Origin of the sequence: Leptospira yasudae, from assembly GCF_003545925.1 — a bacterium.
GTDB lineage: Bacteria > Spirochaetota > Leptospiria > Leptospirales > Leptospiraceae > Leptospira > Leptospira yasudae.
Window position 1 is genome coordinate 485,001 of sequence record NZ_QHCU01000001.1, and the last position, 114,014, is coordinate 599,014.

Genomic DNA, 114,014 nt, shown 5'->3' on the forward strand with positions numbered 1-114,014 from the left:
ATCTGGACGGAGGCTGTTTACGCGAAGGAAGCAGAATCGCATTCAAAGATTATGATACGTTTTGGAGGAATTACTATTACCTAACGGTATGGAACGGAGGGATCTGGAACGAACACGTATATCTTTGGACGAATTCGATCGGGAGCAGGGAGACGTTTTATCTTCGCTTAGACCGGAGTCCCGTAAGAGATTGGAGCCAAGATCTAATCTATCCTTAAGTAAAAAAATGAATAGTCGAACGTTTCGCCGCTCGTAGCATTGAACTTCGATGAAGCGTGTTTCCGTAATCATTCCGGTTCGACAGGGAGAAACGGAAACCGCTTCGCTTTTAAAAGAACTATCCCCTCGCCTGCCTAGCGACTGGGAAATCATCGTATCGCAAAGCGATAGGGGCCGAAACCGGGCGCAAACCTTGAACAAAGGCGCCGAACAATCCCAAGGTGAATTCCTGTGGTTTCTTCACGGAGACAGCCGTATTTCTTCCGAGACGATCCCCTCTCTCAAAAAAGCGATTTCCGAAAAGCCGAACGTATTGCATTATTTCAAACTGCGATTTTATCCTGCTCACCGACTGATGAAGATCAATGCATGCGGCGCCAACCTTCGATCGCAAATTCTCCGTTCCCCGTTCGGGGACCAAGGCCTTTGTATTCAAAAGGGAACATTCCTCAGCCTCGGCGGCTTCGACGAATCAACCTCTTACGGCGAGGATCTTTTATTTGTATGGAAGGCACAACAAAAGGGAATTCGCTTAAACCGAATCCCCTCCTATCTTTATACGAGCGATCGCAAATATCGAAAGCAAGGCTGGATCAAAATCACGATTTTGCATCAGTATCTTTATTGGAAGCTGGCAATCCGTCATTTCGGCTTATAAAACATTCAATTCTTAGAATATTATAATAACATTAAAATACCGTTCTCCATTTCGAAGCGTATGAAATTCTTCCGTTATAAACTTTGTCTATAGGGAGAATTCTAACCTTGAAACCCGTTCTTTTTGTGCGTTCCGTCACAATACGGCTTGTTTGAAGATCCTCCACATCTGCAAAGGAACGCCTCCGTCACACGATTGACGGTTCTTCCCGTACCGGAACAGACTTCGAGATTCCCGCTCACTTTTAAAGGACCGTTGTGAGTCGGTTTGATTGTAACCTTTCCGTTCCTGACTTCCAACGGAGAAGATTCTTCCGTTAACGGTTCTCCGGTCGCTGCGAATCCGATCGAGCTATGGCTTGAATCGCAGAACGGTTTGTTTTTGGAGGCGCCGCACCGACATAACGTTACGCGAAATCCCGGATCGGTTTGCCCTATGATTTCCAAGTCGGAATGGAACGCAAGCGGACCGTTTTCGCGGACTCGAACTAAGTTTACAAGAGGAGCTTTTTCGTTTTCCGATTCGATCTTGCTCGTAAAACGAATCGCGCCGGAAGGACAGTTCAACGCAAGATTTTGAATTTCGCCCGAAGTTGCGCGATCGGGATAAATCCATTCTCCCTTTACGTTCGGAACGAAAACGTCCGGTCGATTGAGAACGCAATTTCTTGAGTGAATGCACTTTTTTCCGTCGAACTGAATCGTGATATTCTTACCGGAAACCGTTTCCATATTTTTACTCCTGAATCGAATAAAACTATATCCTAAAAGAAAAATAAACCAAGTAGAATCGTGTAAAGACGTCCGAAGGTTACGTAGATTCGTACAATACTTCCAAAGAAAAACGGAGAATTTCGATTCCTCCTAAACCTCCGGTTTCATTCCGTGCGAAAAATCGTCCGTAAGAATTTCGAATGCGGCTTTGCGATTCGAAGTTAATTTCAAAAAAGCAAGATCCTCCTTTCGTTTTACATAAAGTTCCGCGCTCGCGATTTTACTGTTAAGACAATGTTTCCAACCGCCGGGCGGGTTCCAATATTGAAGACAAGCGAAGTCGTCCGGTTCCGCATAAATTCTACCTTTGAGTTGAATCTCATTCGAACTCGCCGAAAAATTCCAATCGAAGTAGCGATAGTTCGCTCTTCCGAAACTGCCGAGAGGATGATTGAGTTTATAATCCTTACCGCGAAAACGAAACACAATCGGCGTGATCGCCGGAGTCCAAATCGGTCCGATCTTCAACTTAGCCGTTGCAAGTTCCAGAAAAGAATCCGGCTCTTCCGCAAAGCCGACGACCTGCCCCCAAGCATATTGATCGGTGTGCTTTGATCCCCAGTTATGATTGTGGCTTCCGATCCAATCTTTGATCGAAACTTCATCGGAGCCGAGTTTTAAGGTTCCGGAAAGTTTGATCCAAGGATTTCCGACCAACACCTTCGCTTTCGGAAAACCACCTTCATACAGATTTTCGGGAAAAAGAAAAAGAGGAGGACTGCCTCCTGAAATTTTCAAATCCCAGAAAAAATTCTCCGGACCTTTTTTATTTCCGGCTTTTCCGATTAAATAAGAATCCGTCAGTTCCGATCCGCCGATCACTACGGAAAGCGGAGTGGATTGAAATTTGCATTGATCGATCGGGAACTCCGACTTGGAAACAAAGTGGCTTTTCTTGTCCCCGTCGAAATAGATCGCCCAAAGTTCGCCGATCGCATTTTCGGGATGTCGTTTCGGCGAAAAAATCGTATAACGAATCCATAATGCTCGATGAGAATTCGGATCGTTGGCTCGGACGAACCAGCTTTCATAGTGACCGTTTGCGTCGTTCGGTTTAAATCTAGGATGATTGAAATTGGAGATAATCCCGCTCATAAGTCCCTTTACATCGATTTGCTTTTTAGATCCGATTCGATTTCCGTATTGAAGCTCAAATCGGAGAATTCCGACTCTTCATACGGGAATCCGCCGCTCTCACAAGAACAATCCTGTCGGGAAATCGGTTTTTTTTAGGTTTGCGGAGAGAATTTTTGGGAAAAAGAGTCAAGGTGATTTTTTTGCAGGTAATTTGTCGGACCAAATATTGGCCCGCATTTTCTTTCAAAAATGCAAAAAAGTCCCTTATAACACGTCAGGAAGAATCAAGCAGAGGTTCTTTAAGATTTTTTTTGATGAAACTTGTGCTTTTGAAAATGGAATTCGGCTGGAAAGAAAGATGACTTTGACTTTCGTCAGGTCGACATTAGAAACGAATTCGCATTTCAAAATCGGCTAAGGAACGAATACAAAATTCGAAAGAAGCGTCTCTATAAGTTCCGTTTTGATAAAATCGCTCTCCAACAAAAATCACTCATTGCGCTGAGGAACATTTTTTCCATAGAATCGGATCGCTTCAATCACTCCGCTTCTTCGAACAATAACAAACGTTGCTCCCGGCGAACCGGCTCTTGCACAAAAAATCAATTATTTTCATCCATATACATTCATAATTTATAATATATTTAATCGTTACCTTGATTGTGTGCGAGATTTCAATTTTTACTCGACAAGATTTTGAATCAAAGTAGACTCATGTTCGCTCGACGCTGATAGAAAACGGCTGAATTATCTTTTTCGAACGTCCATCTCTCTTCTTCACTTACCGATCACTTATATTTCGATTATAAAACACCGTTTGATAATGCAGAACTCTGTTCTAAAATAAATTCGGAACAAATTCCTTTTCATCGAACGGATTAATTTTATATGAGTTTTTAATTTTTGTTTGATCTTCTTTCGATTTCGGATATGCCTTCGATTCAGTGAAGAGGATGAATATGAAAAAAGAAATATCGAAAATCATCTGTATCGGTCTCTTGTGTTTCGTATTACCGAATTGTTCGGATAAGAGGAACGATAACGAATCAATCTTAGCGTTGTTAAACGAAACGAACAATTCGGCAAATCTCAACGATCGAAAACCCGCCGATGGACAGACGCTTCTTACATCGACCGCACCGGACGTATTTTTAATCGGAGCGGGAAAAGCCGACATTACCGGTCCGTTTGTTCAATCAAGCACCGGCTACAATAGTCCCGGAGATCAAATGTCCGGTCTGGCAATGCGTCTGTTTTCAAGAGCCTTTGTCATCGAACGCCCGGGCGGAAACACGGTCGCAATCGTTACGAACGACATGCTTCACATGTATCAGAGCGTAAAGATGGGAGTGATCCAAAAACTACAGGCCGATGGTTACGGTTCCGTTTTTAATCGGGAGAACGTGGTTTTATTCGCGACTCACACGCATTCCGCTCCCTCCAACGTCTCCTGGTACACGTTGTTCAATCTCTTCAACGGAGTCGTCGGATTCGACAAAGTGCATTACAATATCATTGTAAACGGAACCGCCGAAGCGATCAAAGCCGCTTATAATCAGCGAAAACAAGCAAGAATCCGCATCGCATCCGGAACCCTTTCCGGAGCGGCCCACAATCGTTCTTCCGCCGCTTACGAATGGAACTTGGATAAATCGAATTACACAAAGAACATCGAGGACACGATGACCCTTCTCCGTTTCGAAGGAATCGACGGATCTCCGATCGGTCTCGTAAACTGGTTCGCAGTTCACGGAACTTCTTTGGGGATTACAAACCGAAGAGCGCACGGAGACAACAAAGGATACGCTTCTTATCTTGTGGAAACTACGATGGGAAACAATTTTGTCGCGGCATTTCCCCAAGGTCCGATGGGGGATTCAAGTCCGAATCAACCGAATCCTACAGACGTCACGAAACCGTTTCTAAGACCGAACGACTTAGATCCGAATCTCGACGCTCTGGAAAATCCGATCGTTCACGGAACTCTTCAGGGAAACAAAGCTCTCGAGTTGTACAACTCCGCCACGAACACGGTTACGGGTAACGTAGGTTATCGACATTCTCACGTTACTTGGAATAGAAAAACTGCGATCGATTCTTCGTATATCGGTTCGAACAGCATGCCTTGGGATACGACGTCCAATGCTACGACTTGTGTCGCGACGATCGGCGGAGGATTTCTTGCGGGGGACGAAGAAGGCGCTCCGGTTGAATTCGCTAAAGAAGGAGAGATTCGGAATGATTTCGTTTTAGAAAACGGAGTTTGGGTTAAGAAAAAATACAATCTTTCCAATTTAAGCGGAGCCGCTCAGATTTTGGGAGCGCTTTGGCCTCTTGCACAACTCGCGTTAAACTCCACCAAATACGAGGAATGCGATAAGGAGAAGTTTACTCTTCTTCCCGTGGGAGAAGTCGACAGCTTTTGGTTTCCGAATCCTCAGGTTCCGTTCGTTCCTGTGATTCTTCCTTTGCAAGTATTGACGATCGGAAACACGGCGATCCTGACGGCGCCTTTCGAAATCACAACCCAAGCGGGAAGAAGATTGAAAGCAAGAGTCTCCTCCACTTTAGCTAACGCAGGTTATACGAACGTGATCGTGGGAGCGATGGCGAACGCTTACGCGCAATATCTGACAACCCGGGAAGAATATTCCGCACAGCACTTCGAGGGAGGTTTTACAGCGTATGGTCCCTGGTCGAACGCCGCAATTCAACAAGAGTTTGATCGAATTGCGAAGGATATAGTCGCGGGAAGAACCACGAGTCCCGGACCGAATCCTCCCGACCTTTCCAATCAACAGTTCGTTCAAACTTGGTTGTCGCAAAACGGAATCGTAAACGACGGAGGCGATTTCGGAAAGGTTCTAACGGATGCGAACAATTCCTACAATAAAACAAGAGATACGGTAATAACTAAGTTTCAAGGAACACATCCGCGCGTCGTTCAAGATAAGAAGTTGGACGGAACTCTCGCGTCCTTTTACGATCCGAGCCGTTATTCCTATCTGGAAATCCAAAAGAAAAACGGAACCCAATGGACTACGATCGCGACGGATAACAATCCTTACACGGCGTTCGATTGGGCAAGAACGGGAGGAGATCTTTCTCCGACTTCGGAGGTTACGATCACATGGCTGGTTCGGAATCAAAGTCCGGGAACATACAGAATCGTCTACAACGGTCTGGCAAAACAATTCTGGGTATTCTTTTGGACCTATAAAAAAGTTACGGGAACATCCAAAGAATTCACCCTACAGTAAATCGGATTTCCGTTTCCAAAAGAAGCCGCGATGTCCGTTTCGCGGCTGCGGCTTCTTTTCCGACAACCTATCTAATACGGAAGACGGAAGAGTGGAAGGGATAAATTAAAACGGACCGCCACGATCCGGATCGTCACGACTAAAAGGACGGAAAGTCCCATGTTCCAGTCGGAATTCACATTCAAATATCCTAATAGAATGTAGAGCGTGGCGCCCGCAAGACAAGCGGTCGCGTAAATTTCCTTTCGAAAGATCAAAGGGACTTCGTTGATCAAAGTATCGCGGATCACTCCTCCGAAAATCGCGGAAATCATTCCGAGAATGACCGATCCGAACGGATTGACTCCGGCCGCAAGGGAGATCTTCGTTCCGATCACCGTATAAATACCGATTCCGATCGAATCGAAAAGAAAGATCTCCCTTCGAAATCTTCCCCAATAACGAGCGAACAAAAGGGTGACGATAAAGCCGATAAAGATCGCCCAGAGTACGTTCTCATCCCGAACCCAGGCGACCGGATAATTTCCAAGAGTGATGTCTCTCAGAGTTCCTCCTCCGATGGCGGTGATAAAACCCGTAAAGAACGCACTGAAAATATCGTGATGATGTCCCTTCTTTTCGGCCGCCGCCAACGCGCCCGAGATCGCAAAGAATCCAACGCCAGTCAGTTCGATGTAATACGATAAATCCATACGATTCTAAATCTACAAAAGTTGGATCAGTTCCGATAGTGAGTTCAGATCCCCGTCTTTCTTTTTCAGATACGATCTCCAACCGAGGGATTTCGGCACGGCGACGTCGAGATCGTATTTATCTCCGCAATATACGAGGGATTCTCCCGGAAGTTCCACAAGACGCATCGCTTCTTCAAAAATCTTCGGAGACGGCTTTTCGTAACCGAACTCCGCGCTTACGATTACCGGATTCAAATATTCTAATATTCCTTTCGCTTCCAGAAGCGCTTTGAGTCTGTGATCCCAATTCGAAATCACGCCGAGTCCCCAATTCTCATTTTTACAATGTTCCTTGAGATCCCAAAAGCCCGGATCGACGGTCCAAAGTTCCGGATCCGCAAATCTATGATAGATGATCGGAAAGGCTTTTTCAATCGATACACGATCCGGAATTCTTTCCAAAAAATCCTCAAGCAGCTCCTTCCACCAACCGGGCGTCCCTCCCGGATGATGTTGATATTTGTCGCGATGATCCGGAGGAGCGTTCTCATTCATCTTATGCCAAGATTCGGAAAAGGCCTTCCGATACACTTCTCCCGCATTCTTTTCTTTTTTTAAACCGGCTTCCAAAAGAATCTCAAGGTAGGTCTCACCCGCCGATTTTTTCAGATGAAGGATCGTGTCGCCCACGTCCAAGAACAGATATTTATGATAACGCACGGACTTACTTTTATCGACCCCGATGTTTTTGCATCAAGGTTTCGATCGTATTTTCGAATTCAAAAATGACTTGTAAGCCGCGTTCCAAGATTCATGCTCTGGGTATGCCAAGCGCGAACTTCTCCATTGGAATCTTTATTTTTTCCGGTGTCACACAACTCGACTTCACCGGACCTTACGAAGTGTTTTCGAGAATCCCGAACGCTAAGGTCTTTCTTTTTGCGCAAACGAAAGGAGCGATCACTACGGAATCGGGAATGAAGTTCATCCCCGATTATGATTTTTCGGATTGTCCCGATCTGGACATTCTTCTTGTTCCGGGCGGCTCCGGCACGACGATCTTAATGGAAGAATTCGAGGTTCTTGATTTTTTAAAAGAGAAAGCGGAGAAGTCCAAGTTCATCACTTCCGTCTGCACGGGTTCCTTGGTTCTCGCCGCGGCGGGTCTTCTCGACGGTTACAAAGCGACCACACACTGGCTTTCTTTGGATGTCTTAAAATTATTTCCGGTTCAGATTTCGGGAGAACGTTTCGTCAAAGATCGAAACAGAATCACTGGGGGCGGCGTTACCGCGGGAATCGACTTCGCGCTTTTCCTGACCGCCGAATTTTTCGGAACCGATCTTGCGGAAGAAATTCAATTGATGATCGAATACAATCCGGCTCCTCCGTTTACTTCCGGTCATCCTACAACGGCAACTTCTCATTTGGTTGAGAAGGTGAAGTCAAGTCGGGAGACCGCTCAGAATCGTCGGAAAGCTGCCGCGATCCGGGTCTTAGAAGCGCGGCCGAGAAATTAACCGACCGACGCGGGTTCGTCCGAGCATTCGGAAAGGGTGTGGGAACTCCTGCGTTTTTCCGATCGTTTTGTAGGACCTCCTACTTCTTTCCAGGAATTTAAGGAAGATTCGAGTTCGGCTCAGCCCCTTTTTGTGGGAACTCCCACACTTCACAAAAAAAATCGACCTACGGGAGAATTCTCCCCTGCTTCAAAACTGAACTGCAGCCTATGTTTCTTTTTTAATGAGACATAATCTGAAAACAAAACACCTCTAAACGGTCCGATTGTAAGAGTTCCCACATTCCTTGAAGCACAGTAAATTCTTGACCTTTAGTTACAAATTACATATTTTGTTATTTGTAACTAATTTCATCCCAGGAGAAATTCAAATGATGAAGCAAAGAAAGTTAGGAACACAAGGACCGCTCGTTTCCGAAATCGGCCTCGGTTGTATGGGAATGTCGGACTTCTACGGCACAAAGGAGACTCGGGATCGGGCCGAAAGCATTCGCACGATTCACACGGCTCTGGATGCGGGAATCAATCTTCTGAACACGGGGGATTTTTACGGGATCGGACACAACGAGTTGTTGATCGCGGAGGCATTGAAGTCGGCTCCGAACCAACCGCTGATCAGCGTAAAGTTCGGAGCGATGAGAACTCCGCAAGGAGGGTTTACCGGTTACGATGCAAGACCCGCCGCGGTCAAAAATTTCGCCGCGTATTCCCTAACCCGACTCGGAGTGGAAGCGATCGATATCTATCAACCGTCCCGCGTAGATCCGACCATACCGATCGAAGAAACGGTGGGTGCGATCAAAGAGCTGATCGAGGAAGGAAAAGTGCGTTATCTCGGATTATCGGAGGCTTCTCCCGAAAATATACGACGTGCGCATAAAATCCATCCAGTGACCGCGTTGGAGATCGAATACTCGTTGGCAACGAGGTTGATCGAAAAGGAAATTCTTTCCACAGCAAGAGAACTCGGAATCGGAATCGTCGCTTACGGAGTTTTATCCAGAGGACTTCTTTCCGGAAAAATTTCGGGCCAACTGGAAAGCGGAGATTTTAGAAATCATTCTCCGCGCTTTATGGGAAAAAACCTTGAATCCAATCTGGAGCGGGTCAATCTGCTTCAAGAACTTGCAAAGGAAAAAGGCTGTAGTCCCGCACAACTCGCGATCGCGTGGGTGCTTCATCAAGGAGACGATATCGTTCCTTTGATCGGTTCCACGAAGACGGGAAGTCTGAAGGAAAACTTAGGCGCGCTGAACATATCTCTCAACCGCGAAGAATTGAATCGAATCTCGGAAGCGTTTCCGGACGGTTCCTTCCAAGGAGAAAGATATCCCGCGTTTCAGATGCAGACCGTAGCCAAATGATGTATGCCCAGAACAGGCTTAACGCCCGATGAACTTTATAACAAGGCGCTCGATTCGACGGAGGAAGAAATCCGACGCAACGGAGTCGAACGTCTTAAGCTGACCGACATTGCAAGAGAGCTCAATGTCAGTCACGCGGCTCTCTATAAATTTTTTTCGGACAAACAGTCTCTTCTGGACGAGGTTTCCAAACGATGGCTGGATAGAATCGATCGGGAATTGGAAAGAATTTCGAAACAGAATTCTCCGGTCGAAACGATTCTCACCGAATGGTTCACAACCTTGCACACGATGAAACGTGAAAAGGTTCTTTCCGATCCCCGCCTTTTCGGCGCGTTCAATCTTTCCGCGGAAAAAACCAGACCGTTCGTCGTGTCCCATCTCAATCACATGGCCGAACTTCTCGAAGGCTTAGTGCAAACGGGAATTTCAAACGGAACGTTTCATTGTTCGAACGCGAAGGAAGGAGCGAGAATTCTCTTCGAAGGAACCGCGTCCTTTCATCATCCCCGTTTGGTTTTGGAATCGATCGAAGAGGATCGCAGACAAGCGCTCAAGGCGCTCATCAAAACTTTGCTCGCGGGTTTGAAATCAAAGACGTTGTAAACCGGTTTTTGGGAATTTTAGAGGAGTTCCCACATTTCAAAAAATCTTTGATTCATACTTTTGCGGCGATTCTTAGTCGGAACAATCGATGCCCGAAGAAAATTCTTCTTTTCTAATGTTTAGGATGAATCAAATGCGGTTCGTCCAAGTCCTTCCATAACGCGGAATTCCCGATCGTAATCGAAGCCTCGTGAATTTCCTTTAAGAACGCTTCTTCCTTTTCCGGATTTTTTTTCTTATCTTTCGAATCCAAAGATTCCTTTACTCCCGAAAGAATCTTATCCAAGAGAAATGAAATCGGTTTGTCCCAGATCGCCGAAGTGGTCACGATCACCATTCTTCTGTGAGGAATCACATACACGAACTGACTTCCCTTTCCGTTCGCCATAAACGTTTTTTTTCCTTCGAACTGATGCGTCCACAATTGATAACCGTAATTCTGCGACGCTCCCGGTTGGATCGCCTGCTTGATCCAGTCGGGCTTAAGAATTTTTTTGCCTCGATAAATTCCTTTATCCAAATACAGAACGCCTAACTTCAACATATCGATCGGCTTGAGTCTTAAACCGAAACCTGCGGTTTGTCTTCCCGACGGAGAAGTATACCATTCATATCCTTTGAAATCGAGCCATGAGAACAAAGTCTTTTCGGCGAAATGAAGCAGAGTCATTCCCGCTTTGTTTTCCAAAACCGCGGCGGCAAGTTGAGAATCTCCGTTGCTGTAATCGAACTTCGTTCCGGGTTTATCCTTCACTTCGGGAAGCAGCGCGATTACGAGAGGATCTTCCGCAGTACGAATGTCTTCCCGTTCGGGAAACTCGGACCAACGCATTCCCGAAGCCATGTGAAGAACGTCTCTGAGTTTTAAGGATTCTTTTCCATCCAAAAGAGGAAACGGAAGATTGCCGAGCGAACGCAAAGAATTCATCACAGGTTCGTCCACGTTTTTCAGAACGCCTTCCAAGTTGAGAATTCCGAGCAAGGTGGAAGTGACCGTTTTTGTGACGGAGTACACGCTGTGGTTGTGGTCGTGCGTAACTCCTCCCGCATAACGTTCCATCACGAGCTTGCCGTCTTTAAAGATCAGGAGAGAACGGACTTCGATTCCTTCTTCCCGGATCGATTTTGATAAGCGAAGTAAGGGCGCGGAATCCAAACCGGCTTCTTCGGGAAGAGCGATCGGAAAACCTTCGTAAGGAGTTCGATTCAGTTGTTTCGGGGCGAATGAACGCGCCGCGCTTCGTAAAGCGACTTCTCCCTCGGGCTGGGTGGAAGCACAGGAAAGAACGAATCCGATCCAAATCAAAAAAAGCCAAATTCTCATACAACGCTCACTCTTTTTAGTAAAACAACCAAATCGATTCTTTTTCTTTTGGATTTCCCAATTTTGAAATTTATCGAACGACCCATAGGGAGTGAGATAGCTGGAGCCCGCGGAGCGATCAGGCGAAAGCTCTTTGCGTAGCAAAGATGAGCGCCCGAACTCAGTAAAACGCTCTCTACGGATCGCGTTTTAGGAAGCGACTTGCTGAGCTCAGGGAGCGAGATTGAATTATGCCGAGTGGCTCTTTGCGTAGCAAAGATGACCGATCTAAGTTGCGCCCCAAAACGCGATTCATAGAAAGCGTTGCGTAAAAATTACGCTCGTCCTTCATCTGATTCAGTAAATTGCAACCGATGGGTCGCGATTTAAGATTTGAATCGCTTTTTTTCGGATCTTCTGCGAAGATTCAGAAAGGCAATTCCGATGAATCGTACATTCATACTTCGTTCTTTATTGATCTGCTTTTTATGCGTCGCTGTTCCGCATCTGGGTTGCCTCGTTCGAGTGGATTGGGACGGGAACGAGAAGAATGTCAAGAAGGGCCCTTCTCCCGATGCGTTTCCTACGATCGAGGATGCAAACCTTACCCAAGCGGAACGAGCCAGGTTGATTCGGGAAGGAAAACTAACGCCCCTTTCTCCGGACGGTCTCGCATTGATTCACGGCCGAGATTCCGGTTTTTCCTACGAACACGCCTGCACGCAACTTCTCGCGAAGTGCCAGGGGAATTGTATGGAGGAATGGTATCCGTTCACGTCCATTTTCTTGCCGATCATAGGTTACAGAAGCGCGAAACAAAGACAGTGTATGGATCGATGCAATCAATTCTGCAAACTTCCGAGTAGAATTCTTTCGGGAGAAACGAGCACAACTCCGACGACTCCCGGTCCTCAAAGCCAGTGAGGTTCAATCAAAAATCCTAATATAGATTTTGCCTTTCGAAAACCGGAAAAAATCGACGTTTTTTATACCGTTCCGATTTTAATTCCGAAGAGATTCTTATAATTATCATTTCCGCTTAACGGTTAAAAATTTCTTGCCATTTCCGATAAATCGCCGATGCTTTCCCACCTGGAGAAAACATGGCCGACTCAAAAGAAATCGTCGTATTTACAACGCTAAGCGATCGGGATCTCGCGGAGATTCAGATTTCAGAAATGCTTCAGGAAGGGATCATTATCTCAGGAACGATTTTTCCCGAAGTTACGCTGATGTATCAGTGGGACGGAAAGATCGCGATGGATACGGAAAACAAGATCATGATTAAGGCGAGATCGGATCAATATCCTAAGATCGAAGAATTCATCATGAAACATCACCCTTACCTCGCTCCGGAAATCATCCGTCTCGACGTAAGTTTCGGCAGCGAGAATTATCGCAAATTCATTAAAGCGAAGATCGATAAGGCGGGCTGATCGTCTCTTAACCTTCTCCGCCGCCCGTAATATTTCTCAAAACCCTGCTGATGATTTCGGGTTCCAGCAAAAGGGCGAATGCGATTCCGCATAACGCACCCCAAAGATGCGCGTCGTGATTGATTCCGTCCGACGCCGCGTTTCTCGAAGAAAAATACGTATACACAAGGTAAAGAACGGCGTAGATCGCGCCCGGAATCGGGATCGGAATAAACATCATATAAAGCGATAAGCCCGGATAAAACAGAATCGTAGCGAACAAAACTCCGCAAACGCCGCCCGACGCTCCGAGAGTCGCATAAAGCGGGTTATCCGAATTCTTTCTCCAGGAAATGACGCTCGTAATCAGAATCGTTCCTAGATAAAAAATCAGAAACTTGATCGGGCCTACGGTCAGTTCCAAATTCTTCCCAAACGAATAAAACGAAACCATGTTGAAGATCAAATGCATCCAATCGGCGTGAATAAAACCGGAAGTAAGAAGCGTGTAATAATTCTTATCCCGCTCTAGTCGATACGGTGTTAGAATGAATTTTCCGAGTTTTTCCTCGGACGCAAAACACCAAACGCTCAAACCGAAAGTGACAAGACAGATCAGTATCGTAATCAAGATGAATTCCTTTGTGTTAGTTTTCTGCGGAAGAATCGTTCGTCTGAATCGACAACATCTTATCCCGTAGGATCGCGGCTCTTTCGAAATCCAGATCCTTAGCGGCCTTCATCATCTCTTCGCGGAGTTTATCCTTCAATTCTTCCTTGTTCGGGAACTTCTTCGAATTGAATTTTTTATCCACGTCTTCGAGAATCAGATCCTCGGAGGTTTGTTCTTTTTCTTCCCTTTCTATGATGTCGCTGACTTCTTTTTTGATCGTGAGCGGAGTGATTCCGAATTTCAGGTTGTGTTCTTCCTGAATCTGTCTCCGCCGTTTCGTTTCGTCGATCGCCTTGGCCATCGAGTCCGTCATCTTATCCGCGTAAAGAATCGCGGTTCCGTTCACGTTCCTCGCGGCGCGACCGATGGTCTGTATAAGAGATTTATAATTTCTTAAAAAACCTTCCTTGTCCGCGTCCAAAATCGCAACCAGCGAAACCTCGGGAATATCCAAACCTTCCCGTAAAAGATTGATCCCGATCAGAACGTCGTGAATCCCTTTCCGCAAATCGCGGATGATCGCGACACGATCCAAAGTTTCCACTTCGGAGTGAAGATAAGCGACCTTCAAGCCGATCTCTTCGTAATAATCCGTCAAATCTTCCGACATTTTTTTCGTGAGAGTCGTCACCAAAACGCGTTCTCCGGCTTCGATCCGTTTGCGGATTTCGACGAGAAGATCCTCGATCTGATTTTTAGTGGGACGCACTTCCACGATCGGATCCAAAAGTCCGGTGGGACGAATGATTTGCTCCACGACTTTGGAACTTTTTTCCAATTCGTATTCGGCCGGAGTTGCGGATACATACAAGGTTTTCGGAGTCAACGTTTCGAACTCGTTGAAGTTCAAAGGGCGGTTGTCGAGCGCGCTCGGAAGCCGGAAGCCGAAGTCGACTAACGTCTGTTTGCGGGCTTTGTCACCCGCGAACATTCCTCCGATCTGAGGAATCGTAACGTGCGATTCGTCCACGATCAAAAGAAATTCTCCCTGAAAGTAGTCGATGAGACAAGCTGGACGTTCTCCGGCTTTTCTTCCGGTCAAATGTCTGGAATAGTTTTCGATTCCGTTGCAGTATCCCATCTCCTGAAGCATTTCCATATCGTAATTCGTGCGGGAAGTGATCCGTTCCGCTTCGAGAAGTTTGTTGTTCTTTCTAAAAAAATCCGCCTGCATTTCCATTTCGGAACGGATGTTTTCGACCGCTTCTTTGACCTTGGGACCGGAAGTGATGAAGTGTTTTGCGGGATATATATACGCTTTTTCTAATTTAAGAAGGGTTTGCGCCGTTACCGGATTGATTCTGCTGATCGAGTCGATCTCGTCCCCGAAAAATTCGATCCGGATTCCGTCGGTATGATACGCAGGATAAATTTCGATCGAATCCCCTCTTACGCGGAAGTTTCCCCTCGAAAAGTCGATGTCGTTTCGATTGTATTGAATATGAAGAAGTTTGCGGATCACCGCGTCGCGCTCTATCGTATCACCCACTTTTAATGCGACAACGGAGTTCGTATATTCTTCCGGCGAACCCAAACCGTAGATGCAGGAAACCGAACTTACGATGACCACGTCCTCCCGTTCCAAAAGGGAAGAAGTAGCGCGCAACCTGAGTTTATCGATCTCTTCGTTGATCGAGCTGTCCTTTTCGATGAACGTATCGGAAGAAGGAACATACGCTTCGGGTTGATAGTAATCGTAATACGAAACGAAATATTCCACCGCGTTTTCGGGAAAGAATTCCTTGAATTCTCGGAAGAGCTGTGCCGCCAAAGTTTTGTTATGCGACAAGACGAGCGTAGGTAATCCGAGATTCTGAATCACCTGAGCCATCGTGAACGTTTTACCGGAACCCGTCACGCCCACGAGGGTGACTTTCTCTTCTCCCTTTTTGAAAGAAGAAGCGATGTTTTCGATCGCCTTAACCTGATCTCCGGCGGGTTGATATGCGGAATGGATTTTAAATACGGCGGCCATAACTACGAAAGTTTTTTCTTGGCGTTGAACTGAGCCTGTTTTCTATCTTCTAAGATTTCCAGATCGAGTTCGTCGAACAATTTCTGCATCACCATCATACCGCGCATGAGAGTCGCGGTGGAGGAGAATTTTCCACGTTCGATGTCCTGTTCCAGATTCAATTCTTTGAGGTTGTTTACGATTTTGATGAAGAGCGTTTTATCCCGGTCGATGGAATATTCCACTTCGACCTCGGTTCCGTCCCCGTATTTTACGGCGTTTTCGACCGCTTCCAACGCGCCGATACAAAGATCGATGACGATGTCCTCGGGAGTTCCCTGACTTTTTAAGAAGAATTCGAGACGGCTTCGGACGTATTGCATCGGCTGATACGCGATCTTGCCGAGAAGAACATAACTGTCCTTAGACGGGAATTTTTTTCCCTGGATTTGATCGGGATGAATGTGAAATTCCTTCGCGTTGAACTTGCTGCGTTTCACAGTTCCCGAATTTACGAAACCTTCGAGGATTTCGGAGACGACCGAATTTTCGATATCGGGTTCGTCCTTGAATTTGCGGAGAGTTTCCATCCGAATCCACGCGAAAAAATCGTTCACGGAGCCGGTCAACCCCTGAGAAAGCATCGACTGAATCTGCTTTTCGATTTCTTCTCGAGAAAGATGGAAGCTCATACTTTATCCATTGGAGTGTGGAATTCTGAACGTGTAAATCCGTTTTTACCAGGACCGGATTTGGCGCATCGCTTCGTACGAAATCACCGCGACTGAATTGCTCAGATTCAAACAACGGGAAGAATCTTCCATCGGAATTTTTAAGATCTTCTCCGCATTCCAAGAATTTTTCAGTTCGGCGGGAACACCCGACGTCTCGTTTCCGAACAAAAAAGCGTCTCCGTCCTTGTAGCGAACGTCCGTGTAAGAGCGCCTACCGTGAATCGAAATCAGATACAGATCCGTTCCCTCCGGAAGGACCGCTTTAAATTCTTCTAAAGAAGGATGAAGTGAAAGTTTCACCTTATCCCAGTAGTCGAGCCCCGCTCTGCGCGCTGCCTTTTCCGAAAGGTCGAACGCGGCTTGTCCGACGATATGGAGTTCCGCTCCCAAGGCCACGCAAAGTCTCGCGATGTTTCCGGTGTTGGGAGGGATCTCGGGTCTGTAGAGTCCTATATGCAGAGGCATCGGATCATTTTTTCTTATTCTTTTCCAATGACTTCTGGAGAATCGCTCCGAAGGAACTCGTCGATCCGCTCGTGTCCGAACTCAGATAACTGCTGTAGTCCATTCTCTCCTGAATCTCTTTCGCCTTTTGAATCGAAAGGGAAATCTGTTTTCTTTCGGGATTCACTTCCATTACGAAAACGTCAATTACGTCTCCGGGTTTAAAACTTTGATTGAGAGGAACGCGGTTCGGAATTCCGGTTTCTCTTCCCGGAACGAGTCCGTTGAAATGATCGTCTAACTTGACGAAGAGGCCGAACGGCTTTAAAGAATCAATCGTTCCTTTTACGATGTCGCCTTCCTTAAACGGAACGGTCTGCGCCCAAGGATCCTTTAGAAAATCCTTAACCGTTAATGCGAACTTCTGATTTTCCCAATCGATGCGGAGAACGCGCGCGCGTAGAGTTTGGCCGACTTGAAATTCCTTTTCGAGTTCCGGATTTTTTTTGTAGGTCGCCTCGCTGATCGGAATCAGCGCGTTCAGTCCGTCCATCTCGACGATCAAACCGAAGTTCTGAATCGTTTTGACCTTGCAGGTGACGAACATACCTTCTTTGAGTTCCTGTTTGAGGACGCCGAGCTTCGCTTCTTTCGCGCGATCGGAGATTTTCTTTTGGGAAACGATGAGTTTGCCTCTCGTTCCGATGTCTTGAATCAAAAACTTGAGACGTTTGCCGACCAAACCCGATTTTTTAAACTCGGGATCGATCTGAGAGAAAGGACAAAAGCCGGTAAATTCTCCGATCTTAACGTCCGCACCGGATTCTCCCTCGCTGATGAATTGTCCGAGTACGGGGATCTCCGCTTTTTTAGCGATTTCTAATAGATCCTTGTTGAGCGAATCGCCGCTCAGACAAGTCGTGAAGTGAACGTCGCCGTGATCCTCTTTCAAAAAGTAGGCTTCGATTTCTTCTCCGGGATTCGGAAGACCGGACTCTGCGAATTCTTCGGAAGAAATGATTCCTTGGAGTTTTCCTTCCTTCGCGGTTACGAAAACGAAATCCTTCTTAGCGGAGTTCACGACCGCGGTGACTTTCGTTCCAGCTTCCATCGCCTTTTTCTTTTTGAAGGAAGCGTCCAACATTTTTTCGAAGAGTTCTTTTTCGGATTCTTTCATTTATTTTTCCCTCTCTTTTTTTGACTGGAAGCCGGTTCCTTTCTTTCGGGCGGATATGAAATTTCTCCGGCGATTGTTCTGCGGAGGGATTTCAAATTCTTTAAATCGACGAGCGGATCTTCCGTAAAAATATTAATGAATGCGGGTTTGCCTTCGCGGATTTTTCCTTCGTGCGGAGCTTCGATAAAACCGCAGGTCGATTCGGTAGCGATACGGATCGTCTCTTCGTTGCCGAGAGCGTTCGCGAGAATCCGCATTTCTTTCCATCCGCCGATTCCGGGATGAACGTGAAGATAGCCCGTGCCGGACGCGAGAAGCATTCCTTGACTCAGATTTTTTTGTCTGACTAAAAATGCAAGATAGGAATTGTATTCCTTCTCCGCATTCTTCCGATCCTCTTCTTGTATGTGCGAAAGTTTACCGGCGAACTCGGGTTCGGGCGCGATGTTCTTCGCAAAGTAAGAACTCCATTCCTTCATCGCGTTCAGATCGGTTTCCCATTCGGGAGTTCCCGCAATCTTTTGATAATAATACACGGAGAACATCGGTCCCCAGTTCATGTTGCGGAACACACCCGGAGAAATTCTTCCCGCGATCGTATCGGGAACGGGATGATACAAGGTCGGAATTCCTGCGTTGATGCCTTCGAGAATACTGTATTCGTCGCCAAAGGCGGATAACGCTAGTTTGATGTTTTCTCCGTCCGCGGCCTTTTTCAATTGGTATAAAAACGGACCGTCGAACGAAAACGTTTCCCCTTCTTGATAACGCGAAAACAAATGAACGGGAGAAGCGGGTCTCTTTTTGATTCTTGCGACCGCGTCTTGCGAAGAACGAATCACATTGTAACCCGGCAAGTTTCCTAAATGTTTCGTTTCCGCGCTCTCGGCGATCCAAGGCGCTTCCGTCTTTTTAACCCAGGGAGAATTCTTTCTGGAATTTTCCGCATCCTTCAAAAGCGTAACGACCCATGCGGGATCTCCCACGGAAAGAATTCCGGTGAACCCGTGCGCCAACAAAGATTGCAAAGAAAGATAAACTCCCGCCCGATCTTTTTGACCGCCGAGGGAATCCGTGGACAACGTGACGTTCGCATCACAAAAACCGGGCAACGCATACGAAACTTTTCCAGAGAAAGAATTTATTTTTTTGATCGATGCGATCTTCCCGTTTTCGATTCGAATTTCCGAAGGCTCGGAATATTCTTTTTTTCCGGGAAGAAGATAACGTACCGCGTTCAAGGTGATCGATTCGGAGTTCGCCGATTCGGTTATAAACAATAACGTTATCGAAAAAACAATCGGCTTAAAAAGAACGCGGATGCGATCGAATTCGGAAAGATGCTTCTTTTTTCCCTTTCTAAAAATGACTCTCTTGACAAACAAAACAGATTCCGAAATGTTCATGGATGATGGGGCAGGAAATCCGAGATATATCCGACAATATCCGGCTAACAATTGAGAACGGAAAAATCCTGTCTCTGAAAACCCACAGGATGACTCATTCTGTCGAAGAGCATATCCAAGAGGCAGTCGGACTGATTCTGGATAAGGTAACTCATCCTACTCTGGTTCCTACGGTTTATACTATAATAAAAGAGTTGGCGATCAACGCCTGCAAAGCAAACCAAAAAAGGATTTTTTTCGAAGAAAAAGGTCTGGATCTAAACAACGCTTCCGATTACGAAAAAGGAGTTCGAGAATATAAGAGTATTTTCAGCGAAGCGATGTCCGAACGTTACGGACAAAAGGCAAAGAAGGAAGGATATTATTGCCTGATCAGTTTTCATTATTCCTTCGACGGAATTCGGATCGAAGTCGTAAACAACGCACCCGTCACGCAGCAGGAAGAAAAATCTCTGCGCGAAAAACTGGAAAAGGGAATGCGTTATAACGATATCGCACAATTTTATTTGGACAATGCCGACAACACGGAAGGCGCCGGAATCGGATTGGCGCTGATCTTAATCATGCTCAAGGGAGAAGGAATCGATCCTTCGTATTTCAGAATCATCATTCGCGAAGACGTCACGATCGCGCGATTGGAAATTCCGCTGACTCCCGATTTTCAGAGCATACGGAAACTCGATCATAAGAATTAAATGCGACAACTTCCCCTTTCCGTTTGTATCATAACACTCAACGAAGAAGACAATTTAGAACGTTGTCTAAAACCACTCGATTTCGTTTCGGAAATCATCGTGGTCGATTCCGGTTCCAAAGACAAGACCGTGGAGATCGCCAAAAAGTATAAGGCTAAAGTTCACAAAAGAAAATTCGACGATTACGTATCGCAAAAAAACTTCGCGCTATCGTTGGTCAAAAACGAATGGGTTCTCACCTTGGATGCGGACGAAGAAGTTTCACCCGATCTCAGGGAAGAAATCCTTACTTTATTTGCAAACGGACTTCCGAGCGAAGACGGTTATTCGACGCCCCGATTGACTTGGTATTTGGGAAAATGGATTCGTCACGGCGGATGGTATCCGAATCGACGCATCCGCTTGTTTCAAAAATCCAAGGGAAAATTCGGCGGCGGACTTGTCCACGAGACGGTTCAAGTTTCCGGAATATGCAAGAAACTGAATTCTCCGGTATATCATTATTCGTATAAGAATATCGGGGATCATATCCGTTATATCAATTCGTATTCCGAGTTAGGCGCTCAGGAAAAATTCCGCGCTGGGAAAACGAGCGGGCTTTTCCACGCGTTCTTGGAAGGGTTTTACAAGGCGTTCTGGATGTATGTGATCCGGTTCGGATTTTTGGACGGGAAGCAGGGTTTCGTTTTGGCGCTTTTCGGATTTTATTATAATTTTTTAAAGTATATCAAGTTGTACGAGTTGAATCTGAAGAACCGAAAGTCGGATTAAATTTCGGCGCGTCCTGAGTCACGGGGGCGGGTTTAAGATTACTTGGATTTCAATCGAACGAACCGATTTTTTGGAAGAGAAAGCAGTCTGCGAATTGCTTCTTATGAGTCCGCAATTCAAGGCGGTGAAAGAACTCAATAACGCCTTCCTGAACTCAGCAGCTGCTTCCTATGGGGCGGCGCCGGAAACTCAATAACGCCTCCCTACGGGGCGGCGCCGGAAACTCAGCTAACGCCTCCCTACGGGTCGGCGTTAATCCCTTCTTTCTTTGTTGTGATTGATGCGGTTCATGATGTAAAGAGCGAGAAGACCGCCCAATAAAACCGCGAGCAAGTTTACGTTGGAGATTTGGTAAATACCGAATTTCGGCGAAATGAGCCAGAGAACGATGGAACGAATGAAGTCTTGAAGCAGGGAAAGAATAATCAGAGATCCGAGTAACGCAACGATGAGCGCTCCCCAAAAACCGCCGAGGAGATCCTTGCGCTTGTAGTAATAATAATACCAGGAAAGTGCGCCTGAAATTCCAACGACAAAAAGAACATCCAGAATCGTGGTCCACCACGGTGAGCCTGAAAAAGAAGCAAGCGGCGTCAAAAAGAGTTGTGCGCTCAATCCGTGTAAAAAAGAATCAGGTAAATTCAGTAGGCTCATTCCAATACAGCATTTTCGGGAATTGTCTTTTAGTCGACTCATTTTACGACTCGTTCTAAAACTTGCTTCTTTTGGAGCAAAAAAGTCTAAAGCTCCGAGCCGACCCGCTCTCTTTTATAAGAAACGAATCGAAGAGATAAAAATTTCCGAGCCTCCAACGGAAAAGCGCAACTCTAAAAACGAGAAAACCAAGTTTGAACCAGAAAACAAATCAGCACACTAAGACTTTTGGTATAGTCGGATTTCCCCTTTCACACTCGCTTTCACCGCTCATTCACAATTCAATTTACAGAGACCGGGGGATCGACGCTTCCTATCTCGTCTTCGAAACGCCCGAACTAAATTCGGAAACGATCCGAAACTTTAGGGATTCCGGGGTTCTCGGACTATCCGTTACCATTCCCCACAAAGAAAAAGCCTTCGCTCTCGCGGACAAAGCCGACGACGCCTCCTCGATCATGAAAGCCTCGAATACGCTTCTCATAGGACCCGACTCGATTAACGCGCATAATACGGACGGAGAAGGCGCATATCGATCCATCTTAGAATGGTCGCCGGAATCCTTACAAAAAGGAAAAACCGTCATACTCGGAAGCGGAGGAAGCGCACGCGGAATCGCTTACAGCCTTGCGACTTCCGGAAAAATCAGCGACTTGATTCTCTGCTCGAGAAACGAAACGACCGGAAACGAAATCTGCGCGTTGATCGAGGAACACACAAACGTAAAAACCGAATACGTCACACCCGACGAGATAATAAACCGAAGCGAGGAAGTCGCGTTAGTCGTTCATACGACCCCGCTCGGAATGAAAGGACAATCACCCGGTCCTTTTTTACCCGGAGAATTCTTCACATCTTCCATGACTCTTTTCGACATCGTTTATAATCCCCTCGAAACGCCGCTCGTAACGGCCGCCAAAAAAAACGGAGCGAAGATTATTCCCGGCTCGGAAATGTTATTGTATCAAGCGATGAAGCAGTTCGAACTTTTTACGGGAATATCGCCTAACACGGAAGATGTGATCAAAACAAGAGAACGTTTGTCTCACGCGCTCGCAAATCGATGAACTCAGCGTCGCATTCCGGTTTTTTCGAATTCATCGACGGACTTTCCAACTTGGAAAAGACGAGGAACTTCAACGTCTTTACTGGTTATTCCCTCGAACCATTCGCGAACGTTCTTTCCAAATACGGTTTCGATCGGAGAAGCGCTTCCACACTTTGCAGAATTTCCGTAGTGGGAACGAACGCCAAAGGTTCTATCACTCATTTTTTGGGAGAATTCTTTCGGCTTTCCGGATTCAAAACCGGACTCTATACTTCTCCGCACCTTATTTCTCCCTTGGAAAGAATCCGAATCGGATCGCAAAACGAAAACTTCCGCGAAGTCGAAGAGCGGGAACTCGACCGATTGTTAAGCGAATGGAAAACCAAAGGCGCCGAATCCGATCTAAAAACCTTTTCCTTTTTCGAACTCTTTACCCTTGCCTCCTTTTTCTTTTTCGAACAAGAATCCGTCGAGATTCAAATCTACGAAGCGGGGCTAGGAGGAAGACTCGACGCGACCAAACTCTGCAACCCGGATGTGGTCGTTTTGGGAAGTATCGGACTCGATCACAAAGAAATTTTAGGAAACACAAAACTACAAATTCTCCGGGAGAAGCTCGGGATCTGCGGCTCCAATACGAAATCGCTTTTTGCGATCGAACAAAAAGAACCAGAGCTGAACGAAAAAATCCGGGAGTTCTGTTCCCGAAACGGAATCGAATGTTTTATTTTTTCGCAGACCCCGGTCGATGCGGACTATCTTTCCCGAAACAAGAACTTTAGTTATCAAGTATTTCAGAATATTCTAAACTTAGAATTCTTTAATAAAATCAACGAAAAGTACAAGAACGAAAGCGATTTTGCAAACAAGCGCGAAACGGAATTTGAGTCCACGGACCATCGAACCAAACTCAAAAACAGATTTATAAAACATCCTTTGGCGCATTACGAAAGCAGAATATCGCTTCCGCCCGGAAGATTGGCCGTTCTTCAAGATTCCCCTCTGCTCGTGTTTGATCCGGCTCATAATCCGGACGCGTTTTTCGAAACATTACGAAGTCTGAAATCTACCTATCCGAAATCGCGGTTTCAAGTCCTCGCGGGAATCTTAAAGGACAAAGACGGAAACGGAATCGTGGAAATTCTCCGGACGGCAAAAGCGCAATCCGACATTACGGACTTTCGGATTCTCGCCGATGCAGGATTTTCGCTTCCGCCGGATTGTTTGCCCGAAGAGACGTTGGATCGATCGCAGTTTCAAGAAAGAATTCTTTCCGCTACGCAAGCGCAGGAACCGATTTTGGTTTTGGGAAGTTTTCGATTGTTTCCGATCGTAAAAGAACTGCTCGATAAAAACAAAACGGATCGAGGAAAGAATGAAAGGCTCAAAGAAGAAGGATAAGGCGAATCGTCCTTTCCGAATCGAATTCCGCTTCGAATTTTACTTTAGCAAAACACGCACCAAACGACTCCGCTTAACATTCTTCCGTTTGAAAACAGGAAGTCGACGCACTCTTTAAAAGCGAAGATTGAACTTCGCGTAAGAATCGATCTCGATGATCTGTCCCGGGATCGCATACGGATTGTTGACCCTTTTCGGAGCAACGCCCACGTCCAAAGTCTCTTCGTCCAAACCGAGCCAATAAAACGTAGCGGCTAAAATCAGCATCGCCGCCATTCCGTAGACCATCACTCCGCCCGTCAGACCTTCGTGCCTTCCGAAGTTACCGGCCAACTTTTGATACTTACCTGCGTTATGATTCGTTTCACGGATAATTCGTTCCTGATACAAATACATTGCGACAAACTCATCTTGCGAAACGACGTTGGCCGATAAGTATAACGAAGTCAAACTGACCTGAGAACGCGCGCGATCGTAAAGATCGTTGGCTTGTAAGTTAAAGTAATAATAGCCCGCATAAAACAAAAGAGTCCCGTATAAGGAATAGATCGAGAAATCGTTGTACGAATGATCCAAAAACACGTTCTGCTTATTTTTATAATAGGAAACGCTGTCGCCTTGCCTCAAAGTCAGATCGAGTTTTAACTCTTCGTCCTTTTTCACTTCTACGCCTTTTAATAAATCGACATGTCCTTCCATGGATAAACGAAGTCGGTTGAATCCGGTTTTGACTCTGACGTTCTTCAGCGGAGTCTTTCCTAAAAACTCGGAGCCGAGATATACGTTTGCTCCTTCCGGATTCGAAGTCACGGAAATCAAACCGTCTTTCGGCGTTTTGGTAAGAATCATTTCGAAACTTCCTCCGTCCTGAACGGAAACTCTTTGCGTCTGACTTTGAAACCCGTCCATGTAATACTTGATGACGTGGTTTCCCGGAAGAAGATCCGATTTTTGAAGCGGAGTTTTACCGAGGAATTGTCCGTCCAAAAACACGAGTACCCCGTCCATATTTCCGGATTTAAACGAGAATTGGATCGTATTCTTTCCGAGAAGTTCCTTTTTGATCTCGCCGATCAAACCGTCCAGCTCTTGATAAGAGCGTCTAACGCTAGTTTTGGCTCTGAATTCTTTTCGGGAAGCGTCCTTGGAAGATCTCAGGATAAGTTTGAGTTCCATCTGCGAATCGCTCTTCTTCTCGTAAGTTCCCGCAAGATGATAAAAACATCCCTGCTTCTTCCCCGATAAAAAAAGAGTGCTGTCTTCGGGAGGAATTTCGTCCTGAATGTATTCCGTTTTCAGATTCAAAAAACGCGGATCTTTTTCGGGAGAGGTTTCTTTCGCATTCTTCACTTGTTCGAGAATATCTCCGTCCCATTCTCCCTTTTTTAACTTCTCTCTCCCGGTCGGTTTTCCGAATGCGTGCTGAGCGCTGGTCGGAATTACGTCCGGATCGAAAATCTGAAACAGATTCTTTAAACCGGAATACAGAACGCCGCCGTATCCTTTGCTGAGATAATCGATGCTCGCGTCCACGTTCTGATTTTTGAGCGGGAAAACGCAGAGTTTCCGTTCGGTTTCGAAGGTGATTCTTTCCCTCATACCGGCCTCGGGAAAACGATAATAATCGTCGATCCCCTGCGCCGAAATTCCCATACTCAAAATCGCTAATATTAGAATAAATGCAAATACTCGAATCATCTCTTTTCCACGTTCAATGCGGTGACCAAACCTACGATCCCAAGAATAGGCATCACCAATGCCAACGGAGCCGAATACGCGTAATCTCTCGCAAAAGAAATCTGTTCGCCCAAACCGGGTCCGAACCAATCGGAGCCCGCGCTCACTCCCAAATAACTAAAAAGCGCCAGCGTCATTACAACTCCGGGTAACCCTGTCGTAAACAGAACTTTCAACACGGGCAAGGACGCCGGAAAAATATGGTTTCGAAACACGTTCGCCCTCGACGCGCCGAAATATGCCGATGCTAATACGAATCCGCTTCCGTCCGTCTCGCGAATTTTGCTCTGCAAGGTTTCGTACGAAAACGCCCAATCCCCTAACAGGATCGCTACGACCAAAACGGAGGGCCCGTTGCCGAGCGCATGCACCGTCAACAACGCGATGAGCAAAGAAGGAACGGAAACGAACACGGAAGAGATCGGAGTAAAAAACAATCTTCCCGTAAACGGAAGAGAATATTGAAACAGACAAATCAGCGAAGTAAAGACCAGCGTCAATACGCGGGACGGAAGGGAGAACAACAACGTCGCGACGGTTCCGTATGCGAACAGACCGTAGACGTCCCTTCCCAAACGATCACAACCGAAAGGATGATTCCAAGTAACCGAACAAAAACTTTCCTCCAGAAAAACTTCCGTAGGAGGGTTTTTCCAAAGTACGCCCGCAATCGCCAACGCCGCAAAAAGAAATCGTAAAACGTTGCCCGCGGAAATCAAGAAAGACTCTCCTTTCCGGTAAGATTTTCCTGAAACCGCAAAGAGATTCTGCTGAACAGATAAAACGTAAGACCGCTGTAAAACAAAAGGGCGCTCAACAATTCGGCGTCCATCGTCTGAATCGCGTAATACATGGATTTGCCGATTCCCGGGAAAAAGAAAATTTCCTCCACGATCATCGCTCCCGAAAGAAGGGAACTGAAATCGAGCAGAATCAAAACCGCGAGCAAGGGAAGAATTTTCAACAATACATGATTCCATAATATTCTATTTTTAGAATATCCTCTGGCGCGGAGAACCTTGGCATACGGAGATTTTAATTCGATCTCGGCGAGACTGAGGGCGAACTGATAGATTCTCGCCCAAACCCTAGAACCCAAAGCGATTCCTGGAAGAATCACATACATCGTATTTCCGTTTTCATAACCGCCGGGCGGAAACCATTCCAACTGCACGAAAAATATCAAAAGCAAAACGACCGCGACCACGAAAACCGGCGTCGACAGGATCAGGTTGCTCAGAAACAGAAACGCCCTCCTCGAAACGCTTTCCTCGTTTTTGGAAACGATCAACGCGATCGCGATCGCCAAAAAACTTCCCCAGCCTACGGAAAAGATCGCAAGGTGCAAGGTCGGAAGGACGCGGGAAGAAATATGTTTCCACACCGATTCTCCCGAAGCGGTCTTGCCGGATTGAAAGGTTAGAATTCCTTTCACAAAGGAAAGAACCTGAGACGGAAAGGTTTTTCGTTCCAGAAAGGATTCTTCCTTGGAGACGGAGGAATCTGCGTAGAGATATTCCTGATTGATGGAACGCAGATGTCCGAAAAGGACGGAGAAAAAAATTAATGCGACAAGAAATAGAAAGAACCTGGAGATTTCCCCCTGCACGATTAAACGTTCCGAGAAAAAGCTTTTTGGATTTCCTCGAAGGACCCGGAACGAATCAATTTTTCTCTGTCTTCTTTTACGTTTAACGCCTTTGCGATTTGTGCGAGGGTTTTGATATGTTCTTGAAACTTGGTTTTAGGAACGATGAGAAGAATGAAGATGTGAACCGGTTGATGATCAATGGAATCGAAATCGATTCCCTGCGGATTGAGTCCCATCACGCATTTGAGTTCGTCGACGAGATTGACCGAACAGTGAGGAATCGCAACTCCGCTTCCGATACCGGTCGACATGGACTTCTCCCGAGCGAGAAGGGATTCCAAAATCTCCTCCTTATTTTCGGATTCGATCTGATGCGTATCGACCGCTTTCTGAAGAAGTTTGGAAATAACTTCTTCCTTGGTTCCGGATTCAAGATTGAATATGACGGTTTCGGGATGAAGAAGAGTCAATAGTTGATTCATACGAGAGCCTCTGACTCCGTTCGGATTTCTTTTTTTTGTCCGCGTTTGTTACGATACGAGATCATCATTCTAACCACAAATTCGAATTACTCTAATTGCCCGAAATTATCGACTCTGCTTCCCAGAAATATACGAATCAAACTGGCTTCAATGAAAAAATAGAAAACGGAAAAGCTGAAAAGCGGCAGATAGAAGCCGACTAAGACTTGGATGACATAAAAAAGAACTCCCGTCCCCAAAACCCCGATCAAAGAATATACCCAAGCGGTGTGTAAATTTCTTCCCGGAGCGGCGAAAAGAATCGAAAACGAAACCCAAGTAGACAAAAGCACGGAAGAATATTCCTGCGCAAGACTTCCCGTTCCCAAAATCAATCCGACTCCGAAAATCAACGGAATCTGAAACGCCTGCGGTCTTTTTAAAAACGCCGGAATCAAAAAAAGAATCGAAAACGTTCCCATCGTTTCCAGAGAAGAAAATCTCCAAGGAGAATATCCTTCCTGCGAAAAGGAAAGAACGCTGTAAAGATCGGAAATGGATTCGTCCCGAAAGGACAAACTCGGCTTCCCAGAAAGTCCGCTGAACAGATCGATCGCGGGCAAGAGAAGATACAAAACCAAAAAGATCAAAAGCTGAATGAGAGAAAGCGGAACCTGAATCCGCAGACGATTTTCCAACGGAGAATATAAAAATACTCCCGCGATTCCTGCAAGAATCCCCCAGATCACGGTTCCCGGATGAATCGGCAAAAGAAGAACGAAAATCCCCGTATGAACGATCCACTTCAAAGGATAAACAGGTCGTTTAACAACCGTAAATTGATAAACGAAACAAGTCGCGAGAACGATCGCATAACAAATCCATAATGGAACCGTTCCGAACAAAACGATTCCCGCAAGGGACAGAATTCCGATGAGAAGATCGGGGAAAAAAGGATCGGACTTACGGAAAAAACCGGTTTTGGTCACGAGGAGATAATCAGACATTTAGATTCTCCTTCTTTCCGTTTTTTGCGTCTCGAATTCGGTCGCGGAGAGAAATCCCCGAAGGACAAAGGAAGGTGCAGATCCCGCATTCGATACAAGCGTTGGAAAAGAATTGTCCCTGACCGGTCACGAGCGAAATCGGATTGCACTCGAGAGGACAATTGTAAGTGCATTCTCCGCATTCCGTGCAGGGAAGTTCCTTCTGCTCGCGGATCTTTCCGGCTACGAAGATGATGGAATGCTGTTTGTAGATATCTAAAAAATATTCCTCGGAAGAAGAATGGAATTCTCCTCCGTCAAAAAAGGAATTAAACGTAAAGCTCGGATATTCCTTCTTCTTTTCGAGAAGAAGAAAGCTGAGACTTTGTCCGTCCCGGAACTTGATCGGAGATTCTTCCTTTTTGAGTCCTCCGTTTTTGCCAACGTAATAGATGCTGATATGCCTTTCGATAAAGGGAATCTTTTTGAATAAGGCGCGGTAGAGATGATAGAGAGTTTCGGGCCCGAGATAAAGAATATTCTCTTTTTGGAATGTCTTTTCGGAGAGCGCCTTTTTTACGAAATACTGGGGAAATCCCGCGGGATATTCGTATTTGCGGAACGGAACCGGAGAAAGGATATAATCTTTCACGTTCGCGCCCGGAAACCAAACCTTCAAGTATTCTAAAAATTGAATATGCAATTCTTTGCATTCTTCCGAGAGGATCTTTCGAAAGTCGACGGACTGCGTTTTTGTATAAGGCGAAAGTACGATCAGGGAGGAACGGAACGTTTGAAACAGAGTCGACAACTTCGTATCGGCGAAATCGAGCGATACAAGTCCGAGTTCGTCCATTCTTTCGAGAGCCTGTTCCAGTTTTAAGGAAGAATCGATCTGCGTTTCGCCCGATAACTGAAAACTTCCGTCCTGAACGATCCGAATCTTGGTCGAATGTTCTCCTTGGATCAAACTCGCGATCCCGTCGACGGGAGATAAAAGTGTTCCGACGGATTGCCGAAGAAGCGGCTCGCCCGCGCGTACACGGGTGGGGAATTCTTTTAGATATAAGGCTCCCGGTTCGGGAAATAATGTAAAAGGTTCTTCCAGGACGGTCTTACGGGAAAACTTTCCGTGGACCAATCCTGGCTTGAGAGTAAAAGCGGAGGGCTTCAAAACTCTTTAGGTGAGAGTTTTCACCATGTAGATTTCGTCTTTGATCGGGAGTTCTTTCTTAAGATTTTTGATATAAGGAAGAATTTCGCCCATCGGCTCATAGAATTCACAGTTCACTTGCATACGGCGAGCAACGGTGAAATATTTATAGAGCTTCTCTTCTCCGGATCTTTTGGACCATTTTTTCTTGGTACATTTTACGCGGAGAATGTATTTATCTGCCTCGGATTCATACTGTCTTACGGTTACGCAGTGCAGGCAATTAGCGCAGTAAACTTTCTCACTCATCGGGGTTCCTATAAAAGTAGCGGTATTTTGTCAATTTTTCAGAAAAAAGTGCGGAGTCAAGCAGAAGCCTCCTCGTCTTTGTCCGCAGGATAGGAGATTCTCTCTTCTACCCTGCTAGTTAGACGGCGGCTTAGGCCTGAGCGGGAAGTTCTTCCGTGGACTCTTGCTTGGAAGCCCCGAGTTTCCAGAGGGCTTCTTTCAGGGATAAATATCCTACGTAGAAGAATCCGAGCGCGTAGATTGCCAAGAATCCAACGATTTGCGGTTTTCCAAGAATGAAGGAAAGAACCACGGTTCCCAGGCAGTAGATCCCCATCAGGAACTCAAGAACCACGTGGAAATCCAAAGGAACAGTGTATTTTAATCTTTCTTTCAAAACGTCCGTGCTTTTCTCGATTTTGAGTTTCGGAGTGCGTTTGAAAGAAGACTGAATTCCGAGAATCGCTTCGAGCCATGCTCTCGTATTTACGATCGCGATTCCGGTTCCGATCATGATTAGAATCGGGAGATAGACCATTCTTCTCTTCCAATCTTTATGGAGAGTTTTCTGGGAATACGCGTAGAAAATCATCGGTCCGATGGAGCCTACGGAAAGAATTGCCGCGGTTCCCATCAAGATTTCGATCGGAAGATCGTAAAAGCTGAATCCGGACCAGTAGTCCATCAAAAGCAACGGAGCGCTGAACAGGATGTTGATCACCATCAAAGGGTGAACGGAATAATTGATTAAGTGAACGATGGCCTCGGATTTGATTCTCCAAGGAAGATCCGCGCGAAGAATTCTCGGAAGAAGTTTCACCGCAGTTTGGATGGAACCCTTGCACCAGCGGAACTGCTGGGATTTGTAAGCGGAGATCATCGCAGGGATCTCAGCTTTACATTCGATATCTTTAAAATAACGGAACTTCCATCCTCTCATTTCGGCACGGTAAGAAAGATCGAAGTCTTCGGTAAGAGTGTCGTGTTCCCATCCGCCGGAATCGATAATACATTCTTTTTTCCAGATTCCCGCGGTTCCGTTGAAGTTCATCCAAAGGTGAGAACCGTTTCTTGCCACCTGCTCGATCATAAAGTGACCGTCGATTCCGAAGGATTGAGCCTTGGTAAGAACGTTGTATTCCGCGTTTACGTGTCCCCAACGAACCTGAACCATTCCGATTTGCGGATCTTCGAAATAAGGAACGGTTTTGATTAAGAAGTCGGGATCGGGCATGAAGTCCGCGTCGAAGATGGCGATGTATTGACCGCGAGCCACTTTCATTCCGGCTTCGAGGGCGCCCGCTTTGTATCCGGTGCGCTCCGCTCCGGATCTGTGAAGGTGATGAATGTCGAATCCGAGGGATTTGTAGTGAGCGATGAGTTTTCTGGACTTTTCGACCGTCTCGTCCGTGGAATCATCTAAGAGCTGGATTTCGAGTTTATCTTTCGGATATTTAAGTGCGACTGTGGTTTCGAGGAGACGATCCACAACATAGAATTCGTTGAAAATAGGAAGCTGAACGGTTACTACCGGAAGATTCGGGTCGTTTATGTCGAGAATCTTGTCGGGGTCGGATTCGCAATATGCATGGTTCTTTTTATAGAGATACACCATTACGTAGGTATGAATCCCGAAGAAAAAGAGAGCGACGATGTCGATCCCATAGATGGCTAGAAACAGTACAGTTACGACGGTCAGCATAATGCTGACCAGGAAAAATTTTGCCGGTTAAAAGTCAAAGGTTTTGCGCTGCATAAAATTTTTAGTTTTTAAAATCGGTTAACGTATTTTTTATCCGGGAGACTAATGTAGGAACTCCCACGGCCGATACTTTTCATGGATGGACAACAGCCTCCCTGGTTGTGTTCTTCCACTGCGAATTTTCATTTTGAAACGGACGGGGGGACGAAAGTTAAACCGTCCCCTTTTTTTGTACATGTCGAGCGATTCAAAAGAGTGAGATAACCAAAAGGCAGTGGAACGTCGCCATTGGTTCTCAGCGCAGCTGAGATAGTAGTCCGGTTGCGCCCACTTTTTCGTGGTAGTTCCCACAAATTTCCAACGGAAACGCCGCAGACGGTTCGTGATTTCTCGATGAGTGGTAGTTCCCACATCGATTTGGAATTCTAGATGATTCTAAAGTTCGGACGAAATGTAGGATCTCATACGAATCCTGATTGAACCTACGCAGCTTGGAAGTCCACGAAATCCCCCGCGCAAGGGATCGATGCGGGGTCCGAAGGACCGAAGCGGAGAGCCCGGTGGTGGGCGCTCCTAACGAAGCACCTCGCTCTCTACGGATCATTCGGTAGGATCTCCTACCTCTCGGCTTATTTCAGAATCAACGAAAGATCTTCGCCCCACCATGCGCCCCACCGTTTCCGCATGCGACAGAATGTTCTTGTAAAAAGGCAGGAATGTGGGAACTCTTGCGGAAATGAATCCTACGCTCGTCGGCCTTTCCGTCGCATTCTTTTCGGTCTTGATCGCGATTCTTTTGGAAGGAGCCCATTTCTTATCGTTCTTCAAGGTTTCCGCTCTTTTACTCATCATCGGCGGAACTGCGGGCGCGACCTTTGCGAGTTTCTCCCTCGAACAAATCAAGGATCTCATTTTAAATCTGCAAACATCCGTATTCCCCCGACGCAAACTTCCCCTTGGAGAACTCTTTCTGGATTTTGCCGAACGCGCACGTAAGAACGGACTTCTTTCTCTCGAGGACAATCTCAAGTCGATTCAAGATCCGTTTTTGCAAAGAGGAATTCAACTCATCGTGGACGGAACCGATCCGCGCGCGGTCGAGGAAATTCTTTTCGAATCCGCGCTCGCGATGGAAGACAAGGAAGCGAACTCGGCAAAGATTTTGGAAACCGCGGGAGGATTTTCTCCTACGGTCGGGATCATCGGAACCGTCATGGGTTTGGTCGGAGTTCTGGAAAACTTGGGCGCGGGAACGCGCGCACTCGGAGAAGGAATCGCGACCGCGTTCATCGCGACCTTTTACGGAATCGCATTCGCGAACTTACTCTTCTTCCCTCTTGCAAACCGAATCAAGTCCTGGTCCAAGGAACAATCCGATCGCAGACAAGCGATCATCCGAGGAGTCATCGCTCTGCAAAGCGGAGACAACCGTCGGATTCTTATGGAAAGAATGACCCCGTTTATCGGCGGTTGAAGTCCAGGCCGCTGACTTCGCAAAATGTAGGATCTCCTGCGAAACGTTTTATGTCGGCGAAACTCTCTTGTCCGTGACATTCGTAGCGAACAAAACTTTGTATGAGTTCCTACAAACTTGCTCCGACAAATCATCGGGACGCAGAGAAGAGTTTTCTCAAGCGGGATTAAAAATTTCTTTCCTTCTCCAATAGAAAGGATTGAGTCTTCCCCCATGCCTCCTTCCTTGCAAAAAGTTCTCGGGCCGTTTCATCTCTGGGGAATCTCGGTCGGTCTTGTGATTTCCGGGGATTACTTCGGATGGAATCTCGGCTGGGCCCATTCCAACTTTTGGGAATTTGCCGTGGCCGTCGGTTTGATCGCGATCTTTTATTCCTGCTTTTCCTTGTGTTTCACAGAACTCGCGACCTCGATCCCGCACGCGGGCGGCCCTTCTGCATACGCGCATGTCGCCTTAGGGCCGTTAGGCGGATTAGTCGCCGGATTTTTCACCCTCGTTGAATTCGTATTGGCCCCGCCGGCAATCGCTTCGGCTCTCGGAGGTTACTTTCACTTTTTAGTTCCAGTCGTCGATGCGAATCTCGCGTCCAACGGATTCTTTATTCTTTTGATCGGAATCAATCTCTTAGGAATCAAACAAACCGCGCGCTTCGAATTGTTCGTCACGTTGACGGCGGTGTTCGGACTTATTCTTTACTTCGCGTTTTTGGTCCCTCACTTTCGGTGGGAACGAATCGCAACGAATTCTACATTCAATTTTTGGAATCTGTTTCCGGCCTTGCCGTATGCGATCTGGTTTTTTCTCGCGGTGGAAGGCGTCGCTATGGCCGCGGAAGAAGTGAAAAATCCGGAAAAAGATATTCCTCTCGGTTATCTTTCCGGAATCGGCACTTTGGTACTATTGGCGTTCGGAGTTTTATTCGGAACCGCGGGAATCGTTTCCACAAACTCGGTCTCCACTTTGGATTATCCGCTTTCGTTCACATTAGGAAATCTTTATGGATCTTCATCCTGGATCGCGCGTTTGTTTACCGGAATCGGATTGTTCGGCTTGATCGCGTCCTTGCTCGGAATCATACTCGGATATTCGAGACAGATCTATGCGCTCGCTAAAGAAGGATTCTTACCGAGAATTCTCGCCCGATTGAATCCGAAGACTCAGGCGCCGAGTTTCGCGATCGTGATCGGCGGACTTGTCGGACTTTTGGCCCTTCAATATGGAAACACGGGAGAATTGATCACATTATCCGCGTTCGGCGCGTGCGGAATGTATTGCATCAGCATGATTTCCTTTTTTGTCTTGAGAATCAAAAACCCGGACCAAAAGAAACCGTATCAAGTTCCCTTCTATCCGATTCTTCCGGCGGTCGCAATCGCACTCGGTTTCCTGTGTTTTATCACATTAGCGATTTATTATACGTTTTCTTTGATGATCTTGGCGATCGGATTGACCGTCGCGTTCCTGTTTTTTCTCGGCAGCAAAGGATTCGATCTCAAACGGATTCCGCATTCTTCCCTTTCGCCCGACCAAGAGGAAAGTTCGTTTTCCCGGGGAGATACGGACTTTTAAGTCATTCTATAGCCTGCGTTCTTTTCTCGAAGATTCGATGCGTCTTATATCAATACTTTGCAATCCGATTTAAGGAGAATTCCGCATGGAACTCGCAAACGATTTCTTATCCTGGGCTTGGGCCCGGCATCACAATCCTCTGAGCTGGTATATCCGCCCGATCATGCTTATTCCGTTTTGTTTTTTCGCGTATCGTCAAAGCGCGAAAGGAATCGTTCTTACCTTGGTCGCATTAGCGACGAGCATGTTTTGGTTTCCCGCTCCGAATCCTCCGAGCGAGGAAGCGATTCACTTTTTGGAAATGGAAAAGGAATATTTGACGAGCGACTGGACGTTCGGAAAAATTCTTATGGGGCTGATCGTCCCGTTCGGGTTTACATTGCTTGGAATCGCGTTTTGGAAACGTTCCCTTTTTTACGGCGCGCTGGTCGCCAATCTGATGGTGATTTCGAAAGTGATTTGGAGCACGGTCAACGACGCGGAAAATTCCGTGGGAACGATTTACCTTCCTACGATCGTCGGAGTGTTGTTGTTCAATTCTCTCTTTTATTATTTGGCAAAAGGCAAGAAACAAGAAATTTCATAAGAAACAAGAGGAAACGGAAGCTGATCTATATAGGATGCGGAAAACGAACTCACTTCGTGTAAGAAATTTCGTTTTTCAGTTTGAATCGATATTCTAAGGAAGAAACAAAAAAATTGGATTCAAACTAATAAATGAAATTCTATATCATTCTTCAAAGGATTTTATAAAATAAAGTTCTCTTTTTTATAGCGTGAATTGTCCAAGAAACTCCGATGCGTTACACTCTTCCGTTATGAAAAAATACAACAGCCAATTCTTTACTCGCGTCTTCACAATGTTTACGATCCTATGTATGACCGTAGTCGATTGCAAAAAGGAGAACAATGATTCTTCCGCGTTGATGGTTGTCGCCGCCTTATTTGCAAGCGCGTCCAACCGCTCCGTTTCCTATGGCGGAACCAAAAGTCCCGGAGATGTTATGACCGGAGATATGGTAAAAGCCAACTACGGAAGTTTTTCGTTCACCAATCTTACAACGAACGAAAAAATTTCCGGTCAAGTTGCCACCTATTCCTCAAGTCCTTTTATCGCGTTGTTATCCGCACCTTCTTACTCACAAGGCGGGTTTGCGATTCCCATCGACGGTGTGGGATTGTTAGCGACTCCGATCAGCGGCTATTCGAACGCCGGCGGGGCTCCGGTAACTTCCATGCGCGCGGAAGTATATGCAGAAAAAAGCACGAACTGCTCGGATGTAAGCGGAACCTTCAACACGGTGCAAGCGATGTTCGGAACCTTAGGCGGATCGTTTCAAGGCGGTTACGGCGTTTTAACGATCACGGGAACCAATCAAAAATTCGTTTCAGGAACGATTACGACTTTAGGCGGAGCCGGTACTGCGGTGAATCTCAACAACGGAATCTGCACCGATGGAAAAGTTGTTTGGCCTACCGGCGAGACTGCGTTCGTTTCTTCGACCGGAGTTCTCATTTTGGATATGGGCACCGACAAAGGAGGTTTTTTCGGTTTAGCGCAGGATACTTCGATCAATGGGGCCAGCGTTTTAAACGGCAAGACATTCTTAGGTTTTGACAATCTACGCGGGGCCAACGCGGCCACCGTGGATTCTTTCGTTAGCGGTAAGTTCGCCTGCGCCGCGGGAGTCTGCACCGGGGTCAACGTAGACGCTCGCACCTTATCCCCGCTGAACGGCGGAAACTCGTCTACGAACGTTCCCGTATTTACGAACGGAATTTCCGCTTCCACTACGTTCGGAACCGCGGGAGGCGGAATGCCATTCGCGATGAACGATAATTTGGTGATCATCGCTCGCACGGTAAAAAACAAGATTACGATCGCAATGTTGGCTTGCTCGACGGGCGGCTGTACTGCCGCATCTTCTCGACACTTCGGACTTTATACGGAGAATTGAATGAGACGTTAAACGATATCCACGTTCAGCTCGGCGAGAATGTCTTCGAGTTCTCGCTTGTCCTGCACTTCCACAAGACGATCTTCTCCGAACTCGTCCGCTTCGAGACGAACCGCAAAATATCCGGCGTTGTCCTCTCCCTTTAAGGAACTAACGTCGAGATTGATCAGATCGGAATCCTCTTCCAACACGGGAGTCAAAAGAAGATATTGATTCTCGTCGATCTCCAACGCTTCCGCCACGATAAAAGAATGAGGGTTTCCGTCCTCGTCTAAAAGCTGAACGGTTTCCCGTCCTTGTTCCTCGTGATCTCTGGATTCTTCCTCGGAAAAGGGATCGCTCATCTTTCGTCGCCTTGCGCTCCGCCCTCGGAATCGAACTCGAAGGGAAGTTTATTTTTTTTGGCGAAATTACATTCTTTGCATGCGGGAACGAGATTGGCTTTGATGGACTTTCCTCCTTTTGCAAGAGGAATAAGATGGTCCATCGTCAATTCTTCGGGCGGAAACTTTTTACCGCAATAGTGACAGATGCCCGCGCCTTTTTTCTTTTTCCACCAAGGAGTTCGTTTCAGATCCTTGGCGATTCTTCTCTGTTTCGTGAGTTCTTCCTCGCTGATCCAGACGATGGGTTCTTCTTCGGGTTCCATTCGAAAATTCTAATCTTTATACGCGGCCCAATCGGAACCGGGTCCGCTGACGGAAAGTTTCAGGGTTTCGCTACGATTGACCGCCTGAATTCCGTCTTCCAAACCGGAAGCGGTGAGAAGAATCGTATCTCCCTGCGAAAGAATTTCTCCTTCCACCTCCGCCTTCCCCTGCAACACGATCAAAATTTGGAACACGGAATCCAGATATACATTCGGAATTTGGAATATTTTTCCGTTTCCGGAAACCTCGAGGGTTTCCATGAGGAATTTATCGTTTGCCGTTAGACGAAACCGCTTTCCGTCGCTCCAGTTTTTCGGCACGGGCTTCATCATATCGTCTTCGGAAGGACCGGAATAATCCAAAACGTCCAGCGCTTTTTGAAGATGCAGTTCTCTCGGTCTTCCGTAATCGTAAACGCGGTATGTGGAATCGGAGGATTGTTGCACTTCCATCAGAAGAATCCCGGCGCCGATCGCGTGAATTCTTCCCGGATTTAAAAGAAAGGAATCTCCTTCCTTTACGGGGATTTGTCTTAAAACTTCTTCGGCCCGGTTTTGTTCCACGAGGGTTTTGAATTCTTCCCTGCTGGTCGCATTCAAAAAACCGCATACGAGTTTGGAACCGGGTTCGGCTTGCAGTACGGTCCAGGCTTCCTTTTTTCCCGCGCTTTGCGGATCGTATTTTTCCGCATACGCATCGTCGGGATGAACTTGAACGGAAAGTTTTTCTTTGGCGTCTATGATTTTGATTAAAAGAGGAAAGGGTTTTCCGCGAAACGGTTTTCCGAGGATCGAATCCGTGTTTTCCCGATACGCGGTACGGAAATTTTTTCCGGCAAGAGGTCCGTTGACGATTACGGAAACGTCGTTTCCATAATCCGAAATTTCCCAGGATTCTCCGATGTTTCCTTCCGGAATCGTTCTTCCGGGAAAATCTCCGAGCTTTCTACCGCCCCAAATTCTTTCCTTATAGATCGGATTCAACCGGATCACCTTCTGCATAGGACCTATTTTTTCCCTCCTTCTATAAGTTCAATTTTTACTTTGAGAAGATTCTTCTTAAAATGTACGAACCCTGACGGTTTGAGTCCGGATAAATCCAGTTCGTAGATTTTTCCGGGAAGAAGTTTTCCGGCTTCCGCTTCCAGATTGAGATTTCGAAAACTTTTATACGTTCCTTTTCCTCCGCAGGAATCGCAGAACACGTTCGAACCCCTGCAATCGGGACAAAGAACGCGCACGACCAAGGGGATCTTCGCGGCTAATGGAGAATCGAGTTCTTCGGTAGTTAAGAGAATTCTAATATCGTAATGGATTCCGGAATACTTTTTGCGCTCTTTATTGCGCATTCCCGCGCGGAGAAGTCCCCGTTTTGCGAATTCGACCGCCTGACCCGCGTATAAAATTCTCGAACTCGGAATTTGCCGGATCGGCGCCGGAACGTTCGGATCATTCTTCCCTTCGAGCGAGGACTTGAACTTAAAAAGAATCTCGGGATGTCTGGAAAGATATTGAAGATCGTATTCTTTCCGTTTGATCGGATGCGTTAGAATTTGATACGAAACCGCGAATTTTTGAAAGAGATCGGAAGATCCGGTCTCGCGGTTATCGGGATGAAAAATTTTCGCCAATTCCCGATAACGCGACTTTACCCTTTCGACGGAGGCGAGAGGGGAAAGACCTAGATTCTTATAATGATCCGGAAAGTGATTCTGAAGTCCCGGATCATTCATGGAAGTATTTTACTCCTTCGGAAGATTCTCCTGATAAGGTCCCCCGTTCTCGATTTCGCGCAGTGTTTTGTCCACGTCTTCTGCGGTCGTTTTGATATTTCCTTCCACATACTTATCGATTCGACGGATGATTTCCAATAGGTTAGTTCTATAAATCCGGACAAGTTTTACCCGTTGTGCCGGTTCTCGAATGGTCGTGACATTATACAATATCTCTTTCGTCCCCGCGTCCGTTTTTTTACGGATCACCAATTCGATGGAATCCGGATTGGTTCCGTCCGAACTCACCTTTTCGTTTTTCAAGATGCTGATTTCTTCGTCTACATTGCGCATTTTGGAAATTAATGATTTCCTACTCCAGAAGACGATCGATTCCAACTTCAAGGGTGTATTTTGCGCGCCCGCACCGGAAACTTTTAATACGAAGCGAAGATCGAGCATGTAACGATTTCTACTTTGCGGAATCTGATCTTCGTATGCGGGGATAAATTGACTGTAAAGATTGTCTTGAATCTGTTTTCTTCGATTCAAGAACGCTAAACGGCTCTCGATTCTCTTATGAAACTCGGCGATATCCTTTCCGAGTATCTCCAGGTCCTTAACTTGTCCCTGTTCATAAGGTAGGATTTTCACTTTACCATCCGGTTCGAACTCTTGGCCCGAAATACCGGCTAAGGCGGAAATCAAAATCAGGAAATAAAATAATTTGGCATTCATTGTAGATTTTCCCAGTCGCCGTCCTTTACTAGTTTCGGAGGTTCCCGGATTTTCCCCATAATTTTATCAAAAATAGATTGAACTTATCGTCAAATTCTGGGAAAAGGGAAGGAAAGGATCGGTATGGAAATCAATCACAGAAAGTCGGGAGAAACAAACATAGTGAGTCTTTCGGGCAGTCTCGATATCTATACCTCAATCGATCTCAAAACCTTCTTCGAATCCAACATCAACAAAGATAATAAAAACGTAGTCGTAAATCTTGAAAAACTCAACTACATCGATTCTTCCGGAATTGGAATGTTGATCAAGCAGTTGAACTACGTGCAAGACTTGAACGGTTCTTTTTTTATCGCGAACATGAAGCCTGCGATCGAAAAAGTTTTCAAAGTCGCCGGTCTTACTTCTTACTTCAAAACGATCAGCCCTGCGGAATTCACTTCCAACTTCCCGTAATTCGCAATTCGATTCTCGAAAAGGCTCCCGAACTCAGTAAAACGTTCCGTATGTTTCGCGTTAAGGAAGCCCCTCCCTTGGTTTATTCTTTTTTCGCCGAAATTCTCCGCAAAAGCGGATCGTAAAAAAGCGTCTTCTCGTAGTTCCCGCCGGTGTTCTGTCGAAGGCGATCTATCGAACGCCCGCCCCCTAGGAATAGGACATCCTTACCATCTTCGGCAATCGGATTTCAGAGGAATCGTAGGAGGTACGACGGTGCTTTTGTAATATTCAATTCCCATCCTGCAACGCGATCCGTAGAAAGCGGAACATTGAGTTATTGGGCGGTGGGGGCGATGGCGAGCGCTCCAAAACCGAGCGACCATAGAAGCGAGGTTCGGAGAGCGAAGGCGCTGCGTTCTAACAGCTGGAAAGGTTCGAAAAATTTTCCTCTATCAAGAAAAGATACTTTTTGCAAGTAAAAAGCCTCAATCTTGTCGGAACACTGAGTTACCGGGTCGTTCCGTTTCTCTGCTTCGCTGAGAGCCTGCGATTACGCTCCGCTATCTACGGCCATATCTCACTCGATCCATAGAGAGCGTTCTGCTGAGTTACCGGGTCGTTCCGTTTCTCTGCTTCGCTGAGAGCCTGCGATTACGCTCCGCTATCTACGGCCATATCTCACTCGATCCATAGAGAGCGTTCTGCTGAGTTACCGGGTCGTTCCGTTTCTCTGCTTCGCTGAGAGCCTGCGATTACGCTCCGCTATCTACGGCCATATCTCACTCCCTATGGGTCGTTCGATAGGAATAAAACACGTCCCAGATTCCCCAGAAACGACCGATCTCGCCCGCATTCGGAACCAATCGAAAGTCCATTCTCCCCTCGATCAGCTCGCCCGGATCCACCCGAAACCGAACCGGAAATTGAGAGGAATACGTTTCGCTTCCCGGAAATCGAACCGTGGTTTTTAAAATGCCGTTCATATAAATGGAGAGTTCCCGCGGTTTCACCCCTTTCGGTCTTTCGGAAAACGTAAACTGCGTTAGATCCATTTGGATATACAAAGGCTCGTTGCGTGACGGATCGGCGGTCAGATAAAAACGAAGTCCTTCTTCGGGAATCATTCTGCAAAGACCGTCTTGAAGTCTTCCAGTTGCGGCCCCCGGCGCAAAATCCGGTCTATCCCGTTCCAACTGCATCCCGTTGTGAATCGCCCAAGTCGAAAGTTCGCTGTAAGTCCGGAAATCCTCCGTATGCAGGGGCGCTCCGTCTTCTCCCTGATGATCGAAGTTGATGAATTTTTTAAATTTCGGATTTTCTTCCGATTGGAGGAACCCCGTACTGGTAAAAGTAAAACAGAGAAAAACGAGTATGAATCGGTGAACTACCATCTACTCTAGTATCGACAGGACCGGGAAGAATTTGATCACAATCCAGACACTCGACCAAGCCGGAAAGACGATTCATTCTCCCTGTGTAGTGACCTTGGGCAATTTCGACGGGATTCATCTCGGTCATCAGGCCCTTTTGGACCGGGTTTTACAAGTTTCCAAACAAACCGGTCTTTCTTCCTGCGTCGTCACCTACGACCCGAATCCCGCCATCGTCCTCGGAAAAAATCCCGAAATGAAAAGTCTGATGACCCTCGCCGATAAGGAAGAATGGATTCGCAGACAAGGAATCGATTATCTGGTCGTTCTTCCGTTTAACAAAGAATTGGCGGAAATGAGCGCCGAAACCTTTTTGGAGGACATTCTTCTAAAACAATTAAAAGCGAAGAATATCATCATCGGCTTCAATCATTGTTTCGGAAAAGGTAGAAGAGGCAACTACGAACTCCTTAAAGAATATTCTGATAAACTAAAATACTCCGTCGAAAAAGTGGACCCCGTCTTTCTCGAAGAAATCAAACTCTCCAGTTCTTATGTGAGAACCCTCGTTTCCGAAGGAAACGTAAAGGAAGCCGCGCGCTGCCTAAATCGATCCTATTCCGTTTCCGGCACGGTCGTGGGCGGACACAAGCGGGGAAGACAAATCGGATTTCCGACGGCAAACGTGCAATTCAATCCTGACATTCTAATCCCCGGAATCGGAGTCTACGCCGGCTTTACGACCGTGGAAGGAACCGCATATCCTTCTATGATCAATATCGGACGCAATCCGACGTTCGGCGAAAACGCGGTCACGCTCGAATCGAACATCTTCGACTTTCAAAAAGAAATCTACGATCAAACCGTGCGCGTTACGTTTACGGAAAGAATTCGGGACGAAGTCAAATTCTCCGGGGTGGAATCTTTGATCGCTCAGCTCAAACAAGACGAAATCTCCGCGAGAAAGATTCTCGAATCCGAAAAAACGAATTTCAAAGTCTGACCGACTTCGTTTAACAATCTAGGATATTCGTACAGAGCGGAATCTACGATTCTTGCGGTCAACATCGGAGCGACGAGAACCTTCGATTAAAAACGACATTCTCCTTGGATCGATGAGGCGCGCGCGTTCGATCGTTTCAGGGAGAATCTAGATTTCGTTCCTTTCCGAAAAAAGGGTCCGCAAAAGATACGCGAATTCCTTTTTTTCTTCTTCATTAGAATTTCATGAATCTTTGTTGGCGCTCCGAATCTTCCCGAAAGAAATCGAAATAATGGGTTCGAAATCCAAGAAATAAATATTTTATAGTTTCAAATTCCTCGTCCAACCGAATACTGGGGTCGGGCCTGATTTTTTTTTAGAATTCGTTCTTGCGTATGAATTATTATCTTTTTTTTCCCATGGCGGCTCTTTTTACGAATACGATCTTTATCGCTTTCGTTTACGCAAGAAGAACGGGAAATCCTCTCATTCGTTCCTATCTTCTATATACGATCGGTCTCGATGCTTGGCTTTTTACGTACGCGTTCACCTGGTCCTATCCGCCCGAAGCTTGGATGACGTGGGCGTTTAAAATTCTCGCGGCGACTTGGCTGCCGGTCGGAGCGCTCTATCTCGAATTCGTTTACGTTTTTTTAAACAGAATTCCCGGGCCGTTTCTTTGGTTTTTTAGAATCGGAATTCCGATCTCTTATCTGATCACGCTTTCCACGGACTGGGTCGTGCAGGGAAGCATTCGTTATTATTGGGGTTACGAAAACGAACCCGGCCCCTTGTATCTCGTCGTAATCCTTTCCTTTGTCGCGCTGCCCGGTTTTATCGGTTTGGGAATTTTGACGCGTTCCTTTTTTACGGCGCGCAAGGATCAGAAAAAACAGATCGGTCTTGCGATCTTAGGTTCCATGTCCGCGATGTTCATGAGTTTTTATTCGGAAATCATTCAGACGGACGATCAAGGGAGAATGTTGGGAGTTCCTTTGACTCCGATCGCGGTGGTCATCCAATCCTTTCTGATCTTTATCGCGATCACACGATACGGATTTTTACGGATCAACATCGAAGGGCTCGCCGTGGAATTGTTTCGCGACATCCACGACGGAATGATTTTGGTAAAACAGGATCGTTCCTTGTTCTTCATGAACGAATCCGCGATGAAAATATTAGGAATTTCGAATACTCTTCCTTCTCATTTCTATCCGTCCGATTTTTTAAAAGGATATCAGGAAAGCCCCAATCATCTTTCCAGAGAATACCAGCCGATCTTCAATCGGGCTTGCAAAGGCGTGGAACTGACACGGTCGAACATCGAACTTACCGGAAACGAAAACGGTTATCTTTTCATCCTGCGCGACATCAGCGAAAAGATAGACTCGAGAGAAAAGATAGAGAGTATCTATTCTTCCATCAGCAAGGATTTGGAGATAGCGAAAATCGCGCAGACTTCGGCGATATCCACCAAGTTTCCGGAAAGTTCGCGTTATAAGTTTCATTCCCACTTTCAACCCTTCGAGCTTGTCGGAGGAGATTTTTTCAGGACGCTGGAACGTTCCGACGGAAAACTCGATATCTTTTTTGCGGACGTTTCGGGTCACGGAATCTCCTCCGCTATGGTGGCGGGCATGCTTTCGATTTCGTTTCAGCTCGTTACGGAATCCAAACCGAGTCCCAAGATAGCTCTCGAAAAGATTCAAGAACTTCTTTTGGGCGCGGTGTTGAACCACCATATCTCGGCGGTTTATCTGTCCTTCGATCCGAACACAAAAATATTAGAATATTCTTATGCAGGTCATCATCCGATCCTGATTTTCCGGGACGGAGAAATCCTTCCCCTCGAGGGTTCGGGAAGAATTCTCCTCATCACTCAGGAAACCGAGTTGAACAACTATTCTTTTCAGCTTAAGAAGGGAGATATTTTGTTTCTGTATTCGGATTGCCTCTTTGAAGTGCGAAACTCCGAAGGGGAAATCCTGGGTTACGAAAATTTTCTACAGAAGATCCGCGAGATTCCGGTTCAAACTCCTCCTAATCTTCTCAAAACTTCCATCGATTGTGCGCTCGCGTTCGGAAAGGGAAAACTTACGGACGACCTTGCGATTCTGATCTTGGAGGTGTTCTAAAATGAATCCGTATATTCTGATTCCTTTTTCGGCCCTAATCATCAACGGTTCCTTGTTCGCATACGTCAGCGCTCTCAAGGGCAAATCTAGAACCGTAACTTTATACCAAAGATTTTCGCTATTACTTTCGATCTGGCATATCGCGCTGATTCTCTATTGGTCCTTTTTACCGGGTAACTGGCCCGTGATCGTTTTTAAAGCTTCTTCCTTCGCTTGGATTTTTATCGGCTGTTTGTTTTTCGAGTTCGCGGTTCAATTCACCGGATCGTCGTATCGGTTTCTCATTTATTTCTTTCGCGGACTTTCCTTGGTTTCCTTTTTAGTTACGGTCAGCACGGACTTGGTGGTCGCGGGAAGTTTTCGAGCCTATTGGGGAGACGTCATCGCCGCGGGGCCTTTGTATCTTCCCGTAAGCAACTTCGTGATCGGCATACCGACGTTAGGCGGTTCTTTGATCCTGATCCTGAACGGAATCCGTTCCTCCAATCCTCTTTTGAAAAAACAATCGAGGCTGGTGGCGTATGGAACGATCTTTACGTATCTTCTAAGTTTCAGCACGACCCTTTTGCCACGTTATTGGAATCCGTCTTTGACATTTCCTCCGATCAGCGGAAGCGCAGCTCTGATTCAATCGATCTGCATCTTTATCGCGATTCAGAAATACGGCTTTATGGATCTCAAGCTCGAACACATTGCGCTTCGATTGTATGCCGAAATTCGGGAAGGAGTGATTCTTTTATCCTCGAAAGGAATCCTTCTCTTCAGCAATCTTTCGGCGAGAAAGATGCTTCGTCTTCCCGAATCGATCAATACGGGAATGGCGTTCGATCTCAGAAATTATCTCGAAGACTTTCCGGCGGATTCTTTTTTTGAAAGAAAGGAATTCGTCAATCTCAGCGTAAAAACGGAGGAATCCGTTCCCGGTCTTCACGAGGATTTCCTGCACGTTCCCGAAAACAAATACCTGGAAGTTTCCTCTTCTCCGATTCCTTTGTCCGGACGGAGCGGAGGCAAGGTTTACATCCTGCGGGACATCACGGAAAAAAAGGAATCGCTTGAGAAAATTAGAAAATTGTTATATAGACTCGATTTGGATCTGGATCTCGCGAGAAACATTCAGGAAAAGATCACGACCCACGATTTTCCGGATTCTCCCGATTACAAAATCCATTCCCACTTTCAGCCGTATGTAAAGGTGGGAGGCGATATTTTAAACGTCATCAAAGAGAAGGATGAAAGTCTTCATATCCTTTTCGGGGACGTTTCGGGTCACGGTATTTCGGCGGCGATGGTTGCCGCGATGACTTCGATCGCTTTCGGAGCAGCCACCGGAAGAAGCGATCATACGGATCAAAATCTTCTTTTCATTCACAGACTTTTAAAGGATACGATCACGCTGCATTTCCTTTCCTCGGTCTATATGAGATACGTTCCGTCCGAAAGAAAATTAGAATATAGTTATGGAGGACATCACCTCGGCCTGTTGATCCGAAACGGAGTCTGCAGTTTTATCGAAGGTTCGGGGGGAATTCTTTTTGCGATCGCTTCCCCCAAAATCCAAAGATACGAAATCAATCTTCTCAAAGGGGATCGGGTTCTTTTTTATTCGGACGGTTTATTCGAAGTGAAAAACAGGGAAGGAAATATCTTGGGAAGAAATCAGTTCCTCGAAGCGGTCAAGTCTCTGATCGTGGACGATACGAGTTCGATGATCCGTTCCATCCTCTCCTACTCCGCTTCGTACGGAGAAGGAGAAATGTCGGACGACGTTACGATCTTTTGTCTCGAAGTTCTTTAAGCGATCTTTTCGCGGATCGCCTTTAAAAACGGAAGGAACTCGTCGAGCGCACCCGGAAGTTCGTATTCGATCGAATCTCCGGCGCGGATGATGTCCTTTTCCTCGAGAGCAACGGCGATGCTCGCAAGAATCTCGTTCAGTTCTCCCGTCTTCTCCTCGAATCCGATTCCGTCGATCGCGATCGCAGCGAGATCGAGTTCGGGTTTTCTCATCTTCAAAGTGATAAACGAAGTAAGCAGAACGTTGATCTGAGAAATGGATTGAGTCAACAACTCGGTTGCGACTTCGTCCTTTCCGGATTGATACGCTTCGTTGACTTTTACGAACGCCTCTTTGAGTCCGCCGATGTTCGCGATAAACGTATCCAAAATTTCTTTAAGCGTGGGAAGATCCAGATCCAACACCTGCGTTCTTGCGATCAAATCCATGATGAAGAGTTTCAGATCTCTTAGATTTTCCAAAAAGGTTTCGATGGTCGCCGTATTATCCAGACTTTTACAGTTGGACGAAAGATCGGAAACGATATCCGCCACGGTATTTCCCGTTCCCATCGGTTTGATTTGATCGAGTTTCAGATGAAGAAGATTCGAAGCTGAATTCAAAACGTTTTGAATCCATTTGACTCCGTCGCCGAGTTCGTTGGATTCTTTTTCGGTTAAGGAATCCCTTCCGAAAAGAGTGGAACCCACTTTATCCACGTACAAATCCAATTCGTTCAGAGTGGAAACGAGAAAATCCATCTCTTCGCCCACGAAAAATTCCATCTTGTTCGCGGATTCGATTCCTTGTTCGTTCATTCTGGAAGCTTGAAATTCCACTCCGTCGACGGTGCAGCCGAGAAGATATTTTCCTTTCGACTCGACCCATTTGTTGATCTCGCCGAAAACTTCTCCCAGTTTCTTTTCGTTTTCCAGGGAACTATCTAAGAGGTGTTCGTTGATGTAAATTTCCATTCTACTCTCCTGCTTGAATCACTCGTTTCTCGCGCCTTTGAGATTGTTGTTCAAATAAGCGCCCACGGCTTTGTTCTTACCGACTCCCTGTTCCATATAAAGAAACTTGGATTTCAGTTTTTTCTCGTAACTCACGAGATGGTTTTCGTATTCCTTGATCTTCTTGTTGTTATCGGTGACTTGTTCTTCGAGCATCTTTACCTTACCGGAAACGAGGCCGCCCGCGTATTGCGTGTAAGGTTTGACGTGTTCGAGAAGATCGACTCCGACCCCGGTGTCCATTCTCGCGTCCGAGTTCGTATCGATCGCAAAAAGATTTCTAACGCTGTCCGGATTTTCGGCGAGTTTTACGCGAAGTTTCTCTTCGTCCAAAACCAAAAATCCGTCCTGTATATCGGCCCATTTGCTTCCAACGCTTCCGGTGCTGATGCCGATGTCGCTTAACATTCGAACGGGATTTTCGCCGCTCACGGGATACGAGGAACTCGCGACGGTTTTCATTCCCGCGATCAAACGAAGCACGGTATGTTCTCCGGATAAAAGACCTGTTTTGGTTTTTCCTTCCCAGAAGGTTTGGCCGATTTCTCCGCCGTCGTCCTTTCCATCGTTGACCTGAGCGTTTTTATCGACCGCGGTCGCGTCCTTTCCGAATTTCAAAACGGAGTTGTATGCAGCGACGAATTCTTTGATCATCTCGAGACCTTTGTCGGAATCCGTTTTGATGTCGATGCTTACCGGACCTTCGGTTTTTTTAAGAAGGTTGAGAGAGACTCCGTCGAGTACGTCGGTGAGCCCTTCGTTTTTGGGACGATTGACTTCGATCCCGTCCACGAGAAACACTGCGTCCTTCGCTTCCGCGATTTCCTTTGCGGGTTTCGCTCCTCTGAATTCTCCCGGAATCACTACATGCAAAGAATCTAATAGTACAGTTTTTCCGCTCGAGTTCGCAAAAAGAATCTTGTGCGCCTTTTGACCCGAGGGGAACGTCTTCAAGTTCAAAACGATCTTTCCTTCCTGCTTGGAAGCGGTTTCGAAAATCATCTTTTCCTTATCGTTTTCTTTATAAAGAATTCCTAATTCTAATTTATCTTCCGGCGCGAACTCGGTAGAAGTGATCAGTTCGATTCTCGTGTTCTTTTTTAATTCCGTGGTCGGAATTCCGAACTGAAAGGAACCTACGCTCGCGATTTCCATCCACTTCTTGTTATTCTCTTCTTTATAAACCGGTTTTGCGTCCGCGGCCATTCCGTATTTTTCCGGTTGAAAGACGGAGATCTGATCCGCTTCCGGAAGGAGGCCGATCACTTTGGGAGGGTCGGCCGGTTCGGTCGCGCCCACAAGATTGGCCGCTTGTAAAACTCCGTTCGCATCTTCGAATTTGAGTTTGCGATCCTTACCCGATAAACCCGCAGTAAGAGTAAGAACGTAATTGTCACCGTCAACTTTTACAAGTCCGGTATTCACAAGACCCGCGGCGGAAATTTTAATGGAAGAAGCGAGATCGCGGATCGTTCCTCCCGTGAATTCGATTTCCTTTTCGGAATCACCCGAAAAGATTTTGAACTTACCCGCGGGGATTTGTTTGTTCGCGTCCGTTTTTTCTCCAGAGATTTGATGAAAGGTCGCGAGATCTTTGATTTCTATCTTTCGTTTGCCCGCGCTCGCGGAACGGGAAGCGTCTCCGCTGACTACGCCTTCCGGTTCGGAAACGATGTTCTTCATCGCAAACGGAGCGGTAAAGGAAATGAGGGCTCTTGTTTTATTTTGCAGATCGGTTGTGACTACTTTGAGGTCGTTCCACGCTTTCACTTGAGCTTTGTTAAACGAATTCTGCTGCTCAAGACGGCGGATCGGTTTGGCTTCCAATTCCACCAATTTCTTTACGATCATATTCGTATCTTGTCCGGAACTGAGTCCTGGAATCGTAAATGCGGGCATCTTGTCCTCCTACCTTCTTCATCGACCGAATCGGAAAAAAGATAAGGGAAAATGAAAAAATTCGATGCAGGAAAAACCGATTGCCGATCTTAAATGTCCGTGGATTTTAGTTTGGATTTTCGTAGGGGGAAGAATGGTATCGCCTTTTTTGGGAGAATTTTTAGGGACCTTCGTTTTGATTCTTTTGGGAAACGGAGTCGTCGCCGGAGTTTTACTGGAACGAAGTAAATCCAAAGACGGAGGCTGGATCGTGATCACCGCCGGATGGGCCTTTGCAGTCATGCTCGGAGTTTTCACTTCGAACGCGTTCGGAAGTTCGGACGCTCATCTCAATCCTGCGGTAACGTTGGCCTTTGCGATCAAGTCGGGCGATACTTCCAAACTTTTCTCTTACATTCCGGCCCAAATCGGCGGAGCTTTTTTCGGAGCCGTATTCAATTATCTGCATTATCTTCCTCACTGGAAAGAAACTCAGGATCCCGGAAAAATTCTCGCAGTGTTCTCGACCGAACCCGCGATTTCGCATGTCGCGTCCAACTTCTTCAGCGAATTCTTGGGAACGTTCTTACTCATCGTAGGAATCGTTTCGATCTTCTCCCCTTCCATGCCCGGCTTAAGCGTTCACTTCGGAACCTTTCTCGTGGGAATTCTCGTTTGGAGCATCGGCCTTTCGATGGGAGGAACGACCGGATACGCGATCAACCCGGCGCGAGACTTGGGCCCGAGACTCGCCCATTTTCTTTTACCGATCGCAGGCAAAGGTTCTTCCAATTGGAAATACGCGTGGCTTCCGGTGGTCGCTCCGTTAAGCGGCGCGGCCTGCGCTGGATGGCTGCTCGGGTTTTTGAAAATCTGAGAGAGAATATTTTATTTTTTGAATGTGTTTGTGCTTTCTCCACTCGGAACTGTTTAAGATAAATAGTTCCTGCGGAGAAAAAACTTCTCTTCTGGGAAGAAAAGATCCGCGGTTATAAAATCAGATTCAATAAAAAAATTCCAAGACGATTCCGTTTAAAAAATGATGATTTACGAATCCGCCCGATTTGAGAAACTATGAAATTGATATGCGAAGTCTCGCCTTTGTACTATTTCTTTCGTTTTTCTCGATTTGGAACTTGTCTGCACAACCGGCAGATTTAAAAGGAGAATGCAAACCGAAGGATTGGATCTGCGTTCTAACCCGAACTGAAAACAACAAAGTAGAATTCTACGTTCAGAACAAAACCCCTTCGGGAGAATATCCGTTTGTCGTATATTTCAACTTCACGACCCTCGAAAATTTCGAGTCCGACGTTGCACTCCCGTTTCATTTCGTTTCCAAGGGAAGCCCCGAACCGAAAAAGATTCTAACGTTAAGTCCTATCGACGCACATAAGGAAAGATCTTACGGCTCCAGCATCTATGTTCGCGCAGGCGATATTTCCGTCCCGAAGTCCAAAAGCTACGCGTATCGTTTACCCTTCGAATCCGCCTCCAGAGTCGGACAAGGATATAACGGAAAGTTCACGCACAACGGACAGTTCCCCTATGCGCTTGATTTTACGCTGCCCGAAGGGAGTTCGGTCTTGGCGGCGAGAGAAGGACTTGTGATCGCAACGCAGGATAAATATTTATCCGGCGGAACGACTCCTTTCTACAAAGACAAGGCGAACTTTATTCAAATTCTTCATAGGGACGGGAGCATCGCGGAATACGCACATCTCAAACACAAAGGCGTTTTAGTTCAGGTCGGACAAGTCGTTAAAACCGGAGAAAAGATCGGAATTTCGGGCAACACCGGTTTTAGCAGCGCTCCCCATCTACACTTTCACGTATTAAAACCGACTGAAAATTTTCAAAGTTTAGAATCCTTCCCCACCTCCTTTGAGACCGACGAAGGAGTGTTAGACGATCTCAAAGAAGGGTTCGTTTATTGGAATCCTTCCAACCTTTTACCCGCGGGGAAACTTTTCTTCGAGGAAGATCTCAAAATCTGCTCGGAGTTCGTACAGAAAAAACTTTCCGACTGCGAGGATAAATTCAACCCTCAGAAAAGACCGATTCTCGCTTTGGAAGTGCGAAAGCCCGGAAAATACGATTTAAAAGTGGAAGTTTGCAATCCGGATTCGGTCTGCAAAAGGATCGATTGGACTTTACAACCGGAGTGGAAATCTTCCGTTTCCTATTTTGATTGGAGCTTGTTTCCGCAACAACCCGGAAAGTATAAAATCCAAGTCATCAACGATATCGAAATCATCAAAACCTGGGTAGTTGAAAGGTAATTCGAATTCGATATGATGGAACCAAGATTAGAAACCATTCTTGCAAAGCTGCTGATCGGAAAACAAATGACGATGTCCTTGTCTCGAAATACGACTGGTGAATTGTGGCGAAGTTTTATGCCGAGGCGAAACGAGATTCAAAATACAATCGGTACGGAACTTTATTCCATGCAGATTTACGACCCTTCCTATTTCGATAATTTTGATCCGAACCGGGCATTCGTAAAATGGGCGGCGATCGAAGTTCAAGATCAGAATTTTATTCCGTCGGAAATGGAAGCCGTTACGATTCCTCGTGGTCTTTACGCGGTTTTCACACACAAGGGTCCGGCGAGTGAAGGACCGAAGGTATTTCAATACATCTTCGAAACTTGGTTACCGAATTCCGATTACAAAGTGGATCACAGACCGCATTTTGAAAAGCTGGGTGAGAAGTATAAAAACGAAGACCCAAATTCAGAAGAAGAGATTTGGATCCCGATCCGTTACGAACGAAAACGATAAACAGTAAAAGAGTTATTCAATATGCTTGTCGACGAAACGACAACTTGAAACCATCAAGAACAAAACTCTCTAAGAAAAACGGATTTTCGATTAAAACGATCCGATCCGTTTTACTTCATCGTTTTCTTTTTCAGACGATTCCCGCGGAAGAATATTCGATCACGAAATCCTCTTTCGCCTTACGCACCTTAGGCGCATTTACCAACCGATCGTTTTCCACGTCGCGATAACCGAGCGTTAGAATGGACGTGGATCTCAGTCCTTTTTCTTTCAGATGAAGCAGTTCGTCGAGCGCGGCCGGATTAAATCCTTCCATAGGAGTCGCGTCCACGCCTTCCACTGCGGCGGCTACGATTCCCGTTCCGAAGGCAATATATGTCTGTTTCGCCGCCCAGTTAAAACTCGACTCGGGTGTTTGCGATTTCAACCAACCAAGCATAGAATTTCGAAAACCTTGCAGAGATTCTACGGAAGCGTTTCTAGTTTTTGCAATCAGTTCGATGTAATCTTTGATTCTGCTTTCGGTAATTTGATCCCACGCGGCAAAGATAAGTATATGAGAGGATTCTAATATTTGAGGCTGATTGTTGGCGATGGGATGAATTTTGCGTTTTAATTCTTCGTCTTCGACGACGAGAACCTGATACGGTTGTAATCCGAAACCGGACGCGGTCAAACGCACCGATTCTAAGATTCGATCCACATTTTCTTGGGGAACCTTCTGCCCCGTCATTCTTTTGGTCGCGTATCTCCAGTTGAGTTTTTCCAATAAATCCATGGTTTTCTCCTTAAATTCAAATCCGGTTTCCCGGAAGATCAAAATGTTATCTTGTAATTAACACTTTAACAAGTTAGACCCAAAAAAAGGAAAGGAGAAAACAAAACAATCAATGGGAAAGAGACATTTTTTTTTGACATTCGCCTCGGACCTGCTTCATCACGTCCTCCAGGGAGAATTCTCCCAATTTGGCTTCGAGGGCGGCTTGTGCCTGGGCGAACATACATTCGAGCGTCGGGAGAATGCCCATTCCTACGGAACAATCCTGTTTCGGGTGATCGTGAACGTTGAAAAGGCATTCGGAAGCCTCGATGGCACGATAGATATCGGAAAGTCGGATCTCCGAGGCGGGTTTGGTGAGGGAAGCGCCGGGAACCCCTTGTCTTGTATAAACTAATCCGGCCTTTCTCAATTTTCCGATGAGGGTTCTTACGATCGCAGGGTTTGTTCCGACCGATTCTGCGATCGTGTCGGACGTTGTGTCCTTCCCCTTTCCATCTTCCAGAAACGTTAGAATGTGAATTGCGACGGCGTAACGACTAGGAATGGCCAAGATTTTGTTCCTTTACACAGTATTCATTGGGTTAGACAGCGCTCTGCCAAGAAGAATTCGGGTTTTCCCGGGAATATTATCGGTTTTCCTTCGGGTTTTTCCCTTTTTAAAAAGTGGGAACTCCTTCTCGGGGAGTTGGAAATTCTCCGTAGTTCAAATCATGTAGGAACTACTACTTTCTATCAAGAGGCCTCCCGTTTGCAGACAAAAAAGTGTGGGAACTCCCTCAATTTCGAAAGCGCACTGAAAAATATCCAAACACCATTCTCCCTTTCGTCCAAAAACTAGGAGGGAATCGCAAACCTGTCATCGAAATCCCCCTTAGAATCATTGACTCCCGGTAAAGCAGGTTTAAACAGGAATAGAATTCCCAAGCCGGACTTTGAACGAGGGAATTTTCCAGAATTTTAGGATATATACGTGTCGAAACCAAGAGTACAAGAACAAACCCCGACGACGTCGGGACAAAACGGATCTTCCAACGGGAATCAACCGGAAATTCATCTGAATAATCCGAACATATTTTTCGACCGGGAACTTTCCTGGGTCGATTTCAACCGACGCGTGTTGGAAGAAGCCAACGATCCCGAAAATCCTCTCTTGGAACGTTTGAAATTCTTGAGCATCACCGAAACGAACCTCGACGAATTTTATATGGTTCGCGTCGCGGGCCTTCGCAACCTCGTCAAGGAAGGAAACGACGAAAGAAGTTTGAACGGAGACAGCGCCTCCGAAATCCTTTCCGACTTATCGGACAAGGTCCGAGCTTTCGTACGCGAAGAATACGAAACATTCTCCAAAACATTAGAAGAATTGAAAGTAGCGGGAATCCATCTCATTCTCAATCCGGAAGAATTGACGATCGACGAAATCAAACAAATTCAATCCTATTACAAAGAGGACGTTTCTCCGATTCTGACTCCTCTCGCGATCGACACCGCGCACCCGTTCCCTCATATTCTCAACAAGTCGTTGAACCTTGCGATGGTGTTGAGCACCGAAGACGAAAAGACCGGCGGAAAAAAAGATTTATTCGCGGTCGTTCAAGTGCCGTCCGTTCTTCCTCGGTTTTTACAGCTCAAAGGAAAGGGAGAAGAAAGAAGATTCTTTCCTTTGGAAGAGATCATCAAACTGCACGTAGACGATCTTTTTTACGGAATGACGGTGAAGGAAATCTATCCGTTCCGAATCATCCGCGACGCGGACATTTCCATCGACGAGGAAAAATCGGTAAAGGACCTTCTCATCACGATGAAGGACGAACTTCGCAACCGTATCTGGGGCGACGCGGTTCGCATGGACATTCATCAAGGAACTTCCCCGTTCATCAAAAACACGCTGCGCGAACTTTTGGAATTGCAGGATCACGAAGTCTTCGACGTCGCTTCGATCCTGAACATCAGCGACGCGATGTTCTTTTACGGACTCGATCATACTTCCAAACTCAAATATCCGTTCTTTCAACAGAAGACGACTTTGAAATTCGATACGCCCGAAAAGATTTTCGAAGCGATCAAAAAGAAGGACCGGCTTCTGCATCATCCGTATCAATCCTTTTCCGCGATCGAAGACCTGCTTCGGATTTCCTCCGAAGATCCGAAGGTTCTCGGAATCAAGATGACCTTGTATCGAACAAGCGGGGATTCTCCGATCATTCAATACCTCGGACAAGCGGCGGAGAATGGAAAACAAGTGACCGTTCTCGTGGAACTCAAGGCCCGTTTCGACGAAGAAAGAAACATCAAGTGGGCGCAGAAACTCGAAGCGCGGGGAGTTCACGTCGTTTACGGCGTTGTCGGATTAAAAATCCACTGCAAGATGCTTTTAGTGGTCCGCAAAGAGGACGATCACATGGTGCGTTATGTGCACCTTGGGACGGGAAACTACAACTCGACCACTTCCAAATATTACACCGACCTCAGTTTTTTTACGGTCAACAAACAGATCACCGAAGACGTCGCGACGATCTTCAACACGATCACGAGTTACGCAAAGATGCCGACTCTGAATCTTTTGTCCGCCTCTCCGCATAACCTGAAATCGACTTTTATGACCTTGATCGACAAGGAAAGGGAGAATGCACTCGCGGGAAAACCCGCCCGAATCATCTTCAAGATGAACTCACTCGTGGATCCGCATATTATTCTTTCCTTATACAAGGCGAGTCAGGCGGGCGTAAAAGTCGACTTGATCATCCGGGGAATCTGCTGTCTCAAACCGGGACTCAAAGGAATCTCCGAAAACATCACCGTTCTTTCGATCGTCGGAAGATTTTTGGAACACACGAGAATCTATTATTTCCACTCCGGAGGGGCGGAATCCATATTTCTCGCGTCCGCCGATTGTATGCCCAGAAACTTCGAAAGAAGGATCGAGGTTTTATTTCCGATCATCGAAGGAAAAAACAAGGAAAGAATCAAGAAAATTCTCGACGTTCAACTCCGAGACAACGTGAAAGCGAGATTTCTCCATCCCGACGGACATTATAAAAAAAGAATATTAGAAAAAGACGAAAAACCCGTGGATTCCCAAATCGAAAGAATGAGCTTCGCGGACTAAAAATTTTTAAGATATGACAACGACTTCGACAATCAACAAAACTGAACTCAAATCCCTGATCGGACCCGGAAAGATCTTTTTTAAAAACGATCCCGACTTCGACGAAGCGACCTTTCTTTCTTTTGGAACGGATAGAACCAAGGTTTACAAACCGGATTTCGACATTCTCGCATTCCCTACCACCACGGAAGAAGTTGCAAAAATCGTAAAATACGCTTACGACAACGATATCGCGATAGTTCCTTCCGGCGGACGAACCGGTTACGCGGGCGGAGCGATCGCAAAGAACGGAGAATTGGTTCTTTCGCTTGCGAAGATGGATAAGATCTTGGACTTCGATCCGTTTTTCGGAAGCATCAAGGTTCAGGCCGGAATGATCACCAAAAATCTCCACAAAGAAGTCGAAGAAAGGGAATTTTATTTTCCAGTGGACTTCGCGGCCACCGGCTCCTCTCACATCGGAGGAAACATCGCGACGAACGCGGGCGGCGTAAGAGTCGTTCACTACGGCTTGATTCGTCAATGGGTTTTAGGTCTTACCGTCGTCACCGGAACCGGTGAAATTTTGGAATTCAACGGAGAGGTTCTCAAGAACAACACGGGTTACGATCTCAAACAGCTTTTTATCGGCTCGGAAGGAACGTTAGGCGTCATCACTGAAGCAACCCTCAAGCTGACCACAAAACCTTTGGACAACCGGGTTCTGCTCGTATCCGTTCCCGACTTCTCTTCCATCCTCTCCTTGTTCAAAGAAACGCATCAAGTTAAAGTTCCTTTGCTCGCTTTCGAATTCTTCACCGAATATTGTCTCGGAAAAGTAAAAGCGCACCTCGGAGTTCCCGACCCGTTTCAAACTCCGAGTCCATATTACGTTTTGATGGAATTCGAAATCGCGGAAGAATCGGACGAGGAAAAACTGTTCGGCTTTCTGGAAACGATCACCGAAAAAGGTCTGATCAGCGACGGAAGCCTCGCGCAAAATTCAAGACAATCCGAAACCTTCTGGAAATACAGGGAAGGGATCAGCGAAAGTATTTCGATCGAATACACCGTACACAAAAACGACATATCCCTTCCTCTGCGGAACATGGAGCCGTTTCTGATAGACATGGAATCGTTGTTAAACGGTAAATATCCCGGTTTCGAAATCGCGCTCTTCGGACATATCGGAGACGGAAATCTTCACCTAAACATCGTTAAACCGAAGGATCTTTCCAACGAGGAATTCTTCAAAAAGTGCAAGGACGTCGATCCCGACATGTTCCGTTTATTACAAAAATATCATGGATCGATCAGCGCCGAACACGGGATCGGACTTTTGAAAAAGGACTTTCTCCATTTTTCAAGATCCCAGGCAGAAATTTTTCTGATGAAGGAAATCAAAAAGTCCATGGACCCTAAAAACATCATGAACCCGGGCAAATTGTTCTGATGATTTCAACCAACGGGTCCGGCGGAAAAAAGCCGAGTAAGAAAAAGAAGAAGATACAATCCGAACACCGGATTGTTATGCGAAGTCTTACTCTGGACGATTACGCGGACGTCAAAGAGATCATGGACATCGTCTTTCCGGAGTTCGACGGAGCCTGGAAGAAGAATCAGTTCGAATCTCAGATCACGAAATTTCCGGACGGTCAGATCTGTATCGAAGACAACGGCAAAGTCGTGGGTGCGGCGATCAGTCAGATCATCAAGTGGTCCGATTACGGAGACAATCATACCTACGAGGAAATCGTCGGAAAGGGCGATCTGAAAAATCATAACGAGAACGGAGACACGCTCTACGGAGTCGACATTTTCGTTCATCCGGAATACAGAGGATTGCGTCTCGGTCGAAGATTATACGACGCCCGAAAGGAACTCTGCGAGAAGTTGAATCTCAAACGGATCGTGGTCGGTGCGTGGATGCCCGGTTATGAAAACTACGAAGACACGATGACCCCCGCACAATACATCGAAAAGGTAAGGGACAAGGAAATCTACGATCCGGTTCTTTCCTTTCAACTCGCAAACGGCTTTCACGTCCGCAAACTCAAACGCGGATACTTCGGTCATACGAAAGGTTTCAGCTCTTACGCCGTTCTATTAGAATGGTTGAATATTTATTACGAAAAGGAAGAAACCACGCTGATCGGAGGACAAAAAACCGTCGTCCGCGTGGGCGTCGTTCAAATGCAGATGCGTCCCGTCACCGGCATAGAAGAATTGATGCGCCAGGTGGAATTCTTCGTGGATACGGTCGCGGGCTATAACGTCGATTTCGTATTATTTCCCGAATTTTTTAATGCGTCCTTGCTCGCGCGTTACAACGACAGAAGCCCTTCCGACGCGATGCGGGCGCTTTCCAGTCATACAGAAAGCATCATCGAAAAGATGGTCGAACTCGCGGTTTCATACAACGTGAACATCATTTCCGGAAGTATGCCGGAATACAGGGAAAACACTCTTCACAACGTTTCGTATCTTTGCAGAAGAGACGGAACCTACGAGGAGCAATACAAACTTCACGTAACTCCGGACGAAGACTTTTACTGGGGCGTCAAGGGCGGTTATAATCTTTCCGTATTCAATACAGACGCGTGCAAGATCGGAATTCTCATCTGTTTCGACGTGGAATTTCCGGAGCTTCCGAGATTCCTGGCCGAACAAGGAATGGACGTTCTGTTCGTTCCGTTTTACACGGACACGAAGAACGGATACAACCGCGTAAGACATTGTGCGATGGCGAGAGCGATCGAAAACGAATGTTACGTCGTGATCTCCGGTTCGGTCGGCGCTCTGCCTCACGTGGAGAACATGGACATTCAATACGCTCAATCCGCCGTGTTTACTCCTTCGGATTTCGCGTTTCCACACGACTGCGTCGCCGCGGAATCCGTTCCGAACACGGAGATGACTTTGATCGCGGATTTGGATCTGGACTTGTTAAAAGAGCTCCGTAAAAAAGGATCGGTTCGAAATCTTTCCAACCGAAGAAAAGATCTCTACGAACTCAAATGGATTTACGAATCATGAAAATTTTTTCCATCGTTACGATTTTTATCTGGCTCGTATTTGCCGGTCTTCAGTGGAACGATCCCGATCCTTGGCTTTGGATTCCTTTGTATATGAGCGTCGTAATCCTATATGCTGGATTTTTAATGTATCCCGAAAAATCGAAACTCTGGCTGAGAACATCCTTGATTCTTTCTGCGCTCTTTTCGGCTGGAACGGTTTTGGCGGCGATGCAAATCGAAAATCTTTCCTTTGACGACGAGGTTACGAGAGAAATGGGAGGTCTGATTTTGTCCGCGATCTGGTCCAGAATTCCCGGCTTTTGGATCCGCAAGAGAGAAACGAGTGCAATTTCGAAAGGATGAAATCTTTCAATATCACAAAAAGAGGAATTTCTATTCCGGTCTGATCTTTCTCGGTTCCGTTTTTCTCGCCGTCATTCTTTTGAGTTTAACCGCGTCCGGTCTTTTAAAACTGGAAATTCCCGGTTTGGAAGCGATTCAAAAACTCGTTCTTTATGTAAGCAAAGAAATCCGTAAACCGAGCCTGCTCGGCGTTTTCTTTACAACCCTCTTCGGCGGTTTGTTTTTCTTTTATCTTCCGATCGAATTCTTATACATACGCGCCGCGTATTCCAAACTAGACGGAAGCGATTTAGTAATGCTGCATATTCTCGGGTTGGTGATATCGTTCACGATCAATTACTTTCTGGGAAGAATCGCGGCCCGCGCTTGTATCAAACTGATCAGTCCGAAAAAATTCTATCGTATGAAGGGTTTCTTAAATCGTTACGGCGTTCTTGCCATCTTCGCGTTCAACGCGTTGCCTTTGCCCGCTCCGATCTTGAGCGCGGTGTTAGGCGTGATCCGTTATAAGAAAAAAATTTTTTATCCGGTGTTTGTCGCGGGTCAGTTGGCGCAGTGTGCGGTGATTCTTTTCTTTGTTCGTTTCGTATTTACCGGTAAGATTTTTTAAAACGTAGTAGTTCCTACATTGATTTCAAAATTAAATTTTCGGATCACGAAGGAGTTCCTACATTCGTTTTTAGAATCGATTTATAGAAGAACAAAGGGATCGTAGCAGTTCCCACATTTGTTTGAAAAATAAATTCTTAGATGAGTTTGCAGGAAGTAATAACTCCTACATTCCTCTTATGAATCAATTGTCAGGGAAGTGTCATAGCTTTCCCATTCCCTAAGTCTTGATTTCCAAAATTTTTTCCGACCTCTAAAATGTTTTCACCGCAATCTCCCTTGACTCTAAATGTCTCCGAAAAATATTGAGAATCATTTTCAAAATCAAAAACATAAAAATGAAACAAAAATCAATTCTGTCCCTTTCTGTTTTTATCATTCTGTTGTTTTCAGTGGGAGTTCCCGCCCAGCCGCAGTCGGAAGAAAATTCGAATCAACCGACATCCGACAAACAACCTCCGACGACGCAACCATCTCCTTCTAATTCCAATGGAGAAGATACGGAAAAGGAAAAATGGGGAAAAGGAACGATCTCGGTAATCGGTAAACGCAAAACCGATCTGAAACGAATCCCCGGTTCGGCAACCGTAATCGAAAAAGAATTCTTAGAACAAACCAAACCCGTCGATTCCATGGAAGTTTTGCGAAGAGTTCCCGGCGCTTCGATCCGTTATCAAGACACGGGATTGATTTTGAACATAGGATTTCGAGGAGTGAACAACGACCTCGGCCGTAAAGTTCTCATCTTAGAAGACGGAATCTTTACTTCCCTCAATCCCTACTCGGCACCGGAACAATATTATACTCCGAACATCGATCGTATGGAACGAATCGAAGTCGTCAAAGGTTCGGGGGCGATCCTCTTCGGGCCTTCGACCATCGGCGGCGTGATCAACTTCATCACAAAACGTCCTCCGAAAGAACCGGTCCTTTCCGTTTCCACGCAAGGCGGTTCTTACGGTTTTTTCTCTTCTCAAGTTTCGTACGGTGGAACGTTCGGAAACACGGGAATCGACATTACTCTCTTGAGAAAACAAGGGAACGGTTTTCGCGATCACCAAGATTTTCGTCTGCACGAACTCTCCTTTAAATCGGTCACCGATCTGAACGAAAAACATACGTTGACGACGAAGTTCTTGGGAACCGTCCAAGACGCGAACATGACGTATTTGGGTTCGACCACCGCTCAGCTTTGGAATAATCCTTCCTCCAACTTTGCGGAACAGGACAATCGTCAGCTTCAACGATATTCCGGGGACATCGGTCACGAATGGAAACTCACCGATCATTCCAAGCTCGTCACGAAAGTTTATTCGGCTTATACGGAAAGAAACTGGGCTAGACAGAATTACGTCCGAAACACGGGCTCATACTTCACTTCTTATCCGGGTAACGTCATCAAAACGTACGATACGGAACCTTTCGTAAATAGACCGGGAGATACGGTTTACATGTTGGACAGCGTCGGCCATCGAAATCGTACGTATCGTTTCGTCGGTGCGGAATCCCGCTACCAACTCGATTATCAATTTTTAGGAATTAAGAATCAACTCGACGCCGGTCTTCGGTATCACTATGAAACCGCGGACATCAAATACTTGGACGGACCGTCTACTCCCGATTATGCGATCTTCGGAAACGGTCTCAACAATCCCGCGACCGGAACCGCTTCTTCCGAATATTCTCTCGCTAAATCAGGAGCTTTAAGAGATCACGAAGTCAATAATACGAAATCGATCGCGGGTTTTGCGCAGAACAGTTTCAAATTTTACGATAAGTTTTCCGTGATCCCCGGCGTTCGTTACGAAACGTTCACACAGAACAGAACGATTCTCCGTCAACAAGCGGTCGACCCGGTCACCAACCAACCCGATCCAAATTCTCCCTCTCAAGAAGTGGATAAGGGAAGCAAACACGTCTATCACGTCGTGATCCCGGGTTTGGGTTTGACCTACGACATCAAAAAGGATCTGACTTGGTTTGCGGGCGCTCACAAAGGTTTTTCTCCCCCTCGTTATCAGGACGCGCTGAACAATTCGGGGATCGTCAATCGAATCGATCCTGAATATTCGTATAACTACGAAACCGGAATCCGCGGAGATATTACGAAAACCTTAAACGCCCAAGTCACCTATTTCGATCTGAACTACGTCAATCAGATCATCATCACTTCTTCGACTTCCGGGAACGACTCCGCTTCTTCCGCTAAGAATGGAGGAAGAACTTACAGCCGAGGCGTGGAAACGAACTTCACCTTCGATCCTGCAAAACTGTTCGACGCCTCCTTTAAACTTCCGATTGAACTGATTTACACCAGAGCCGACGCAAGAATGAACCAATATTCCATCGACACTTCCAAAGTTACGGCGAATCAATCCCTGCTCGACTTCGTCGTCACGCAGAGAGATAAGAACGGAAACTACGTACCGTATGTTTCCCGCGATACGGCGACTCTCGCGTTGGGATTCATTCACCCGAAAGGTTTTTATGCAAGGGGAGAATATCAATACTTCTCCGCGCAGTATCACGACGACGCGAACACCCGCACCGCGTATTGGTCGGACTCGATCACGGACCCTCTCGGTAAAAAAGTATTACAATATTTGAATATTACTTCCAATAGCTCGGGCGAAACCGGAGTCATTCCGGCCTACGGTCTGATCAACGCTTCCTTCGGTTACAAACACCCCGTCAAACGCTGGAGCGTTTTCGTTACGGGTAAGAATTTAGCCGACGTTCGTTATATTTCCGGCCGTCTCCCCGAGGGGATTCAAGTCGGACCGTTTCGCCAAATCAACGTAGGAGTTACCTTTGAACTCTAAGCGCGGCGTCGGACTTCTTCGTCTCTTTTTGGCGGAAAAACGTATGAGTTCCTACAGTTTCGGGAGAATTCTCCCTTTCCAGCCGGGATTTTCCCGGAAGACATGTGGGAACTCCTCCCGATCCGGAATTTTTCGCGGGAGTTCCCGCAAATTCAACCCAACCCAGAATTTTCAGTTGACGACTTTAATGATATTGAGAATTAGTATCAATATCATAACAACCAGTTCATCGAAAATTCCCCGGTTGCGGGCGATACGCCCTCTTCCGGGACCTTTTTTCAAAGACATTCAGGAAAATCCAATGAACCTAAAAAAACTCGTTTCTCTTTTATGCATTGCGGCTGCGATTCTTTTCTCGAATTGCAAGCCCGAAGATAAATCCAACGATACCACGATGTTAGCGGGAGTAATCGCGTTAGGCGCCGTTCCGACCGCAAACAAAGCGCAGGTCGTCGATCGTTACCTTCAGCTCGGATACGAATCCTACGATCAGAGTTATAAAGACGCGGTAACTCTTCAAACCGCAATCGCGACTTTCGCAGCAACGACGACTCCCACCGCCGCCGATCACACGAATTTAAAGAATCTTTTCGTCAAAGCGAGAGCTTCCTACTTAGTGACGGAAGCGTTTCGTTTTTCTTCCGGCCCGATCGATAACTCGGATGTCATAGGCTGCGGCGACGCCGTAGACGGATCGGGAGCGAACGAGTGCGAAGGTTTGATCAACGCATGGCCGTTAGACGAAAGCGCAATCGATAATTACGTCGCCGGAGCCGGCGGAACGACTTACGCCAATATCTTAGCCGCAAACGGAAACTCAGCTGGAACAACCGAAGGCAATGATGAGAAGGCGATCACTGTCGGTTGGCATGCAATCGAATATCTTCTTTGGGGTGCGGACACTTCCAACGGAGGAATCAACCAAATCGCGGGACAAAGAGCCGTGTCCGATTTCAACAATACAGGAAGCGGTCCGAGAAGAAAAGCATACTTGAAAGCGATCACAGACGCTCTTGTTTTGCAGTTAAAACTCATTCGGGATCAATACTCGAGCGGAACGGCATACTCGACGGCGTTAAAATCCAATCCTGATGCGGCCGTAACGAAAATCTTTCAAGGACTCGGTAAATTCATCGCGGGAGAATGGGGAGGAGAAAGACTCACCGGAACCTTCGGCGGAGAACAAGAAGAAGAACATTCCTGCTTCAGCGATACTACGAAAGCCGACTTCTACTACGATGCTCAAGGTGTGTTGAACGTATGGAACGGTTCTTATGAACTGAAAAAAGGCGCCGTGGTTTCCAGAGGACCGGGACTCAGCAGCTTGTTTGGAACTTTAACCGCTCCTCCGATCACGGCGCAGGTCACTTCGTCCAGAGACGCATTCTGCATCAATCTTGCGGAACAAAGCGCTGATCCAAATTACACGACTTCTTGTCCTTCCGGGTCGATGACGGGACGTTACGATCAGATCATTAAAAACACGGATTCCGAGTACAACATTCTTTTCAATACTCAGAAATTGATCGGAGACACTCTGAAAAAAACGATCACATCCGCCGCAAGCTCGGTCGGAGTTTCGATTACGGACTTCTCCATCTAAACAAAGCCGAAAAATTAAAATATAAAGATGATGAATGGTTATGAAAAACAAAAATTTAATAAGAAAGGAAGAACCCTCTTTCTTTCCGGTTTCAATCGTTTCTAAAATAAGAATAGGATTCCTGATCGGAATCCTATTCGGTTTATTCGCGCAGTGTAACAACGGAATCTTCGACGAGAAAAAAAAGAATCACGATCTGGAGACGGCGGCGGCGATTCTTCTTTATCTTCAGAACGCCGATCCGGGTGAACAATACTCAGGCGGCTTAACCACCACCTTCGATTCCAGCGTGAACGCATTCGATCTTGCCGCGGCGAATCTCCGCGACGGAGGGAACATCGATTTTCAAGGAGGAAATTCCTTCTTCAATCGTATTTGGGTCCAAGGCGGGAACTCCGCATCCGACGGACTCGGCCCTGTATTCAACAGCACTTCCTGCAACGGTTGTCACGTGAAAGACGGAAGAGGAACTCCCCCCGCAAGCGGAAGCAGTTCGTTCAATACGATGCTTGTCCGAGTCAGTAAAAACGGAAAAGATCCGATCACCGGCGGTCCGGTCGGACTCGATAATTACGGTTTGCAGATCAACGATCGCGGAGTCGCGGGTCCTCCCGCAGTATCGGGTGAAGCGACCACGACGGTAACGTTCGCAGAAGAGCCCGGAACCTTTCCGGATGGAGAAGCGTATTCTCTAAGAAGACCAACGTTCACGATTTCTGCTTGGAACTTCGGAACTCCTCCCGTCGTAAATCAATCCCCGCGAACTTCTCCGATGATTCCCGGACTCGGACTTTTGGAAGCGATCCCCGAATCTACGATCCGTTCTTTTGCGGATGAAAACGATTCGGACGGAGACGGTATATCAGGAAAACCGAATATTGTCTGGGACGCGAAACTGCAGAAAAAAACCCTCGGAAGATTCGGATGGAAAGCGAACGAACCGAATCTCTTTCAACAAAACCAAGGAGCGTTCTTGGGAGATATAGGAATTACGAGTCCCCTCTTTCCGAGCCAAAACTGCGCGGCGACGCAGACGGACTGTGCGACGTCCACGCCCGGCAACAACGGAACTCCGGAAGGAACGGAAATTTCCACAAGAACTGCGAATCTCGTGACTCTTTATACGAAACTCGTAAGCGTTCCCGGAAGAAGAAACTGGACTCACACCGATGTCGTGCGAGGAAAACAGATTTTTTCCGAGATCGGATGCAACTCTTGTCATAAACCTTACATCCTCACAGGATACGTGGAAGGGTTCCCCGAAATCTCCTTCCAGCATATCAAACCGTATACGGATCTTCTGCTTCATGATATGGGAACGGACTTAGCGGACAACCGCGAAGATTTCGAAGCGACCGGAACCGAATGGAGAACCCCTCCTCTATGGGGAACGGGACTCATTCAGAAAGTCAACGGGCACAACAATCTTCTGCACGACGGACGCGCCCGAGGTCACAAGGAAGCGATTCTCTGGCACGGGGGAGAAGCGCTAAGCTCCAGAAACAAATTCGTCAATCTTCCGAAATCGGATAGGGACAAACTAATTCTGTTCCTGGAGTCTTTATGAGAATTTTAGAATATACTGATATTTCCGAGACAAGAATCAAACTCGTCCGAAAGATCAAGATTCTTGTTCTTTCTTTATCGATCGTTCTTCCCGGAATCCGTTGCGAAGACCTGGGCAAAATCACGGGAACGGAAACTTTGCTGATCGCCTTATTTGCAAACGCCAGCACGGGAGAATTTCTCAACTATACGGCCAATCAGGTCGCGGTGCCTCAATTCAGCAAACTTTTGGTTGCGACAAATCAGCTGAAGACGAGCGCGACCGCGTATCAAACAACGCAGGACGCGACGACACTTGTCGATTTGCAAACCAAATGGCTTGCCGCGCGAAGAATCTTCAAACAAAGCGAGATCTTTTATATCAACCGTTCTTATCTTGCATCTAATTACTTTCATCGATTGGACGGTTATATCTTGGGTGAAAACAGCCGTCCCGTGGCAACCGATCTCAATACGGCCGCAACCGGAAGTCCTAACACAAGCACGGTGGATTCGTATCCGTTGACAAGAAAAGGATTTGCGGCATTGGAATACTTCATCTTTGATAACGGGGACGGAGTTCACGACGCGACGGATACGATCGCGAACATCAACGCAGCGAACACGGGAAGCGCGGGAAGAAGGGCATACATCGTATCTCTCGCAAGCGTCATTCAATTGGATGCGCAACGTCTTTATAATTCTTGGAACACGGCTTCGGGAAACTTTGCGGGAGAATTAGCCACGGGAACCGGATCGTTCGGCGGAATCAAAGATGCGGTCGATTCGTTTATCAACGGAATCGTTCAATTGGAATACGTGAATCAAGACGTTCGGGTGGGAGTTCCCGCAGGGTTGACATTGGCAGGCACGACCCAATTTCCCGCAAAACTGGAATCGATCTACAGCGACACTTCCTATCAGGATTTACTTTCTTCCGTGGAAGGTTTCGAACTGGTATATTACGGAAACACGAGCGACAATGACGCGAGATCTCTCAGCTATCTCGTTCAATTTCAAAGCAGCGCATTGGATGCCCGCGTAAAAACGAAGATCGCAACTTTGAAAACCGCCATTCAAGGTCGAATCAACGCGTCCGCGACGCTCAAAGCCGATCTTACGGGAAATTTAAGTTTTGTGAATACGGAAATCTACCAGCGATTCCGCGACCTAAGAACGACGACGGCGACCGAAATCATCGGAATCTTAGGCGCGAACGCCCTACCGTCAAACTCGGACGGGGACTAAAACTCGCAACCGGATTCCAAGATACGAATCCGGAATAAATTCAAAATTTGGAATATTCCGTTCTCTTAAAACGAATACGGCATACAAGCCAAATTCCCGACCGCGTTCGAATACGCGTATGAATGTTTCGTAAGCCCGGGATCAAGGGTGGAGTATGCGGCAAACTCATTCGTGGAAACGTATACTTTGTTTTGATGAGAAACTGCGATTTTTCCGGTAACCGCGTCGAACGTCCCTTCGATTCCGTTGGAAGCGAACGGTAGAGAAATCAAAGTCCAATTCGCGCCCCCGTCGACCGTTTTATACAATTTCGTGAGAGAATAATCCAAGCCGTAGAGAGCGTAACCGTCGTTTGCGGTTAAGAACTTTACTTTGAAAAAACTTCCGCCGGTCAAGTTATGCGCCACCGTCGCCCAAGCGGCTCCCCCGTCCGTCGTTTTTCCCAAAGAATTCGCGGCGGCGACCCAACCATTCAAAGAATCCAAAAAGAAAAGTCTGGATCGGTACGAAGTGGGGGCGTTTGTCGCATTAAAATTCGCGCCGCCGTTGGTCGAACGATATACGCCGATCGTCGAACCCGAATTCGAAGCGGTATATACGATCTCCGAAGCGGAAAGCATTACAAGATCGTAGATGGAAGTTTGTTGGCCGATCGAATACCGAGTCCAGGATTCTCCGCCGTCCGCGGTCCGATCCAGAAAATACTCCGAGCCGTAACTCGCGGTGTATAAATATCCTCTTCTAAGTCCGTTCAAAGAATCCGCAAACAAAACAGCTCGATAATATCCGGTCAATTTCGGACCTAAATAAATCGGACCGAAATACGAAGGTTCGAATTTCATCGGAGACCAACTCTCTCCCGAATCCGAAGTTTTATACGTCACGGTTTCACCGTTTGTCGCATACATGAAAGCTTCGGATTGAAACGAATAACCGAACGTATAACCGCCCTTAAGCGGAGAAGCGGGAGTTCGGTTCGAAAAATTGATTCCGTCCCTGCTGAATGCGAGCGTGACTTCTTCCTTGGAGTTGGTTTCGTAGGAAGCGGATCGGTTATACGCGGCGACAATCGAACCGGAGGGGAATAATTTGATTTCGTTCGCGGTAACCGGTTTGGGCGGAGTGTACGCGGTTTGAGCGCACCAAGTCATCATCAAGAATTGCGTTTCATTGATCGCGTCTTCTTTTTTACAACCCGTAGCGAACAGCATAAAACCGCACAAAAGAATCAGATAGAATTTCGTGCGAGAAGCGGACTTCGGTTGCAAACGATCCATTTTCAAATCCTTCCTTTTCAGCCCTTTTCGAAAAAGCGTAAAAAAGATTCCATCTAAATCGACAGAACTTCGCTTAACAATAATATCAGAAAAGGAGGGTTTCAAGCCATATTTTTCTTTTAAAATAAGGACTTTTATGCAAAATCAGATTTAAGACTTTCGAATATACGGCGGACGGATCGATATGAAACGGATTCTTTCTAAAATTCTAATCTATCTCCTGTTGCCTTTTCTTTGTATGAGCCAAGTTCACTACGAAACGATCGACCTTGACGACTTGATCCGCAGTTCTTCGCATATCGTTTTGGTTCGCGCCTCCGATCCTCCCTATTCCGTGCGAAAGGTCAAAATCGATTCCCGTCTGTTGAAGGAACGCGGAATCCAAACCAAACCGAAAAACAAGATCCCCGATTTTGAAAGGAGAATCTATCGTTACGAGGTTTTGGAAACGTATAAAGGAAACGTGGAAACGAAAACGATCGAAGTCCTTCCTGCAAACTACGAAGATTCCTTGGAACTTCATATCCTCTATTACGGAATCGGACTTTCCAAGTCTCCGATTTATCCCGCCTATCGATCCTCTCTTTCGGAGGAACCCAATCCGGAAAATCAGAATTTTATACTATTCTTAAGCGTTTTCCATCGCACCGGAGAATTCGAAATGAGCGCGATCGGCGGAATCGAATCCGCGGACAAAAAAGAGGAAATCTTAAATAAAATCGGGAAACGCTAAACCGAAAATCGGCTTGCCTTCCGAACGCGAACTGATTCCATTCACCGGAAAAACAATCAATGGAGAATGGAATGAATCCTGCAGTCATCGCATTATTGGGTTTTGTCGCTTGGACGCTGATCCTCGGAATTTGGGTCGTAAGCATACGATCGATTAAGGTCTTAATGGGAGAAAAAAAATCGAACGAGTTCCCTTCGGGAATCCAACACGGAAGCGATTTCTATTGGAGACTCAATCGGGCTCACGTGAATTGTATCGAAAACCTACCCTTATTCGGAGTTCTGGTTTTGATCGGAGCCTTTGCGGGCGTGATCGATGCAACGTTCATACTCGTCAGTCAAATCGTTTTAGGAGCGAGAATCGTTCAAACGCTCGCACATATCAGCTCGGGTTCCGTGCTTGCGGTCAACGTGCGTTTTACGGGGTTTATCGTACAATACGGAAGTTTCGCTTGTCTGCTCTGGCAGATTCTCCATAAGTCCGGAGCCGTCTGAAACGCGATGTCGCTTTAAACCAACGCAAAAAGAATTGGATTCTTTAGAATTCCCTAAAATTCTGGAATCAATGATCGTATTTGCGGACAAGGAGAAGGAGCTCAAGGACTCGAAAAGTTTTTGGGCCTGTCTCGGAAGAAACGTAATTTCAAAATCGGGAGAAAACTCGGGAAGACTGATCGACTTTCGTTTTCTCTCCGGAAATCTTTCCGGCATCATAGTACTCAAGGGTTTTCGCAGAGTCTACTTTTCCCGGGAACATCTCAAATCCGATTCCAAAGAAAGACTTCTGCTCAAGATCGATCCGCCGAGCAATCTTTTGGGAAAACGAGTCTACGACAAGAACGCGCGCTTTCTCGGCTCGGTTTCTTCCGTTCAAGTGGCCCCGGGAACGGTAAAACTGATCCGATTCTGGGTTCGGAAATTTCCGTTCTCTCCCAAAACGGAATTCTATCCCGAAGATATCGAAACCTCGGTTAAGAATATCATATTAAAAAAAGATCATGCAAAACGAAGATAACATCACTTCGGACGATATTCTCGGAAAGGAAGCCCTCGATCCGGAAGGCCAAGTCCTCGGAGTCGTCATCAAACTACATATCGATCGTGCGGAAAAAAAGATCACCGGGATTACGATCGATCAGGGTTTTATGAAACCGGATCTATTCATCGGAATCGATTACGTCAAAACCCTCGGTGTGGACGCGATTCTACTCAATACGATCCCGTTCGAAAAATACAAAGGACTCAAAGTGTTGAACAGCGACGGCTCCGAAAACGGAATCGTGGAAGAAGTGATTTCCAAAAACGGAAAACTCGAATTCATCATCGTAAAAACTTCCCTCAATCCGCTTTCCAAAGAACGGAACAAGATCCCCGCATCCAAGATTCAGGAAATCGGAGACAAGATTTTGCTCAAAAGAAAATCTTCTTGACCAAAGCGATTTCTTAAGAACGATTCTTTTTACTTAATTTTTTTGTTCACGAGTCCTTATGTCCTCCAAGTTCGACTTCCTTCGTAAAAACCTCTACAGCATGGCCGAGCTATGTCTGGAACAGGTGTTGCTACTGGACGACGCATTGGAACAAGACGACGGAGAACTTGCAAGAAAGCTAATCGACCGGGACGACCTGATCGACAACCTCGAAAAACAAAACGACAACCTTTCCCAGAACGCGATCTTGGAAGCCGTTGCAAACCGCAATTCCATGGGAATGGATCAAGTGGACGGAGAAGTCGTTTTAAAACGGGACCCTCTTCGCTTCGCTCTCTCCGCAATTCGGATCACGAGAAACTTGGAAAGAATGGGAGATCAGATCGTTAACTGCGCCAAATGTTTTCGAAGAGGTCTGATCCCGAAACGTTTCTTCTGTGACGAGGAGATTCTCAATAAGCTCTTATCCAGAGTCATTACGATCGTAGGAATGGCCGTGGAATCCTTGGTTGAGGAAAAAAACCGCTTTTACGGAAGCGTTCATTCCGTGGAAGAAGAGATCAACAATCTCTGTCAATCCGCGTTCTTAAAGTTCGTAATGGACCCAAGACTGGATAAGAATCAATTTGCGGACGTTTATCGACTGATTCTATGTTTGGAACGAACCGGAGACTACGCCGTCAACATTGCGGAAGAGTTGGTTCGTCTCAACACAGGCATGGACATTCGACACGTTTCCGATCCGGTGCAGGCGATCGCAAAAACCGCAAGCTGATCGTTTGCAATCACAAACGGCAACGCGTTCGGCAACCTGTGATTCTATATTTACTCTGAGAATATTCTGGAAATATAATTCACTTCATTTCAGAATATAACCTGCTAAGGCATTTTCAAGCGAATGAGTTATACTGTTTCAGTCACTCTTATCATAAAAAGAATTTGGTTCTAGCATGAAAAAACACTTTCTCCATTCGGAAAACGGCTCCGAAGTCTTTTGGCAAATCGAAATTTCCGGTCTTGCTTTGATTCTTTCCTCCGGCAAAACCGGCTTTGTGGGAAAACGTTCCATTCGCAATTTCGATACAAGAGATCAATGTCTGAAAGAATTTCAAAAACTCATCGATCAAAAAACGAAACTCGGATTCAAAGAATCGGATCAAATTCCTTCCTTTAAAACTCTGACCGGAAAATCGAATTATCTCGAAACCTGGAAGTCCATCGTAAACGCTTCCGAACCGAAAGAAGCGCTCCGTTCCCATTTTCAGATTCTTGCGGAAACGGAAGAATGCAAAGAACTGCTCGATCGAATCATTTCCAAGATCGATCAAGTCTACATCGAGAACGATCAGTTCGTCTTCACTCTTCCTTGGCATCACGACGAGGAAACCTCCGTTCATATCCGATGGAACGCTCCGTATCTCGGTAATATTCATTCTTCCGTTCCGTATTCTTTAGCGAAGTTCGTTTCCAACTTCAACGGAGTCGGCTTTCACTATGACAACGACGACTTTGCAAGTTTATGCGTAGAGGGCGTGGACGCTTACGGAGAAAACAGACCTGCGCGCGTCATCGGTGGCGGAGGCTGGGAAGAAGAAATCTTGGAAGAAGGAGACGACTGGTGGATCAATCCGTTGGTCATAGTGGGAAAAGATTTCGGAGACGTTCAGAGTTTCGGAGCATTCGACGAAAGCCAAAATTGGTACGTCTTTCATCCATTCATCAAAAATAAATTCGGCGAACCCGCAATCGCAACCGTCGATCATGGATCCTGCGAGATGGAAGGGGAAGACGTTCATTTTGGAATGGGCGGTTTTATTCTGAGGGAGATCGCCTCCTGGATCTTGGACATTCAAGGATACGATCCCGGAAAGGATCTGCCCCTATCCGGCGGACCGGTTCTCACGAAAAAGTTTCAAGAGTTTATGGCGAATAAAGCCGTGGAACTTTCGGAAAATCACCCGATCATCGCCAAACGCTTGTTAGAGTATGATTGGCATTCCCTTTCATTCGCAATTCATAATACGATTTCCGATTGGGTCAAGTCTCTCCAGAAATCCGTCAAAAAAAACGTTCTCGTCATCGATACCTATTGGGACGACGCGGGAGAAATCATCTTTCTAGGTTTCGATTGGCACGCCGGTACCGATTACGACGATGCGATGTCGGAAGGCGCGAATGAAATCGAATACATTTTAGACTTCACTTCCTTCTATAAGACCATTTTAGGAACGACCTTTATCGAAGAATTGAACGGAGACGAAGTCATCGGAATCTTAGAGGACGACTACGCGATCACCCGCGACATCTTAGCGTATCTTTCGGTCGAAAATCTGATCTCGGTCGTAAACGGAGAAGAGTTCCAAAAACTTCCCCGCGACGAAAAAGGCGTATACGTCGCTTATTCGCATTATCACGACGAAGAAGCGGAAGTCGCTTATCATTCTTCCGAAAAGGAAATCAAAAGCGAGTTCATCAAAAGTCTTTTTTCCGCGGATGAAAAAGGAAAGCCGGCCAAGGAAATTTCGGAAAGCGAACAGGAGATTCTCGACGATATCACCGGCGACGTTCTGGAAGATTATCCTTGGGTTTGGAAAAGCACGATCGAAAAAAGCATCGATCGGCTCGCGGCGAACTTTCAAGAAAACAAGGAACGGTATCAAAGGGAATTCAACAAGATTCTTGAATATAAGGACAAAGCCTCCAGCGACGATGAGGAAATGACTTTGATGAACCTCGGGATGCAGATGAGTTCCGCCGCATTGAACCGCTTTTTACGCGAAAACAAACCTGATCTCGCGGGATGGGTTCTTCATTGTTACAACGAAATCTATCAGACTCTCGGAATCAGCCGCAATTCCACCTTGAAGGGAAACGAAACCGGAACTTCGTACAACACGGCCGAATACTTTTCCGGCGACATCATCGTCTTTATCGCGAAATACGGCGGAGGGAAATATCTTCCTTTGCTGGAGGATCTTTTGCCTTCGGACATTCAAGACGCGAGACTCGCATTCAATCTCGCGTGTTTGAATTCTCTGGAGAAGAATAAGGACAACCTTCTGCGTTATACGAAATTGGCGCTCAGCTTAGGAAAACCCAAAAAGGATTTCCAGGACAGCGACTTCGACAACTTCAAAGACGACGCAGAGTTCCATTCTTTGGTTGCCTTACACTAAAAATCGCAAGATCAAACAGGGAACCGCGTCCGTCGGAGATTTCCGAAACGACTACTCCTTCGGATTGACAACGATCGGAAGATTGTCTTTTCCTTGCGGAACGAATATCAATTTAGAATTCGGACTTTCGAAAGATTTATACTGAAGATATTTGGTCGTCAGTTTATCGTTGATGATAGCCTGTGATTTCGCCTGTGCTTCCGCGCGGATCAATTGCGCTTCCGCATCGGCTCTCGCTTTTTTCTTGGCGATCTCGATATTCTTTTCCGCGATCTCGAGTTCGTATTTCTGCTGTTCGAGTTCCTGCTGTTTGGTCAGTTTCGCCTCGATCGCAAGAAGCATGTTCGGAGAATATTCGATATCGTCCAAAATCACGTCGAACACTTCGATATGTTTTCCTTTGGTTCTTTCGATCACTGCGGTTTTGATGTCTCTCGCTAAAACCGCGCTGTTCTTGGAGATTTGAATCATCTGGTGGTGGGAGACCACGTTTCGTATCGAAGCTCGAAATTCGGGCTGCACAATGCTTCTATAATATTCCGGTCCGACCTCGATGTGAAGCTGATAGATTTCCTCCCGAATAGGACGGAGAATGATCACCGCTTGCACGTCGATCTTTAAGTCGTCGTTCGTCAAAACGTCGACCTTCTCCTTGTGAGAATCCCACTGTGTGGAATAAGTATAAATATCGTTCCAGGGAAGAAGCCAATAAAATCCGTTCAACACCGGATCCTTGCTAAGTCCCACGTCCGACATTCCGAACGGTTTCCAGAATAATCCGATCTGGCCCGGATGAACGGTGGAACCGCAGTTTAAAGTGAAAACCAAAAGCAACGCGAGAAAAAATCTATTCTTGTTCATAAGTAAACTCTTATATCCCTTTTTTAGTTACTGCCTTCGAATTCGATCGTAAAACGTTTGATCAGCTTCATATCCACGAACTTGGCGCTCGCGTAAAAATCCCGTTTGTGACCGGCGGGCAAACCCTGGACCGCAAACTGACAGGATTCCAAAAGATTGTCTTCCTTATCGTAAATGTTTACCGTAAAGAACGCTTCGGAATAATCCTTACCGGAAAGGTTTTCGATTTGTCCGATGATCTCCAGATAAGTGAACTGATCCTGTAAGCCGACGTTATAATATTTGAATTTTCCATCCAAGGTGAATTCTCCCTGCGGCTTGCTCCAGAGAAGAACCGGAACCATTACAAGAAGAAGGATGAGACGCGAAAAAATGTCGAGGAGGATTCGCCGAGAATTTTGGATGAAAGTTTTTTTGCCGGATAAAGCGGAGTGATCGGGTGGATGATTCATAAGAAACTCGACTTAAAAGCGTATCATTCAATTCAAAAAACGGAAACCGTATTCCGAATCGTTTCCGATAATTTCGAAGTTTTCCGAACATACGACGCAAAAACGTCAACATTCGGAAACATACATTCTTCCGTTAGACCCATCATGCGAACGGAGGGTCCGATTCTCATCCGGTTTCCGGAACCTCGTCGAGATAACTTTTCAATTCTTCCTTGAGTCCGGGCGGAAGTTGAAGGCCCGAACTCTCGATTCGTTCGTTGTATTTGCTGAACGAAAATCGATGACGGGAAGTTCTCAGATAATCCGCGAGCGCTTCCGAACCCCAATCCAAAATGTCTTGGATGTATTCTTCGTTTTCTTCCAGCTTTTCGCAATACGGTATAAACAAAGGACGATTGACCGGTCTTCCGATCGTTCTGTAGAACATCAGGCGTTTGAGAAGATCGCTGTCCTTCAACGTGTCCTTCTGCTCCATCGCCTTTTCCACCATTCTTAGATTGATACAATCCAGGAATTCCACTTTGAGGTGATCGTCTTTCAGACGTTTGCAAAGAGAGGCTTTGATTTCTTCGGTTTCGTAGAGAAAGTTGGGACAATATTCCGGACATTCCGTTTCTTTATGAAGATCGCAAAAATGAAGCAGAATACAATCGATATCGGAAGCGGTTTCCACGATTCCGAAATTGATCGATCCCAGGATTTCCACGCCCGTATGAAAGCCCTTGTCTTCGAGTTCTTTCAGAGCGATGCGAAAGGCCTGCATTCGTTTGAGGGCTTCTTTCGTATCGTAATTCCGATATTTATTTTTTAAAGCGATGTATTTCTCTACGAGTTTCGTCATCCGGTGATGTTCCTGAGATACAGGTTCATACCCCTAAGTACGATCTCGGGAATTTCGTGTCCACCCGGAAAAGCGATCATTTCCCCTTTCCATCCGGCTCCGATTAACAGTTGTTCGAGTTTTTTTGCGGCGGGATAACCGAGGACCGGATCCATTCTTCCGTGACTTTGAAAGAACTTATAGTCCTTCTTCTTTTCTGCGAGCCGTTTCCAATCCGTTTCGCTGATCAACGTTCCCGAAAGAATCAGCAAACCCGCCGGAGAAATTTCGGAATGAAGCGCGATATCCGTCGCAAGCATCGCGCCTTGACTGAAACCTCCGAGGATCACCTTGTCCATCGAGACTCCTAAACTGCGGATCATCTCGACGGCCTTCTCGCGAGCGCTTTCCAAGCCTGCAGGATAACGATCCGAAAAATCGCGATACCCTCCGGTCATCATCGCTCGTTGTAAAGCTTCCATGTCGATCGGAAACCAAGCCCTTCCGTTGTAACCGGGCATCACGGGAATCTCCAACACGCCGTTGGGGAACAACCAATTCGTTCCGTCGGGAAGATCCAAGTACGCGCTGAGAGGAGAAAGGTCGTACGCGTTCGCTCCGTAACCGTGAAACAAGATCACCGTGTAAGCGTCCGGATTACCGGGTAAGTGAACGGCTTCGATCGGACCTACCATTTCCAAAGGACGATTGTAAGAAGATTGCATGTCTAAATTCTCCAAAAACGAAATGAAAGAATGTTCATCTAACGAGTCTACCGTTGCGATTTGAAAAGGCAAAGGAAATTCGAGAGAAAGTTTTTACTTGGCAATTCTATTTCTCCCGCGGAAATGGAAAGCCAATTAGAAACTCGACACGAGGGAAATCATGTCTAAACAATTCGAAGGGAAAGTAGCACTCGTTACCGGAGCGGCGTCTCCGCGCGGTCTAGGAAGAGCGATCGCAAATACAATCGCAAAAGAAGGAGGCGACATAGTAGTCGTCGACTTAAACAAAGAACATATCGAACAAGCGGCAGCCGAGATCGCGAAAGAATTCGGCGTAAAAACGTTGGGAATTCCCTGCAACGTCACCAAACCGGACGACTGCGACGCGGTCATCGCCGGTGTAAAAGATAAATTCGGAAAACTCGACTTTCTCGTGAACAACGCGGGAGTACTGAAGGATAATCTTTTCATGAGAATGTCCGAGCAGGAATTCGACTTCGTTCTAGACGTAAACTTGAAGGGAGTTTTCTTGATGACCAAGTACGCGTCCAAACTTCTTCTCAAAGCCGAGTCGGGAAGAATCGTAAACATCTCCTCCGTTTCAGGACTTACGGGACAACCGGGACAAGCGAACTATTCCTCTTCCAAAGCGGGAGTGATCGCTCTTACAAAAGTTGCAGCGAGAGAATTTGCGGGAAGAAACGTTCTCGTAAACGCGGTTTGTCCGGGTTACGTTCAAACCGATATGACAGCTTCTCTTCCGGAAGAAGTTCAAAAGAAACTCACCGATCCGATGTTCATTCCTTTGCGAAGACCGGGAACACAACAAGAGATCGCAAACGCGGTGAAATTCTTTTTAAGCGATCAATCCAATTACATCACCGGAACTTATTTGAGAGTCGACGGCGGCGCCGCGATCGGAATGTAATTCGGTTTAAACACTTGCGGAGATCGAACGAAACGCCGTTGATTTCCGCAAGTGTTGTCAACGAGAACATTTCTTCTCGTTCCGCATCTTCCGCGTTCTTTTCCGAAAGTTTTTTCCGATTCGTTTTTTTGTAGGAATCACTTCGCCCTTCTTCCAATCTGTTCCTAACTTGAAACGTTACGCATCCTTAATACTTCTTTATCTGATCGCATTCTCGTCCGCAAAACCCGTATTTTCCGAAGCGGTTTGTGTCGGCGTCGAATGCGCTTCCATCCCGGCACCGATCATCCTCGGAGCGAACCTCGTCGATCCGGCTTTGGACGCGGTTTTTACGAAGGAATTTCTTCTTTCGATGGGAGAATCCGCCGTTCTGCAGAACATCAACTCGTCGTTGTTAGGCGGAAACAAACTCGATAAAGCGAGAATCGGAATCGGCTATTCGGTCGCAAGAACGAACTTAAGTCCGCGCAATTATCTGTTTGAAAGCTCGGAACTTCGGGAGCTTCCGAAGCAGGGAATCGCCGCTTCTCCTTCGATCAGTTTCGGAGTCAACTTAGGCGCGCTCTTCGACAAACCGAGTCCGTTTCTTTCCAAATGGGATCTTCACTTTCATTATTTTCCGTATCAACTTTCCGAACAGAACGTTCCTTTTTTGAAACTCAGAAAAACGGATCTTCACGGGAAAGTGGCAAACTCCGGTTTGAATCTTCGCTTCTTTCCGTTTGCGGAAGGGAAGAATTCTTTCGGGGAAGAAACAAAGGGCGGACTTTCGTTCGGATTGGGTTTGTATCAATCTCTGCAGACGATCAGTCTTCATTCGTACGATCGCAGACCGACGAATATCAATCTCGACGGTCAAAGAAGAAAGTGGATCGGGATCAACGATCTATCATACAATTCTAATATTTATTCCGCGACCTTGGACGTTCGATATGCGGAGTCGATCGGCTTTTTCACTCTCTACGGAGGTTTGGGAGCGATGTATAACCGCGGAATTCTGAACATTCAAGTGGATCGGAACGTCGCCCTTTCGTCCGCAGGCAATCGGGACGATTTTTTAACCAATCCTACTCTCGCCTTCTTAAGCTTGGAACGGAATCTTTCCATCGATCACGCAAACTGGTACGGAACCCTCGGGATGGAATTTACGTTCGGCGGCGCGAACTTTATGATCGAGGCTCTTAAAAACAAAAATTCGGAATCGCTCAGCGTGGGCGCATTCTACCGGTTTTGAGAGTTCTCTGTTTTCGCAATAAACACCGCAGAGGTTTTCTTTAAAAACTCAAAACCTTATCGCATTGAACGACGATTTCATAGAGATCGGAAAGATTCGAATACTTGCAGGAATCTCCTTCTTTTGAATTTCTCAGATCCAAACAGGTGCCGCACGCAAGGATCTCGCCGTTTGCGTTTTGAAACGTCGAAATCTGGTTTTTCACGTCAAATTCGATCGAATCGAAATGTACCGATTCGACTCCTTCTCCCAAAAGAAAAACTTTTACGGAATCCCCTTTTTTTAAAGCGAAGTTCGCGATTCTAAACGCATTGTAAACGGCTTCATACTGTGCGGTATAAATGATAATTCCCAGTTTCATTTCGTATTCTCCCTCGCAAGTAAAAACTTCGAAGGGCTCAAACCCAATGGAAGAGCCACCACTTTTCAAAAATTATTTTCGCAAAGTGCCAAAATCGGGAAGGACGGCGGATCGATACCCCAGGGCCTTTTTCCGAATAGAATTCCCCTTTCGCAAACCCTGCCTTGCCTTCTCCCACTTCCAAAAAACAACCCCCCATTCCAGGAAACGTAGCCGTTGGGGTTCTATTCAATAACTCATCCGCGATTCTAGATGCGACTACACATGCCTGAGAATGCGCGAATACACCCGCTTTCGGAAGCGGCCTATTGGAAGGAAGAGAAATCGTTGTAACATCTCCGATCGCATATACGTTCGGAAGAGAAGTATTTAGAGTTGCAGGATCAACCTTTACCCAGCCGGATTCGGCGAGAATCGGCGCTCCCTTCAAGAATAAGGGAGGTGAATGCGGGGGAACCCCGATTAACAAATCGAATCCCTCCGTACTATCGTCGGAAAAAACTAAGTTCTTGTCCTTCGAATCGATTTTTACGAGATTTTTTTTATTCTGAAACGAAATACCCTTTCGTTTTAAAAGTTCAACAACCTGTTTCCCCGCTTCGGGTCCGCCAGCAGACATAGGCATTTCCTCCGGGGTTACGATCGTTATATTCGGCTTTATTTTTCTTTCTTTGAAAAATGCATCGATCAAAAATGCGGCTTCGTACGGCGCCGCAGGGCATTTGAAAGGAATCGAGGAAACTAAAATCGTTACGTTTCCGGATGAAGACGCGAAAAGACTTTCCTTGGCTTTCAAAACTCCGTCCAGAGAATATAAGTTGAATGCGTTTTCAGAAAAGCCGGAGATTCTTTCGGGAATAATTTCCGCCCCCGGAGACAACACTAGATAATCGTAAGTCAGTTCGTTCGAAATCGTATTTACAACCTTTTGGTTCCAATCGATGCTCAGAACGGAATCGACAATAAAGTTAAATCCTTTCGAACTTATTTTCTTTTGAATATCGTTTGCGTTTCTTTCGCCTACCAATGCCCAAAGAAGGGAAGGAGCGAAGGTGTGAATTTCTGAACGATCGATCAATAGGATTTCTACATTCCGGATCTTTTTCCTCAATTCTTTCGCGACTACAATTCCTCCGATTCCAGCGCCTATTATTAGTACTCGTTTCATCTTAGTATTCTCCTTATTTTACGAATTCGATACCGGCGCTCGCAAATTCGAGCGGCCCTTGGGAAATTCGATACGCGTTCAGTCCGTTCTTTCTGAGTATTTCCACGGCTTCCTTCGATAAAACGCAGTATTTACCGCGGCAATAAGCGACGATCTTCTTGCGTTTGGGAAATGATTCGATTTTCGATTCCAACTCTTTCAGCGGAACGGAAATCGCCCCCGGGAAATGCCCGGCTGCATATTCGGCGCTCGGCCTTACGTCGATCAGAACGACTTCTTTAGAGAAGACTCGTTTCAGAAAATCAGAATATTCCAATCCTCTTAACTCCTGATCTTCGTCGAAGAACGAATCAACGGCAACCTTGATCTCTGCATTAAATTCGCGACCCGAAGTCGCGATTACTTCGAAAATTTCCGCACCGGCCGTTTCAATCCTGTAAAAAATATTCCTTCCATCCTTACGATCCCCGACCAAACGGGCGTCTTTTAAGATTTGAAGATGATGCGACGTCGACGCGACGCTCATACCGATCTCTTTTGACAGGAGGTCCACGTTCTTTTCGGCCTGCAGCAAAAGGTCGAGCAATTCGATCCGTTTCGGATCCGAAATCGCCTTTCCGTATTTTGCGAGTGCGGAATAGATAAAATCCTTAAATTCTCTTCCCGATTTTTGCTGATCCATATTTCCTCAAATATTCAAATATATATTTGAATATTTGATTGACGACTGTCAACCCTCTTTTTTAAATAAACCCATGAAAGTAAGAGATAGTGGAATGCCGGATTCGGAGTATTGGAATAGTCTTTTCGATATTCCGTTAATTTTAGAAAGAATGAAGTTATTGGATGCTACCGGAACGATCGTTGAATTCGGTTCCGGTTACGGGACGTTTACTCTACCGCTTGCAAGAAATCGGAAAAACAAAATCGTCGCTTTCGAAATCGAATCGGATTTAGTGCAAGAGCTTCTGGAAAAAACGAAACGGGAAGGATTGGACAACATTCTCCCCATAGAAAAGGACATCATAGGAGAAGGTACTTCCTTAGAGGCAAACTCCGTCGATTCTGTGATGATCTTCAATCTGTTGCACCACGATGATCCGATTGCGATTCTTACCGAAGCTTATAGAATTCTAAAACCAGGAGGCATCGCAGGTCTTGTCCATTGGAACTACGATTCCAAAACTCCTCGCGGCCCTAAAATGGAAATTCGACCCAAACCGGAAGATATGGTTCGCTGGGCACAATCCGCGAACTTTCGAATCGATTCCCCAACGCCGATCGATTTACCTCCGTATCACTACGGCTTTTTGGCTCGAAAAGACTGATCGAATCCGGCTTTGATCAGCTCTTGTCGGGATTCGATAAGAAGAGAAGCCGGAAATGCGTTCTAATGTTTCCGAAAGTTCGGAGAAAAACCCGAACGAAAGGAAAAAACAATGAACGAACAATGTCAATGGATTCAAACCGCGCTCGAGTTACTTCCGCACGTCCCGAAAATCTTTCTTATCGATTTTCTCCGCTACTTCGTGTTTGCGGGCGTCGCTTTCGTAGTTCTGTACGTATGGAAACATCCCTTTCAAAGCAGAAAGATCCAGGCTAAACAAGCGCAACCTTCTCAGTTTCGAAAAGAATTCATCTATTCGATTTCCTCCGTTACGGTTTATACCGCGGTCACTCTTACCGTTTTATTTTTTCGAAAATTCGGTTATTTCCGATTCTATGACAACATCCAAGAGCACGGATGGGGTTATTTGCTTCTGAGCGCGCTTCTCATTTTGGTGATCCAAGACTTTTACTTTTACTGGACCCATCGTTTGATGCACACTCGCCTGCTCTTCAAGATATTTCATAAGGTTCATCACGAATCGGTTACGCCTTCTCCTTGGACCGCTTATTCGTTTAGTCCGGGAGAAGCGTTCCTGCACGCGCTGATTCTGCCGATCGTAGTTTCCCTGTTTCCCGTTCATACGTTGGCTTTATTGATTTCGATGACGTTTCAGATCGTCAGAAACGTATTGGGACACAGCGGTTACGAAATGTTTCCGCGCTGGTTTCTTTCCAATCGAATCCTGAAGTATATCAACACTAACACGAATCACGATATGCATCACCAATTCTTTCGATACAACTTCGGACTCTATACGACGATCTGGGACGAAATATTCGGAACGATTCATCCGGAATATGAGAAAACCTTTAACAAGATCACGGAAGAAAAAGATGCGGGAGTTTCGGAGGAAATCAAACTCGGAGCGAATTAAAAACGCCGATCCGATCAACTAAAGGCGGATTACGAAAGGATAAAAGGTAAGAACGAAATCGATTTCAAAGCGGATCCGCGCTTCTTCGATTTCTTCTTATCGTTTCTGCAAAGGAACCTGCTTTCTGAAATCGGAAGGCGTGGTTCCCGCGATTTCCTTAAACGCGCGGTTGAAAGGAGCCAAAGAACCGTAACCGAGATCCATTGCGATCCGTAAAACGGGAACGTCGTTTTTTGCCGGGTCCGATAAGATCGCCTTCGCTTCCCGAATTCTATAGTGATTTAAGAATTCGTTGAAATTTCTATAATCGAGACCTTGGTTGATCAACCTGCGGATTTTCTTTTCGGAAACGCCGATTTTCTGGGCCAACTTCAGAATCGTCAGATTCTCCATCAGATATATCTTTTCCTCTTCCAAAAGAGAATTCAATTTTTTGAATAAAACCTCGTCCAAAGGTTCTTCTTCTTTTTTTCGATCCGGAATCAAAAAGGTATTTTCCCGAAATTCGAAAAGTTTAAAGGAAAAGAAAAAAACCAAAATCATGATCAAGAAAGAATTCGCTAAATCCAGCTCCGCGGAATAGTCTGAGTATTTGAGAATCAATTCGATCAAAACGACGGAGATCGCGTACGCTCCGGTTACGAAAACGAAAAGAACCCGGAATTCCCTTCTGGATTCGATCAAATCCATATTCTTATCTTTTAATACGTTTCCCAAGGCCAAAAGAAGAAGCGTCAAAAATATCAGTTGAGGAGCGCTGAAAAGAATCTTGGAAACGATCGAAGTTTCGTTTTGCAGGTTCGAAACGACGAACACGTAAAAGCAGAAAGCGTTGATCAAAAGAAACAAAACTCCGTGCAGAAGACGGGGCTGAAAGCGATCCACAAACAAACTCGAAACGAAAAGATAGAAAAAGAAGGAAACCGAATAACAACCGATATGAACGAGTATAAATAAGACGGAATTCACGCCCGAGTGATGCAGCATCGGACAGATAAAATACGCGATCAAACTGGATAAAAATAAACTTCCGAAAATCCCTTGGGTTGTCGCCTTCATTCTCACTAAAAAGTTAAGAATCAAAAAGCTCAATTGTGCGATCGTAATCGCCTTACAGAAAAGAATGAAATTCGTCACTTCGAACATTTCGCACCTGATGAATCCGACCTCATTAAGATTTCTTTTAGACCTCGCCGTAAATTCTTACGTTAGAGAAGTTCCGTTCTCCGTCTTTCGTCAAGAGGGAAACGAGAAATCCGATGAATTGCTGTTATCCGCCCTTCTTCTCAATCCGCGCAACGCGGAATTTCGCCTTTCGGATTCGACCGGTTTAAACGCGTTCGCAAGAACCGCAAGCGATTCCGAATCGAGAATTCTTCCGAATTCCTACCCGAACTCATCCGGAGTTTTGTTTACCGATCTCGCCGGGAATTCTGCTCAAAACTATGGAGACGGAAACGCGGACGGATTCGAAGATCATTTTCTGACTCCGAAAGCGGTTTCGATCGATATCTGTAGAATCGTCGCGTATAAATCTGTTGCAAAAGGCGGACCCGCTCCCGGAACTGAAACATTAGAAAATTCTAATTTTTCATTGTTTAGGATGTCTAAAATAGTCGGAGAAACATCCGTTCAGAATGAGACCTCCAACGTTTGCGCACAGGGAAGCGTAATTTTGGATCTAAGAAAAAAGGGTGACTCCGGATTTTTACGGGTCGATTCGATTCCGTTGGAAGAAATTCAGGATTACGATCGGATCGGAATCGTAGCTCAGGCTTTCACCTACTACTTTGCTCCCGAAGACGTTCCCGAAAATTCCTATCGTTACGTTTCTCTTCATCTCAACAACGTTTCCTCCGCTAACGACGATCGAGGTACGGTCACCGCGAAAATATTTCAGAATGATTGTCCTATTTCGTTTTTAAGTTCTCCGGCTCTTTTCGGAGGAACCGGAATTACCGGCCCGTGCCATCTTACCGAATTGTCGATCGACTCGGTTACCGGTTTGTTGATCCGGTCTTTGACCTCGATCAATCCGACCGACAATCCCGAAAAGTTCATCAATCCTCCGTCCGCGACGACCATTGCAAACGCGACCCCAAATCAAAAACTGAAATTCAAACAACCCGCTTCGGCGAATCAACTCGCCTCCAATGCGCCGTTCGTTTTGGTTTTGGATTTTAATACAAGTCTAACGGGAAGAGGAGCATTTCGATTTGACGTTTCCGTGGATAAGGTTTTATTTTGGGATTCCAATTCGACGAATAACGTATTTTCTCCCCAATTGGATACGGCGGACAGACCCAATGCGATCGACGCTTCGGACAATCTTACCAACACCTCCAGAAGAAACCTGATCTTTCACCTTCCGACTATTTTAGGCAGATCTCAATAAAGCGCGTCTGAAAAAAGAAGTGCGTTCCCCGGCATTTTTATTTTTCTCTTATAGATAACTAGGGTGCGGTCGGTTGTATTCATATTCTTCAGAGGGTTTAAAAATGTCCGAAACTACATTAGAAATTTTGAAAGGAAAAAAGTGCGATTCCTGCGGTTTTCAAATGACAGAACCTTCGGTCGCCTGTACGCAGTGCGGGAGTTCCAAGATTTCCGAAACGCAGTTTAGCGGACTCGGAAAAATCTACACCTATACCGTGGTTCATGTAGGTTTCGGTCATCTTGCAAAAAGAGCGCCGTACGTATTAGCGGTTGTGGAACTTGAGGAAGGAATCAAAACGATGGGAATCTTGGAGGGAGAAGTTTCCGGCGTTCCGGTGACTGAATCCGTAAAAATCGATCTTCCCGTACGCTTTCAAAAAGAAGAATCCGGAACGGGATTCATCTTCCACCCAGCGTAATTTGATTTTTCGGGACTTGAGAAAAATCAAGTCCCGTGACATTTACCTGACAAAAAAATCCTATCGTGAAATTTCCTGTTAGGATAAGCTGGTTCGCAATATATAGAGGTGATTTTCGATGAACTCCAAAAATATGATCATTTCCATCGTGATCGCTCTTACCTCTCTGGTTCTGTTTTTGAACTGTGGAGATAAGTCCGAGAAACCGGCCGAAACTTCCGCACCTGCCGCGACCGAAACCGCTTCCGCTCTCAGCCCCGAACTTCAAAAAGGACAGGAAATCTTTTTACAAAACTGCGCTTCCTGTCACGGTGAAAAAGGAGCGGGAGACGGAGCTGCTGCGGCAAGTCTCAATCCGAAACCTCGTAACTATAAGGCTCCGGCCGGACAGTGGAAAAACGGAAATACGGAAGCCGGAGTTCTAAAAACTCTGAACAACGGGATTACCGGAAGTCCGATGGTCGCTTACAAGTTCTTAGGCGATGAGAATCTGAAACTACTTGCAAAATACGTAGTTCACCTTTCTCAAAACTAAGATTTTCTTCGGGTCGGGAAGCGTTCGTTTTCCGGCCCTCTTCCCTTTTTCGACTGGAATTTTTTAAACCTTCAAAGCATGCTATTCTTGTGAATCAATCCAAAACACTGCCGCCTTGCGGCGAAGACTGCGGAATCAGCAGAACCTCTCCCAACTCTCGCGAAGAAAAGACATACACCAAACTCGGAATCTTTTTAATCCTTTTTGGGATTTCTTCCAAACCGAAAGCCGTTAAATTTTATTGTAAAAAATGCGGGCGACAATTTGACCAATTGTCTCCGATCGAACTCGGAAATTATGCGTAATTCGATTGACTTTAATGGAATTTAGCGGTTTTTAGTTGATAGATTTCTTATGTCCGACGATTTCAAAATTTTCGTAGATCTTTCCGTGTCCGTTCCCATCATCCATATCGAAGGAGAAATCACTTCGGAAGCGGATGAGGAAATCGTGGGAAAATACGAATCCATTCCCGCAGAAAAAAGAAACAGAGTGATTCTCAACTTTCAGGGAACTTCCTACATCAATTCGGCGGGAATCGCGACCCTCATCAGTCTCATTACGAGAGCCTCGGAAACGAAAGGGAAAATCGAGTTCGCCGGTCTGAACGAACATTTCAGAAAGGTCATGGACATCGTCGGATTAACGGACTTCGTATTAATCCACAATTCTCTTCAAGAAGCTCTTAAGTAACCCACTTCCGCTTTTTAAAGTCTTCGATTACGATCTCCAAATCCGCGGGCGTGTCCACGGAAAGTCCCGCTTCTTTTGCCAGAAATACGCCGATCCCGTAACCCGCTTCGATCGCTCTCAGTTGTTCGAGGGATTCGGATTCTTCCAAATTGCTCTTCGGCAAAGAATTGTATTTCAACAGAAAATCGCGATCGTATCCGTAAATCCCGAGATGACGATACAAAGGAACCGTCGCTTTGAACTGACTCGGAATGAGCGATCTGGAAAAGTAAATGGCCTTTCCGTTCTGATCAAAAATGACTTTGACTCGGTTCGGATCGGTTCCGTGAGCAGGGTCCAGCATCGGAACGGCCGCCGTACTCATCGTCCATTCGGGATGAGAAGCTTTGAGGCTGGCAACCCCGTCGATCAACTCGGGTTCGATTCCGGGTTCGTCGCCTTGAATGTTTACGATCACGCTAAATTCGGGAAACTTTTCGGCGACTTCGATGATTCGATCGGTTCCGGAAGGATGATCCGCGCTCGTCATTACGCTTTTACCGCCGAATGCTAATACGACATCGTGAATTCTTTCGTCGTCCGTCGCAACGACCAACTCGGATAGAGTGGCGGATCGGGAGGCATTCCGATACGTCCATTCTATCATCGTTTTATCTCCGATCTTGGCGAGAGGTTTGCCCGGAAAACGGGAGCTCGCATAACGCGCCGGAATCACACCGAGAATTTTTCTCATCAGTTGACGATAAACTCTGTGAAGTAAACTTCCTGAATCTTTCCTTCGGTAAGAATATGATTCACCTGAGCCTTGATCTCCTCACGAAGATCCAATTGATCCTCGATGTTGATGAGTTCGTCCTTGGACTTTCTTCCCACGATCAGGTTGATCAAGTCGCGCATCTGCGCGTTTCTTTCCGCGAGTTCCGCGGATAAGGTCTGATCTTCCTTCGCGATTCCGAACGCGAGTTTCATCTTTACGAAGTGAGCCTCGCCTTTGTCCGAAGTGTTGATCCTAAATTCTTCCGTAAAGTTGTAGTTCGCGAGCGGCGGAGGGGGTTTTACCAACGCGACGTTCTTCATCTGTTTGAACGTACTCGTCGCCGTTTGTTTTGCGACTACCATCGCGATGATCGCGACGATGATAATTCCGAAAATGGCTCCCGCTACATAAAGAAGCCATTTGATAATGGGAGATGTGCCACCGCCGCCCTCGGCCGCGGGTAGCCCGCCTTCTTCCTCGTCTATTTCCGCATCACCCATGGGTCTGCCTCCTGAATCTTGACGTTAGTTGTTCTTCCGATCACTCTTTGCCAGGAACGCTGGACTCGGAGCCGGGTATTTTCGTTTTCGGAAGTCCGAAGTTGGTTTCGTAAGGACTTCTCTTGGTTGACTTATCGGTCATAATTACGATATCGATTCTACGATTATACGCTTTCGCTTCGGGAGTTCCCGTATATTCCACGACCAAAGGCCGGAACGCTCCGAAACTCACAGCTTGAAACCAGGAAGGATCGAGCTTCTCCACATTGATGATATAATCGGTGGAGTTGATCGCTCTCGCTCCCGCAAGATCCCAGTTGTTGATATAAGCCCGTTCTTCTTTTCCCGGCGGAACTCCCGGGTTGACCGCGTCCGCGTCGCAATGTCCTTCCACTCGAACGAAACGATCCAATTCTTTGATAAGCGAACTCGCTTTTCGAAGCGCGATCTTGATCGAATCCGTTAAAACCGCCGAGCCCGGATTGAAATAATCCGCGCTTACGAGAGAGATGATCAGTCCTCTTTCGTCTTCGGTGATCTTAACCTTGCCCGCTTCCACTTCCGGTTTGAAAATTTCGGTCGCGAGCTTTTTGGATTTTGATAAGGCCTTTCCGGTGGTTTGAGAAGGAAGACTTTCAATGTTCATTCCCATCTCTTCGAGACGTCCTTTCGAAAGAGTCTGACCTCCGTCGAAAAATCCGGTCGTGGTTTTGAACGCGGAAAGGATGATCTGCATTTCGATCGCGTTCGTTTTACCGGTGGTATAAAGCATGATGAAGAAGCAAAGAAGCAGCGTCACCATATCCCCGTACGTAAGCATATACTCGGGGATATTCTGAATACATTCCGGACATTTTGCTTTTGCCATAGTGAAAGTCCGAGTTTACTCGCTGTCGTCCTTGAGAACGTCTCTTTCCGAAGGAGGAAGGAACGACGACAGTTTATCCTTTACGATCCTCGGGTTGTCCCCGGACTGGATCGAAAGAGTTCCTTCGATCATGATTTGTTTGATCGTAAGTTCGTCTTCGGATTTACGCATGAGTTTTTTCATCACGGGAATCGCGAACATGTTGGCGCCCATCGATCCGTACAACGTGGTAATCAAGGCCGCCGCCATCCCCGTTCCGATCGCCGAAGGGTCGCCGGAACCGAGGTTCTTCAACATCTGTACGAGTCCGATCAGGGTCCCGATCATCCCGAAGGCGGGAGCCAAGGCGCCCCAGTTTTCCCACCAAGCCTTTCCATTACTATGACGGGAAGCGATGTTGCCCATTTCGGTTTCCATGATATTACGAACGAGTTCGGGGTCCGTTCCGTCCACGACGAGAGTAATTCCTTTGCGTAAGAATTCGTCTGGAAGTTCGTTTACGTCGTCTTCCAGCGCGAGAAGACCTTCCCTTCTCGCTTTTTCGGAGAAGGAGACTAACGTTTTGATGAGTTCGATCAAATCGTGTTTTTCGGTTCTAAACACCTTTTGTGTTACCTTTCCGACCGCAAGAGTGGATTCCCAAGGTACGGCCATGATCGTTCCGGCGGTCGCACCGCCGAAGGTAATCAAAATCGAAGGAACGTCAAAAAGGTCTAATGGACTTAAACCTGCGGAAATCACCCCGAAAATCATCAGGACGCACGCCGCACCTAAACCGACTACTGTTCCAAAATCCATGATATTTTATTCCACCCTTTTGAACTGATCCGGAGAAGATCCCAAAGGAAAAACGAGAATCCGCTTCTTATATTCTAAAATTTTTTCGATAACTTCGGGCACGGATTCTTTGACCACATACTTTCTATCGTTGGAAAGAGTGATCGTAGTATCCGGATTCGCTTCTAAGCTTTCGATATGCGAAGCGTTTAATACGAACTCATCCCCTTTCAGTCTGTGAAGCAAAATCAAAACGTTTATCCCTTTTTCCTTGGAGTTCTGATTCTATTCTCGACCTGCTTACGGATTTCGATAATGAATTTTTCCTCGGTAAAACGGCTTACGTTCTTTTGAAAATCGGCGGTTTTCCAAGAAATCCGATCGGCCCGATCGATTGCGGCCTGAAAAGAATCCACCGTTTGTTCTTCGAAAAAGATTCCCGTTTTTCCGTCGACGACGGTTTCCAGGGCGCCGCCTTTTCCATACGCGATGATCGGGGTCGAATACGCCTGCGCTTCCACGGGAGCGATTCCGAAATCTTCCATTCCCGGAAAGAGGAAGGCCTTTGCTTTTTTGTAATATTCCAGAACCTCGTCGCGTTTGAGATGCGGAAGAACTTCGATATTCTTAGGAAGATCCGAAGTCAGTTTTTTAAATTCCTGTCCTCCTCCGATGAGGACGAGCTTCTTCCCGTTTTTGCGGAACGTCTCAATGGCAAGGTCGATTCTTTTGTAAGGAGCAAACGCCGATACGATGAGATAGAAGTCGTCTTTTGATTCAGACACGACCTTCCATTTTTCCGGAAGACAAGGTGGAAAGATGACTTTCGCTTCTCTTCTGTAGAACTTTTGGATTCTTCTTGCGACGAACTCGGAGTTGGACCAGAACGAATCCACTCTCGAAGCGGAAGCCACGTCCCAGGTGCGGAGATAATTGGAGATCGCTTCAAACGCGAAAAACTTCAAACCTTTGCGCGCCGGAAAATAATCGTAATACAAATCCCAAACATAACGCATCGGAGAATGCACGTAACTGAAATGAATCGAGTCCGGATCGGTGATCACGCCCTTAGCGACGCAATGCGAAGAAGAAATCACGAGATCGTATCCTTTCAGATCGAGGGACTCGATCGCCGTGGGAAATAAGGGCAAATACCATCGATACTTGGAATCCTTAAACGGGAGATTGTCGGTAAACGCAGTCGTGATCTTTCTTTGTTCGATGCGCGCGTTCAGCTTTCCCGGCGTGTAAAATAAGGTAAAAAGATCGGCGGTCGGATAAATTTTCAGGAGAGAATCGAGGACCAATTCTCCGCCCCGCATTCCGTTCAACCAGTCATGGATGATGGCAACTTTCATAGTGGATGTATCGGCAGGATCGGAGATTCTCCCCGCTGGGAAAGTGTGGGAACTCCCACGGTAAGAAGGGGATTGGTGGCCGCATCGGCTTCGCCGTCGCGCTACTCCAGGCTCGCGGAGTCCCGCTCGGCCGTTCCGGCCAAGCCTTTCGTATCGCTTGCGGGTAGAAATGCGGGAACTCCTGCGTTCCATCGGAGTACGATCGTGATTTCAAAATTTGTAGGAACTACTACGCAAGCCACGGGTGACGCCACGGTCAACGGGTTGTAGGAACTACTACAATCTCTCCTGCAGCGCGATGATTCTTCCGACAAAATGTTTTTTTCAATTTCTACTTGAAACTCGATTCAAGACTACAATCGATGCTTTCATTGAAAAAAACCTTCGAACCCATTCGAGAGTCGACAATGATTGCCGCTAATACTTGACAAGTTGACAAGAAAATCTATACTATAAGAATGAAATCCTTTCCGATCGGCGAACTTAAATCTAATTTTTCCAAGGTTTTAGAATCTGTTAAAAACGGAGAGAACGTCGGCATTCTTTATGGAAAAGGAAAAAAACCGATTGCTATGATCATTCCGATTACGACCGAAAAGTCCGAAAAAAGAAAAATCGGTCTCTTAGATCGAAAAGCTAAGATCACTTTTAAAGAGGAATTTAAAATTTCTGAAGAGGAATTTCTGGAACTTTCATGAAATATCTTTTGGATACTCATGTCGTTCTCTGGGTGATCGCGTCCTCGCATCTTCTCAGTCAGAAAGCAAGGGAAACAATCGAAAATCCCGAAAACACGATCTATACGAGTTCTATCTCGATTTGGGAAATTTCACTCAAATATAAATTAGGTAAGTTGAAAATCTCCGGATTCAAACCGGCCCAAATTCCGGAATTTTTGGAAACATCAAAAATCGAAATCATTCCTTTGGAAGCGGACGAAGCAAGTAGTTACAATTCTTTAGTAGAAACACATCACAAAGATCCATTCGATAGAATGTTGATTTGGCAGGCGATAAAACGTAAACTTACGATTATCAGCAAAGATTCAGAAATGAAACGATATAAATTGCAAGGACTCAAAACACTTTGGTAGAAAAGAACAAAGGGTGATTCTTCCGACAAACGATTGTAGGATCTCCTACTTATCGTGCGCACCTCTCCGAACTTTGTGGGAACTCTTACAACTTCCCGAAGTAATAATCGTTTCCGACGCTTCCGATCAAAGTGGTCCGACGATACAAATTGATCGTAAACGGAGTCGGCGCGGAACGTTCCAACTTACGGTAGCCTTCCGTATAACGGCGCGCGTCGTTGCCGAAAATTCTCGCGTCGGTGAGGAGTTCCAACACGTTGTCGTAGGTTTCGGGAGAATGGATCAACTGCGGAATTGTTCCCCGGTTCGATTTCAACTTTTCCGAAATCTCATAAAAATTATTGAATGAAGTGCGGATGTCTTCCCGATTTTCTCGGATCACACCGGTGGAAGCCGCAAAGAAATCCTCAAAGTAATCGGCCGAAGGAAGAAAGTCGGGAGGTCGTTGTTCCTCCTCTAGATAGGTCGGTTGAAAAAACGTAGTATCTTCCTTTTCCGACGAACCCGGATCGATATCGATCGTTCTTCCCGAAAGAATCGTATTGGTTTGAAACGTGATCTTATAATTATCCCAAAGAGTGATCGGCTCTTTGAGGCGAATCACGATCTCGATCGCCTTCGTCTGATCCTTGTTCAAGAATCTTTGATCTCCCACCTCGTCGATCGGAACCACATCGAGACTCAACACGAGTCCCTGTTCCACTCCCAAGATCCGTACCGGCGCTCCGGGATGAATTCCTTCCAAACGGGGATAATAGATTTTCATCGTGTAGGGATATTCGTCCTTCGTTCCCGCCTTTTCAATCACGGACATATACATCGCCATCGAAAAAGCGAGAAAGAAGGTAACGCCCGTTAGGACCGCCGTGTGTTTGGTAAGATTCATAATCAGTGGACTTTATTAAGATCGGAGTTTAAAAGGTCGTTGTTCCGTCCATTTGAAAAAAATGTAGGAACTCCTGCGTTTCCCAAAATCCTCATTCGTACTTCCGACCCGTTTCTTCCTCTGAGAATGGAACCTCATCGTAAAACCGGCAAATCTTTTCCCAAGTTGAACCTGCTCCGCAAAACCAAGGATCAAAAAACGGGCTGTACTTCCGACCGCAGATCCCGATATTGGAACCAGGAAGAAATTTCCACGCAGAAATTACGATGAGACATAATCTGATTGACTTTCTAAGAGAATTCGTACAGAAAAGGAGAAATATTCTCCTTTTAGCTCTACTCATCGGTATTTTGAGCATTGGAATGATTCTCGGGTTCGGCTTTCAAGGAATTCCCCGGGAATTGAATAAGTTGATCATAACGGGGCACGAAAAGCTCAAAACGGAAGAAATCGTAAGAATGCTGGAAATTCAACCCGGAACCTCCTTTGATACGCTGGACTTGGATCTTCTAGAAAAAAGACTTTCCAGACTTCCCCGTGTGAACTCCGCCCGAATCACCAAAAAGTCGGAAGATCAACTTCTCATCGAACTCACGGAACGCAAGGCTTCCTACATCGTAAACTCGGACGGACATCTTTACGAAATCGACTCGGAGTTACGACTTCTTTCCAAAGACGACGTGCGCGAAAAAGATCTTTGCGTTCTTTCCGGAAACTTCCCGATCAAAAACGGATTCATCCAAGACGCGAGCTTCCGCGACCTTTACAATTCCGTCGAACAAGCCTTCCGCATGTATCCGGCTTTAAAGCCGAGAATCTCCGAGGTTCTTTTGCAGGAAGACGGAGAAATTTTCTTTTTCGCGGACGAACCGATTCAATTGAGAATCCAAATCGGAACGCTTCTTCACAGGGACCAAGTAAGAAAGCTCTACGCTATATTAGCATATTTTGAAAAAGACAAGATCCAATCCGAACTTGTAGACATCAGAGGGGAAGACGCGGTCTATCACTGATATGTTGGAACCGAGAGATAGAATCATCGCCGCGCTGGACTTAGGAACCTCTTTGACGAAAGTGGTCGTGGCCCGTCCCATCTCCGAATACGAAGTCGAAATCATCGGAACCGGAGCCTACCCGTCGTCGGGCGTTAAAAACGGATCCATCATCAATATAGAATCCACCACCCGCTCCATCATTGAAGCGGTGAGCGAAGCGGAACTCATGTCCGGTCAGGAAATTTCTTCCGTTGCGGTGAACATCACCGGCAAAACGGTAAAGGCCGACAATTCCAAAGGTGTGGTCGCAATCACGAACCGAGATCGAACCGTAACGGAACCGGACGTCGTTCGAGTGATCGAAGCCGCGCAGGCGATCCGAGTTCCGGCCGATCAGCAAATCCTGCACGTTCTTTCCAAAGAATTCTCCGTGGACGATCAAACGAGCATCCGCGATCCGATCGGAATGACCGGAGTTCGACTCGAAGCCGAAGTTCATATCGTAACCGCGGGTATAACAGCAATTCATAATTTAGAAAAATGTGTTGAATCATCGGGACTCGCCTGCGAGGTCATGATTCTTTCCAGCCTCGCCTCTTCCGAAGCGGTTTTAACTTCGGGGGAAAAGGATTTAGGAACGGCGGTTCTCGATATAGGCGCGGGAAGTTGCGATCTGATCGTCTACGTGGACGGAGGGATTTCGTATTCCTCCGTGATTCCGTTCGGAGGAATCAACGTCACAAGCGACATTTCCATCGGACTCAAAACGACATTGGAAACCGCGGAACTTCTCAAAAAAAGATACGGCCATACCGTCCTTTCGGAAATCGATCCCACCGAAACGATCGAAATCCCGCCGATCAGCGGAAGACCCGCAAGACAAGTTCTCCGAGAAGAACTCGTATCCATCATCGAACCGAGAATGCGCGAAATCTTCGAGATGGTGGACAAGGAACTCGAGAAGTCCGGTAAAAAAGGGCTTCTTGCGGGAGGAGTGATTCTTACCGGAGGAGGAAGTCTTCTGGAAGGAATCGACACCCTCGCGGAAGACGTGTTTCGTCTAACGGCATCCAGGGCAAGACCGGGCGGAATCAGCGGACTCGCTGAAAAAGCGTCTTCTCCCGAATTTTCGACCGTGATCGGAATGATCAAATACGCAGATAGAATGACGGACATGGATCAGAAATCCGTGGACCGTTCGGAAGGTTGGACGAAAAAAATCAGAAGATGGATTGAAGACAATCTTTGACCCGTCCTTTATAAGGAAAACTGAATATGATCCGTTTTGAAGAAGAATCTAAAACAAGCCCGGCAGTCATCAAGGTATTCGGAGTGGGCGGCGGCGGCATGAACGCGGTCACGAGAATGTCCAATTCCACTTTAAAAGGAGTGGAATTCGCGATTCTCAACACGGACGAACAAGTGCTTCTTCGTTCTCCCGTGGAAAACAAAATCATCTTAGGAACCAAAGCGACCCGAGGTATGGGCGCGGGCGGCGATCCCGAATTGGGTTATAAAGCCGCGGAAGAGGATAAGGAAAGAATTCAATCCGCGGTTCGCGGAGCGGACATGGTTTTTGTCACCGCGGGAATGGGAGGCGGAACCGGAACCGGAGCCGCACCTGTGATCGCGAAGATCGCGAAAGAAATGAAATGTCTCGTCGTTGGCGTCGTCACCCTTCCCTTCTCCTTTGAAGGCAGAAGAAGAATGGAACTCGCCCGCAAAGGAATCGAACAACTCCGTTCGCACGTGGACACGTTGATCCTCATCAACAACGATTCCATCTTCCGCGTCGTGGATAAAAACACGCCGATCGATCTCGCGTTTCAAGTCATCGACGATATTCTTTTGAACGCAGTGCGCGGAATCAGCGACATCATCAACAATCCAGGACTCATCAACGTGGACTTTGCGGACGTAAAGGCGATCATGCGCGATACCGGCGACGCGGTGATGGGCGTGGGCGAAGGAAGCGGAGAAGGAAAAGTCAAAGAAGCGGTGGAATTCGCGATCAACAACTCCCTGTTAGACTCCACTTCCATCGCGGGAGCTTCCTCCCTTTTGATCAACGTTTCGGGCGGAAAGGATCTTACGATCTCGGATTGGAACGAGGTTTCGGGAATCATCACTTCCCAAGTCGATCCGAATGCAAACATCATCATCGGTCTTCACGAAGACGAAAATCTTTCGAACAAGATCCGCGTGACCGTAATCGCAACCGGATTCAACAAACGTTCTTCTTCCGGAAAACTGATTCAAAATCAGGATCTCGCTACACGCGTTCAGGAGAATTACGGATTTCAGAAAAAGGCCGTGGGTATGACGGATAACGTGGCTCCGGAAAAGAAGGATTATTTTCAAGACGATCTCGGAGAATCCAATCGAAATCCGGGTTCATTGAGATACCGTTCTTCGAACAGCTCTTCACCGAAAGCGGAAGATTACGATATTCCTGCGTATTTGAGAAGAAACAGCTCCGGACCTTGATGGTTCGTCGAGGTCGTCGCAACGACGGTTCAAGCGGCGCTCGTTGATTGATCGGAACGGTCCTCTTTCGATTTTCTTGAAGAAAAAGTAAAAGTGCGGAGTGGCCGCACTTTTTTATTTTGAGGGTTTCGTGTTCAAAACGAAAGTTCTTAGTGAACTTCTTCCTTTCCAAACTTCTTACATTCTTTCAGTTCGGAAAACTTTTCCTTTTCCAGCTCGCACTGAACCTGCTTCAAGGTCTTATCGGACATACATCGCAGCACGATCGCACGAGACATGTCCGGCTGAAGAATTTGCTTTAACATGAGCTGCTGCATACCCGAAGGGATTTCATCCTCCGTCGCCTGCGCGATCAGCTTTACGTTGTGCATTTGATTCTGCACACATTCTTCTTCTTTGGGAGTTTTTCGGCAATCGGCGAGAAACAGAAAAGATAGGATGGAGATTGAAATAAGAAAAGCGGACTTTCGCCCGCTTTTCCAGAAACTGATACGATTCAAAAGGATCGGCTTATTTCGCGTTGCTTTCGTCAACAGCGTAAGTAGCTTCTACTCTCTTTCTAAGTTCTCTCAGGTAGCTTTTTTTAGCTCCGTTGATCTTCATAGCTTCTTCGTAGAGTTTGATAGCCTTTTCGAAATCGCCGGTTGAGAAGTAGTAAGTTCCGAGGTTTGCTTTCGCTCCCCAAGACTGACCTTTCGCTTTTTTATCAGCTTTTTCCCATGCTTCTTTCGCTTTTTTGAAGCTTGGAGTCTCACCTTGGATTTCTTCGTAACCTTCAGTCAGAAGTTCTTTCACTTCTTCATCTTCGTCTTTTACGAAAATTTCGATCTTCTCGGTTTTAACCAGAGGAGAAAGTCTGCTCTTAATATAAGCAGCCGCTTCATCCAGACCTTGTCCGAAAGAATCGAGAACGGAAGGACATTCCAAGTTTCCAACGCTGTTGAAGATTTTCGCAGGGTTAGAAACAACCGCTTTCTTCACTTCGCCGGTATCAACTTTGATCAAAGTCGCATCGAGAGGAATCAACATGTAACGAACGCCTGTCGGTTTAGAAACCGGATCGTTTCCTGTGTTCACTTCTCTACCGGTCGCCATAGAAGCCGCGAAACCGGCTACTTTCAAACCAGCCGCAACTGCGTCGATTTTGTTTTCGCTACCGCACTCGGTGTAAGGTTTTTGATATCCGATGTAAAGAATCGCTTCCGCTCCGATCAGGTTTCCGATCTTCGCTTTAGACTTAGTGATTCCTGTAAGGGAAAGAGTCGCTTCGTTCAAGATGTCAGCGCGCTTGCTGAGGTCCGTAAGCTTGTAATAGGATTCTTTGTCGAATGCCTCGAATACTTTAGAAGGCATCTGGTCGATGAAGCTGGATCCTTCTCCGAAGATCGCTTCCCAAAGACTTTTCTTAGGAGGCTCAACCGCCAAACCTACGTTACGAATCGTACCGAGGAATTTTTGAAGAGCGCGGCCTTCTTTATCTTTCGGGAATACCGGATATTCTACATCGACTGTATCTGCGCAATTTCCTAAGAACATAAGGAGAACTAGCACAGCAATTAGAGAAGATAATTTTCTCATGGAAAGTAACACCAATCCTGTTTGATTTTGGGGATAAGGGCTCATTTAAAACTCGAAAAGAATCGTGTCAATATATTTTAGATTTGAACGTTCCGGAATTACGTTCCTTCACGCCCGCGTTTCATTTTTTTGATTGTATCGAGGCTTCTCGTTAAAGAAATTGAAACGGAATGAATTTTGCTTCGCACAAACAAGTCGTTTGGATTCTATTTTGGATCGGATTCACAATGGGTTGTATCGCTTCCAAAAAAGAAGATAACACTCAGAATCAACAACTTCTGAGCTGGCTTCTTGCTTCGGGTTCCAACCCGGCCTGTGTGGACTATTATTCTCAGGAAAATCTTTGTTTGAAATCCCCCGTTACGATCAGTGAGAAATGCTCGAGTAATGAATTGGATCGGTTCCAAAACGGAATTCAACCTGCGAGCCTGCAAAAAAGAGAAATTTTAGAGGAACTTCTCCGCTGCTGGAGCAAGTGTAATTCCACGTTCTATTTAAGTTATTCCTCGGGCTCATCCTGTTCCTTTGAAAACGAGACCGATTACGTCACCGCCAAACGTTCCGGTTCCTCAAATAGCGGGAATCTTTGGAGGCAGTGCCAGTCTAATTGTAACACGGGAATGGATTCTTCCTATCCGAAGTTAAAAGGAATTTCGACTACTACTACCTATTGGCCTTACCCATGAAAACCCTCGACGAAGTAACAAAAGCTCTGAAGAGCACTTATATGGAACATGAGGTGGAAGCGAAACTTCCTCTGATCCAAGAAATTCAAAGATTGAAAAAGGAGAAGAACGCGGTTCTTCTCGGTCACAATTATATGACGCCGGACGTCTTTCACGGCGTTTCCGATATCACGGGCGATTCTCTTTATTTAAGCAAGGTCGCCGCCGACACCGACGCGGATATCATTCTTTTCAACGGCGTTCACTTCATGGCGGAAACCGCAAAGCTTATGTCTCCGCAAAAAAAGGTTCTCATCGCGGATCTCAAAGCGGGTTGTTCTCTCGCCGAAAGCATCACGAGACAAGACGTTATCGATCTGAAGCGAAAATATCCCGGAGTTCCGGTCGTTACGTACGTCAACTGCACCGCGGACGTGAAAGCGGAAACGGATATTTGCTGCACTTCAGCGAACGCGCTGCAGGTCGTGGAATCGTTGGAAAGCGATACCGTGATTTTTTTACCCGATCGTTATCTTGCGGCGAACGTTCAAAATCTTACCAAGAAAAAAATCATCACTCATCCCGGAAGCTGCATGGTTCACGAGATGTATTCCGCGGAAGACATCGAACTTACGAGAAGACAATTTCCCGGTGTTACTGTGATCTCGCATCCCGAATGTAAAACGGAAGTCGTCGATCATTCGGATTATTCCGGTTCCACTTCGCAGATGAGCGAATTCATTAAGAAGTCCGGAGCAAAGAACATCTTTCTTATCACCGAATGTTCTATGGGAGACAATCTTCGTTCCGAGTTTCCGGACAGACATTTCGTTTCCACTTGTCAGGTTTGCCCTCACATGAAACGGATCACTCTCGAAAAAATCAGGGACGCGCTTTTATACGATCAGTATGAGATTCATCTCGACCCGGAAGTGATCGAAAAGGGAAGAATGTCCGTGCAAAGAATGTTGGATCTTTCCTTTAAAAAGTAGGAACTCCTATGTTCTGTTCAAAAGGCCGCGTGCATGCATGAGAATTTTGTAAAGTAGGAACTCCTTCGTTTTCCAATCGGGACCGCAAGCGGATGCCGACCCCGGCGCCGTTTTACGCAGGACCGTTTGTCGGAACAAATAAAGGCCGCAAAAACAGACTTGCTTTTTAAAAAAAATGAAAATCGGCAAACGAACAAACCGGCGGAGATTTAAAACATCATAATTTGGGAATATTCAAAATGTATCGAATCGGAAACGGAATCGACTTTCATAAATTAGAGATCAACCCGGGACGGCCCCTGATGCTCGGCGGAATCGAGTGCGAATCCGAATTTGCGCTCGTGGGCCATTCGGATGCGGACATCATCCTTCATGCGCTTTCGGACGCGATCCTGGGAGCGCTCGCATTAGGCGACATCGGACAATACTTTCCCGATACGGATCAAAAACTCAAGAACATGGACAGCAAGATCATTCTTTTCAAATGTCTGGAATTGATGAAGGAAAGGAATTTCGCGCTCGTCAACGTGGATTGCACCGTGATCGGAGAACGACCGAAGATCGCTCCTCTTAAAGAAAGAATTAGGAAATCCTTAAGTAGCCTTCTGGATCTTTCCGCGGATTGCGTTTCCGTAAAAGCGACCACGACCGAAAAGATGGGCGCCTTGGGAAGACAGGAAGGAATCGGCACCTTCTGCACGATCCTTCTGGGAAAAAAAGCCTAACATCCTTCGATCACAAACGGATTGCGATCGAATTCATTCTATCCCATTACAACCGAAAATCGCCGAGCGACCGGAGCCCCGGTTCCATTACTTTTTTGCCGAATCTTCGAACGCGATCCGAGCAATTTCCGTTTTTGGAATATTCTTCTTTTCTTTTATGGTTTTCGGAACGCGCATATCGATCTTATGAAGGGTCGACTTTTGGATGGTGATCTTTTTGCCTTCCAGATTCTCGATCGTCACTTCCTTGTCGTCCTGTCCGATCTGTTTTCCGTCGATGGTGGTTCCGTCGCGTAAATACGCGCGATCGATAAAACCGCCCTTAGGATCGGGAACCATGGTTTCGACTTCGATGGAAGCATCGTCGAATCCGAGAATTTTCACCTGAATCAAAGGATCTCCCGATCTCAGATGAACGACCGCCTTTCCGGTCATCGCCATTTGATAAAGGGTTTGATCGATCGAAACCTTTTCGGGATTCCAGTTGTTGGCGAATAAATTTTCTTCGCAGAACTCGATCGTTCTGGTTCGACGAACCAACGTGATCGCCCAACCTCCGATCGCCGTTACGGCATAATCCTTCCAATTGGTGAACTCGGTGACGCGTAACGTTTGTCCGGGTGCGGGGATCGGTTCGGGATTTCGAAACACGGGAACTAAGCCGAATAAGAACGCATACAACGGCTCCGCGGAAGCGACCTTGCAGCCGGCGGCGTCCTCGGAGGCAAGAACGGTTCTGTGAGTTTTATCGGAACTGATGCGCTGATCGATTTTACAATCGAATAGAAACCCGCAAGTCAGGATGGAAAGAAGAAAAACGTGAATCGTAACTTTCATTTTAGGAATCAACCTCGGAATTCAAAAAACCTTTTTGTATTTCTCCGTAAACGGAGGATTTAAATACATTCAACAAATACAATATTCTATTTTTATGACATATTTACCCGGATACAACGTAAGGCTTTTTTCGAAGAGGCGCTCACATTACTTTTTAAAGACGCATTGGTCAGTCCCGGAGCAATCAGTGAAACCTTTGCCGCCAAAGTAGCGGAACATACGGTCGAAGTCCAATAATCACCCTCGTACGAATCCGGAAACAAAGTGGAATTGATCGCCACTCCGCTAAACCCGGAACTGCAGAGGTTTCCTCCCGTTCCTCCTCCAGAGCACGGATTGGCGGTTGGGCTAAAGCCGGGGCATCCCGACATCAAAGCTCCGGATGCGGAACTCCCGTAAACATTGAAGTCCGGGGGAGCGACCGGAGAATACATACCGCCCAAAACTTTCATCGCTGGCAGCTCGTTTTCCATACTTTGACAAGCGGTAATCAAAGGTCCGGAAGTTAGGGAAGATCCATTGTCGCAGGAATTATCATCGGAGGTGCAAAAGATCAAGGAATCGGTAATCGCGCCGTAATTATCGGAGGCACTTCCTTTACCTTTACAATCATTGAAACCGGGGCGATAAACTTGCCCATAAGTACATTTCGTCAAATATACGATACTTCCAGAATACGTGAGTATGATCGTTCCGTTCACCGGATCTCCGGAAGGAGCGACATTGACCGTTACCGTATAATTCTTAGTAGCTCCACTTTGATCCGTAAATTTATAAGTGACCGGACTAGTAAAATTGTTGGCGGTTACTCCGGAAACCTGTTCCACTCCGTCCACTTCGAGTTTGCCGCCCGCTGCAATCGCAAACGTCGCCTTTAGGTTGCTCGTCACGATCCCGTTCGGTACGGTTACCGTGATCGTAGCGTCCGAAACCGAATCTGTAAATCCCCCCAGACAAATTTCACTTGCACATTCGTTATTCGAAAGCGTCGTCGAGAGATCGAATGCGAACGCGTTGATACCTTGTATATTCGGACGAAAGACGGCGGCGGCCGCAGCGAGAATCCGTTGCTGATCGCAATCCTTACATTCTTCCTTTGTGGGAAAGAACGTTTCGGAAACCGCCTGAGATAGAGGATTTAAAAAACAATTCGACAAGAAGGAGCAAAATAACAAGAGAAGGACTGTACACAAAATTCTTTTCATTTTATAATTTTCCAATAGGTGCAGTGTATACCGATCGGAAATAACTTTCAGCTAAAAAAGGGGTCCTAACGGACGCTTAACGAAAAAAATTTCCAATTCTCCCGTTAATGCGACATGACCCAATTCATTTAGAATTTTTGAATAAAGCAAGAACGCGGAAAAATCCCCCGTTCGAGTGATCGAAGATCCGAACTACGATCGCGGAAACGGATTCGGTTTTTAATCCGGCACTTCGAAGTTGAAGATTTCGGAAACGTCCGGCGACGCCTTTTTGTAGATCAACGCATCGGAGCCGTCTTCGTAATAACGTTTTCGCACGTGGATTCTTTGAAAGCCGCAGGCTTCGTACAAACCGATTGCGGGAAGATTGAGTGAACTCACTTCCAAGAAAAAACTCTTCTCCCTTTCGGAATTCAAAAGATAATCCAAAAGTTTTTTCGCGATTCCCTTCTTTCGATGACGAGGATGAACGGCGACGCGATAGATTTCGATCTCTTCGCCGGAAAGTTTGTAAAGAATATAACAGAGATCAGTCGCTCCGATCGCGGAAGCTTCTTCGAGATGAGAATATAACATTTCCGTTGTCCAAGCGCCGCTTCCAAAACACTCGGCTTCCAAGACAAAGAGCCAATCCAGATCCGTTTTATTTAGAATTCTCGCTTCCACTTCGGAAAACCGTTCTCGTTTTTAAGTCAAATTCTAGTTGCAGAAGTCCAATATTCAATCAGGATTCAATACTTACCTTTCGGAGGAATCGGAATTTCGAAAAAAAAAATTCTCACCGAAAGAACTGAATCAAGGAGTCTCTATGAAAAAAATAGGTAAAATCGTCTATGCGGTCCCCTTCGCGATTTTCGGATTGTTCCATTTTATCTCCGGTCCAGCGATGGCTGGAATCGTTCCTTCTTATATTCCCTTTCCCGTAATTTGGGTTTATCTCATTGGTTTGGCGTTGATCGCGGCATCCGTTTCGATCATCACGGGAATCAAAACCCATCTCGCGACGATTCTTCTCGCGGTGCTTTTGGGAATTTTCGTAGTGTTGGTACATCTTCCCGGCGCGGCTGCGGGCAACCAAGCTTCCACGGTCGCTCTTTTGAAAGACGTTTCCCTTTTAGGAGCCGCTCTTTTGATCGCGGGCAGCACAAAAGACTAATTTCTTTTCTAAAAAAGCGGGGTTTCAACCTCGCTTTTTCTTCTTTTTTTCTAAGAATTCAAACCGCAGATTCAATTTCCGAAACCGCATCATTTAAGAAGATGAGAATTTTTCGTTCAACCGATATTCTCATTAGGACCTTGTGTCCGTTTCGAGGAAGTTTTATGATTCAGAAAATTCTCCGCATTCTTACCCTACTTTGTTTATCCGTGTTCGTGTTCGTCTCCTGCGAACGATCCAAAAATTTCGGATTTCAAAACCGAGGCGATCGACCTCCCACGGTCGAGGACTTGGAAGCGTGGAAGGAAAGACTCGCGATGGAAGAAGCCGAGATCATAGAATTGGAAAAGAAAATCTCCTCTATGGCGCAGAAGACAAGATCGGCGGGCGCTTTGAGTTGGAAGATCGCGCAGGGTTATATGAAGATCGGCGATTACGATATGGGAGTGAAATTCTACAACCGCGCTTTGAAGGAAAACAACGAAGGGAAGAAGGTGGAGATCGTCGGAGCCGAACTTCATTTTTTCGAGCCAGCGATTCCGTATTTCGAAAAAGCGCTTTTGTTAAAACCGGTCGATCAACAACTTCTTTTCGAAACCGCGCTCGCATACGCGAACGCTTCGAGAGATCGAGGCTGGGAAACGACTCGAAGACAGATCGCGATCGACTTGTTTACGCACCTTGCAATCCAAGATCCGAGAGATTCGCGGTTTCCGTATCAGCTCGCATTGATTTACTTCGATTCTTCCATGCCGGATTCGTCTTGGGAAGGCGTTTCCGCCGGTTTTCACGACCAGGACAGGGCGCTACGCATCATCGATGATATTATAAAAAAAGAATATAGAAACGTTCCCGCGCGTTTTGCGAAGGCGAACTTTCTTTACAGACTCGGAAAAGTCGAGGATTCCAAGGAAGAATATCTCAAGGTCAAAAAGACGATCGAAGAACTGAACGACGCAGGTCTTGTTCGAGGCGGCCTCGAAAAGAACGATTCGTATCAAAACGTTCTGCAAAACCTGAAAAAGATCGAAAACGCATCCAAGGAAGAATGAACCCCTTCGTCCTTTCGGATTCCGCCGTCGCAAGGCTTTTTCATAAAAATAGAATATTCGAAATCGTGAATTCTTGGGAAGAATCGATTCCGTATCTGGAACGGTTTCTTCCCGCGGCGGTTTTGGATCGCGCGCTTACCGCTTCGGAAACGATTCCGCGCGCCTTGGAACGAACCGGTTTTTCCGCCTTTACGATCTTTGATCCGCGGTATCCTTCCCTTTTAAAGGAAATTTACGATCCTCCTTTGCTTTTGTTTTTTCAAGGAAACTTGGGAGTTTTGCGGGAAAACGTCGCCGCGGTTGTCGGAACGAGAAATCCTTCTCCGATTTCCGTATATGCGTGCGAGTTATTTCCCACTTATTTAAAGCGACAAGGTTTTTCGGGGATCGTATCGGGACTTGCCAAAGGAATCGACGCGGCGGTCATGCACGCGTCCTTAGACAATACGTTAGACGTCATCGGAGTTATGGGAACCGGACCGGAAATAGAATATCCCTTTGAAAACAAAAAACTCTATCAAAGAATGAAGTCCTCCGATCGGACTTTGATTCTCACCGAATATCCTCCGGGTCATAAAACGATGAAATATTCGTTTCCTAAACGAAACAGAATCGTGACCGGTCTTTGCGGCGACGTGTTTATCGTGGAAGCGCCTCAAAAATCGGGAGCGATTTCCTCGGCCTGCAACGCTCTCGAACAAAACCGGAGAATCTTCGTGTTTTCCGATCCGCTCCAATCTCAGAATCAAGGCGGAGAAATTTTGATCGAAGACGGAGCGGAACGTCTCGATCTGCAAATCATCTCTTTGGGGATGCGAGAAGTCTTTCATATCAACGATCTTTTACCCGATTCTCAATCGAAAATCCCGGGAATGCTTGCAGAACTTTCAAAGAAGCGCTTTTCTGGCGAGTGGAAACCGATCGGTTCCGGTTATTATGCGAGAAAAACTTTTTTCCAACCTCTTCTCCCCGGATTTGAAAACGGTCCCGGCTTGGTCCCTGGGGTTTTATAGAATCGTCCTCGGCGTCCTTCTTTTTATATTAGCATTTCGTTATTTTTCAAACGGATGGATCTCCCGTTATTTTTTGGACCCGGTATTTCATTTTAAATTCTACGGTCTTTCCTGGATCGGGGTTCTTCCCGCATGGATTTTATATCCTCTTTTCGTTTCGCTTCTCTTTTTCGCGGTTTGTATCTCTTTGGGAATCTTTTATCGCGTCTCGGTGCTTTGTTTCTTTCTGATTTTCTCTTATATCAACCTTCTGGAAGTCGCCGTTTACCTGAATCACTATTATCTGATCTGTCTTCTTTTGTTTCTTTTGATCTGGATTCCGGCGGACAAGGCGCTAAATGTATTTCATATTTTTAGAATATTCAAAAGTCGCACGATTCAAGAGATCGATCCGATTCCTGCATGGAACCTTTACATCCTCCGCTTTCAAGTCGGCGTCGTTTATTTTTTCGGAGGAATCGGAAAACTCGTCCCGGATTGGTTGTTCGACGCGCAACCCGTTCGGATTTGGCTTTTACGGAATTCGGACATTCCGATTTTCGGGCCTACGCTTTCCATGCCCGCCTCGGGATATTTTTTCAGCTACGCGGGATTGATCTTCGACCTGAGCGTTCCGTTTCTTCTTTTGAACAAAAGAACGAGAGCCTTCGGATATTCATTAGTCTTAATATTCCATTTTTTGACTTGGAAGTTATTTCCGATCGGAATGTTCCCTTGGGTGATGGTTTTAAACGCGACCTTGTTCTTTTCGCCCAAATGGCCCGTGGATCTGTTCCAGTTTCTCGAGTCGAAACGAATGCTTCCCGATCGGGAGAACATTCTGCATTTCTTATGGACTCGTTTTCCGATCCACTTTAGGAAATCGTTCTTCGCCTTCATCGAATCCTTTCTTACGTTTTTAGAATCCAAATCGAACGCTTCCGAATCGTTTCTTTTCGCAAAAGCGAAAACGATCCGCGGCAAATTCGGGATTCTTTTATCCGATCGGTCCCTGCGATACTTCTGGATTTTTTACGTATTCTTTCAATGCGCGTTTCCTCTCCGGCATTTTTTATATCCTGGAAATCATCTTTGGACGGAACAGGGATTTCGTTTTTCCTGGCAGATCATGCTCGTTCAAAAAAACGGGATCGCTTCCTTTCGGGTCGTAAATCAGCAAACCGGAGAAACGAACGTGATTCTCCCGGAATCGCATCTCAACGAAATTCAAAGACTGATGATGAGTTATCAACCGGATATGATTCTTCAATTCGCACACTGGATCGGTAAAACGGAAAAGGAAAGAACCGGTCAGGACGTTTCGGTTTATGCGGACGTTATGGTTTCGTTAAACGGAAGAAAAAGCCAGGTCCTCATCGATCCCGATCGGGATCTGATGAAGGTTTCCAATTCTCTCGCGAACAAAGAATGGATTCTTTCCGGCGACGAAGAATGATTTTTTAAACCGAAGTGAAGGACCGCATCGATACGGATCGATTCTGAAAACTGTGATGTATGAACTTCACTTTTTCTTCCGGTTTCATCGCTCCCAACACGTAAAAAATCGGCTCGAAATGTTCCGTACTCGGCGTGGATAACTTCGCGATCTCACCCTTCTTCTGAAACTCGAGGATCGCCTTGTCGTTTCTGGATTCCAATGACTGACGGACAAACTCGTCGAACTCGATCGCCCAATCGGACGGAACCGCGTTCATGTTGTGGAAGTCGGCGGCTCTCAGATTGTGCACGATATTACCGCTTCCCAAAATCAAGGTTCCTTCTTCCCTTAGAGGCTGCAGCTCGCGTCCGATCTCGTACTGCTGTTCCGGACTCAGATTCGCGTCGATGCTCAGTTGAACCACGGGAAGATTTGCCCTTTGAAAGAGAAAATAGAGAACTCCCCAACTTCCGTGATCGATCCCCCATTCTGTCGTTGTCTGTACGTCTACGCTCTTCAGAAGATTTTTTACTCTCTGCGCAAGTTCGGGCGATCCGGCGGGACGATACTTTACCTCATACAACTCCTGAGGAAATCCGTAAAAATCGTAAATCTGCTCGGGCGGATCGGAAACGGTCACATAAGTTCCTCTCGTTTTCCAATGTGCGGATACGACGAGGACGTTTTTGACATCCTTAAGTGTGGAACCGAATTCCTCCAGATTTCGAGTGAAGTCCGACTGGATTACGAGGTTCATCGGGGAACCGTGACCGAAAAATACTACGGGGTTCATACTGTTACTTAGACATAAACCGTTCAAAAAAGAAACGTACTTTTGTCAAAATTCTCCATAACTTCCAGATCTGGATCGCGCCTTTGAAATTTTTTTCCTAGGCTCTCATGTTCGACCTTTAAAACCCGAGACTTAATCTACGGGCTGTTTCGGCGTTCGCAGAAATCAAATATATTCTTTTTTTTGAATATTCAATTTTTGCGTTATCATTCTGAAGAATCGGTCCGTTATTCGGTCATTGCTTCGGGACATAGATCCGAAACCGATTCAAAACGGAGGCGCACAATGAACTCTAATTCAAAGTTATGGCATTTTGAACCAATTTTGCGTACTTTGCTTTGCCGGGACAAACACTTAGTCTCTTATCTATTTCGAAATAATCCCCTTAAGCTAAAAAAATAAACCGATTGCCGGATTTACACGGATGCAAACGTCGAAAAAGACAACAAACAAGATACACCAAGCCTATTTGATCATGTTTAGAATTTTCGTTTTGATTTTCCTTTCCGTTTTTTTTCAACGTTGTATGGCTTGGCCGATGCTTACGGGCGCCATTGGTTTAGCGGCCGGGAAAAAAGGAAGTTCTCCGTTATTCTTTCTTCCCGGAGGTTCTTCCGATCCGGTCCTGACTCGCATCGAATTAAGTTCCGAAAATTCTTCCATTGCTAAAGGAACAAACACCACTCTTCACGTCACCGCGATCTTCGATAACGGAACGAACAAGGACGTTACGAGCTCTTCTTCTATCGTTTCTGCTTCGGAGTCCATTGCTGCGGTGCAGGGAAATTCCGTTCGAGGGATTTCCGCCGGTGAAACGACGCTACGGGCGGAATATCAAAGTTTGAGCGCGGAGTTTAAGATCACAGTTACTTCCGCCGTTTTACATTCAATTCAAGTATCCAGCTCCGATTCCGGTTCTCTTCCTAAAGGTACGAGTCGCCAATTTTCTGCGATCGGTATCTTTTCGGACGGTTCCAATCAAGACCTTTCCACGGATCCTTTGCTCGTTTGGTCTACGAGCAATTCTTCTTTATTAAGCGTCAACGCTTCCGGTTTGGTTACGGGCCTCAATTTGGGAACGGCGAATGTTCGGGCCGTTTGGGGTTCTCAGCAAGGGTTTGCCTCCGTGACCGTAAGCTCGGCGATTTTATCCTCCATTCAAGTCACTCCGGCCAATCCAAGTCTTCCTTTAGGCGCCAATCAGCAGCTGACTGCGACCGGAGTTTTTTCGGACAATTCCACACAGGACATTTCTTCGTCCGTGACTTGGACCGTTTTGGACACAGGCATCGCTTCCGTTCAATCGAACGGTTTATTAGAAAGTTCGAATACGGGTTCCACGACCGTTTTTGCTTCGGTGGGTTCCGTGATCGGCTCCACCGGACTGACGGTGACGTCCGCGACGCTCGTTGGAATTTCCGTTACGCCGGTGAATTCTTCCCGTGCGAAAGGACTGACGCAGAATTTTACCGCGACCGGAATTCTTTCCGACAATACGAGCATCGACATTACCGATCAGGTTTCCTGGACTTCTTCCGATACGAACATATTAACGATTTCGAATGTATTCGGGAACAACGGGTTGGCTTCGACGCTCAACCAAGGAAGCGTCGTAGTCACCGCGTCCATCGGAGGAATCGAAGGTTTTACCGATTTTACGGTAACACAAGCGACCCTCGTTTCGATCGCAGTGACTCCCGCTGCTTCGTCCAAAGCGAAAGGACTTACACAGCAATTTACCGCAACGGGAATCTTTACGGACAACACCGCACAGGATCTGACGACTTTGGCGACTTGGACTTCCTCTTCGGGAGCAGTAAGCGTGTCTAACGTCTCCGGTTCGGAAGGATTCGCACAGACTTTGTTTACGGGAAGCGCCGTGATTACCGCAACGTTTGACGGGATTTCGGGGAACACTTCCTTTACGGTTACTTCCGCAATTCTTACTTCGATTCAAGTCACCCCGAACGATCCTTCTTTGGCGAAAGGATTAACTCGTTCCTTTTTTGCTACGGGGATTTATTCGGATCTTACGAACGCGGATATTACGACTTCCGTAACTTGGGCGTCTTCCGATCCGACGGTTTCATCGATTTCAAACGCGACGGGAAGCGAAGGAAGCGCATTCGGAAATTCGATCGGTTCCACCAATATCACCGCTCATTTAGGAACCGTCACTAGCTCTTCGTCTACGTTATCCGTAACAGCAGCCGAACTCGTTTCTATCGGAATCACTCCCGCTTCTTCCTCGAAAGCAAAAGGACTTACGGAGAATTTTTCAGCCACGGGAATTTTTACGGACAACTCTACGCAGGACTTAACCGAGCAAGTGACTTGGTCTTCGTCCGATACGGTGATCGCGCAGATCTCGAACGTCGCGGGGAACAAAGGTTTTACGAACGCTCTTGTTTCCGGTTCGAGCGATATCTCCGCGACTTTGGGTTCCGTGACCAGTCCTTCCGTTTCGTTCACGGTAACCGCTGCGGAACTCGTTTCCATCGCCGTTACGCCGAGTAATTCTTCCCTTGCAAAAGGATTAACGGGGCAACTGAACGCGACGGGAACGTATACCGATAACTCCACCGAAGATCTTACGAATCTTGTTTCTTGGTCTTCTTCCAATTCCTCGAGAGCGATCATAAGCAACGCAGCAGGATCGCAAGGTCTTGCAACCGCAGTCGGAGTGGGAAGTGTGAGTATGACCGCAACTCTCGGTTCCATTTCCGGTAGCACCGGCTTGAACGTGACCGCCGCCGTGTTGACTTCGATTCAAGTTACGCCGAGCCTCGCTTTCGTCGCCAAAGGTCTTACGAGACAATTTGCCGCGACCGGTATTTATTCGGACAATTCGACCCAAGACCTGACCACTCTTGCCACTTGGGTTTCTTCCGATTCTTCCAAGGTGATCATCGGAAACGCGGCAGGCTCCGAAGGCTTGGCGCTCTCAGTTACTTTAGGAAGTTCGAATATTCGAGCAATCTACAATTCCATCCAGAGCGCCCCCGCTACGATGACCGTTACCGCGGCGGAATTAGTCAGCATCGTGGTGAGTCCGCCTTCTCCCTCCAAGGCGAAAGGACTTACGCAACAATTTACTGCGACCGGAATTTTTACGGACAGCACGAGTCAGGATCTTACTTCTCTTGCGACTTGGTATTCTTCCGATATGAGCGTGGCTTCCATCAGCAACGCGATCGGCTCTATGGGTTTGGCGACCGCATTGACCACGGGCTTTTCCGATGTTTACGCGGTTTATAATTCCATAAACAGCAACACCGTTTCGTTCGGAGTCACACCAGCAACGTTAGTCTCTCTTCAACTTTCTCCGGTAAACGGAAGTCTTGCCAAAGGTCTTACGCAGCAATTTACAGCGCTCGGAGTTTATACGGACGCATCCACGCAGGATTTGACTTCTTCCGTAACTTGGGTAAGCGCGAACACTGCTTCGTCTACGATCTCAAACGCCGTTGGTACGGTGGGAAGAGCGACCGCGATTCAAATCGGAACCAGCACGATCACGGCCACTTCCGGTTCGATCACCGGCAGTACGAACTTCACCGTAAGCGCGGCCATTCTTTCTTCGATCGCCGTGTCCCCGACTAATCCGACCATCAACGCGACCGCGACTCGGCAATTCTCCGCGGTGGGAACCTATACGGACGGAACGACTACGGACTTAACTTCTTCCGCAACCTGGGCAAGCTCGAATCCATCCATGGCAACCGTGAGCAACGCGTCGGGAACGCAGGGTTTGGCTACGGGAATTTCCGCGGGAAGTCCTACCATCTCCGCGACTTACAATTCCGTTTCGGGAAATACGACTCTTACCGTGAATGCGATCGACACGACGCCTCCTACGATCACGTCCGCCGTTTCCTTATCGCCGACTACGATCCGAGTGGTATATTCAGAATCCGTAAACAACACGGAGGCATTGACCTTATCCAACTATAAGATCGTAAACAGTTCTTCCTTTACCGGAAATTGTTCGGACAATACGGACTTTACCGGAAATTCTCAAACGGGCGATTTTGCGCTGAGCGGCATCAGTGGAAGCGGAAACACGTTTACGATTACGTTGTCTACTTCGCAGCTTTCCGGAAAAACATATACGCTCGTCGTAAACAAAGCGGGTGTTCACGATCTTTCCTTCGCTCCGAATCTTTTAGGTTGTCCGAATAACGCCGATTTTACGGGACAAGAGCAACTCAAAATTTTCGGCGCGGTCTGCAACACCGTGGGAAGAGTGATCGTATCCTTCTCCAAACCGTTGTTTGCGGGAGCGGACATCGCTAAGTCCGCGGAATGTTCCAATCAAACACAGTGCGCACTTCGGTATAAATTTACGGGAGTTTCTTCCTTAGGAAACGTCACGAGCGCGAAAATTTTGGACGGAAGCGTTTGCGGCGGAGCAGCCGCGGATTCCTCCAAAGTTTGTATTACGCATTCCTTATCTCAGTCCGGCGGTCAATATACGATCATCGCGGCGAACAACTTGGACGGAGACGGATTCGACAACGCGTCTTGGGGAGCGATTCGCAACTCATCCGATACGGAGAATTTACAATCTTCTCCGAAAGATAGAACGAGCTTTATCGGTTGCGGAAGTTCTCCCGTAAACTTCACGGACGGGCCCGTTGCGACCAATCCGTTTGCAGACGATTCTTCCTTCGGTTATCTCACGGGATACAACAATCGGATTTATATCGGACCGAACACGAACGGAAACCAAGCCGTTCGATTTAATTACGACGGAACTTCTCCCGAGTCGGTATCGTTCTCCTTTACCAAGGATACGACTTCCTCTTCGGGAACTTCGAACGTATCGTCTAACAGCGCTTCGACGAGAGACGGAGGAATCGGAGTTCCTCCGTACGTGACGATCGGTCATACGGGTTGCACGCTCAACAACGCGAATCAGGCGACCGGTTGCGGTCCGGACAACGAAGACGGTCGAGGAGTATTCGCGACCGGTTCACTCGGTGGAACGGCTCATATCCTGATGGCGGGTTCCCGATCTGCGGAGAACTTTAATTATCTCTACTATTCTTCCGATACCGATTCGGGACTGGACTTCAAATACATCGATATGGGAACGATTACCGGAACGGTTACCGCGGGAACTTCGTCGATCACAGTCTTGAACGATCGGATCTACGCGGGTTTTGCTAAGCGAAATCAAGGTTCGAATTCTCCGGACTTCGGTAAGATCACTTTCAATACAGCGGACTCCACGCGATGTACGATCGGCTCGAACTGCAACGCCAACGACGGTTCTCGCGGAGATCGTTTTAGAATCGATAGAATGCCTTACTTCGGAGGCGGTTCTCAGGAAGGAAACAACTCTTCGATCAACTGGGCTTACTATGTGGGAATCGATTCGCTCTTCGTTTTTAACGGAAGAATCTACGCCGCAAACGGAGGCTTTCCGAATTCGTTACACAATGGAAGTATAATACGTTCCACGAGCGGGAACCCTACTCCCTGCGACGGAACGGACAGTTGTCCGGGTTGGGTCGATGCCGCCCCGAGAAGCGACGCGAAGTGGCATAACGGATCGAACAACAATTGGTTCTCTCTCGAACTTACGAAATACTACGATATGATTCCGGGCGATAAGGCGTTCTCTCAGTTCGCGGAGTTTAACGGAAGAATGTATGTCACAAGAACGATCTGTGTGACTCCTCAGGACAACTCCGGTTTACGAGGATCGGTTCAAACGATCGCAGGTTGTACGAACGGATCCTATACGAATCGAAGACCGCAGCTTTGGAAGTGCGATCCAAGTCTGAGCGGAAACTCGACTTTGTGCGATGCGGGTGATTGGTCCGTGGTCGGAGACGACGGAAACGGCTTCACGAATTTCGGAAACGTTTCCAACCACAGTATGACGATGGTGGTCGCGAACGGATCGTATCTCTACGTCGGCTTTGACAACGAAAGCGGAATCCAAATCTGGAGAACCAATATCGCAAATCCGGGAAGCGCGTCGAACGCTTGGGAACAAGTAGGCGGAAGCGGTTTAGGCGACGCAACCAACCGTCAAATCTA

Annotated in this window: 112 protein-coding genes and 1 pseudogene (2 of these 113 cut by a window edge); 61 read left to right on the top strand and 52 right to left on the bottom strand. The window is 46.5% G+C overall.

What is annotated here, in order from left to right:
• Positions 1–218: the 3' portion of a sphingomyelin phosphodiesterase gene (gene sph, locus DLM76_RS02400; protein WP_241548184.1), read on the top strand. It extends 1,411 nt beyond the left edge of the window; the window shows 218 of its 1,629 coding nt (coding positions 1,412–1,629); its start codon lies off the left edge, out of view; the stop codon is at positions 216–218.
• A 50-nt stretch (positions 219–268) separates the two neighbouring features.
• Entirely contained in the window at positions 269–877 is a 609-nt protein-coding gene (locus DLM76_RS02405) for a glycosyltransferase (RefSeq protein WP_118964258.1), read from the top strand.
• Positions 878–978: 101 nt separating this feature from the next.
• Here the strand turns inward: DLM76_RS02405 and DLM76_RS02410 are convergent, their stop codons facing one another.
• Both DLM76_RS02410 and DLM76_RS02415 read right to left on the bottom strand, forming a co-directional pair.
• On the bottom strand, positions 979–1,608 hold the full coding sequence (locus DLM76_RS02410) for a CDGSH iron-sulfur domain-containing protein (protein ID WP_118964259.1): 630 nt from the start codon (positions 1,606–1,608) through the stop codon (positions 979–981).
• A 132-nt stretch (positions 1,609–1,740) separates the two neighbouring features.
• Positions 1,741–2,745, bottom strand: coding sequence for a hypothetical protein (locus DLM76_RS02415; RefSeq protein WP_118964260.1), 1,005 nt, complete (start codon positions 2,743–2,745; stop codon positions 1,741–1,743).
• A gap of 941 nt (positions 2,746–3,686) precedes the next feature.
• Between DLM76_RS02415 and DLM76_RS02425 the strand changes: the two genes are divergently transcribed.
• On the top strand, positions 3,687–5,987 hold the full coding sequence (locus DLM76_RS02425) for a neutral/alkaline non-lysosomal ceramidase N-terminal domain-containing protein (protein ID WP_118964262.1): 2,301 nt from the start codon (positions 3,687–3,689) through the stop codon (positions 5,985–5,987).
• A gap of 71 nt (positions 5,988–6,058) precedes the next feature.
• Here the strand turns inward: DLM76_RS02425 and DLM76_RS02430 are convergent, their stop codons facing one another.
• Positions 6,059–6,679: a trimeric intracellular cation channel family protein gene (locus DLM76_RS02430; protein ID WP_118955125.1), complete on the bottom strand. Its 621-nt coding sequence runs from the start codon at positions 6,677–6,679 to the stop codon at positions 6,059–6,061.
• 12 nt (positions 6,680–6,691) lie between these two features.
• Positions 6,692–7,381 (bottom strand): HAD-IA family hydrolase, encoded by a 690-nt coding sequence (locus DLM76_RS02435; RefSeq protein WP_118955124.1) that lies wholly within the window; start codon positions 7,379–7,381, stop codon positions 6,692–6,694.
• Between the two features lie 104 nt (positions 7,382–7,485).
• On the opposite strand from DLM76_RS02435, the gene DLM76_RS02440 reads away from it, so the two are divergent.
• The 3 genes from DLM76_RS02440 (at position 7,486) to DLM76_RS02450 (ending at position 10,150) form a co-directional block, all read left to right on the top strand.
• Positions 7,486–8,181, top strand: a complete 696-nt coding sequence (locus DLM76_RS02440; protein WP_118955206.1) for a DJ-1/PfpI family protein — start codon at positions 7,486–7,488, stop codon at positions 8,179–8,181.
• Positions 8,182–8,554: 373 nt separating this feature from the next.
• Entirely contained in the window at positions 8,555–9,544 is a 990-nt protein-coding gene (locus DLM76_RS02445) for an aldo/keto reductase (RefSeq protein WP_118964543.1), read from the top strand.
• Positions 9,545–9,547: 3 nt separating this feature from the next.
• The gene (locus tag DLM76_RS02450; RefSeq protein WP_118955123.1) at positions 9,548–10,150 is read left to right on the top strand and encodes a TetR/AcrR family transcriptional regulator; all 603 of its coding nucleotides are present in this window, start codon (positions 9,548–9,550) and stop codon (positions 10,148–10,150) included.
• A gap of 112 nt (positions 10,151–10,262) precedes the next feature.
• Here DLM76_RS02450 and DLM76_RS02455 read toward each other — a convergent pair whose 3' ends face one another.
• Positions 10,263–11,474, bottom strand: a complete 1,212-nt coding sequence (locus DLM76_RS02455; protein WP_118964263.1) for a serine hydrolase domain-containing protein — start codon at positions 11,472–11,474, stop codon at positions 10,263–10,265.
• 423 nt (positions 11,475–11,897) lie between these two features.
• Between DLM76_RS02455 and DLM76_RS02460 the strand changes: the two genes are divergently transcribed.
• Together DLM76_RS02460 and cutA are read left to right on the top strand one after the other, a co-directional pair.
• Positions 11,898–12,377 (top strand): LIC_10730 family protein, encoded by a 480-nt coding sequence (locus DLM76_RS02460; protein ID WP_167450710.1) that lies wholly within the window; start codon positions 11,898–11,900, stop codon positions 12,375–12,377.
• A 179-nt stretch (positions 12,378–12,556) separates the two neighbouring features.
• Positions 12,557–12,889, top strand: coding sequence for a divalent-cation tolerance protein CutA (cutA, locus tag DLM76_RS02465; RefSeq protein ID WP_118955121.1), 333 nt, complete (start codon positions 12,557–12,559; stop codon positions 12,887–12,889).
• 7 nt (positions 12,890–12,896) lie between these two features.
• Here the strand turns inward: cutA and DLM76_RS02470 are convergent, their stop codons facing one another.
• From DLM76_RS02470 to DLM76_RS02495, 6 genes are read right to left on the bottom strand one after another with little or no spacing between them, the layout of a single operon-like run.
• On the bottom strand, positions 12,897–13,499 hold the full coding sequence (locus DLM76_RS02470) for a rhomboid family intramembrane serine protease (RefSeq protein WP_118964264.1): 603 nt from the start codon (positions 13,497–13,499) through the stop codon (positions 12,897–12,899).
• 16 nt (positions 13,500–13,515) lie between these two features.
• On the bottom strand, positions 13,516–15,516 hold the full coding sequence (uvrB, locus tag DLM76_RS02475) for an excinuclease ABC subunit UvrB (RefSeq protein ID WP_118964265.1): 2,001 nt from the start codon (positions 15,514–15,516) through the stop codon (positions 13,516–13,518).
• Positions 15,517–15,518: 2 nt separating this feature from the next.
• Positions 15,519–16,187, bottom strand: coding sequence for an ATP-binding protein (locus tag DLM76_RS02480; RefSeq protein WP_118955118.1), 669 nt, complete (start codon positions 16,185–16,187; stop codon positions 15,519–15,521).
• A gap of 45 nt (positions 16,188–16,232) precedes the next feature.
• Positions 16,233–16,694 (bottom strand): tRNA (cytidine(34)-2'-O)-methyltransferase, encoded by a 462-nt coding sequence (locus DLM76_RS02485; protein WP_118964266.1) that lies wholly within the window; start codon positions 16,692–16,694, stop codon positions 16,233–16,235.
• Positions 16,695–16,698: 4 nt separating this feature from the next.
• On the bottom strand, positions 16,699–17,850 hold the full coding sequence (locus tag DLM76_RS02490) for a S1 RNA-binding domain-containing protein (protein WP_118964267.1): 1,152 nt from the start codon (positions 17,848–17,850) through the stop codon (positions 16,699–16,701).
• The gene (locus DLM76_RS02495; protein WP_118964268.1) at positions 17,847–19,256 is read right to left on the bottom strand and encodes a hypothetical protein; all 1,410 of its coding nucleotides are present in this window, start codon (positions 19,254–19,256) and stop codon (positions 17,847–17,849) included. Before DLM76_RS02495 ends, DLM76_RS02490 begins: the two co-directional genes overlap by 4 nt.
• A 2-nt stretch (positions 19,257–19,258) precedes the next feature.
• Here DLM76_RS02495 and DLM76_RS02500 point away from each other — a divergent pair, with 2 nt between their 5' ends.
• Both DLM76_RS02500 and DLM76_RS02505 read left to right on the top strand, forming a co-directional pair.
• Positions 19,259–19,951 (top strand): histidine kinase, encoded by a 693-nt coding sequence (locus DLM76_RS02500; RefSeq protein WP_118955114.1) that lies wholly within the window; start codon positions 19,259–19,261, stop codon positions 19,949–19,951.
• A complete protein-coding gene (locus DLM76_RS02505) occupies positions 19,952–20,722 on the top strand; it encodes a glycosyltransferase family 2 protein (protein ID WP_118964269.1) in 771 nt (256 codons plus the stop codon).
• 252 nt (positions 20,723–20,974) lie between these two features.
• Here DLM76_RS02505 and DLM76_RS02510 read toward each other — a convergent pair whose 3' ends face one another.
• Positions 20,975–21,367, bottom strand: coding sequence for a hypothetical protein (locus DLM76_RS02510; protein ID WP_118955203.1), 393 nt, complete (start codon positions 21,365–21,367; stop codon positions 20,975–20,977).
• A 203-nt stretch (positions 21,368–21,570) separates the two neighbouring features.
• Between DLM76_RS02510 and aroE the strand changes: the two genes are divergently transcribed.
• Together aroE and DLM76_RS02520 are read left to right on the top strand one after the other, a co-directional pair.
• The gene (gene aroE, locus DLM76_RS02515; RefSeq protein ID WP_118964270.1) at positions 21,571–22,443 is read left to right on the top strand and encodes a shikimate dehydrogenase; all 873 of its coding nucleotides are present in this window, start codon (positions 21,571–21,573) and stop codon (positions 22,441–22,443) included.
• Positions 22,440–23,825, top strand: coding sequence for a folylpolyglutamate synthase/dihydrofolate synthase family protein (locus DLM76_RS02520; protein ID WP_118964271.1), 1,386 nt, complete (start codon positions 22,440–22,442; stop codon positions 23,823–23,825). Before aroE ends, DLM76_RS02520 begins: the two co-directional genes overlap by 4 nt.
• A 114-nt stretch (positions 23,826–23,939) precedes the next feature.
• On the opposite strand, the gene DLM76_RS02525 is transcribed toward DLM76_RS02520, so the two are convergent.
• The 8 genes from DLM76_RS02525 to DLM76_RS02560 form a co-directional block, all read right to left on the bottom strand.
• On the bottom strand, positions 23,940–25,523 hold the full coding sequence (locus DLM76_RS02525; protein ID WP_118955109.1) for a PEGA domain-containing protein: 1,584 nt from the start codon (positions 25,521–25,523) through the stop codon (positions 23,940–23,942).
• Complete coding sequence (locus DLM76_RS02530) at positions 25,520–26,281, bottom strand: ABC transporter permease (protein ID WP_118955108.1); 762 nt, start codon at positions 26,279–26,281, stop codon at positions 25,520–25,522. The genes DLM76_RS02525 and DLM76_RS02530 overlap by 4 nt, the downstream gene beginning before the upstream one ends.
• Positions 26,278–27,171 (bottom strand): ABC transporter permease subunit, encoded by an 894-nt coding sequence (locus tag DLM76_RS02535; RefSeq protein ID WP_118964272.1) that lies wholly within the window; start codon positions 27,169–27,171, stop codon positions 26,278–26,280. The genes DLM76_RS02530 and DLM76_RS02535 overlap by 4 nt, the downstream gene beginning before the upstream one ends.
• A gap of 2 nt (positions 27,172–27,173) precedes the next feature.
• Positions 27,174–27,635 (bottom strand): PTS sugar transporter subunit IIA, encoded by a 462-nt coding sequence (locus DLM76_RS02540; protein ID WP_118964273.1) that lies wholly within the window; start codon positions 27,633–27,635, stop codon positions 27,174–27,176.
• Between the two features lie 86 nt (positions 27,636–27,721).
• Positions 27,722–28,621 carry a hypothetical protein gene (locus DLM76_RS02545; RefSeq protein ID WP_118955105.1) on the bottom strand — a complete coding sequence of 300 codons (900 nt, stop codon included), beginning with the start codon at positions 28,619–28,621 and terminating at the stop codon, positions 27,722–27,724.
• Positions 28,614–29,774 (bottom strand): oxidoreductase, encoded by a 1,161-nt coding sequence (locus DLM76_RS02550; RefSeq protein ID WP_118964274.1) that lies wholly within the window; start codon positions 29,772–29,774, stop codon positions 28,614–28,616. The genes DLM76_RS02545 and DLM76_RS02550 overlap by 8 nt, the downstream gene beginning before the upstream one ends.
• Before the next feature lie 6 nt (positions 29,775–29,780).
• A complete protein-coding gene (locus tag DLM76_RS02555; protein ID WP_004459036.1) occupies positions 29,781–30,062 on the bottom strand; it encodes a hypothetical protein in 282 nt (93 codons plus the stop codon).
• A 130-nt stretch (positions 30,063–30,192) separates the two neighbouring features.
• The gene (locus tag DLM76_RS02560; protein ID WP_118964275.1) at positions 30,193–31,743 is read right to left on the bottom strand and encodes a cellulose synthase family protein; all 1,551 of its coding nucleotides are present in this window, start codon (positions 31,741–31,743) and stop codon (positions 30,193–30,195) included.
• A 736-nt stretch (positions 31,744–32,479) separates the two neighbouring features.
• Here DLM76_RS02560 and DLM76_RS02565 point away from each other — a divergent pair.
• The 4 genes from DLM76_RS02565 to DLM76_RS02580 all read left to right on the top strand — a co-directional run bounded on the left by DLM76_RS02565 (position 32,480) and on the right by DLM76_RS02580 (position 36,744).
• Positions 32,480–33,217 carry a motility protein A gene (locus tag DLM76_RS02565; RefSeq protein WP_118955202.1) on the top strand — a complete coding sequence of 246 codons (738 nt, stop codon included), beginning with the start codon at positions 32,480–32,482 and terminating at the stop codon, positions 33,215–33,217.
• 213 nt (positions 33,218–33,430) lie between these two features.
• Positions 33,431–34,786 carry an ethanolamine permease gene (gene eat / locus DLM76_RS02570; protein ID WP_135581043.1) on the top strand — a complete coding sequence of 452 codons (1,356 nt, stop codon included), beginning with the start codon at positions 33,431–33,433 and terminating at the stop codon, positions 34,784–34,786.
• 85 nt (positions 34,787–34,871) lie between these two features.
• Positions 34,872–35,372 carry a hypothetical protein gene (locus DLM76_RS02575; RefSeq protein WP_118955102.1) on the top strand — a complete coding sequence of 167 codons (501 nt, stop codon included), beginning with the start codon at positions 34,872–34,874 and terminating at the stop codon, positions 35,370–35,372.
• A gap of 274 nt (positions 35,373–35,646) precedes the next feature.
• On the top strand, positions 35,647–36,744 hold the full coding sequence (locus DLM76_RS02580; RefSeq protein WP_425528919.1) for a hypothetical protein: 1,098 nt from the start codon (positions 35,647–35,649) through the stop codon (positions 36,742–36,744).
• A gap of 8 nt (positions 36,745–36,752) precedes the next feature.
• Here DLM76_RS02580 and DLM76_RS02585 read toward each other — a convergent pair whose 3' ends face one another.
• The 5 genes from DLM76_RS02585 to DLM76_RS02605 are packed head-to-tail and all read right to left on the bottom strand — an operon-like array spanning position 36,753 to position 39,843.
• Positions 36,753–37,088, bottom strand: coding sequence for a DUF1292 domain-containing protein (locus DLM76_RS02585; RefSeq protein ID WP_118955100.1), 336 nt, complete (start codon positions 37,086–37,088; stop codon positions 36,753–36,755).
• Positions 37,085–37,393, bottom strand: a complete 309-nt coding sequence (locus DLM76_RS02590; protein WP_118964276.1) for an HNH endonuclease — start codon at positions 37,391–37,393, stop codon at positions 37,085–37,087. Before DLM76_RS02590 ends, DLM76_RS02585 begins: the two co-directional genes overlap by 4 nt.
• A 9-nt stretch (positions 37,394–37,402) precedes the next feature.
• A complete protein-coding gene (locus DLM76_RS02595; RefSeq protein ID WP_118964277.1) occupies positions 37,403–38,395 on the bottom strand; it encodes a type I phosphomannose isomerase catalytic subunit in 993 nt (330 codons plus the stop codon).
• A 5-nt stretch (positions 38,396–38,400) separates the two neighbouring features.
• Entirely contained in the window at positions 38,401–39,126 is a 726-nt protein-coding gene (locus DLM76_RS02600) for a J domain-containing protein (protein WP_118964278.1), read from the bottom strand.
• Positions 39,127–39,135: 9 nt separating this feature from the next.
• A complete protein-coding gene (locus tag DLM76_RS02605) occupies positions 39,136–39,843 on the bottom strand; it encodes an LIC_12936 family protein (RefSeq protein ID WP_118955096.1) in 708 nt (235 codons plus the stop codon).
• A gap of 123 nt (positions 39,844–39,966) precedes the next feature.
• Here DLM76_RS02605 and DLM76_RS02610 point away from each other — a divergent pair, with 123 nt between their 5' ends.
• On the top strand, positions 39,967–40,299 hold the full coding sequence (locus DLM76_RS02610) for an STAS domain-containing protein (protein ID WP_118955095.1): 333 nt from the start codon (positions 39,967–39,969) through the stop codon (positions 40,297–40,299).
• A gap of 761 nt (positions 40,300–41,060) precedes the next feature.
• Here the strand turns inward: DLM76_RS02610 and DLM76_RS02615 are convergent.
• A complete protein-coding gene (locus tag DLM76_RS02615) occupies positions 41,061–41,672 on the bottom strand; it encodes an LIC10729 family protein (protein ID WP_118964279.1) in 612 nt (203 codons plus the stop codon).
• Positions 41,673–41,703: 31 nt separating this feature from the next.
• Between DLM76_RS02615 and DLM76_RS02625 the strand changes: the two genes are divergently transcribed.
• The 3 genes from DLM76_RS02625 to DLM76_RS02635 all read left to right on the top strand — a co-directional run bounded on the left by DLM76_RS02625 (position 41,704) and on the right by DLM76_RS02635 (position 46,566).
• Positions 41,704–42,654, top strand: a complete 951-nt coding sequence (locus DLM76_RS02625; protein ID WP_118964280.1) for a bifunctional riboflavin kinase/FAD synthetase — start codon at positions 41,704–41,706, stop codon at positions 42,652–42,654.
• Between the two features lie 374 nt (positions 42,655–43,028).
• The gene (locus DLM76_RS02630; protein WP_118955089.1) at positions 43,029–44,768 is read left to right on the top strand and encodes a SpoIIE family protein phosphatase; all 1,740 of its coding nucleotides are present in this window, start codon (positions 43,029–43,031) and stop codon (positions 44,766–44,768) included.
• 1 nt (position 44,769) lies between these two features.
• Positions 44,770–46,566 carry a SpoIIE family protein phosphatase gene (locus DLM76_RS02635; RefSeq protein ID WP_118955088.1) on the top strand — a complete coding sequence of 599 codons (1,797 nt, stop codon included), beginning with the start codon at positions 44,770–44,772 and terminating at the stop codon, positions 46,564–46,566.
• On the opposite strand, the gene DLM76_RS02640 is transcribed toward DLM76_RS02635, so the two are convergent.
• The gene (locus DLM76_RS02640; RefSeq protein WP_118964281.1) at positions 46,563–47,519 is read right to left on the bottom strand and encodes a DUF8042 domain-containing protein; all 957 of its coding nucleotides are present in this window, start codon (positions 47,517–47,519) and stop codon (positions 46,563–46,565) included. The two genes, DLM76_RS02635 and DLM76_RS02640, sit on opposite strands and share 4 nt — an antisense overlap.
• Positions 47,520–47,537: 18 nt before the next feature.
• The gene (fliD, locus tag DLM76_RS02645) at positions 47,538–49,457 is read right to left on the bottom strand and encodes a flagellar filament capping protein FliD (RefSeq protein ID WP_118955086.1); all 1,920 of its coding nucleotides are present in this window, start codon (positions 49,455–49,457) and stop codon (positions 47,538–47,540) included.
• Positions 49,458–49,590: 133 nt separating this feature from the next.
• Between fliD and DLM76_RS02650 the strand changes: the two genes are divergently transcribed.
• The 3 genes from DLM76_RS02650 (at position 49,591) to DLM76_RS02660 (ending at position 52,222) form a co-directional block, all read left to right on the top strand.
• Complete coding sequence (locus tag DLM76_RS02650; RefSeq protein WP_118955200.1) at positions 49,591–50,313, top strand: MIP/aquaporin family protein; 723 nt, start codon at positions 49,591–49,593, stop codon at positions 50,311–50,313.
• 208 nt (positions 50,314–50,521) lie between these two features.
• A complete protein-coding gene (locus tag DLM76_RS02655) occupies positions 50,522–51,718 on the top strand; it encodes a M23 family metallopeptidase (RefSeq protein ID WP_118955085.1) in 1,197 nt (398 codons plus the stop codon).
• A gap of 12 nt (positions 51,719–51,730) precedes the next feature.
• Positions 51,731–52,222, top strand: coding sequence for a GyrI-like domain-containing protein (locus DLM76_RS02660; RefSeq protein WP_225913408.1), 492 nt, complete (start codon positions 51,731–51,733; stop codon positions 52,220–52,222).
• A gap of 130 nt (positions 52,223–52,352) precedes the next feature.
• On the opposite strand, the gene DLM76_RS02665 is transcribed toward DLM76_RS02660, so the two are convergent.
• Both DLM76_RS02665 and DLM76_RS02670 read right to left on the bottom strand, forming a co-directional pair.
• Positions 52,353–53,000, bottom strand: a complete 648-nt coding sequence (locus DLM76_RS02665; RefSeq protein ID WP_118955084.1) for an NAD(P)H-dependent oxidoreductase — start codon at positions 52,998–53,000, stop codon at positions 52,353–52,355.
• Positions 53,001–53,109: 109 nt separating this feature from the next.
• Positions 53,110–53,553: an Rrf2 family transcriptional regulator gene (locus DLM76_RS02670; protein WP_118955083.1), complete on the bottom strand. Its 444-nt coding sequence runs from the start codon at positions 53,551–53,553 to the stop codon at positions 53,110–53,112.
• Between the two features lie 420 nt (positions 53,554–53,973).
• Between DLM76_RS02670 and ppk1 the strand changes: the two genes are divergently transcribed.
• The 9 genes from ppk1 (at position 53,974) to DLM76_RS02715 (ending at position 67,298) form a co-directional block, all read left to right on the top strand.
• Positions 53,974–56,112, top strand: coding sequence for a polyphosphate kinase 1 (ppk1, locus tag DLM76_RS02675; RefSeq protein ID WP_118964282.1), 2,139 nt, complete (start codon positions 53,974–53,976; stop codon positions 56,110–56,112).
• Positions 56,113–56,125: 13 nt separating this feature from the next.
• Positions 56,126–57,544 carry an FAD-binding oxidoreductase gene (locus DLM76_RS02680; RefSeq protein WP_118955081.1) on the top strand — a complete coding sequence of 473 codons (1,419 nt, stop codon included), beginning with the start codon at positions 56,126–56,128 and terminating at the stop codon, positions 57,542–57,544.
• The gene (locus DLM76_RS02685) at positions 57,544–59,127 is read left to right on the top strand and encodes a bifunctional GNAT family N-acetyltransferase/carbon-nitrogen hydrolase family protein (RefSeq protein ID WP_118955080.1); all 1,584 of its coding nucleotides are present in this window, start codon (positions 57,544–57,546) and stop codon (positions 59,125–59,127) included. The genes DLM76_RS02680 and DLM76_RS02685 overlap by 1 nt, the downstream gene beginning before the upstream one ends.
• Positions 59,109–59,471 (top strand): transmembrane 220 family protein, encoded by a 363-nt coding sequence (locus DLM76_RS02690; RefSeq protein WP_174714573.1) that lies wholly within the window; start codon positions 59,109–59,111, stop codon positions 59,469–59,471. Before DLM76_RS02685 ends, DLM76_RS02690 begins: the two co-directional genes overlap by 19 nt.
• Complete coding sequence (locus DLM76_RS02695) at positions 59,452–60,081, top strand: VTT domain-containing protein (RefSeq protein WP_118955078.1); 630 nt, start codon at positions 59,452–59,454, stop codon at positions 60,079–60,081. The genes DLM76_RS02690 and DLM76_RS02695 overlap by 20 nt, the downstream gene beginning before the upstream one ends.
• Before the next feature lie 337 nt (positions 60,082–60,418).
• Positions 60,419–62,902, top strand: a complete 2,484-nt coding sequence (locus DLM76_RS02700) for a TonB-dependent receptor family protein (RefSeq protein WP_118964545.1) — start codon at positions 60,419–60,421, stop codon at positions 62,900–62,902.
• 301 nt (positions 62,903–63,203) lie between these two features.
• Positions 63,204–64,505 (top strand): imelysin family protein, encoded by a 1,302-nt coding sequence (locus DLM76_RS02705; RefSeq protein WP_118964283.1) that lies wholly within the window; start codon positions 63,204–63,206, stop codon positions 64,503–64,505.
• 40 nt (positions 64,506–64,545) lie between these two features.
• Positions 64,546–66,072 carry a di-heme oxidoreductase family protein gene (locus DLM76_RS02710; protein ID WP_118955075.1) on the top strand — a complete coding sequence of 509 codons (1,527 nt, stop codon included), beginning with the start codon at positions 64,546–64,548 and terminating at the stop codon, positions 66,070–66,072.
• On the top strand, positions 66,069–67,298 hold the full coding sequence (locus DLM76_RS02715) for an imelysin family protein (RefSeq protein ID WP_118964284.1): 1,230 nt from the start codon (positions 66,069–66,071) through the stop codon (positions 67,296–67,298). Before DLM76_RS02710 ends, DLM76_RS02715 begins: the two co-directional genes overlap by 4 nt.
• 65 nt (positions 67,299–67,363) lie before the next feature.
• On the opposite strand, the gene DLM76_RS02720 is transcribed toward DLM76_RS02715, so the two are convergent.
• Positions 67,364–68,575, bottom strand: coding sequence for a WD40/YVTN/BNR-like repeat-containing protein (locus tag DLM76_RS02720; RefSeq protein WP_241548164.1), 1,212 nt, complete (start codon positions 68,573–68,575; stop codon positions 67,364–67,366).
• Positions 68,576–68,759: 184 nt separating this feature from the next.
• On the opposite strand from DLM76_RS02720, the gene DLM76_RS02725 reads away from it, so the two are divergent.
• From DLM76_RS02725 to DLM76_RS02750, 6 genes are all read left to right on the top strand, one after another.
• Positions 68,760–69,308 carry a hypothetical protein gene (locus DLM76_RS02725; RefSeq protein ID WP_118964285.1) on the top strand — a complete coding sequence of 183 codons (549 nt, stop codon included), beginning with the start codon at positions 68,760–68,762 and terminating at the stop codon, positions 69,306–69,308.
• A 71-nt stretch (positions 69,309–69,379) separates the two neighbouring features.
• Positions 69,380–69,802 carry an MAPEG family protein gene (locus DLM76_RS02730; protein ID WP_118955197.1) on the top strand — a complete coding sequence of 141 codons (423 nt, stop codon included), beginning with the start codon at positions 69,380–69,382 and terminating at the stop codon, positions 69,800–69,802.
• A 70-nt stretch (positions 69,803–69,872) separates the two neighbouring features.
• Complete coding sequence (locus DLM76_RS02735; protein WP_118964286.1) at positions 69,873–70,322, top strand: hypothetical protein; 450 nt, start codon at positions 69,873–69,875, stop codon at positions 70,320–70,322.
• The gene (locus DLM76_RS02740; protein WP_118955071.1) at positions 70,306–70,737 is read left to right on the top strand and encodes a PRC-barrel domain-containing protein; all 432 of its coding nucleotides are present in this window, start codon (positions 70,306–70,308) and stop codon (positions 70,735–70,737) included. Before DLM76_RS02735 ends, DLM76_RS02740 begins: the two co-directional genes overlap by 17 nt.
• 58 nt (positions 70,738–70,795) lie before the next feature.
• Positions 70,796–71,512 (top strand): phosphate signaling complex PhoU family protein, encoded by a 717-nt coding sequence (locus DLM76_RS02745; protein WP_118955070.1) that lies wholly within the window; start codon positions 70,796–70,798, stop codon positions 71,510–71,512.
• Between the two features lie 175 nt (positions 71,513–71,687).
• A complete protein-coding gene (locus tag DLM76_RS02750) occupies positions 71,688–73,913 on the top strand; it encodes a WGR domain-containing protein (RefSeq protein ID WP_118964287.1) in 2,226 nt (741 codons plus the stop codon).
• A gap of 51 nt (positions 73,914–73,964) precedes the next feature.
• Here the strand turns inward: DLM76_RS02750 and DLM76_RS02755 are convergent, their stop codons facing one another.
• The 4 genes from DLM76_RS02755 to DLM76_RS02770 all read right to left on the bottom strand — a co-directional run bounded on the left by DLM76_RS02755 (position 73,965) and on the right by DLM76_RS02770 (position 76,771).
• The gene (locus DLM76_RS02755; RefSeq protein ID WP_118955068.1) at positions 73,965–74,774 is read right to left on the bottom strand and encodes a prohibitin family protein; all 810 of its coding nucleotides are present in this window, start codon (positions 74,772–74,774) and stop codon (positions 73,965–73,967) included.
• Between the two features lie 23 nt (positions 74,775–74,797).
• A complete protein-coding gene (locus tag DLM76_RS02760) occupies positions 74,798–75,226 on the bottom strand; it encodes an FxLYD domain-containing protein (protein ID WP_118955067.1) in 429 nt (142 codons plus the stop codon).
• A gap of 166 nt (positions 75,227–75,392) precedes the next feature.
• The gene (locus tag DLM76_RS02765; protein WP_118955066.1) at positions 75,393–76,067 is read right to left on the bottom strand and encodes a hypothetical protein; all 675 of its coding nucleotides are present in this window, start codon (positions 76,065–76,067) and stop codon (positions 75,393–75,395) included.
• The gene (locus tag DLM76_RS02770) at positions 76,064–76,771 is read right to left on the bottom strand and encodes an alpha/beta hydrolase (RefSeq protein WP_118955065.1); all 708 of its coding nucleotides are present in this window, start codon (positions 76,769–76,771) and stop codon (positions 76,064–76,066) included. The genes DLM76_RS02765 and DLM76_RS02770 overlap by 4 nt, the downstream gene beginning before the upstream one ends.
• A 160-nt stretch (positions 76,772–76,931) precedes the next feature.
• Between DLM76_RS02770 and DLM76_RS02775 the strand changes: the two genes are divergently transcribed.
• Positions 76,932–77,699, top strand: a complete 768-nt coding sequence (locus DLM76_RS02775) for a beta-ketoacyl-ACP reductase (protein ID WP_118955064.1) — start codon at positions 76,932–76,934, stop codon at positions 77,697–77,699.
• A gap of 169 nt (positions 77,700–77,868) precedes the next feature.
• On the top strand, positions 77,869–78,933 hold the full coding sequence (locus DLM76_RS02780; RefSeq protein WP_118964288.1) for an Lsa36 family surface (lipo)protein: 1,065 nt from the start codon (positions 77,869–77,871) through the stop codon (positions 78,931–78,933).
• A 40-nt stretch (positions 78,934–78,973) separates the two neighbouring features.
• Here DLM76_RS02780 and DLM76_RS02785 read toward each other — a convergent pair whose 3' ends face one another.
• From DLM76_RS02785 to DLM76_RS02795, 3 genes are read right to left on the bottom strand one after another with little or no spacing between them, the layout of a single operon-like run.
• Complete coding sequence (locus tag DLM76_RS02785; protein WP_118955062.1) at positions 78,974–79,294, bottom strand: DsrE family protein; 321 nt, start codon at positions 79,292–79,294, stop codon at positions 78,974–78,976.
• Between the two features lie 37 nt (positions 79,295–79,331).
• Positions 79,332–80,462: an NAD(P)/FAD-dependent oxidoreductase gene (locus DLM76_RS02790; RefSeq protein ID WP_118955061.1), complete on the bottom strand. Its 1,131-nt coding sequence runs from the start codon at positions 80,460–80,462 to the stop codon at positions 79,332–79,334.
• A gap of 13 nt (positions 80,463–80,475) precedes the next feature.
• Positions 80,476–81,144: an ArsR/SmtB family transcription factor gene (locus tag DLM76_RS02795; RefSeq protein WP_118955060.1), complete on the bottom strand. Its 669-nt coding sequence runs from the start codon at positions 81,142–81,144 to the stop codon at positions 80,476–80,478.
• Between the two features lie 151 nt (positions 81,145–81,295).
• On the opposite strand from DLM76_RS02795, the gene DLM76_RS02800 reads away from it, so the two are divergent.
• The gene (locus tag DLM76_RS02800; protein ID WP_241548165.1) at positions 81,296–81,790 is read left to right on the top strand and encodes a class I SAM-dependent methyltransferase; all 495 of its coding nucleotides are present in this window, start codon (positions 81,296–81,298) and stop codon (positions 81,788–81,790) included.
• A 111-nt stretch (positions 81,791–81,901) separates the two neighbouring features.
• Positions 81,902–82,726, top strand: coding sequence for a sterol desaturase family protein (locus tag DLM76_RS02805; protein WP_118964290.1), 825 nt, complete (start codon positions 81,902–81,904; stop codon positions 82,724–82,726).
• A 96-nt stretch (positions 82,727–82,822) separates the two neighbouring features.
• Here the strand turns inward: DLM76_RS02805 and DLM76_RS02810 are convergent, their stop codons facing one another.
• Positions 82,823–83,872: an AraC family transcriptional regulator gene (locus DLM76_RS02810; protein ID WP_118964291.1), complete on the bottom strand. Its 1,050-nt coding sequence runs from the start codon at positions 83,870–83,872 to the stop codon at positions 82,823–82,825.
• A 10-nt stretch (positions 83,873–83,882) separates the two neighbouring features.
• Here DLM76_RS02810 and srpA point away from each other — a divergent pair, with 10 nt between their 5' ends.
• From srpA to DLM76_RS02835, 5 genes are all read left to right on the top strand, one after another.
• On the top strand, positions 83,883–85,121 hold the full coding sequence (gene srpA, locus DLM76_RS02815; protein WP_241548166.1) for a sigma factor sigX-regulated lipoprotein SrpA: 1,239 nt from the start codon (positions 83,883–83,885) through the stop codon (positions 85,119–85,121).
• 103 nt (positions 85,122–85,224) lie between these two features.
• The gene (locus DLM76_RS02820) at positions 85,225–85,581 is read left to right on the top strand and encodes a Zn-ribbon domain-containing OB-fold protein (protein WP_118964292.1); all 357 of its coding nucleotides are present in this window, start codon (positions 85,225–85,227) and stop codon (positions 85,579–85,581) included.
• Between the two features lie 118 nt (positions 85,582–85,699).
• The gene (locus DLM76_RS02825) at positions 85,700–86,116 is read left to right on the top strand and encodes a c-type cytochrome (protein ID WP_118955055.1); all 417 of its coding nucleotides are present in this window, start codon (positions 85,700–85,702) and stop codon (positions 86,114–86,116) included.
• A gap of 89 nt (positions 86,117–86,205) precedes the next feature.
• The gene (locus tag DLM76_RS02830) at positions 86,206–86,421 is read left to right on the top strand and encodes a hypothetical protein (RefSeq protein WP_118955054.1); all 216 of its coding nucleotides are present in this window, start codon (positions 86,206–86,208) and stop codon (positions 86,419–86,421) included.
• 49 nt (positions 86,422–86,470) lie between these two features.
• Positions 86,471–86,809: an STAS domain-containing protein gene (locus DLM76_RS02835; protein ID WP_118955053.1), complete on the top strand. Its 339-nt coding sequence runs from the start codon at positions 86,471–86,473 to the stop codon at positions 86,807–86,809.
• On the opposite strand, the gene kdsB is transcribed toward DLM76_RS02835, so the two are convergent.
• The 6 genes from kdsB to DLM76_RS02865 are packed head-to-tail and all read right to left on the bottom strand — an operon-like array spanning position 86,802 to position 91,069.
• Positions 86,802–87,542 (bottom strand): 3-deoxy-manno-octulosonate cytidylyltransferase, encoded by a 741-nt coding sequence (kdsB, locus tag DLM76_RS02840; RefSeq protein WP_118955052.1) that lies wholly within the window; start codon positions 87,540–87,542, stop codon positions 86,802–86,804. The genes DLM76_RS02835 and kdsB overlap by 8 nt on opposite strands.
• Complete coding sequence (locus DLM76_RS02845; protein ID WP_010573664.1) at positions 87,542–88,066, bottom strand: flagellar basal body-associated FliL family protein; 525 nt, start codon at positions 88,064–88,066, stop codon at positions 87,542–87,544. The genes kdsB and DLM76_RS02845 overlap by 1 nt, the downstream gene beginning before the upstream one ends.
• A gap of 40 nt (positions 88,067–88,106) precedes the next feature.
• On the bottom strand, positions 88,107–88,934 hold the full coding sequence (gene motB / locus DLM76_RS02850; RefSeq protein WP_118955051.1) for a flagellar motor protein MotB: 828 nt from the start codon (positions 88,932–88,934) through the stop codon (positions 88,107–88,109).
• Between the two features lie 15 nt (positions 88,935–88,949).
• Positions 88,950–89,732 carry a motility protein A gene (locus tag DLM76_RS02855; RefSeq protein WP_010573662.1) on the bottom strand — a complete coding sequence of 261 codons (783 nt, stop codon included), beginning with the start codon at positions 89,730–89,732 and terminating at the stop codon, positions 88,950–88,952.
• A 6-nt stretch (positions 89,733–89,738) separates the two neighbouring features.
• Entirely contained in the window at positions 89,739–89,963 is a 225-nt protein-coding gene (locus DLM76_RS02860) for a flagellar FlbD family protein (RefSeq protein ID WP_118964293.1), read from the bottom strand.
• A 5-nt stretch (positions 89,964–89,968) separates the two neighbouring features.
• A complete protein-coding gene (locus DLM76_RS02865; RefSeq protein WP_118964294.1) occupies positions 89,969–91,069 on the bottom strand; it encodes a glycosyltransferase in 1,101 nt (366 codons plus the stop codon).
• Between DLM76_RS02865 and DLM76_RS21430 the strand changes: the two genes are divergently transcribed.
• From DLM76_RS21430 to DLM76_RS02875, 3 genes are all read left to right on the top strand, one after another.
• Positions 91,049–91,339 carry a hypothetical protein gene (locus DLM76_RS21430; RefSeq protein ID WP_135581089.1) on the top strand — a complete coding sequence of 97 codons (291 nt, stop codon included), beginning with the start codon at positions 91,049–91,051 and terminating at the stop codon, positions 91,337–91,339. The two genes, DLM76_RS02865 and DLM76_RS21430, sit on opposite strands and share 21 nt — an antisense overlap.
• 188 nt (positions 91,340–91,527) lie before the next feature.
• Positions 91,528–91,767 carry a type II toxin-antitoxin system Phd/YefM family antitoxin gene (locus tag DLM76_RS02870; RefSeq protein WP_118955047.1) on the top strand — a complete coding sequence of 80 codons (240 nt, stop codon included), beginning with the start codon at positions 91,528–91,530 and terminating at the stop codon, positions 91,765–91,767.
• A complete protein-coding gene (locus tag DLM76_RS02875) occupies positions 91,764–92,162 on the top strand; it encodes a type II toxin-antitoxin system VapC family toxin (RefSeq protein ID WP_118964295.1) in 399 nt (132 codons plus the stop codon). Before DLM76_RS02870 ends, DLM76_RS02875 begins: the two co-directional genes overlap by 4 nt.
• A gap of 85 nt (positions 92,163–92,247) precedes the next feature.
• Here the strand turns inward: DLM76_RS02875 and DLM76_RS02880 are convergent, their stop codons facing one another.
• On the bottom strand, positions 92,248–93,048 hold the full coding sequence (locus DLM76_RS02880; protein ID WP_118955045.1) for an MlaD family protein: 801 nt from the start codon (positions 93,046–93,048) through the stop codon (positions 92,248–92,250).
• Between the two features lie 266 nt (positions 93,049–93,314).
• On the opposite strand from DLM76_RS02880, the gene DLM76_RS02890 reads away from it, so the two are divergent.
• The 3 genes from DLM76_RS02890 to ftsZ are packed head-to-tail and all read left to right on the top strand — an operon-like array spanning position 93,315 to position 96,530.
• Positions 93,315–94,061: a cell division protein FtsQ/DivIB gene (locus DLM76_RS02890; protein ID WP_118955043.1), complete on the top strand. Its 747-nt coding sequence runs from the start codon at positions 93,315–93,317 to the stop codon at positions 94,059–94,061.
• A gap of 1 nt (position 94,062) precedes the next feature.
• Positions 94,063–95,292: a cell division protein FtsA gene (gene ftsA, locus DLM76_RS02895; protein WP_118955042.1), complete on the top strand. Its 1,230-nt coding sequence runs from the start codon at positions 94,063–94,065 to the stop codon at positions 95,290–95,292.
• Between the two features lie 26 nt (positions 95,293–95,318).
• Positions 95,319–96,530 carry a cell division protein FtsZ gene (ftsZ, locus tag DLM76_RS02900; RefSeq protein ID WP_118955041.1) on the top strand — a complete coding sequence of 404 codons (1,212 nt, stop codon included), beginning with the start codon at positions 95,319–95,321 and terminating at the stop codon, positions 96,528–96,530.
• A gap of 149 nt (positions 96,531–96,679) precedes the next feature.
• Here ftsZ and lep read toward each other — a convergent pair whose 3' ends face one another.
• Together lep and DLM76_RS02910 are read right to left on the bottom strand one after the other, a co-directional pair.
• Positions 96,680–97,063 carry a LipL41-expression chaperone Lep gene (gene lep, locus DLM76_RS02905; protein ID WP_118964297.1) on the bottom strand — a complete coding sequence of 128 codons (384 nt, stop codon included), beginning with the start codon at positions 97,061–97,063 and terminating at the stop codon, positions 96,680–96,682.
• On the bottom strand, positions 97,041–98,108 hold the full coding sequence (locus DLM76_RS02910) for a lipoprotein LipL41 (RefSeq protein ID WP_118964547.1): 1,068 nt from the start codon (positions 98,106–98,108) through the stop codon (positions 97,041–97,043). Before DLM76_RS02910 ends, lep begins: the two co-directional genes overlap by 23 nt.
• Positions 98,109–98,278: 170 nt before the next feature.
• On the opposite strand from DLM76_RS02910, the gene DLM76_RS02915 reads away from it, so the two are divergent.
• The 3 genes from DLM76_RS02915 to ispF all read left to right on the top strand — a co-directional run bounded on the left by DLM76_RS02915 (position 98,279) and on the right by ispF (position 100,490).
• Positions 98,279–98,794 (top strand): hypothetical protein, encoded by a 516-nt coding sequence (locus DLM76_RS02915; protein WP_118955039.1) that lies wholly within the window; start codon positions 98,279–98,281, stop codon positions 98,792–98,794.
• Complete coding sequence (gene nadA, locus DLM76_RS02920; RefSeq protein ID WP_118955038.1) at positions 98,791–99,765, top strand: quinolinate synthase NadA; 975 nt, start codon at positions 98,791–98,793, stop codon at positions 99,763–99,765. The genes DLM76_RS02915 and nadA overlap by 4 nt, the downstream gene beginning before the upstream one ends.
• A 239-nt stretch (positions 99,766–100,004) precedes the next feature.
• Positions 100,005–100,490 (top strand): 2-C-methyl-D-erythritol 2,4-cyclodiphosphate synthase, encoded by a 486-nt coding sequence (gene ispF, locus DLM76_RS02925; RefSeq protein ID WP_118964298.1) that lies wholly within the window; start codon positions 100,005–100,007, stop codon positions 100,488–100,490.
• Between the two features lie 87 nt (positions 100,491–100,577).
• Here ispF and DLM76_RS02930 read toward each other — a convergent pair whose 3' ends face one another.
• The 3 genes from DLM76_RS02930 to DLM76_RS02940 form a co-directional block, all read right to left on the bottom strand.
• Positions 100,578–101,327 carry an LIC_13076 family protein gene (locus DLM76_RS02930; RefSeq protein ID WP_118964299.1) on the bottom strand — a complete coding sequence of 250 codons (750 nt, stop codon included), beginning with the start codon at positions 101,325–101,327 and terminating at the stop codon, positions 100,578–100,580.
• 92 nt (positions 101,328–101,419) lie between these two features.
• Positions 101,420–102,532, bottom strand: a complete 1,113-nt coding sequence (locus DLM76_RS02935) for an SGBP N-terminal domain-containing protein (protein ID WP_118964300.1) — start codon at positions 102,530–102,532, stop codon at positions 101,420–101,422.
• A 219-nt stretch (positions 102,533–102,751) separates the two neighbouring features.
• Positions 102,752–103,198, bottom strand: coding sequence for a GNAT family N-acetyltransferase (locus tag DLM76_RS02940; protein WP_118964301.1), 447 nt, complete (start codon positions 103,196–103,198; stop codon positions 102,752–102,754).
• Between the two features lie 142 nt (positions 103,199–103,340).
• Between DLM76_RS02940 and DLM76_RS02945 the strand changes: the two genes are divergently transcribed.
• The 4 genes and pseudogenes from DLM76_RS02945 (at position 103,341) to DLM76_RS02960 (ending at position 107,188) form a co-directional block, all read left to right on the top strand.
• Positions 103,341–103,688, top strand: a complete 348-nt coding sequence (locus DLM76_RS02945; RefSeq protein WP_118955193.1) for a DoxX family protein — start codon at positions 103,341–103,343, stop codon at positions 103,686–103,688.
• Positions 103,689–103,870: 182 nt separating this feature from the next.
• A pseudogene (locus tag DLM76_RS02950) lies at positions 103,871–104,740 on the top strand (tetratricopeptide repeat protein); the annotation flags it as partial.
• Complete coding sequence (locus DLM76_RS02955; RefSeq protein ID WP_118964549.1) at positions 104,737–105,753, top strand: DNA-processing protein DprA; 1,017 nt, start codon at positions 104,737–104,739, stop codon at positions 105,751–105,753. The pseudogene DLM76_RS02950 and the gene DLM76_RS02955, both read left to right, overlap by 4 nt.
• Positions 105,677–107,188, top strand: a complete 1,512-nt coding sequence (locus DLM76_RS02960) for an HTTM domain-containing protein (RefSeq protein WP_118964548.1) — start codon at positions 105,677–105,679, stop codon at positions 107,186–107,188. The genes DLM76_RS02955 and DLM76_RS02960 overlap by 77 nt, the downstream gene beginning before the upstream one ends.
• A 4-nt stretch (positions 107,189–107,192) precedes the next feature.
• Here the strand turns inward: DLM76_RS02960 and ygiD are convergent, their stop codons facing one another.
• Positions 107,193–107,963: a 4,5-DOPA-extradiol-dioxygenase gene (gene ygiD / locus DLM76_RS02965; RefSeq protein ID WP_118964303.1), complete on the bottom strand. Its 771-nt coding sequence runs from the start codon at positions 107,961–107,963 to the stop codon at positions 107,193–107,195.
• A gap of 475 nt (positions 107,964–108,438) precedes the next feature.
• On the opposite strand from ygiD, the gene DLM76_RS02970 reads away from it, so the two are divergent.
• A protein-coding gene (locus DLM76_RS02970) for a beta strand repeat-containing protein (RefSeq protein ID WP_118964550.1) crosses the window boundary here: on the top strand, positions 108,439–114,014 show its 5' portion. 100 nt of this gene lie beyond the right edge of the window; the window shows 5,576 of its 5,676 coding nt (coding positions 1–5,576); the start codon lies at positions 108,439–108,441; its stop codon lies off the right edge, out of view.

What these genes read in the sequence shown, in the direction of transcription:
- DLM76_RS02770 (WP_118955065.1), bottom strand. Translation starts at nt 76,771, where the DNA reads ATGCAATCTTCTTACAATCGTCCTTTGGAAATGGTAGGTCCGATCGAA.
- DLM76_RS02935 (WP_118964300.1), bottom strand. Translation starts at nt 102,532, where the DNA reads ATGAAAAGAATTTTGTGTACAGTCCTTCTCTTGTTATTTTGCTCCTTC.
- DLM76_RS02480 (WP_118955118.1), bottom strand. Translation starts at nt 16,187, where the DNA reads ATGAGCTTCCATCTTTCTCGAGAAGAAATCGAAAAGCAGATTCAGTCG.
- DLM76_RS02730 (WP_118955197.1), top strand. Translation starts at nt 69,380, where the DNA reads ATGAATCCTGCAGTCATCGCATTATTGGGTTTTGTCGCTTGGACGCTG.
- DLM76_RS02745 (WP_118955070.1), top strand. Translation starts at nt 70,796, where the DNA reads ATGTCCTCCAAGTTCGACTTCCTTCGTAAAAACCTCTACAGCATGGCC.
- DLM76_RS02500 (WP_118955114.1), top strand. Translation starts at nt 19,259, where the DNA reads ATGATGGGGCAGGAAATCCGAGATATATCCGACAATATCCGGCTAACA.
- DLM76_RS02560 (WP_118964275.1), bottom strand. Translation starts at nt 31,743, where the DNA reads ATGCTGACCGTCGTAACTGTACTGTTTCTAGCCATCTATGGGATCGAC.
- DLM76_RS02910 (WP_118964547.1), bottom strand. Translation starts at nt 98,108, where the DNA reads ATGAGAAAATTATCTTCTCTAATTGCTGTGCTAGTTCTCCTTATGTTC.
- DLM76_RS02845 (WP_010573664.1), bottom strand. Translation starts at nt 88,066, where the DNA reads ATGGGTGATGCGGAAATAGACGAGGAAGAAGGCGGGCTACCCGCGGCC.
- ispF (WP_118964298.1), top strand. Translation starts at nt 100,005, where the DNA reads ATGTATCGAATCGGAAACGGAATCGACTTTCATAAATTAGAGATCAAC.
- DLM76_RS02930 (WP_118964299.1), bottom strand. Translation starts at nt 101,327, where the DNA reads ATGAAAGTTACGATTCACGTTTTTCTTCTTTCCATCCTGACTTGCGGG.
- DLM76_RS02760 (WP_118955067.1), bottom strand. Translation starts at nt 75,226, where the DNA reads ATGAATCATCCACCCGATCACTCCGCTTTATCCGGCAAAAAAACTTTC.
- DLM76_RS02915 (WP_118955039.1), top strand. Translation starts at nt 98,279, where the DNA reads ATGAATTTTGCTTCGCACAAACAAGTCGTTTGGATTCTATTTTGGATC.
- DLM76_RS02655 (WP_118955085.1), top strand. Translation starts at nt 50,522, where the DNA reads ATGCGAAGTCTCGCCTTTGTACTATTTCTTTCGTTTTTCTCGATTTGG.
- DLM76_RS02855 (WP_010573662.1), bottom strand. Translation starts at nt 89,732, where the DNA reads ATGGATTTTGGAACAGTAGTCGGTTTAGGTGCGGCGTGCGTCCTGATG.
- ftsA (WP_118955042.1), top strand. Translation starts at nt 94,063, where the DNA reads ATGTTGGAACCGAGAGATAGAATCATCGCCGCGCTGGACTTAGGAACC.
- DLM76_RS02585 (WP_118955100.1), bottom strand. Translation starts at nt 37,088, where the DNA reads ATGAGCGATCCCTTTTCCGAGGAAGAATCCAGAGATCACGAGGAACAA.
- ygiD (WP_118964303.1), bottom strand. Translation starts at nt 107,963, where the DNA reads ATGAACCCCGTAGTATTTTTCGGTCACGGTTCCCCGATGAACCTCGTA.
- DLM76_RS02725 (WP_118964285.1), top strand. Translation starts at nt 68,760, where the DNA reads ATGAAACGGATTCTTTCTAAAATTCTAATCTATCTCCTGTTGCCTTTT.
- DLM76_RS02960 (WP_118964548.1), top strand. Translation starts at nt 105,677, where the DNA reads ATGCGAGAAAAACTTTTTTCCAACCTCTTCTCCCCGGATTTGAAAACG.
- DLM76_RS02520 (WP_118964271.1), top strand. Translation starts at nt 22,440, where the DNA reads ATGAACTCAGCGTCGCATTCCGGTTTTTTCGAATTCATCGACGGACTT.
- DLM76_RS02565 (WP_118955202.1), top strand. Translation starts at nt 32,480, where the DNA reads ATGAATCCTACGCTCGTCGGCCTTTCCGTCGCATTCTTTTCGGTCTTG.
- DLM76_RS02710 (WP_118955075.1), top strand. Translation starts at nt 64,546, where the DNA reads ATGAAAAACAAAAATTTAATAAGAAAGGAAGAACCCTCTTTCTTTCCG.
- DLM76_RS02430 (WP_118955125.1), bottom strand. Translation starts at nt 6,679, where the DNA reads ATGGATTTATCGTATTACATCGAACTGACTGGCGTTGGATTCTTTGCG.
- DLM76_RS02605 (WP_118955096.1), bottom strand. Translation starts at nt 39,843, where the DNA reads ATGAATGCCAAATTATTTTATTTCCTGATTTTGATTTCCGCCTTAGCC.
- DLM76_RS02880 (WP_118955045.1), bottom strand. Translation starts at nt 93,048, where the DNA reads ATGAATCTTACCAAACACACGGCGGTCCTAACGGGCGTTACCTTCTTT.
- DLM76_RS21430 (WP_135581089.1), top strand. Translation starts at nt 91,049, where the DNA reads ATGGATGATGGCAACTTTCATAGTGGATGTATCGGCAGGATCGGAGAT.
- DLM76_RS02505 (WP_118964269.1), top strand. Translation starts at nt 19,952, where the DNA reads ATGCGACAACTTCCCCTTTCCGTTTGTATCATAACACTCAACGAAGAA.
- DLM76_RS02765 (WP_118955066.1), bottom strand. Translation starts at nt 76,067, where the DNA reads ATGACGAAACTCGTAGAGAAATACATCGCTTTAAAAAATAAATATCGG.
- DLM76_RS02870 (WP_118955047.1), top strand. Translation starts at nt 91,528, where the DNA reads ATGAAATCCTTTCCGATCGGCGAACTTAAATCTAATTTTTCCAAGGTT.
- DLM76_RS02445 (WP_118964543.1), top strand. Translation starts at nt 8,555, where the DNA reads ATGAAGCAAAGAAAGTTAGGAACACAAGGACCGCTCGTTTCCGAAATC.
- DLM76_RS02700 (WP_118964545.1), top strand. Translation starts at nt 60,419, where the DNA reads ATGAAACAAAAATCAATTCTGTCCCTTTCTGTTTTTATCATTCTGTTG.
- DLM76_RS02590 (WP_118964276.1), bottom strand. Translation starts at nt 37,393, where the DNA reads ATGGAACCCGAAGAAGAACCCATCGTCTGGATCAGCGAGGAAGAACTC.
- DLM76_RS02660 (WP_225913408.1), top strand. Translation starts at nt 51,731, where the DNA reads ATGATGGAACCAAGATTAGAAACCATTCTTGCAAAGCTGCTGATCGGA.
- DLM76_RS02890 (WP_118955043.1), top strand. Translation starts at nt 93,315, where the DNA reads ATGAGACATAATCTGATTGACTTTCTAAGAGAATTCGTACAGAAAAGG.
- DLM76_RS02410 (WP_118964259.1), bottom strand. Translation starts at nt 1,608, where the DNA reads ATGGAAACGGTTTCCGGTAAGAATATCACGATTCAGTTCGACGGAAAA.
- fliD (WP_118955086.1), bottom strand. Translation starts at nt 49,457, where the DNA reads ATGCCCGCATTTACGATTCCAGGACTCAGTTCCGGACAAGATACGAAT.
- DLM76_RS02800 (WP_241548165.1), top strand. Translation starts at nt 81,296, where the DNA reads ATGAAGTTATTGGATGCTACCGGAACGATCGTTGAATTCGGTTCCGGT.
- DLM76_RS02555 (WP_004459036.1), bottom strand. Translation starts at nt 30,062, where the DNA reads ATGAGTGAGAAAGTTTACTGCGCTAATTGCCTGCACTGCGTAACCGTA.
- DLM76_RS02650 (WP_118955200.1), top strand. Translation starts at nt 49,591, where the DNA reads ATGGTATCGCCTTTTTTGGGAGAATTTTTAGGGACCTTCGTTTTGATT.
- DLM76_RS02690 (WP_174714573.1), top strand. Translation starts at nt 59,109, where the DNA reads ATGGATTTACGAATCATGAAAATTTTTTCCATCGTTACGATTTTTATC.
- DLM76_RS02615 (WP_118964279.1), bottom strand. Translation starts at nt 41,672, where the DNA reads ATGGTAGTTCACCGATTCATACTCGTTTTTCTCTGTTTTACTTTTACC.
- DLM76_RS02955 (WP_118964549.1), top strand. Translation starts at nt 104,737, where the DNA reads ATGAACCCCTTCGTCCTTTCGGATTCCGCCGTCGCAAGGCTTTTTCAT.
- DLM76_RS02790 (WP_118955061.1), bottom strand. Translation starts at nt 80,462, where the DNA reads ATGAAACGAGTACTAATAATAGGCGCTGGAATCGGAGGAATTGTAGTC.
- DLM76_RS02640 (WP_118964281.1), bottom strand. Translation starts at nt 47,519, where the DNA reads ATGGAAATTTACATCAACGAACACCTCTTAGATAGTTCCCTGGAAAAC.
- DLM76_RS02610 (WP_118955095.1), top strand. Translation starts at nt 39,967, where the DNA reads ATGGAAATCAATCACAGAAAGTCGGGAGAAACAAACATAGTGAGTCTT.
- DLM76_RS02595 (WP_118964277.1), bottom strand. Translation starts at nt 38,395, where the DNA reads ATGCAGAAGGTGATCCGGTTGAATCCGATCTATAAGGAAAGAATTTGG.
- DLM76_RS02545 (WP_118955105.1), bottom strand. Translation starts at nt 28,621, where the DNA reads ATGTCTGATTATCTCCTCGTGACCAAAACCGGTTTTTTCCGTAAGTCC.
- DLM76_RS02865 (WP_118964294.1), bottom strand. Translation starts at nt 91,069, where the DNA reads ATGAAAGTTGCCATCATCCATGACTGGTTGAACGGAATGCGGGGCGGA.
- DLM76_RS02750 (WP_118964287.1), top strand. Translation starts at nt 71,688, where the DNA reads ATGAAAAAACACTTTCTCCATTCGGAAAACGGCTCCGAAGTCTTTTGG.
- DLM76_RS02775 (WP_118955064.1), top strand. Translation starts at nt 76,932, where the DNA reads ATGTCTAAACAATTCGAAGGGAAAGTAGCACTCGTTACCGGAGCGGCG.
- DLM76_RS02490 (WP_118964267.1), bottom strand. Translation starts at nt 17,850, where the DNA reads ATGAAAGAATCCGAAAAAGAACTCTTCGAAAAAATGTTGGACGCTTCC.
- DLM76_RS02455 (WP_118964263.1), bottom strand. Translation starts at nt 11,474, where the DNA reads ATGAGAATTTGGCTTTTTTTGATTTGGATCGGATTCGTTCTTTCCTGT.
- kdsB (WP_118955052.1), bottom strand. Translation starts at nt 87,542, where the DNA reads ATGAGAAAAATTCTCGGTGTGATTCCGGCGCGTTATGCGAGCTCCCGT.
- DLM76_RS02460 (WP_167450710.1), top strand. Translation starts at nt 11,898, where the DNA reads ATGAATCGTACATTCATACTTCGTTCTTTATTGATCTGCTTTTTATGC.
- DLM76_RS02600 (WP_118964278.1), bottom strand. Translation starts at nt 39,126, where the DNA reads ATGAATGATCCGGGACTTCAGAATCACTTTCCGGATCATTATAAGAAT.
- DLM76_RS02630 (WP_118955089.1), top strand. Translation starts at nt 43,029, where the DNA reads ATGAATTATTATCTTTTTTTTCCCATGGCGGCTCTTTTTACGAATACG.
- DLM76_RS02680 (WP_118955081.1), top strand. Translation starts at nt 56,126, where the DNA reads ATGACAACGACTTCGACAATCAACAAAACTGAACTCAAATCCCTGATC.
- uvrB (WP_118964265.1), bottom strand. Translation starts at nt 15,516, where the DNA reads ATGGCCGCCGTATTTAAAATCCATTCCGCATATCAACCCGCCGGAGAT.
- DLM76_RS02945 (WP_118955193.1), top strand. Translation starts at nt 103,341, where the DNA reads ATGAAAAAAATAGGTAAAATCGTCTATGCGGTCCCCTTCGCGATTTTC.
- motB (WP_118955051.1), bottom strand. Translation starts at nt 88,934, where the DNA reads ATGGCAAAAGCAAAATGTCCGGAATGTATTCAGAATATCCCCGAGTAT.
- DLM76_RS02705 (WP_118964283.1), top strand. Translation starts at nt 63,204, where the DNA reads ATGAACCTAAAAAAACTCGTTTCTCTTTTATGCATTGCGGCTGCGATT.
- DLM76_RS02835 (WP_118955053.1), top strand. Translation starts at nt 86,471, where the DNA reads ATGTCCGACGATTTCAAAATTTTCGTAGATCTTTCCGTGTCCGTTCCC.
- DLM76_RS02440 (WP_118955206.1), top strand. Translation starts at nt 7,486, where the DNA reads ATGCCAAGCGCGAACTTCTCCATTGGAATCTTTATTTTTTCCGGTGTC.
- cutA (WP_118955121.1), top strand. Translation starts at nt 12,557, where the DNA reads ATGGCCGACTCAAAAGAAATCGTCGTATTTACAACGCTAAGCGATCGG.
- nadA (WP_118955038.1), top strand. Translation starts at nt 98,791, where the DNA reads ATGAAAACCCTCGACGAAGTAACAAAAGCTCTGAAGAGCACTTATATG.
- eat (WP_135581043.1), top strand. Translation starts at nt 33,431, where the DNA reads ATGCCTCCTTCCTTGCAAAAAGTTCTCGGGCCGTTTCATCTCTGGGGA.
- DLM76_RS02635 (WP_118955088.1), top strand. Translation starts at nt 44,770, where the DNA reads ATGAATCCGTATATTCTGATTCCTTTTTCGGCCCTAATCATCAACGGT.
- DLM76_RS02720 (WP_241548164.1), bottom strand. Translation starts at nt 68,575, where the DNA reads ATGGATCGTTTGCAACCGAAGTCCGCTTCTCGCACGAAATTCTATCTG.
- ftsZ (WP_118955041.1), top strand. Translation starts at nt 95,319, where the DNA reads ATGATCCGTTTTGAAGAAGAATCTAAAACAAGCCCGGCAGTCATCAAG.
- DLM76_RS02820 (WP_118964292.1), top strand. Translation starts at nt 85,225, where the DNA reads ATGTCCGAAACTACATTAGAAATTTTGAAAGGAAAAAAGTGCGATTCC.
- DLM76_RS02825 (WP_118955055.1), top strand. Translation starts at nt 85,700, where the DNA reads ATGAACTCCAAAAATATGATCATTTCCATCGTGATCGCTCTTACCTCT.
- DLM76_RS02495 (WP_118964268.1), bottom strand. Translation starts at nt 19,256, where the DNA reads ATGAACATTTCGGAATCTGTTTTGTTTGTCAAGAGAGTCATTTTTAGA.
- DLM76_RS02685 (WP_118955080.1), top strand. Translation starts at nt 57,544, where the DNA reads ATGATTTCAACCAACGGGTCCGGCGGAAAAAAGCCGAGTAAGAAAAAG.
- DLM76_RS02810 (WP_118964291.1), bottom strand. Translation starts at nt 83,872, where the DNA reads ATGTTCGAAGTGACGAATTTCATTCTTTTCTGTAAGGCGATTACGATC.
- DLM76_RS02405 (WP_118964258.1), top strand. Translation starts at nt 269, where the DNA reads ATGAAGCGTGTTTCCGTAATCATTCCGGTTCGACAGGGAGAAACGGAA.
- DLM76_RS02580 (WP_425528919.1), top strand. Translation starts at nt 35,647, where the DNA reads ATGTTTACGATCCTATGTATGACCGTAGTCGATTGCAAAAAGGAGAAC.
- DLM76_RS02795 (WP_118955060.1), bottom strand. Translation starts at nt 81,144, where the DNA reads ATGGATCAGCAAAAATCGGGAAGAGAATTTAAGGATTTTATCTATTCC.
- DLM76_RS02665 (WP_118955084.1), bottom strand. Translation starts at nt 53,000, where the DNA reads ATGGATTTATTGGAAAAACTCAACTGGAGATACGCGACCAAAAGAATG.
- DLM76_RS02785 (WP_118955062.1), bottom strand. Translation starts at nt 79,294, where the DNA reads ATGAAACTGGGAATTATCATTTATACCGCACAGTATGAAGCCGTTTAC.
- DLM76_RS02805 (WP_118964290.1), top strand. Translation starts at nt 81,902, where the DNA reads ATGAACGAACAATGTCAATGGATTCAAACCGCGCTCGAGTTACTTCCG.
- DLM76_RS02425 (WP_118964262.1), top strand. Translation starts at nt 3,687, where the DNA reads ATGAAAAAAGAAATATCGAAAATCATCTGTATCGGTCTCTTGTGTTTC.
- DLM76_RS02715 (WP_118964284.1), top strand. Translation starts at nt 66,069, where the DNA reads ATGAGAATTTTAGAATATACTGATATTTCCGAGACAAGAATCAAACTC.
- DLM76_RS02525 (WP_118955109.1), bottom strand. Translation starts at nt 25,523, where the DNA reads ATGATTCGAGTATTTGCATTTATTCTAATATTAGCGATTTTGAGTATG.
- DLM76_RS02575 (WP_118955102.1), top strand. Translation starts at nt 34,872, where the DNA reads ATGGAACTCGCAAACGATTTCTTATCCTGGGCTTGGGCCCGGCATCAC.
- DLM76_RS02450 (WP_118955123.1), top strand. Translation starts at nt 9,548, where the DNA reads ATGCCCAGAACAGGCTTAACGCCCGATGAACTTTATAACAAGGCGCTC.
- DLM76_RS02415 (WP_118964260.1), bottom strand. Translation starts at nt 2,745, where the DNA reads ATGAGCGGGATTATCTCCAATTTCAATCATCCTAGATTTAAACCGAAC.
- DLM76_RS02735 (WP_118964286.1), top strand. Translation starts at nt 69,873, where the DNA reads ATGATCGTATTTGCGGACAAGGAGAAGGAGCTCAAGGACTCGAAAAGT.
- DLM76_RS02875 (WP_118964295.1), top strand. Translation starts at nt 91,764, where the DNA reads ATGAAATATCTTTTGGATACTCATGTCGTTCTCTGGGTGATCGCGTCC.
- DLM76_RS02755 (WP_118955068.1), bottom strand. Translation starts at nt 74,774, where the DNA reads ATGAACAAGAATAGATTTTTTCTCGCGTTGCTTTTGGTTTTCACTTTA.
- DLM76_RS02740 (WP_118955071.1), top strand. Translation starts at nt 70,306, where the DNA reads ATGCAAAACGAAGATAACATCACTTCGGACGATATTCTCGGAAAGGAA.
- DLM76_RS02540 (WP_118964273.1), bottom strand. Translation starts at nt 27,635, where the DNA reads ATGAATCAACTATTGACTCTTCTTCATCCCGAAACCGTCATATTCAAT.
- DLM76_RS02485 (WP_118964266.1), bottom strand. Translation starts at nt 16,694, where the DNA reads ATGCCTCTGCATATAGGACTCTACAGACCCGAGATCCCTCCCAACACC.
- srpA (WP_241548166.1), top strand. Translation starts at nt 83,883, where the DNA reads ATGAATCCGACCTCATTAAGATTTCTTTTAGACCTCGCCGTAAATTCT.